Here is an 85,530-nt window from a genome sequence, read left to right as displayed (position 1 = left end):
ATTACACCCAACGGGTTAAACTAAGAATTATTTGTTTACATAAAAAAAGGGAATCAAAAATATTGATTCCCTTTTTCTTATTTTACTTTAACATAAAATCGTTCTATGTTATTATTACTTATTTTTTCAATGCCATTTTCGCCGGTCTTGCCTACATTAATGACATGTAACTCGTTTGAACCATCATTGATCATGCAANNTAGTAAACCAATTTCTCCGTTTTTACCAGTTTCTTTGCTTGCGTTTTTTTATTTTTCTCAAAAAATAAAATCTCGTCTTGCTTAATTTCAACTAATTCGTCAAAATCTTTTCCTGTATAAGTGGTCGTTTGGTTGGCTGCCCAAATAGGTTTATCTCCTATCATTTTCCAGGTACCCAGTGCCTGAATCATTATATTTTTTCTTAAAATAGTCTTTAAAGTATCCACTTTTTTAATTGACTCCAGACCTATTTCACTATCAGGTTTAATTTTAGAAGCTACATAAAACAAATCAATAGCTTTTTTAAATTCTGCTTTTTTATAAGAGGCCATTGCCAATTCGTACCTGCTCTTTTGAAATGCAATTTTTGAATTATTTTGAGCTAACGTTTTAAAAGAGATTAATAAAACAATAAAAAATAGTTTTCTTTTCATTAACAATTTTGGTTTTTTATTATTTTGCAAACGTAATCTTTTAATCTGATAATTGAATACCGTTTCTCAAATTTGTTTTAAAATAGTATTATTCTTACTTTTAATTAAACTAATAAAGGGAATCTAAAGTATTAGATTCCCTTTATTAATAGAACATTCACTAGTAATTGTACTATAATTTAGATTGAAAATAAATTCAAAATTTTCATGGCTTTCTCTACATCTTCTTTATTAACAAAAATATGATCGTGATAAAAAGCCGCTACAACATTGCAACTAATTTGATTTTCTGAAAGTGCTTTCGAAAACGCTGCTGTCAAACCTACTGCTTCTAACGAAGAATGTACGGTAAGTGTGATCCAGGACATTACAACTGAATAATCCAGTTTTAACTGGTCAGCAATTTCTTTTTTAAGAATTAATGTAATCGCTTCTCTTTCTTTAAAAAACATTTCAGCTTCATTAACATTTACATCTTCTAATTTTTCGACTTTACAAAAAACATACTCTCCGGCATTGTGTTCCGGTTTCATACTTTTAAGCAATTGCTGCAAATCTTTTTCTCCTGACATTTTACAACTTTTATTAATTCAGTTTTATTTAGCAGACCAGGAATTATTTGCTGGTGTTGCATCCATAAAAATACCACCATCAAGTGTTACTTGTTTGATTTCTTTTTTATTTTTTAAAGCAATGGTTGCTTGCTTTTGATTGGTTTGCCAAACCGTTGGTGTTTGATGAACAGTTTCTGTTGTATGGTCTGTGTAGGTAACAATTACATCAAACGGAATTGCAAAACCTCCAACATTTTCTACTGAAACAACATTTTTAGCCACATTTTTAATAGAAATGTCAATGTAATTATTCGTAAAAAACCAGTTGTTAAAGAACCAGTTCAAATTTTTTCCTGAAGCTGCATTGATCGAATTAAAATAATCCCACGGAATTGGATGTTTCCCATTCCAATTATCCATATAAGCATGAAGAGACTTTTTGAACAAATCATCGCCAAGCAAATCTTTTAAAGCTAAGTAAGAAAGAGAGGCTTTTCCGTATGAATTGTTTCCATAACCTGAATCTGAAAGCTGAGATGACATTGTAATAATAGGTTGATCTTCTTCTGTTGACGAATCTTTAATATAATCCTTAACTCTAAATTCTTTATAGAATTTATCCGCAGCTTCTTTACCATGTTCTGCAATTCCTATTAAATATTCGAAAGTAGTCGCCCAACCTTCATCCATAAAAGCATAACGTGTTTCGTTGATTCCCATATAAAAAGGAAAATAAGTATGTGCTACTTCATGATCCTGAACTAATTGTGCGAAAATTGGATCGTTCATTTGAGAGTCGTTACACATCATAGGATACTCCATATCAGCAAAACCCTGAAAAGCAGTCATTTTAGAATATGGGTACGGTATTCCCGGCCAGTTGTTCGAAAACCAATCTAAGGCATATTGATTGTTTTTGATCGAATTTACAAAATCAGTTCCTTTTATATCATAAGCTGCCTGAACACTCGCACGTCGTTTTGTTTTTTTATCTACAATAACACTTCCGGCATCCCATAAATAATGATCGCTTAAACCAAAACAAACATCCGAAATATTTTTAGCTTCAAATTTCCATACATTCCAGTCGTTTTGTTTTGTTACAAGACCGTTTTTCATTTCCTGTTCATTAGCAATATGCAAAACTTCATCTGTTGTGTATGATTTTTTTAGACGTGAAGCAAATTCAGGTTGCAAAACCTCATCTGGATTTAATAAGTCTCCTGTTCCGTAAACAACATAATTTTTAGGTGCTTTTACAGAATAGGTATAGTCATTAAAATCATTATAAAATTCCTGACCAGAAGTATGTGGCAGTTGATCCCATTTGTTATAATCATCAAAAACAGAAACACGAGGATAACTATAAGCGGCAAAAAATGTAGTGTTATCAATTTGTCCTTCTCTTCCGCTGAGTTTTGATAACGGGTAATTCCAATCGATATCAATTGTAATTTTACTATGTGGCGGCAAAGGTTTTTTCATTTTTACAACTCCCACTGTTCCCCAATCTCTAGCATCTTCCTTATAAACTTCGTTTTCAATTTTTAAAGCAGTAATGGTTAAGCCATCAGTAAAAAAATCTTCACTATTTAATACAGCTCTTGGCGAAGTTTTTTTATGAATATTATTTACAAATCTAATTCGTAAATTTTTTATTGTATCATTACTATTGTTCTCATACAGAATCGTTTCTGTACCACTGATTATTTTGGTCTCAGCATTAACGTTCAACACAATAGTATATTTACCATGATTTTGCCAATAATTCTTACCTGGTTTTCCATCCATAGAACGAACACCATTGGCATACGATTCTTTAATATTTCTTGGCATGTAAAGCTCTTGAGCAAAACTATTTTGTGCCCAAAATAAAAAGGCTACAAATAGTAATTGGAGTGATTGTTTTTTCATAAATGATTTCTGATTTTGATTATTTAATACTGATTATCATATTAGATGCGTTTTCTCAATTAATGTTACAATTCTTTATAAAATTATAATTTTTCTTGAAGCAAAGTATATTTAACATTAAAATTGAATAACGTCCAGCTAGAGCTGGATTGAAAAATAGTAACAGCGAAAAAGGCTTTAGCCAAACTCTAATTAGTTTGGTTAAAGCCTCTTTTTATTTAAATTTCAATTACTCTCCAGCTAAAGCTGTAGCTATTCAAATAAACGTTGCGCTTTTGCGACTTTGCAGGAGATAATATTAAAAAATAAAAACCGCCTAATTCAGAGAAAAAGACGGTATCTACAATTAATATATAACCTTGATCACTACAAAATATAATCGGTATTAATAAAATTCGATTCTTTGCTGTTTAGCAATTCCTGCAAAATTTCATTATTATAATCGATATCTTTTGAAGCTACAAACGTACGAATGGAAAAGGAGCGCAATGCATCCGGAATACTCAAAGTCCCTACAGCCGAATCTTTACGACCTGTAAACGGGAAAGCATCCGGGCCTCTTTGGCAAGAACTGTTTAGATTTACCCTACATACTAAATTTACAAGAGCATCAATAAGTGGTGCCAAAGTTTTAATGTCTTTACCAAATAAACTTACCTGTTGACCATAGTTAGACTCTGCCATATCATCAAGAGGTTCATCAATATGTTTAAAAGAAATAACCGGAACTACAGGTCCAAATTGTTCCTCATGATACACACGCATGCTTTTATCGACAGGATATAAAACAGCCGGAAAAATATAATTTTCTGTATGTTTACCTCCTTTTTCGTTCAGTATTTTGGCACCTTTGCTTGTCGCATCATCAATTAATCCCTGAATATAAGCCGGTTTTTCGGCTTCCGGAAGCGGCGTTAACGAAACTCCTTTTTCCCAAGGATTTCCAAACGCCAAACTGTCTACTTTTTCAGAGAAACGTTTATTAAATTCTTCGGCAATAGATTCATGTACATATAAAACTTTCAAAGCAGTACAACGTTGCCCGTTGAACGATAAAGTTCCTGCAATACATTCCTGAATTGCCAAATCTAAATCGGCATCAGGTAAAATAATCGCCGGGTTTTTAGCCTCTAAACCAAGAATCAAGCGTAATCTGTTTTTGTTTGGGTGTTGATCCTGCAATGCAATCGCAGATTTACTGTTTCCTATTAATGCCAAAACATCAATTTTTCCTGATTTCATGATCGGCGAAGCAACTTCACGACCTCTACCATAAACAATATTGATAACACCTTTAGGAAAACTACTTCTAAACGCTTCCAACAATGGCGTAATACATAAAACACCGTGTTTTGCAGGTTTAAAAATTACTGTATTTCCCATAATTAAAGAAGGAATCAGTAAAGCAAAAGTTTCATTTAGAGGATAATTGTATGGTCCAAGGCATAAAACAACTCCAAGCGGTCCGCGACGAATCATAGCATTCACGCCTTGTACTTTTGAGAAATAAGAACTGCGGCTATTTAATTCTTTATAACTATCGATTGTATCATAAATGTATTCTACGGTTCTGTCAAATTCTTTTTGCGAATCGCCAAGATTTTTTCCAATTTCCCACATCAAAAGTTTCACCACTTCCTCACGGGTTTCCTTCATTTGTTTTACGAAATTTTCCATGCACTTAATACGATCAACCACCTTCATGGTTGGCCATAAACCTTGTCCTTTATTATAAGCCGCATTGGCAGCTTCGACAACTTCGGCAGCTTCTTTCTCTGCCATAAACGGAATCGATCCTAATAAAGTTGGCGCATATTTTTCTGTAGATGAAATTGACGAAAACACAGGTGTAGTTTGCCCTGTCCATTGTTTTAATTCGCCATTGACAAGATAAGTATCTTGATTTATAAGGGTTTTAATCTGATATTCTTCGGGTATTAAACTCATAATCTCGTAATTTATATTTGGTTATTAATAGCGTATTAAAAGAAAAAAGAGGCTCTTTTGTGCCTCTTTTTTCTTTTATGGATTTATAGTTTCACCTTCCCAATCCAGGATTCCGCCAAGCAAATTATAGGCATTATTAATCCCTAATTCGTTCATGATCTGACATGCTTTAGCGCTTCTGGCCCCAGAACGGCAATACACATAATAGTTTTTATTTTTATCCAGTTCTTCGATTTCGTAAATAAACCCCTGACCTTTATTAATGTCAATGTTTACGGCACTCTCGATATAACCGTCATTAAATTCGTCTTCAGTTCTTACGTCCAGTATAACTGCATTCTCGTCAGCAGCAAGCTGATTAACCCAATCTTCTTGTGATAAATTCATAGTATCTGTTTTTTGTAAAATTACGACGTTTCTATTAATTAAAAACGTGCCAAATGCGATTTCGATTATTATTCTCAGAAAACGTTTTAGAGAAAGTATTATAATCAGTGAAACACAAATTTACTTACTATTTTTAAAAATACACCCTATAAAATCGATAGAAAATAGGATATTTTCATTTTCATAAAACGCATCTTAAATATAGTTTTATGATAATTAATACCACTTCAAACTATTATCTTTGTATAAAATTGTATACTTTAATCTTAATTTGATAAAATAATTTGACACAAATATTTTTTTGCCACAGATTAAAATGATTAGAATGATTAAAATTGTTTGCCACGAATTACACTAATTTTTGATAATTCATTAAGCTTAAATTATTTTTTTTGCCACAGATTAAATGATTATGATGATTAAAAATGTTTGCCACGAATTACACTAATTTACTATGCTCAAATTTATTTTTTGATAAGATTAAAGAATTGAAAAGTTTCGCCGCGAATTTCACCAATTTTCACTAATTAATTCTTGGTAATTCTTGGTAATTCGTGACTCGAGCCTTTACTTTGGATTAGTTTAAAAAATAGTAAATTTATTCAAAGGAAAGCAGAGGTTTATTTTCTAAGTTTAGAGCAAAATAAAATAACCCATTATTTGCACATAGCTATGTGTATTCATACGAAGTGAAACGCCTTTTTTTGATTTCTAAAAGCTATGTTTCTATGTGTTAAAAATATTTTAGTATTTGATTTCAAAAAATAAATCTGTACAAACCAGTTCAAACCGTAAAATCCGTGGGCTACAAATCCCCATCAATTAGTAATGCAAAACTCATTAAAAAATATATTTCCTAATTTCTCTACAGAACTTATCTCAACGATTGAAGAAAACGGAAACTTACAAGATTTTGAAGCCGGAACGATTTTAATGCGAACGGGACAATACATAAAAAATACGGTTTTAATCACCAAAGGAAAAATCAAAATCTATCGCGAAGGCGAAGATGGCGGCGAATTTTTAATGTATTATTTGCAACCCGGACAAGCTTGTGCCATTTCGATGATCTGTACCGCCAAAAGCGAAAAAAGCCAGATCATGGCAAAAGTTGTCGAAGATGTTACCGTTATGATGATTCCGCTGCAAATGATGGACAAATGGATGATGGAGCACAGAACCTGGTACGAATTTGTAATCGAAACCTACAGAAGCCGTTTTGAAGAAGTTCTCGAAGTAGTCGACAATATCGCGTTCCGATCTATGGATGAGCGTTTAGAATTTTACCTAAAAAGACATTCTGATGCCTGCGGTTGTTCTGAGGTTAATTTATCGCACCAGGAAATCGCAACCGAATTGAACACCTCAAGAGAAGTCGTATCCAGATTACTCAAAAAAATGGAACAACGAGGTTTGGTCAAACTCAACCGCAACCAGATTGAGTTATTAAAGTAAAATTATTGGCCCGCGGATTTTACGGATGAAACAGATTTTCGCTGGTTTTCTTTTTTGGTTTGTCACATTGAGCGTAGTCGAAATGCTTTGCGGGTTCTCGACTCCGCTCAAACTGACAAAAAAGAATTTCAAAATCAAAAGAAAAAACCTGTGTAAACCCGTTTCATCCGTAAAATCCGTGAGCAATAAATCTGCGAGCAAAAATATTCCTTATGTGATAAATGTTACTGTAGATTTCTTTTTATCCAAGCACCTTTGCATCAAAACAAATGCAATGGAATATTTAGGTTATTTTGCTTCGATTATTATCGGGATTTCGCTTGGCTTAATTGGCGGAGGCGGATCGATCCTGACCATTCCTATTTTAGTGTATTTGTTTCACGTAAATCCGGAGCAGGCCACCTCATATTCTTTATTTATTGTGGGTTTAACTGCTATGTTTGGGAGTTATAGCCATTATAAAATGGGAAATCTGAAGTTAAAATCGGCATTGTATTTTGCCATTCCCTCCGTAATTTCGATCTTGATTATTCGTGAAGTTATTTTTCCTCAAATTGCTTCTACCCTATTCTCTATTGCTTCGTATTCTGTTTCCAAAGATTTTCTGATCATGATCATCTTTTCAATCTTAATGATTACCGCAGCAATCTCTATGATTAGAAAAAATAAACCCGAAATAAAAGCAACCGAAACCAATTACATTCAATTAAGTATAATAGGTTTTATAGTAGGAATCATAACGGGATTTCTAGGTGCCGGAGGAGGATTTCTGATAATTCCTGCCCTGCTTTTTTTCGCCAATTTGCCCATGAAACAAGCCGTGGGAACTTCATTATTAATCATCTCTATTAATTCGTCTATAGGTTTTGGAGGCGATTTATACATTGGTACTCCCATCGATTATACCTTTTTATTAGGCGTTTCAGCAATGGCCCTTTTTGGAATGATCATTGGGAGTCAGCTTTCTAAAAAAATAGACGGTGCAAAACTAAAACCCATTTTTGGATGGTTTGTGCTCGTAATGGGATTTTATATTATTACAAAAGAAGTTTTATTTTAAAATATTTTTTTCTCGCAGATTTTGCAGATAACGCAAATTTGTTGATGTTGAAATTTACCGAATGGTTGAAATTCATTACAGAGAGAAAGTTCCGGAGGAACGATTCATTTTGTAGCAACGGAATTTATTCCGTTGAAATAAAAATAATTTTAACGCAGATTCAGCAGATAACGCAGATTTGTTGATGTTGAAATTTACCGAATCGTTGAAATACATTACAGAGCAAAAGTTCCGGAGGAATGATCCATTTTGTAGCAACGGAATTTATTCTGTTGAAATAAAAATAATCTTCTCGCAGATTTTGCAGATAACGCAGATTTGTTGATCTTGAAATTTATCGAATGGTTGAAATACATTACAGAGCAAAAGTTCCGGAGGAACGATTCATTTTGTAGCAACGGAATTTATTCTGTTGAAATAAGAATAATTTTAACGCAGATAACGCAGATAACGCAGATTTGTTGATCTTGAAGTTTATCGAATCGTTGAAATACATTACAGAGAGAAAGTTCCGGAAGAACGATTCATTTTGTAGAAACGGAATTTATTCCCTTGAAATAAAAATAATTTTTTCGCAGATTTTGCAGATAAAGCAGATTTGTTGATCTTGAAATTTATCGAATCGTTGAAATTCATTACAGAGAGAAAGTTCCGAAGGAACGATTCATTTTGTAGAAACGGAATTTATTCTGTTGAAATAAAAATAATTTTAACGCAGATTTTGCAGATAAAGCAGATTTGTTGATCTTGAAATTTACCGAATGGTTGAAATACATTACAGGGCGAAAGTTTCGAAGAAACGATTCATTTTGTAGCAACGGAATTTATTCTGTTGAAATAAAAATAATTTTAACGCAGATTTTGCAGATAAAGCAGATTTGTTGATCTTGAAATTTACCGAATGGTTGAAATTCATTACAGAGAGAAAGTTCCGGAGGAAAGATTCATTTTGTAGAAACGGAATTTATTCCGTTGAAATAAAAATAATTTTCTCGCAGATTTTGCAGATAATGCAGATTTGTTGATCTTGAAATTTATCGAATCGTTGAAATACATTACAGAGCGAAAGTTCCGGAGGAACGATTCATTTTGTAGCAACGGAATTTATTCTGTTGAAATAAAAATAATTTTAACGCAGATTTTGCAGATAACGCAGATTTTTGTTTTAAGATAATGATATTTTGAGCATTTTCGCTGCGGCGAACGGGCTATCCGCTATATCTTTTAGTCCGCCGTGGCGGACAAAAAGGATATCGCTTCTATCCCTAACGCAAACTCACGTAGCTTAAAATTCTTTATTTATTCAAAAGCTTTTCCAGATATTCTACTTTTGCTTTCTCAGCCTGAACTAATTCTTTTTCAGCCAAAACCAAACGTTCGTAAAGTTCAACTACTTTTTCTAAAGGATTGAAAGTACAAACGCTATGACTTATAAAACTATTTGAAACTGCTTCATGAAAAGTATTGAAATAATTAATAATCCCTTCTTCCGAAAAATTCTCAATAGCTTCTACTGTAACTCCAAGTGCTTTTGCAATTTCTACAAGCGTTTCTTTATCAACTGTCTCCTTTGCTTCAATATTCGAAACAGATTGCTGACTTATTCCCATAGCTTCTGCAAGTAACTCTTGTTTAATACCGCGAAGTTCTCTGATTCGGCTTATGTTTCGTCCGATATGTTTTGGTTTTATTGCTGTGCTCATAGTTCAAAGATATTTAAAATTCTTAAACGAATTATTAATATAGTAAAATACAACATTCTTTCGATAAGTTACACTTTTGTATTTCAATGCTAAAAAATACAATTTTTCCGACAAAAAACTAAAAATTCAATGACAGGAATAATCCCATCATTGAATTTAATAACTTTTTGTATCCGAATAAAAGTTCAATTAGCGTTGCCCACCAGAAACGGCAATAGTTTCGCCAGTGATCCAATACGAATCATCAGAAGCAAGAAATACAGCAACTTTTGCAATATCGTCCGGTTTTCCTACTCGGCCTAGCGGAGTTTCAGATACATGCCATTTTTCTGCATCTCCATTCATAACCCCAGAGCTATGAGAACCTTCTGTTTCGATGAGCCCTGGATTAATAGAGTTGATACGTATTTTTTTAGGACCAAGTTCTTTGGCAAGAATACGCGTCATGGCATCAATTGCGTATTTTGTTTGTGTATAAACCAATGCGGTTGGCATATCAAGCGTAGATACTATAGAACCGGTGTTAATGATAACACCACCTTTGTCTCCAAATATCTTTAGAGCTTGCTGAATTGTAAGTATGCTACCCAATACATTTATGTTGAACATATTATGAAACGATTCTTCTGTAATATCGTCAATACTGGCAAAACTGTAAATACCGGCATTATTTACCAATATATCAAGTGTCCCAAATGCGTTTACAATCTCTTCAAAAATACGTTTTACATCTGCTGATTTTTCGACGTTACCTTGTATCGCAATCGCTTTTCCGCCATTGGCAGTTATTTCCTGAACAACCTTATCTGCGTCATTCTTATTACTGGCATAATTTACGATTACAGTCGCACCCTGATTTGCATAAGCCTTAGCGATTCCGGCACCAATACCTTTTGATGCGCCTGTTATTAATGCTACTTTACCGTTTAATTTTCCTGAATTTTCCATCTTTATTTTATTAATTATAAGTTGTTAATTGATAAAGCAAAGTTGGGTATTAAGTCAGGCTGAAAAGTTGAAGTATCTTAGGAAAAAAGGTTGAACTAGTTCAACCTTTTTTCTTTACTTTCTCGTTACGTATTTTAGATAAAAACTCTGTTGTCATATTTAAGTAAGACGCAAGTGCGTATTGTGGCAGCCTTTGCGCCACTTTTGGAAACTTCTCCAGAAAATCGTTATAACGCTGTTCTGCATTTTGAGTGAGCATTGTAACAATACGACGCGCAAAGAATGCTGCCGATTTTTCGGCCATTAATCGAAATAATGTTTCAAGATTGTGAGTCGAGGATTTTAATTTTTGTTCGGCTTCGTGATTTATCTGTAGTATCACACTATCTTCTAGTGCTACAATAAACATAGTTGCCGGAGTTTGATAGATATAACTATTATAATCTGCTATCCACCAATCTTCAATCGCAAACTGAATCGTATGTTCAGCTCCTTTTTCATCTACAACATACGAACGAAAAGCTCCTTCAAGCACATAAGTTCTCTGTTTGTTTACAAATTCCGGCTGTACAATAAATTGTCTTTTCTTTATTTTTCGCACTTTAAACTCAGACAATAAAGCATCCATTTCGTCTGGTAACAAAATGACTTTTTTATTTATGTTTTCAATAAATGATGTCAGGTTTTCCATGAAATTTTAAGTTGTTTTTTTAGAGTACCTTACTCGTTATACATATTTATTCTAAAATTCGGGAGAAAATTAGTAGTGCAGTAAAATACATCTTCTTTTTTGTAAGCTACCTTTTACATGTTTTTATATAAAACAAAAATACAATTTTCCGGATCGGTTTTGATTACAAATCTAAAATGACAATTATGCTATTAATAACAGAATTTTATTTCTTCAGAAATAGTTGAGATTTAAGATTATAAATTTTGAGAATCTTAAAAAATGGGCTGAAAGCACAAAATCACCAACGTAGTGCATCTCACTACGAACTAAAGCAACGATTAATATCGCCCTGAAAGGGCTAAAGCAAAATGACAATACAAATTCAAAAACAATCTGTAACTACCTTAAAAACAAAATATAGCACATGGAGAACTTTTTTCTGTACGAGTAGGCTTTCGCCCTTTCAGGGCTTAAACTAATAATCGTTTTTCATTCATTGTGCTTCGCACCATGCTATTGTTTAGGCTCTTTCAGAGCTCATTTTGAGCCCATATTGTTTCAAATTTGTACTCTTAAAATTGTCTGCTGGTTTAAGCAAATATATTTTGTATATGGCTAAAGCTATCCTATTTTAAACAAAAAAACCGTTGGTTAAAACCAACGGCTATTGATATAATTAATTCGTGAAAATTTGTGCAATTGCTTCGCCTGTTCGCTATCACTCGGCGGGTTGTGGCTAAAAATTCTTAATGCTCCCCATATCCAACATCATCCATTTTACCATTAAAAACGCGGTATTGAATAATAAAATAAACAATCACCAAAAACAAAGCGATAAAAAACCAACTCATTCCGGCATTTAATCCGTATTCGCCAGCAGCGGTGTTGTAAATCGTTAATGACGGATTGACATTATTGGTTGAAGGCAAAACATTCGGGAAAATCGAAACGGCTGTAGAAGCAAATCCTCCCACTAAAAATAAGGTCGAAAATATAAATCCCTGACCGTCTTTTTTATACGAACGTACTTTGAACAATCCTAAAATACCAACAAAAGTCATTATCGGAAAAAACCAAAGAATAGGAGTCTCGATAAAATTATGAAAAGGTTGCGGTTCTATAAAATGCCAGATTTGCAACGATATAAAAACCAAAACTAGTAAAACAATATTCAGTTTAAAAACCAGGTTTTTAAGCTGGGTATTCAAAGACGAATTGGTTTTAAAAATGATCCAGTTCGCACCATGAATCGTTAGAGCGACAACACTTACAACTCCCAGAAAAAGTGTAAACCAATCTATAATTCCTAATTCATTTGCTTGCGGACTAAAAGTTGGATTCCACAACGGCAAAAAGAAATAATGCGCTTCTTGCGTCGAAACACCATTGGTTACCATTCCCAGATTTACACCACGAACAATATTTCCTAAAGCAATCCCGAAGAATAATGCCAAAAGCAAACTCGCGATCCCAAAAGCTTTATCCCAAATGGCTTCCCACATGGGGTGATGCACTTGCCCGCGCATTTCTAAACCTATCGCACGAAAAATTAAAAGCCATAAAATCATGATTAGAGGCAAATAAAATCCACTAAAAGAAGAAGCGTATAAAGTTGGGAAAGCGAAAAACAAAACTCCTCCGGCAGCAATGATCCAAACTTCATTGGCATCCCAAAACGGACCAATTGCGCTTGTAATTGCTTTTTTATCTTTCTCATTTTTAGCCAGAAACAAATGAATAATTCCTGCTCCAAAATCGTAACCGTCTAATACAATATAAACGGCGAGAATACCCATTAAAACAACGTACCAAAAAAATTCCATAATTATATTTTTTCTGAATTCAGTTCAACATTATGAGGTCCTTTATTGATGATTTTTCCAATCAAAAGCAAAAATAACATTCCCAGTAAAAGGTACAATCCTATAAAACCAAGCAAAGTAAACAAGGTATTTCCGGACGAAACAGTTGGCGATGCGCCTGCCGTAGTTCTCATTAAATTATAAACTAACCAGGGTTGTCTTCCTAATTCTGCCGTGTACCAACCTGTGGTATTGGCGATATACGGAAATGGCATCATGAACATCAACGACCATAAAACCCATTTGGTTTCGAATAATTTTTTCCTGATCAATTGAAAAAGGGCAAAAGCCATCAAACCTATAAATATGGTTCCAAGCCCTACCATAATATGATACGCATAGTATAATCCGGAAATATTGGTTGGGTGAAGATCTTCTTCAAACTGATCTAACCCTTTAATTTCTTCATGCCAGCTTCCGTAAGTCAGGAAACTCAGGATGTTAGGAACGGCGATTTTATTGTCTAGTTTTTTGTCTTTTACATCAGGCTGACCAATTAAAACAATTTCAGAACCTTTCTTTTCAGTATGAAAAATTCCTTCCATTGCTGCAAAAGTTACAGGTTGGTATTTCACGACATTTTTAGCCAGTAAATCACCTGTAGGAACTGCTACAATAACACTCGAAATCAGTCCGAAGATTACGCCTGTTTTAACGAACATTTTCCCGAAAGAAACATTCTTTTTACTCAAAATATAAAAAGCTCCAATTCCGGCCACAACAAACGAACTTGTAACCAGAGATGCTGCCTGATTGTGTAAATAAGAAGGCCATAACCACGGATTCAGGAATAAAACCTTAAAATTCGTTAGTACAAATTTTCCATTTTCGAGAATTTCGTAACCTACCGGGTTTTGCATCCAGGAATGTGTGGCGATAATAAGATATCCGCTCGCCCAGGAACCAATCATAATTAATAATCCGGTTACAAAATGCCATTTATGTCCAATTATTTTCTCTCCAAATAAAAAGATCCCGAGAAATGAGGATTCTAAGAAAAACGAGAACATTCCTTCCATGGCAAGAGTCTGCCCAATGATACCGCCCGTTAGTTCAGAGAACTTTGCCCAATTGGTTCCAAACTGAAACTCCATTGGGATTCCGGTTACAACACCCATCGCAAAATTGAGAGCAAAGATTTTCATCCAGAAATGAGTGGCGTGATTGTATTGATCGTCTTTAGTTCGTAGATATTTCCATTTAAAATAAACAATGATCAGGGAAAGACCCATTGTAAGTTGCGGAAAAAGATAATGAAAAGTAATTGTGAAGGCAAATTGCATTCGGTCATAAAAAAGCATTTCTTCCATAGTGGTATTTTATTTATGAAGTCCCACAAATTTACCCATTAAAACGCGAAATTCCTGCCTTTAAAAAAAGTTTATCACCTGATATTTGTTAAACTTTTCAACAATTCAATATGTATAAAAAACACTTATATTTAATTCTGATGCCCACAAAGTTTGTCATTTCGACGAAGGAGAAATCTTCACGAGAAACTCGACAAAGATTGGGTTTACGTTGCGGAGTTACTTGCTAAGATTTCTCCTTCGTCGAAATGACAATATCATAGATATATTGGATTTGAGCTGTGTGTTTAAAAAATTACTCCTTTTTCAAAATTCCTTTTTCGACGCTTTCGTTTATTAATCCTTCGGCGTAATTCCACAAAGTTGCAGAACCTTCTTTTATGACACTCTTTTTTTCATAAACCTTACTGTAAGGCACATCAAATTCTTTCCAGGTTCCTCCGTTATTAGATGTGTTTTGCAATAAAGGCTCTAATCTGTCCATTGATCTTGCAAACTTAGCTTCGCTGGTTTCGCCTGCTTCAAACTCTTCCCAAATGGCAATAAAATCCTGAGCTTGCTTTTCTGGAAGTAAACCAAAGATTCGATTTGCCGCCAATCGTTCCTGATCCGTATTATCATGATTTATTTGGGTATCGTAGAGAAAAATATCTCCGGCATCTATTTCTACAATATCGTGTATCAAAACCATTTTCACCACTTTTAGAACATCAATTGGTTGATTTGAATGTTCCGCCAAAACAATTGCCATCAACGCCAGATGCCAGCTGTGTTCTGCATCATTTTCATTTCGATCGCTATTAAACAATTTTGTTTTCCGCTGAATGTATTTAACCTTATCAATCTCTTTAATAAAAGCGATTTGATGCAATAAATCTTCTGTGTTCATATCCATAATTTTCGTCAGTTGTAAAATTACGTAGATTTATTTTTAAACCAAATAAGTGATATAAGTTCATTTTAGCAAAAAGTAAGTTTAAGCAAAATCTTAAATTTTCTTATATCGCTTATATGGTGAAACCCGTCCATTCAGCTTTAATTTATAGGTAGGTTTTTAAATTTCCTATGGGCTTTATATGGTAAAACCATCAAACGTTTTTTTTTACAAAAATCAAATTTGTGTAACATAAGTCACCTATTTTAAGCAAAAAGTAGGTTACCTTTGTATTCCCATATTTTTAGAACACGTATCATGAAAATAGAACAAATTTACACCGGATGCCTTGCGCAAGGTGCTTATTATATTACTTCAAACGGCGAAGCAGCGATTATTGACCCTCTTAGAGAAATTCAACCTTACTTAGACCGTTTAGAACGCGATCAGGTAAAACTAAAGTACATTTTCGAAACGCATTTCCACGCTGATTTTGTTTCCGGACATATCGATTTAAGCAAAGAAACTGAGGCTCCAATTGTTTATGGACCTAATGCAGCATGCGAATTTGATTGTATTTCTGCCAAAGACGGGCAAGAATTTAAAATAGGAAATATTACTATCAAAGCCTTGCATACTCCGGGTCACACGATGGAAAGCACAACTTATTTACTAATTGACGAAAACGGAAAAGATCATGCTATTTTCTCCGGAGACACTTTGTTTATTGGCGATGTGGGTCGTCCGGATTTAGCTCAAAAAGCAGCCGGAATGACACAAGATCAATTGGCAGGTATTTTATTTCATTCGATAAGAGATAAAATCATGACTCTGGCAGATGATGTAATCGTTTATCCGGCGCATGGTGCAGGAAGCGCTTGCGGAAAAAACATGAGCAAAGAAACGGTTTCGACTATTGGCAATCAAAAAGCAACTAATTATGCTTTGCGTGCCAACATGACCGAAGCTGAATTTATCGAAGAAGTTACAGACGGATTATTGCCTCCTCCAGCCTATTTTAGTATGAATGTAGCGATGAATAAACAAGGTTACGAAAGCTTTGAATCTGTATTGCATAACGGAATGAAAGCTATTGATGTAAAAGAATTTGAGGCTGTTGCCGAAGAAACCGGAGCATTGATTTTAGACACCAGAAAAAGCGCCGATTTTCATAAAGGGTTTATTCCGCAATCTATCAATATCGGAATCAACGGCGATTTTGCACCGTGGGTAGGAACTTTGATTGCAAATGTCAAACAACCAATTATATTAGTGACCGAAGTTGGTCTGGAAGAAGAAACTGTAACACGTTTAAGCCGTGTAGGTTTCGACTCGATAATCGGGCATCTTGACGGTGGCTTTGAAGCCTGGGAAAAAGCAGGTTTTGAAGTGGATACGGTTAATAGAATTTCGGCAGAGCAATTTGCCAACGAATTTAAAATAGAAGAAGATAAAGTAATCGATATTCGCAAAGAAACTGAATACAGCGCAGAACATATAGATGATGCTTACAACAAACCATTGGCATTTATCAATGACTGGGTAAAAGACATTAACCCAAACGAACATTTTTATTTGCATTGTGCGGGAGGATATCGCAGTATGATCGCGGCTTCGATTTTGCAAGCTCGCGGTTTTAGAAACTTTACCGAAGTTGAAGGTGGTTTTGGAGCAATCGCAAAAACGAATATCCCAAAATCAGATTTTGTTTGTCAAAGTAAAGTATTGAAATAAATTTGAGGTACAGAGAGGCAAAGGTGCAAAGCTACAAAGTTTTCCCCTTTGAACCTCTGCCCCTTTGAACCTTTGAACCTAAAAAATATGCTAGAAATTTTAAAAGAACCTTGGCCTTGGTATGTTGCAGGCCCTTTGATTGGGTTAACAGTTCCTCTTTTATTAATTATTGGAAACAAGTCTTTCGGGATTAGCTCCTCGCTTCGTCATATTTGCGCGGCTTGCATTCCGGCGAATATTTCGTTTTTTAAATACGATTGGAAAAAAGAAAGCTGGAATTTATTCTTCGTTTTCGGAATTTTTCTTGGCGGAGTTATCGCCGCTTACTTCTTGGCAAATCCAAATCCGGTTGAAATCGCGCCACAACTTTCTGAGCAATTAGCAACTTATGGCATCACCGATCATTCGGGTTTATTACCAAAAGAGCTTTTCTCCTGGGAAAGTCTATTCACACTTCGTGGATTTATCATGATCGTTGTTGGAGGATTTTTGGTTGGTTTCGGGACACGCTACGCTGGCGGTTGTACAAGTGGTCATGCTATTATGGGAATTTCAAACTTACAAGGACCTTCATTAGTAGCCACGATCTGTTTTATGATTGGCGGTTTTATAATGTCCCTTTTGATTTTGCCTTATATTCTTTCACTTTAAAAATTCAAAAATGAGTACTTTAGAAAATAAAAATACAGACACCGAAGGGATAAACGGAAGCCACATCAAAGATTCCGGATTCTCAAACTTAAAATACCTTGTAGTTGGAATCTTTTTTGGGATCGTATTCGTAAAAGCCGAAATCATCAGCTGGTTTCGCATTCAGGAAATGTTTCACTTACAATCGTTCTTTATGTATGGTGTAATTGGTAGCGCAGTTGTAGTAGGACTGATATCTGTTCAACTGATTAAGAAATTCAACATTAAAACCATTCAAGGCGAAAAAATCGAAATTCAGCCTAAAGTTTTCAGTAAAGGACAAATTTACGGTGGGCTATTATTTGGTTTTGGCTGGGCTATCACCGGAGCATGTCCCGGACCACTTTTTGCTCAAATTGGTACCGGAGTTACTGTAATTGTGGTTACTTTAATAAGTGCCATTCTAGGAACCTGGTTTTACGGCTTAATCAAAGACAAATTACCTCATTAATATTTAATATAAAAAAATGAGCAACACAACAGAACAACTACAATTAAGAAAAGCAACTATTACAGACTTGCCAGCGATCTGGACCATCCTACAAGATGCCATCGAACAAAGACGTCAGGAAGGAAGTTCGCAATGGCAGGACGGTTACCCTAACGAACTGAGTATTACCAACGATATAAATAACGGTTACGGATACGTACTTACAGAAAACGAAACTATCTTATCTTATTCTGCTATTATATTCGACAAAGAACCTGCTTACGAAGATATAGAAGGCAAATGGCTTACCAACGGAGATTACGGGGTTGTACATCGCGTTGCCGTATCAAAATTGGCAAAAGGCAAAGGTATTGCAACAAAGCTTTTTAAAAATATAGAAGGTTTATGCCTCGAAAATAATATACATAGTATCAAAGTAGACACCAACTTTGACAATATACCAATGCTAAAAATCTTAGACAGATTAGAGTATACTTATTGTGGCGAAGTATATTTTAGAGGGGCAGCACGAAAAGCTTTCGAGAAAGAGTTAGTTTAAAAATATATAATCTCAGGATTAAAAAGAAAACCCGAACTGCTTTACAACAGGTCGGGTTTCTTTTTTCTAATTTTTATAAAAGATACTATTTAGAAGCAATTATAACCTCTACTCCTATTTCTTCTAGTTTCGTTTTGGTTTCGATATCAATACCATCATCCGTAATCAAAACGTCGATCTTATCTAAATTGCAGATTTTACCAAAACCCCGAACATTCATTTTTGTAGAATCTACCAGAATGATCACTTTTTCGGCAAGCGAAATCATTACCTGATTAAGATGTGCCTCGGAAGCATTTGATGTACTTAAACCAAAATCTAAATGAAGCCCATCTGCCCCTAAAAACAATTTATTGCAGGAAAATTGATTTAATATTGCTTCTGAGATTGGCCCTATAACCGAATTCGAACTTTTACGAACATCTCCTCCTAACTGTATCGTGTCTACATTTGCTTCTTTACTAAGCTCTAAAGAGACTTTTAGAGAAGGTGTAATCACCGTTAATTTTTGAAATCCTGAAATAATTTGAGCTAGATACTGAATGTTAGAACCGGAACCCAGTATGATATAATCAAAATTATTAATATATTTTAATGCTTCTCTTGCTATTTGTTTTTTCTGTTCAACCTGCAAACCTTCTTTATCACTTAAATCTCTCTCAAAAGCATAAATAGGATGTTTGCTTGCCCCTCCATGCGTACGATGTAACAAGTTTTCATTTTCTAAAAAATTTAAATCTTTTCTTATCGTTACAGTCGAAACGTTATGAATCTCGCATAAATCAGCCACATTTACATGTCCTTTTTTATCCAGTTCCTTTAATATCTCTTCTTGTCTTTTATTTATAATAACCATAGTAACCCTATAATAGTTAGATTTTATCAAGGTATAAATGTACGATAAAAAATAATTTAAAAAATAACTTCCTTTAACATTTTGTTTCGTTTTGTTTCGTTAATTTTGTTATTAGAAAATAATTCTTACAAAAACAAAAGAAAACAACACAATATGAAACGTTCAGAACAGTTATCAAAATTAAAAAACACTGAAAAGTGGGATGTAATTGTAATAGGAGGTGGAGCTAGCGGCCTTGGAACAGCTCTTGATGCTGCAAGCAGAGGTTACAAAACAATTTTAATCGAAGCGGTTGACTTTGCAAAAGGAACTTCGAGCAGAAGTACAAAATTAGTTCACGGTGGTGTGCGTTATCTGGAACAAGGAGATGTGCATTTGGTACGGGAAGCTCTTAAAGAAAGAGGTTTAATGGCGAAAAATGCCGGACATTTAGTCAAAAATCAATCTTTTGTAATTCCTAATTACAATTGGTGGGGAGGTTCATTCTACACCATTGGCTTAACAATTTATGATTTATTGGCAGGACGTTTAAGTCTGGGCCGTTCCAAATATATTTCGAAGAAAAAAACAATCGAAATGTTACCCAATGTAGAAGAAAATGGTTTGGTAAGTGGGGTAATTTATCATGACGGACAGTTTGATGATTCCCGTCTGGCCATTAATATTGCTCAAACAGCTGTAGAAAAAGGTGCCTGTATTATAAACTACGCAAAAGTTATCAATTTATTAAAAGACGATAAAAACCAAATTATTGGTGTAGAGGTACAAGATCACGAAACGGGAGAGATACACGAGCTTAAAGGATCTGCGATTATTAATGCAACCGGTGTTTTTACAAATGCCATAATGAAACTAAACGATACTGTTTATAAAAAATATATCGTTCCAAGCCAGGGGATTCATCTTGTGTTTGATAAATCTTTTTTACCGGGTGAACACGCTTTAATGATTCCTAAAACAAGCGATGGAAGAGTTTTATTTGCCGTGCCCTGGCACAATCGCATTGTAGTAGGCACAACAGACACATTGATCAAAAAACACAGTTTAGAACCTATTGCACTCGAAAGCGAAATTGAATTTGTACTTGAAACAGCCCAACGCTTTTTAGCAAAAAAACCAACAAGAGCCGATGTGCTGTCTGTTTATGCTGGCTTGCGTCCTTTAGCCGCTCCTGAAGAGGAAGGAAAAAGCACCAAAGAAGTTTCGAGAAGTCATAAAATTATTGTTTCTGAAACCGGTTTAATAACCATTACAGGAGGAAAATGGACCACTTACAGAAAAATTGCCGAAGATATTATAGACAAAGCGATTAAAACACGCAAACTACCTGCAAAAGGATGCAATACAGAACATTTGCCTATTCATGGAAATAAAGAAACGACAACTTTAGAGAGAGAAAACCACTTATATATATATGGATCAGATCTTTCTAAAATAATCGAATTGCAACAAAATGAGCCTGAATTAAAAGAAAAAGTACATCCTGATCATGAGTTTACAATGGCAGAAGTGGCTTGGGCAATTCGACAGGAAATGGCGAGAACTGTAGATGATATATTAGCCAGACGTGTTCGTTTGTTGTTTTTGGACGCAAGAGCTGCAATACAGTCTTCTGAAAAAGTAGCACGATTACTCGCAAAAGAACTTGGACATGATGAAACCTGGGTAATTAAAGAAATTTTAAACTTCAAAAAAATTGCAAAAGGATTCCTTTTATCTGAATTTCAATAAACTTTCTTAATATTAAAATATACATACAATGCAAAATAAATTAATACTGGCACTGGATCAGGGAACAACTTCTTCCAGAGCTATACTCTTTAATCATGGAGGCGAAATTGTAAGTCTTTCTCAAAAACCATTTAAACAAATTTTTCCAAAACCAGGATGGGTAGAACATGACCCTAACGAAATCTGGTCTTCTCAAATAAGTACAGCTGCCGAAGTAATTGCAAAAGTTGGAATCTCAGGCAGAGACATTGCAGCAATTGGTATAACCAATCAGCGCGAAACTACTATTGTCTGGGACAGAGAAACAAGCGAACCGGTGTATAATGCTATCGTCTGGCAAGATCGCAGAACAGCAAAATTTTGTGATGAACTAAAAGCACAAGGACATGCTGATATGATTCAGAAAAAAACGGGTCTAATTCTCGACGCTTATTTCTCCGGAACAAAAGTAAAATGGATTCTGGATAATGTACCCGGTGCACGTGAAAAAGCTGAGCAGGGAAAACTTTGTTTTGGAACTGTTGATACGTGGTTAATCTGGAAATTAACCCGTAGCAAGTTGTTCATGACAGATGTTTCGAATGCTAGCCGTACTTTATTATTCAACATTCATACTTTAGAATGGGACAATGAATTGCTGGAATTGTTTAACATTCCAAAGGCAATGTTACCCGAAGTAAAAGAAAGCAGTACTGTTTATGGTGAAACCTGCACTACCCTATTTGCAACAAAAATTCCAATTGCCGGTGTGGCAGGAGATCAGCAAGCAGCTCTTTTTGGTCAATTGTGTACCAACTCAGGAATGGTAAAAAATACTTACGGCACAGGATGTTTTATGCTAATGAATACGGGCGAAAAACCAATTCTTTCCAAAAATAATTTGTTAACCACTGTAGCCTGGAAAATCAACGGAAAAACCACTTATGCTTTAGAAGGAAGTGTTTTTGTTGGAGGAGCAGCTGTACAATGGCTGAGAGACGGAGCAAAAATGATTAACTCATCAGAAGAAATCGAAGCTTTGGCTTCTAAAGTTCCTGACAATGGTGGTGTTTATTTTGTTCCTGCCCTAACCGGTTTAGGAGCACCATATTGGGATCAATATGCAAGAGGTGCAATATTTGGTATTACCAGAGGCACAACAAATGCACATATTGCCAGAGCAACTCTGGAAGGAATTGCGTATCAGGTAAATGACTTAATAAAAGCGATGGAAGCTGATTTTGGACATAAAGGAATAGAATTAAGAGTTGATGGTGGCGCTGCTACAAATAACTTATTGATGCAGTTTCAGGCAGACATTTTTGGATCTACGGTTACACGACCAAAGACACTTGAAACAACAGCGTTAGGAGCTGCATATCTGGCTGGACTTGCTGTAGGATATTGGACAAGTTTAGATGATCTAAAAGATCAATGGTCTATAGACAAGGTGTTTTCTCCAAAAATGGAAAAAACAAAAGTAGATACTCTTGTAAAAAATTGGAATAAAGCGATTGGACGCACATCTCACTGGATTGAAGACTAAAAAAAAACAAACATTATGACTTCTTTTACAGCAGAAATTTTAGGCACTATGGTGATGATTTTATTAGGCAACGGCGTTGTTGCAAACGTTAATCTTAAAAGTACAAATGGCAATAACTCCGGTTGGATTGTTATTAGTACCGCTTGGGCATTTGCAGTTTTTGCAGGTGTAATTATTGCAGGACCAATTAGTGGAGCACATTTAAACCCTATCGTAACTCTTGGATTAGCTTTTATCGGAAAATTTAGCTGGCAATTGGTCCCCACTTATATTGCTGCCCAAATGATTGGAGCAATGTTAGGAGCATTTTTAGTCTGGTTGTCTTATAAAGATCATTTTGCCGCAACAGAAGACGAAGGTGCCAAACTATCTTGTTTTTCTACCGGACCCGCGATCAAAAACAATTTGTCGAATATAATTAGTGAAGTAATTGCATCATTCGTCTTGATTTTCTCTATTTTTTATATTGCAGGGCCCAGCTTAGGCATAGCAACAGATACTCATGCAACTATAGGTTTAGGAACAATAGGCGCGCTTCCTGTTGCAATAGTCGTATGGGCAATAGGCCTGTCGCTAGGGGGCACAACCGGATATGCTATTAATCCGGCAAGAGATTTAGGTCCCAGAATTATGCACGCAATTTTACCCATAAAAGGAACCAGCAACTGGGGATATGCCTGGATACCTATAATAGGTCCCGTAATTGGAGCCGGGATAGCTGCTTTATTATATATCGCACTTAACTAATCCCGCTCATTTAATCTAAAAATTTTATGAAAAATCTATTTCTTTCTTCTATGGTTGCAATCATAGGATTAACTGGATATGCTCAAGAAACAGCACCGGAAACAAAAACCAGTAAAGAACCCAGCCGATTAAATTTTAATATAGGACTTGAAACAAGTCATCTTTGGAGAGGATTAATCATTAACCCAAGCATGACCATTACAGCAGACATTCATTATGCACTAGACAAAAAACAAAATTTTACAGTTGGATTTTGGGGCGGTAACGGTTTCGATGGCAAATATACAGAGGTAGATTATTATGTTCAGTACAAACATAAAGGATTAACTGTAGGTCTGTGGGACTTGTTTAATACTACAAATGTTATACATCCCGAGGTTTTTAACTATGACAAAAACACCACAACACATCTAATTGATTTGAGAAGTTCGTATCGTTTTTCTCCCCAATTCCCGTTGCGGGTCGAAGCTGACATTATTCTTTATGGAAATGATCGTGAGCTAAATTCTGATCTCGTTTATAAAAATCGATATTCAACTTATGTAGAGTTGGGTTATCCGTTACTAAAAAACGAGCAAATAACTTTAGACGCTTATGTAGGTACTAGTTTTTCGCTTGACGGAAAATCAAATTTATACACTACAAATCCGGACAATAGCCTGAATGTTGTAAATACAGGGCTAAAAGCCTCTAAAGACATTACGATTTTACAATACAAACTTCCGGTTTATGCCGGTATTATGTGGAATCCTGCTGAAAAATATACGCGTATGCAACTTGGCGTTTCTCTATTCTAAAAATTGAATTTTTTGCTTAAAAAAAAATAGAAAACTTCTATTTTGTAACGATCAAATCTTTTTGTTAAACCCGACAGCCCTTAAAACCTGTCGGGTTTCGCTTTTTTACCCTCCAACCGATCTGCAACTTTAAACAATCGTTAAATCTCAATCAATCAATATTTTAAATTTAAAAATATAGTATTTTTACTCTAGTTTTTAAAATATCTTAAAAACACACTTTTGCGCATTAATTCAATTAACAAAAAATTAACACAACATTTGTATATACAACTATTAAAAGATATACATTTGTATATACAAATTATACACTTACGACTATGACAATTGAAGAGGTTATAAAAAGTACAGTTAAGATGGATAATGCGAAAAAAGTTATTCTGAATATCATGTACACGCAAAACGTGATTCAGGATCATTTCAACGAGTTGATAAAACCGTATGATTTATCCGGAGAGCAATATAATGTGTTACGTATATTAAGAGGACAAAAAGGGAATCCTGCAAATATGTGTGTGATCCAGGAACGTATGCTTGCCAAAACAAGTAACACAACCAGATTGGTCGACAAATTATTATTAAAGGATTTTGTTACCCGAAATGTTTGCCCTGGCAATCGACGTAAGATCGAAGTACTAATTACCCAAAAGGGGTTAGATGTACTAAAAGAGTTAGATCCGAAAGTAGATGAACATGAACGTGCATTTGCTGAGAATATAAGTCCTGAAGAATTAGAGTTATTAAATCAATTATTAGAAAAATACCGAACCCAACAAAATTAATTTTATGAGCACATTATTAGAAAATTTAAACTGGAGATACGCAACAAAAAAGTTTGATGCAAGCAAAAAAATATCTTCAGCAGATTTAAATACATTAAAAGAGGCTGTTAGATTAGCTGCTTCATCATACGGATTACAACCTTATAAAGTTGTTATCGTAGAAAATCCGGAAATAAGAGAGCAACTAAAAGCTGCTGCTTATGGACAAACTCAAGTTACAGATGCATCTCAACTATTTATTTTTGCAAATGATTTAAATGCTGGCACGGAATCTGTAGCTGCTTATATTAAAAATATTAGCGAAACAAGAGGTGTTCCTACTGAGGCTTTGGGTGGATTTGCAGACATGATGAATGGTGTGATTTCAAACTTATCACAGGATGCTAAAAATATCTGGACTGCAAAACAAACTTATATTGCTTTGGGAACATTATTGGCTGCTGCTGCTGAATTAAAAATCGACGCGACTCCAATGGAAGGGTTTAATCCTGCTGCATTCAACGAAATCTTAGGTTTCGACAAATTAGGTTTGAATGCTTCAGTAATTGCAACTGTAGGATACAGACATGATGAGGACGACGCTCAGCATTACAAAAAAGTTAGAAAATCTCACGAAGAATTATTTATCACTATATAATTATTATTAATCCAAAATCAATTTTAACAACATGAAAAATTTAAAGACAATTGCAATAGCATTATTCGTAGCTGTAGCCAGCGTTTCAGTAAACGCACAAACTAAAAAAATCGACGTAAAAGCAAGTACTATCAAATGGGTAGGAAAAAAAGTAACTGGAGAACACTCAGGAACAGTAAACTTTAAAGACGGTTCTGTAGTTTTTAAAGGAAAAAAATTAACTGGTGGTAGTTTCACTGTTGACATGACTTCTTTAACTTCTACAGATTTAAGTGGAGAATACCAAGGAAAATTAAACGGTCACTTGAAATCACCAGATTTCTTTGGAACTGATAAATTCCCAACTGCAAAATTAGTTTTCAAAACTATTGGTGCTAAAGCAACTGATGTTTATACAGTAACTGCTGATTTAACTATCAAAGGAATTACTAAACCTGTAACTTTTGACATCACTGTAGCAGGAAATACGGCAACTACTGCTTTCAAAGTTGACAGAACTAAATACGACATCAAATACAACTCTGGTAACTTCTTCGAAAACTTAGGAGACAAAACTATCAATGATGATTTCGAATTAACTGTAGCTTTAAAATTCTAATATTTTAAAACTTAAGTAATTCTTACCCCATAAGAAACCCCAATAGTCCTATGACTGTTGGGGTTTTCTTTTTATAATATTTTCAAAAAGATAACCTCCTTAACATACACATAACGCTTTCATAACAACATACAGGTCTTTGATTAACATTTGGCTTTTAATTTTGGCTTATCAAAAAAAATCAAATACAGCAATCAAAATCAAAGCTATGAAAACAAAAGTACGCATTGCAATTTTTACACTTCTAAGCACTTTATTTATACAAGCTCAACAACAACCTAAAGGAATTATTGGCAACACAAACTGGATGAGCAACTGGACTAATTTTAAACCAGCCAATACAGAATATAGCGAGGCTACAAACATCATTGCAGGAACTATTGACAAAGATACTAAATTATACAAACGCAATACGTATCAATTGGTTGGAGTTGTTTATGTAACCAAAAATGCAGTTTTGACCATAGAACCCGGAACAGTAATAAGAGGAGACGATAAAACTTGCGGAACACTTGTGATAACCAATGGAGCAAAAATTGTAGCCGAAGGTTTAGAAACAGATCCTATTGTTTTTACTTCGAATAAAGAAATTAGCGATAGAAAACCAGGAGATTGGGGAGGAATTATTATACTGGGAAAAGCTCCAATAAATACCATTGGCGGCGTTCACACATTACCATTTGATTTAGAGCCTCTACTGAATCATTATGGAGGTCCGGATGCCGAAGATAACTCAGGAATTTTAAAATATGTTCGAATCGAATATTCAGGAAGAAAATTAAGTGCTGCCAAGGAACTTAACGGACTTTCTTTGGCAGGTGTTGGTCGAAAAACAATTTTAAATAACATACAGATTAGTTTTTCAAACGATGATTCATTCGAGTGTTACGGAGGAGATTTAAACATGAACAATCTTGTTTCGTACCGAACTACAGATGATGATTTCGATTTTACACAGGGGGCACAAATTAATATTAGCAATAGTATTGCGATTCGCCATCCCTTTTCATCTGATATTTCAGGTTCAAGATGTTTTGAAGTAGATTCGTATGATAAAATTCAAAACACGGATATGTCTAAAAAATTAACCAAAATAAATGCCAATAATATTACTATGGTTAATCTTGAAGAAAACAATCAAGGTCTTGTTAGAGAGTCGGTTTATGTACGAGAAGATACTTTCTTTAACCTGACCAATAGTATTATTTCTGGCTTTACTCCTTTTGCTTTACTGGAAGGTAATATTGGAAATGGAGAAGTTAATTTAGCCAAAATTACATTTAAAAACTTAATCGTTAACAATTGCAATGGCGGAATTACAAGCGAAGCCGGCGGTGCTAATGCTACAATCGAAAAATTCTACAGCAATCCAAGTTTCGAAATAGGATTTACAAAAATCAAAAACATCGAATTGTTTACAATGCCTAATATCAAAGGAAACCCAGACTTTAGAATGAACCAAAACAATACCATTGCAATTGGAAATTAAACAATAAAAACAAGCAACATTCGTGAAATTTAACAAATTTTAGAAATTAGAAAAGTTTTTTTTGAAAATTTATGTATCGTAATTCAAATTACATTTATATATTTGCCAAATCAATATAAGATATGAAAACAATAATTAACAATTCATGGTGGTGGAAGAATTTGCGTCAAACGTCGTGAACAAAGCTTCCTATGGTATTGTAAAACTATAAATATAAAAGGCTTGTCATCACGACAAGCCTTTTTTTTTGGTCAAAACTCAAGTAAAAAATATATTAAAAATTAAAAAACGAAATACTTTGAAACCTTTTATACTCAACACACACTACAAACAAATTCTGGCAGATACTATTACCCCGGTTAGTATTTATTTTAAAATAAGAGATAAATTCCCAAATAGCTTATTACTGGAAAGTAGTGATTATCACGGAAATGATAATAGTTTCTCTTATATCTGTTGTAATCCTATTGCGACCATTAAAATCGAAAACGAAATTATCTCAAAAACTTTTCCTGACGGAACAACGGAGCAAATTACCATTGATGCAAAGACCAATATTCCAGAAGTAATTCAGGAATTTTCAAGTCAGTTTAAATCAGAAAAAAATGATTTTAAATTTATCAATAATGGCTTATTCGGATATATTTCTTATGATGCTGTTCGTTATTTCGAGAAAGTTTCGATTGCAAAAAAAGACAATGCAACCTCAATTCCGGATGTATTTTATGCCGTTTATCAAAATATAATCGCCATCAATCACTTTAAAAATGAGGCGTATATTTTCTGTCACAGTGTAGACGGAAAAAACAATATTGCTGAAATCGAGCAGTTATTACAATCCAGAAATATTGCTTCGTACAAATTCACCAAAGAAGGCGAAGGTTTCTCTAACTTAACCGATGATGAATTTAAGCATAATGTAGCTTTAGCCAAAAAACATTGTTATCGCGGAGACGTTTTTCAATTGGTACTATCACGTCGTTTTACACAAGGTTTCAAAGGCGATGAATTCAATGTTTACAGAGCTTTAAGAAGTATTAATCCGTCTCCTTATTTATTCTTTTTTGATTATGGAGATTTCAAGATTTTTGGTTCTTCACCCGAAGCACAAATTATCGTAAAAAACAGAAAAGCCGAGATTCATCCAATTGCAGGAACGTTCAAGAGAACCGGAAATGATGAACGTGATGCCGTTTTGGCAAAACAACTTTCTGAAGATAAAAAAGAAAACAGTGAGCATGTAATGTTAGTCGATTTGGCCAGAAATGATTTAAGCCGAAACGGACATGATGTAAACGTTGAGAAATATAGAGAAGTTCAGTTTTTCTCGCACGTTATTCACCTGGTTTCAAAAGTTACAGGACATTTGCATGAAAAAGCCACAACAATGCAAGTGGTTGCAGATACTTTTCCGGCAGGAACTTTAAGCGGCGCACCAAAACACAGAGCGATGCAACTGATTGAAGATTATGAAAAAACAAATCGTAACTTTTACGGAGGTGCCATTGGCTTCATGGATTTTAGCGGCAACTTTAATCACGCAATTATGATTCGGACTTTCCTGAGCAAAAACCACCAATTACATTGTCAGGCCGGAGCCGGAATTGTAGCAAGTTCTGATGAAGAAAGCGAAATGCAGGAAGTTTACAACAAACTAAGAGCCTTGAATACAGCACTTGAAATGGCAGAGAAAATCTAAAATTAGACGTTGATCAAATTAGTATCGAAAAATACAGTAGAGAAAAATAAAAAGAATATTCAGTCGCGGTTTACAGTCAGAGTAATAAAACTTAGTAACTCAAAACCTTAGCAACTTAGAACCTCAAAAAAATGAAAAAAATATTAGTTATAGACAATTACGATAGTTTCACTTATAATTTAGTACACTATCTGGAAGATTTAAATTGCGAAGTTACGGTGTACAGAAACGATGAATTCGAACTTGACGAAATCGCTTCTTTTGATAAGATCTTACTTTCGCCAGGTCCCGGAATCCCGGATGAAGCAGGTTTATTAAAAGCTGTAATCGAAAAATATGCTCCAACCAAAAGCATCCTTGGAGTTTGTTTAGGACAACAAGCGATTGGCGAAGTTTTTGGAGGTACACTTTCAAACCTTGATAAAGTATATCACGGTGTTGCTACCAATGTAAAAACAGTAGTTTCAGACGAAATTTTGTTTGAAGGTTTAGGCAATGAATTCGAAGTTGGGCGTTACCATTCATGGGTTGTAGACAGTAATTTACCGGATGTTCTGGAAGCAACTTCTATAGACGAAAATGGGCAAATTATGTCACTTAGGCACAAAACTTTTGATGTAAGAGGTGTTCAGTTTCACCCGGAAAGTGTTTTGACTCCAAACGGAAAAAGGATTTTAGAGAATTGGATAAAGAGCTAGTATTCAGTTTACAGTCTCAGTAAAAAACTCAGCAACTTAGAACCTAAAAAAAATGAAAAATATATTAAATAAATTAATCAACCACGAAGTGCTTTCTAAACAAGAAGCAAAAGATGTTTTGATTAATATTTCAAGTGGTCAATACAATCCAAGTCAGATTTCGGCTTTTCTAACCGTATTTATGATGCGAAGCATTACAATCGATGAACTTTCGGGTTTTCGTGAAGCTTTATTAGAATTATGTATTCGTGTTGATTTATCTGCATACAATACAATCGATTTATGCGGAACGGGTGGTGACGGAAAAGATACTTTCAACATCTCGACTTTGGCATCCTTTATATCAGCTGGAGCAGGAATAAAAGTAGCGAAACACGGAAACTATGGCGTTTCTTCGATTTCAGGATCAAGCAACGTAATGGAAAAAATGGGAATCAAATTCAGCAATGATGCTTCTTTTTTAGAGAAATGTATCGACAAAGCCGGAATTTGCGTTTTGCACGCTCCCCTATTTCACCCGGCAATGAAAAACGTTGGACCAATCCGTAAAGAATTAGCTGTAAAAACGTTCTTTAATATGCTGGGACCAATGGTGAATCCGTCGTTTCCACAAAATCAGTTGGTAGGTGTTTTTAATTTAGAACTGGCTCGAATTTATGCTTATTTGTATCAAAATACCAATGTAAATTTCACCATTTTGCATTCGCTTGACGGTTATGACGAAATCTCTTTGACAGGTCCTACCAAAACAATTTCGAATCATATGGAAGGAATGTTGAAGCCGGAAGATTTTGGCGTTCGTCTTTTATCACAAAGCGAAATCGAAGGCGGAAAAACCATCGAAGAATCGGCTGATATGTTTATCAACATACTTTCAGGAAAAGGAAACGAAGCCCAGAATAATGTAGTTTGTGCAAATGCTGCAATGGCAATCGCAACGGTTACAAAATGTTCTCCGCTGGAAGGATTTGAATTGGCAAAAGAAAGTCTATTCTCCGGAAAAGGATTAAGAGCGTTAAATAAATTGAAAGATTTAACGATTTAAAAATTGAAAAATTATGACGAAATCTTTTGAAGAATTTGAAGTCTATAAAAAAGGTATCCTCTCTTAGCTAAATTAATTTTTACATTAATGAAGAATACATCTTTTGAAAGAGAATTTGGATTCAAAGATCAAATAAAAAGAGCTGTTGTATCAATCACAAATAATATCGCCGAAGGATCTGAATATAATAATAACAAGCAATTAATACGGTATCTGAAAATTTCTAAAGGAAGTTGTGCAGAAGTAAGAAGCATGTTGATATTATCCCGAGAACTAGCATTTTGCAATCAGTTAGAAATTCAAAAAGGTTATGATTTAAGTATTGAAATATCTCAGAACTTATCAAACTTTATAAAATATTTAAATACCAAAATAGATACTTAATTTACAGATGCCTTTTTCAATCTTTAAATTTTTCAATCTTTAAATTATAAAAACAATGAACATACTCGATAAAATAATATTTGATAAACAACGAGAAGTTGTTCTTAAAAAATCGATCATACCGGTTTCGCAATTAGAAAGTTCTGTGTTTTTTGATAGAGAAACCATTTCTTTAAGCCAGAAATTAAGACAAAGTTCCACCGGAATTATTGCAGAACACAAACGTCGTTCTCCATCTAAATCTGTTATCAATCATAGTTTTACGGTTGAAGAAGTCGTAAAAGGTTATGAAAATGCAGGAGCTTGCGGAATCTCTGTTTTAACAGATGGAAAATACTTTGGCGGTTCACTTGACGACTTACTTTTGGCAAGAGCGAGCGTAAACATTCCGCTATTGCGAAAAGAGTTTATTGTCGATGAATACCAAATTCTGGAAGCCAAAGCTTATGGTGCTGATTTGATTCTATTAATTGCAGCAGTTTTAACCCGCGAAGAAATCAAATCGCTATCAGAATTTGCAAAGAAATTAGGATTAGAAGTATTGTTGGAAGTACACAATCAGGAAGAATTAGAAAAATCGATTATGCCTACTTTAGATATGATTGGCGTAAACAACAGAAACCTGAAAACTTTTGAAGTAAGTCTTGATTTCAGCAAACAACTGGCAGCACAAATTCCGGATGATTTTGTAAAAGTTTCCGAAAGCGGCATTTCGTCAATCGAAGCCATTTCTGAACTTAAACCTTACGGTTATAAAGGATTTTTAATTGGAGAGAACTTCATGAAAACTGACAACGCCGGACAAGCCGCAACAGAATTTATTACTCAGCTATAATATAAGTTTGCCACGAATTACACAAATTTCCACTAATTCAATTCGTGCTAATTCGTGAAATTCGTGGCAAAAGAAAAACTTTGTGTCTTAGAGCCTTCGTGGCAAAACAATATTAAACCCTTTGCGGTAAAAAAATACAATACAATGAAACTCAAAATATGCGGCATGAAATATCCAGAAAACATTCTCGAAGTAGGTGCACTCCTACCCGATTATATGGGATTTATTTTCTGGGAAAAGTCCGCTCGATACTTTGACGGAACTATTCCGGAATTGATCAAAACAATAAAAAAAACAGGGGTATTTGTAAACCAAACTCAGGAAGAAATTCTCGAAAAAGTTTTAAAATACAATTTGCAGGCTGTTCAGCTTCACGGAAATGAATCGGTTGAATTTTTATCAGAATTAAAAAAACAATTGCCACAAAAAATCGAAATTATAAAAGTCTTTTCTGCCGATAATGATTTTGATTTTGAAACCATAAAACCATTCGAACCCGTTTGCGATTATTTTCTATTTGATACAAAAGGAAAATTACCCGGTGGTAACGGAACTACGTTTGACTGGACAATATTAAAAAAATACAAGTCTGATAAGCCTTTCTTTTTGAGCGGCGGAATCGGAATCAATGAATTAAAAGCCATAGAAGAAATTTCAAAAACAAATCTTCCTATTTATGCTGTCGATATAAATAGTAAATTTGAAATTGCACCCGGGCTAAAAAACAAAAATCTATTTAGCAATTTCAAACGAAAATTTGATGTTGCCAACTTTTAAAATTGTAATAAAATGAATTTTAATGTCAACGAAAAAGGATATTACGGAGAATTTGGAGGAGCTTACATTCCTGAAATGTTATATCCAAATGTAGAAGAATTACGTCAGAATTATCTAAAGATAACAAGCGAGCCTGATTTTAAAGCTGAGTTCGATCAACTGCTAAAAGATTACGTTGGACGCCCAAGTCCGCTTTATTTTGCGAAACGTTTATCTGAAAAATACAATACAAAAGTGTATCTAAAAAGAGAAGACTTAAACCATACCGGAGCCCATAAAGTCAACAATACAATTGGGCAAATATTAGTAGCAAAACGTCTGGGCAAAAAACGCATCATTGCCGAAACCGGAGCTGGACAACATGGTGTGGCAACTGCAACAGTTTGCGCTCTTATGGGATTGCAATGTATCGTGTATATGGGCGAAATTGACATTGCGCGTCAGGCACCAAACGTGGCGCGTATGAAAATGTTAGGAGCCGAAGTTCGTCCCGCACTCTCCGGTTCAAGAACCTTAAAAGATGCTACAAACGAAGCAATTAGAGACTGGATCAATAATCCGGTTGATACCCATTATATCATTGGTTCTGCAATTGGACCGCATCCTTATCCGGATATGGTAACACGTTTCCAGAGCGTAATTTCCGAAGAAATAAAATGGCAGTTAAAAGAAAAAGAAGGGCGCGAAAATCCTGATTATGTAGTGGCTTGTATTGGTGGCGGAAGTAATGCTGCCGGAACTTATTATCACTTTTTGCACGAGCCTGAAGTGGGTATTATTGCCGTAGAAGCTGCCGGAAAAGGCGTTGACAGCGGTCATAGTGCAGCAACAAGTAAATTAGGTAAAGTTGGTGTTATACATGGATGCAAAACCCTATTGATGCAAACTCCAGACGGACAAATTACAGAGCCATATTCTATTTCTGCAGGTCTTGATTATCCGGGAGTTGGTCCAATGCACGCCCATTTAGCCCAAACCGGTCGTGGCGAATTTTTCTCGGTGACGGATGATGATGCTATGAATGCAGGTTTGCAATTGACCAAATTAGAAGGAATTATTCCGGCAATAGAAAGCGCACATGCTTTTGCGGTTTTAGACCAAAAGAAATTTAAACCTACAGATATTGTCGTGATTAGTCTTTCTGGCCGAGGCGATAAAGATTTAGACAATTATATTGATTATTTTAAATTATAGGAGTAATTTGGGCGTTACCGCCAAAAAAGGCGGTCGGGCTGTTCGCTATATTCCCAATTAACAAAAACTACGGCAAAAAAGCCTTGTTTTTCTAAATCGGGAGATGCCGCTACCATCCCTAACGCAAACCAATAACGAGAAAAATAGTAATTATGGAACAGTTCTTTTCATACGGAACATTACGATCAAAAGAAATTCAGATGCGAGTTTTGAATAAAATATTAACAGGAACTCCCGATCATCTGATTAGCTACAAACTTAAAGATCTAAAAATCGAAGAAGAGTTTGGAATGGCAGACTATCACGTAGCAATTGCAAGTGAAAATCCTGCCGATAGCATAAAAGGTACCGTTTTTAAGATTTCTAATGACGATTTGGCTAAAATAGATTTATTTGAATCTAATGCTTACAAAAGAGTTCAGGTTACACTAAAGTCCGGAATTGTAGCGTGGATTTATATCGAAAATAAATAATTTTATACGCTATTTTTTCCGGATGGACAGCAGATTGTCACAGATCAAATTATTAATAAAATCATTGTAATCTTTTTAATCTGTGGCAAAACTTAATAAAATACCTAACAGGTTTTGAAAAGCTGTTAGGATAAAAAATAAAAATAATGAACAGAATAACTCAAAAATTACAAGAGGATAAAAAGATCCTTTCTATTTATTTTTCGGCGGGATATCCTAACTTAAATGATACGGTTCAAATCATACAGGATTTAGAAAAAAATGGTGTTGATTTAATCGAAATTGGTCTGCCTTTTAGTGATCCTTTGGCCGATGGACCAACGATTCAGGCGAGTTCGACCCAGGCGCTTCATAACGGTATGACTACTCAAATTTTATTCGATCAACTTAAGAACATCCGCGAAAGCGTAAAAATTCCGTTGATTATTATGGGATATTTTAACCCGATGTTGCAATACGGAGTAGAAGAATTTTGTAAAAAATGCGCCGAAATTGGTATTGACGGTTTAATTATTCCTGATTTACCGGTTGACGTTTATGCAGATGAATACAAAGCAATTTTCGAAAAACACGGATTAATAAATGTGTTCCTCATTACACCACAAACTTCGGACGAGCGCATTCGTTTTATCGACAGTGTTTCAAACGGTTTTATCTATATGGTAAGTTCTGCAAGTGTTACAGGTTCTCAATCAGGTTTTGGAAACGTTCAGGAAAGCTATTTTGAAAGAATTGCAAACATGAATCTTAAAAATCCACAAATCATAGGTTTTGGAATTTCGAATAAAGAAACTTTTAATCAGGCAACCAAATTTGCTAAAGGAGCTATTATTGGCAGCGCTTTCATTAAACATTTAAGCGAAGACGGTTCTGGAAAAATTAGTAAATTTGTTGGCGAAATTAGATAATTAAGTAAAATTCTGTAAACCCTATAAATGAATAACCAAAAGTATAAATGTTGTTTTTTGATTAACCCGAATAAAGGGAAAAGCAAATTTGAAGAAATTGAAAAACAGGCCTCAGACATCTTTCTTAATTTTATTGAAGACAAAAATTATGGTATAGAAATCAATTCTTTACAATTTGATATCTATATAGAGAACAAAGTAAATTATGAAATCCAGAAGGATTCATTGTTTATGGGGCTTGCACATTTATCTGCTCATATTGATAAAAAAATCTTTGAAGACTCTGACGAAAACGGAAAAATTAAGTTGCTTCTAAATGCTTCATTATTAATGATAAAGTATTTGGCCACCAAAATGGCGATGCCAAGAACTTTTCAGTCTAAAATCTTCCTTAAAGAATACAAAGTTTATTTGTCCAAAAACAAATTCCTGATTCGTCACGATGATAAAACTATTGTAAAACAATTTGACCCTATCGGATTCAAATTTGTAGTCACAAGTAGTTTAGGGGTTAGAGATGATAAAATTTACTATGATCTAAATGATATCCAGCGTTTTATCAATACTAAATTAGCAGGACAAACCTTTGGTACTTCTATAAAATACTTTTATCTGGGGTATGAGATTTTTGATTTTACGCGTGACCATGCTAATTTTATGGAACCGATGATTAATTTAAAAAGATTTGGAAAGAAGTTTAATTATTTATTATTCGTAAAGAAATTTGATTACAACAAGCTGAAAGACCTGGCGGTTGCAGAACAATTTAAAGTTCTTAAGGATACTATCATAGAAGCAATTAATGATATTGATCTTTTAGATAAAAAACCTAAAAGTTTTAACAAGCCCAAATTTCTGGTTACAATCGAGAAAATTTTGAATCAATATGAAAAGAAATTTGTAACCGAAGAATAAAGATTTGTTCTCCTTATAAAATTTGACAAAATAATAACTTAGCCGAAAGGTCTCATTAAACGAGGGCTTTCGGCTATTTTTTTGGACAGAAAGGCAAATTTATTTTTGTAAAACAACTACACGGTTTTCTGTTAATATTGTGTTAAAATAAAATTAAACAACTGTTTAATTTAAACGCTTGTTTAATTTTGTACCCGATTAGAAACAATACCATGTCAAACATCGAATTAAACGATAAAAAAATCCAAATTTTAGAAGTTGCCGAAAAGCTATTCTCTGAAAAAGGATTTGAAGGTACATCGATACGGGATATATCAAAACATGCAAAAATAAATATTGCAATGGTTTCATATTATTTTGGTTCAAAAGAACGATTACTTGAAGCTCTAATTCTGTATAAAACTTCTGATATTAAAATACAACTCGAAAATTTATTGCAGGAAAAACTAGAACCTCTTGATAAAGTCAATAAATTAATCGAAATTTACATTAACAGAATCAATTGTAACAGAGGAATTTATAGAATTTTGCATTTTGAACTTACTTCAAAAAAGAGGGAACAAAACTTACTTGCTTTTACTGAACTTAAAAAAGGGAACTTAAAATCTCTTGAAACTATCATTCAGGAAGGGCAATCGAAAGGGGTTTTTAGAAAAGATGTCATTATTCCGCTCATAACACCAACAATAATGGGTACATTTTTTCATTTTCATATGAACAAACCTTTTTTTGAGGAATTATTAAATTTAAACACCGAAACGTTATACAACGATTATATTAAAAACAGTCTTACAAAGCACATTCAACAAACTATAAAAGCTCTACTTGTTTATGAAAATTAATCAATTAATGCTCTTTGGTATTTTCTTTATCGGAATTTCATCAATAGAAGCACAAGAAAAAACAAGTTTAACCTTAGATGAAGCCGTAAAAATGGCTTGGGAAAAAAGTAACGAAGTTACGCTTGCCAACACTAAGGTAAACTCAAAAAAATACGAATTACAGGAGGTTAGAAATAATCAATATCCAAATCTTAAAATTTCCGGACAATACCAACGATTGACAAAAGCGTCAATCGATATGCACAATAGCGGCGATCAGGCAAGTTCAGGACCAACTCCATCACCGGATCAGGCAATGTTGGGAATGGCAAATCTTAGTTTACCAATATTCGCAGGATTTAAAATTCAAAACAGCATCAAAGCATCTGATAATTTATACGAAGCCGAAAGTTCTTATGCTGCTAAAACAAAAGAAGATGTTGCTTTGCATGTAGTGACTTATTATACTGCTTTATACAAGGCACAAAAAACGTTAGATCTTTTAAACGAAAATCAGAAACAAGCAAAACAACGTGTTACTGACTTTACAGAATTAGAAAAAAACGGAATTATCCCAAGAAATGATTTGTTGAAAGCGCAATTGTTAGTTTCTAAAACACAATTATCAATTGATGAAGCAAACAACAACATCAATAACATTAACTTTTACCTAACTACTTTATTAAAATTGGAGCCTAGTGTAAAACTTCAGGTTAATGAAGCTGATTTCTTTAATCTAAAAACCAGCAATGCACCAACATCTGATGCATTGGCACTGGAAAGCAGAAAAGATTTGGAAGCAATTCGTTTTCAACAAAAAGCGAGTGAAGCAAATATCAAAATAGCAAAATCAGGTTACTACCCTTCTCTTTCATTATTAGGCGGTTACACAGCTTTGGATCTTAAAGATTTTATTACTGTAAGGTATGCCATGAATTTTGGAGTTGGTTTGTCTTATGACCTGTCCGGAATTCTAAAAAATAGTGCTTCTGTAAAAGCTGCTGAAAGCAGAGCATTAGAAGTTAAAAATACAGAAGCTGTAATGACAGATCGTATCAAAGTAGAAGTTCAAAAATCTATTGAAGATTACGACCTTGCAATTAATCAAAGCGTAGTTTACGACGAAGCACTGCAACAAGCATCTGAAAACTACAGACTTGTAAAAGATAAATTTGATAACGGTTTATCAGACACTAATGATTTAGTTGAAGCGGATGTAGAACAATTAAGCGCCAAAATAAATACAGCTTTGTCTAAAGCAACTATTATTCAAAAATATTACGAATTACTATCCGTATCAGGACAATTATCTCAATCATTCAATCTTTCTAAAATATAATCGATAGCTCTCATGGAAAAGAAAAAAACAAATACTAAATTCATCATTATACTAACCGTTTTGGTTTTAGTGGGCGGAACTTACGGAATAACAAAATACATGCACTCTTTGGCTCACGAAGAAACGGATGATGCTCAGATCGAGAAAAAAATGAATCCAATTATTCCAAGAGTTTCGGGATATATTAGTAAGGTCTATGTAAAAGATAATGACTTTGTAAAAAAAGGAGATACTTTATTTACTATCGACAAAAGAGATTACCAATTGAAAATTGATGAAGCTAATGCTGCTTTATTAGGTGCAGAAGGACAATACGAAGCTGCAAAAGCTGATATTGGAAGTGCAAATGCAAATATTTCAGTTTCTGATGCAAATATGAGATCTGCAACAGGTTCTATCGAAAGTGCTAAAATTAGATTAAGACAAATTACTAACGATTACAACCGTTACGATAACTTATACAAAACGCACACGATTACAAAACAACAATATGAGCAAGCTTTATCTGCAAAAGACGAAGCCGAAAATCAGGTTCGTGTTTTAGAACAACAACAAAGAGCAAGTTCTTACCAAAAATCTGTAATTCAGTCAAAATCTAAAGTTTCAGACAAACAAACAGAAGTTGCTTCGGCAAACATCAAAAAAGCAAAAACAATGCTTGATGTTGCGCATCTAAATCTTAGTTATACTGTTGTAACTGCTGCAATCGACGGACAGGTTTCTAAAGTTGATATTCAACCGGGACAATTAGTTCAACCAGGACAATCTTTGTTTTATATCATCAATAATACCGAAGCTTGGGTTGTAGCGAATTTCAAAGAAACACAATTAAATAAAATGATTATTGGACAAAAAGTTACTTTAAAAGTTGACGCTTATCCAAACTATGAATTTAAAGGAACTTTGACTTCATTTTCTCCTGCTACAGGATCTCGTTTTTCATTATTACCTCCTGACAATGCAACAGGTAACTTCGTAAAAACAATCCAGAGATTACCAGTAAAAATTAGTTTAGATCAATCTAATGATCCTGAAAAAGTAAAATTACTAAGACCAGGAATGAATGTTGACGTAGACGTACATTTAAAATAAAATAATGGCAACAGCAGTACAAGCAGACGACGATTTAGTAGAATACGGTTATAGACGTGTGATCATTACGATTACTGCAGTACTTTGTGCACTGTTGGAAATTGTAGATACAACGATTGTAAACGTAGCACTAACAGACATGCGAGGTAGCCTTGGTGCTACTTTAACTGATGTGGCTTGGGTAATTACAGCATACGCAATCGCGAATGTAATTGTAATACCGATGACGAGTTGGCTTTCGCAGCAATTTGGAAGACGTAATTATTTTGTGGCCTCTATCATCTTATTTACAGTTTGCTCCTTTTTATGCGGTAACGCCAGTAATATATGGGAACTAGTCGCTTTTAGGTTTGTACAAGGTATGGGTGGAGGTGCCTTGCTTGTAACAGCCCAAACTATTATTACCGAGAGTTATCCTATTGCAAAACGTGGTATGGCGCAGGCAATTTACGGAATGGGTGTAATTGTTGGTCCAACTTTAGGTCCGCCTTTAGGAGGATATCTGGTAGACAACTACTCTTGGCCTTATATCTTTTATATCAATATTCCGTTAGGAATTATCGCAACTATTTTGGCAATTACTTTCGTAAGAAGCCCTAAATACGGAGAAAAATTAAAAGCAAATCAGGTTGACTGGTGGGGAATTATATTATTAGCAGCCTTTATTGGATCTTTACAGTTCGTTTTAGAACACGGGCAACAAGACGACTGGTTCAATGATTCGCTTATTGTAACTTTAAGTGTTGTTACCGTTCTTGGATTAATTTTATTTATCTGGAGAGAACTTACCTATAAGCATCCAATTGTAAACTTAAGTGTTTTAAAAGATGGAAATTTAAGAATTGGAACCGTAATGTGTTTTATTCTAGGTTTTGGTCTATACGGATCAACTTTGATTATCCCTATCTATACGCAATCTATTTTAGGATGGACTGCAACTGATGCCGGATTATTGTTGATTCCAGGTTCGATTACAACAGCGATAATGATGCCATTTGTAGGTAACATGATCCAGAAAGGGGTTCCTCAGGGATATATGGTTGGAGTAGGATTTTTAGTTTTCTTTTTCTTTACCTACATGATGCAAACCCGTATGACACCAGATACAGGTGTAGAACACATGTATTGGCCTTTGATTTTAAGAGGAATTGGTTTAGGGTTACTTTTTGTACCTATCACAACACTTTCGCTTTCTACCCTTAAAGGTAAACATATTGGTGAAGGAGCTGCTTTTACCGGAATGATGAGACAATTAGGAGGTTCATTTGGTATTGCCATCATTACCACTTTTATCACCCGTTTGAGCCAGGAACACAGAGTTAATTTATTGACCAACTTAGATCCTGCTAATTTTGATGTTCAGCAACGTATCGCAGGAATGCAAAGAGCCTTTATGTCTAAAGGATATAGCGCCGATGTTGCTCTTAAAAAAGCGTATCAGGCTCTGGAATATTCAGTAATGAAACAAAGTACAGTAATGTCATACATGGATATTTTCATGTATCTTGGAATAATGTTTTTATGTTGTATACCAATTATCCTTTTCATTAAAAAAGGAAAAAACAAAATTAACCCTGCTGATGCAATGCATTAATAATAATTGATTTATAATACGAAAAAGCCGAGCTATTTATATAGACTCGGCTTTTTTATTTTAATTTATCTTAACGTAATTTGAAGGGATTAAAATCCCTCCCTACATTTAAACCAAACCTGAAGGGATTAAAATCCCTCCCTACAATATAACACGAGTCTTCGACTCTCTGGCTAAAACTTCGTTCCTTAGCAACTTAGACTCTTAGCACCTTCCTAAAAAACCTTTGTAACTTTGAACCTTTGAGCCTTCCTAAAAAATCCCTCCCTACAATATGACCCAAATCTGAAGGGATTAAAATCCCTCCCTACAATATAACACGAGTCTCCGACTCTCCGGCTAAAAATTAGCGACTTAGCAACTTAGACTCTTAGCACCTTCCTTAAAAACCTTTGAACCTTTAAGCCTTTGAACCTTTGAGCCTTCCTAAAAATCCCTCCCTACAATATGATCCAAACCTGAAGGGATTAAAATCCCTCCCTACAATATAACACGAGTCTCCGACTCTCTGGCAAAAACTTAGCGACTTAGCAACTTAGACTCTTAGCACCTTCCTAAAAAACCTTTGAGCCTTTGAGCCTTCCTAAAAAACCTTTGTCCCTAAAAATTACCTTGTAAAAACCAAATGATTTCCTTCTGAAAGATTAGCATCAAAATGATATCCTTCATAATTAAATCCTTTTAAGTCATCGATAGTTTCTGCATTAGTATCAATAATATAACGCACCATCATCCCTCTCGCCTTTTTGGCAAAGAAGCTTATAATTTTTAGTTTTCCATCTTTATAATCTTTAAAATCCGGAGTAATAACGGGAACTTTTAAAGCTTTTACATCTACTGCCGAGAAGTATTCGTTACTCGCCAGATTCACGAACAATTCTCCTTTTTCTAATTCTTTGTTTAAAGCTTTCATAACAGTTGGTTTCCAGAATTCGTGTAGATTTTTATACTCGCCAACAGGCAATTTTGTTCCCATTTCTAAACGATATGCCTGCATTAAATCCAATGGTTTCAAAACACCGTAAAGTCCGGATAAAATACGTAGTTTATTTTGTAAAACTTCTAATTTTTCTAACGGAATCGAATATGCATCTAAACCTGTATAGACATCTCCATCAAAAGTATAAATTGCCGGACGTGCATTTTCGGGAGTAAAAGGTGTTTTCCAATCCTGATTTCTCTTCCAGTTCAGATCTGATAATTTATCTGATATTGACATTAAATGAGCTAATTCTGAGGGCTTTTTTTCTTTTAAAATTTTGTGAACCTGACGTGCTTCTTTCAAAAAACCTGGTTCTGTATATTGAGTAGTAGGTAATTCTTTTTCGAAATTTAAAGACTTCGCCGGCGATATAACAATTTTCATGTGTGCGTTTTTATAGAATTCAAAAATACAAATTGAATTTCTAAAAATTAGTTATCATAATTGATTTGTTTTATGACGTTATAAAGTTTTTTTTTTGCCACAGATTAAAAAGATTTCAACAGAATTTTTAATCCTTTTAATTCTTTTAATCTGTGGCTATATTTTTTCTCCTCACATTACATTATTTTTTTTGTTGCATAAAAATTCAATTCGTGAAAATTCATGCAATTCGTGGCAACCTTTTCTCTTTTAATAAAAATTGGCATACTAAAACTGTGAATTTCTTCAAAAAAGTCAACAATAGATTATAATAGGCATTTTCTATGTTGTAAATTTGCAGACGTTTCATTCTCTTCAAGAATAGAAATGTATTATTTAAAATTAGTGAATTCGTGGCTATACAAACAAACTATAAAACAGCTTTACAACATAAAATCTTCGAAATTATTTCGAAAGCATCTCAGGAACTCAACGTCGACAGTTATGTTATTGGCGGTTTTGTACGGGATTTACTTTTAAACCGCGGTTCTAAAAAAGACATTGATATTGTTGCTGTTGGTAGCGGGATCGAATTGGCACTTAAGGTTTCTGAATTACTTCCTAAAAAACCTAAGGTACAGGTTTTTAAAACTTACGGAACAGCCATGTTGCGATTTGAAGACACTGATATTGAATTTGTTGGAGCCCGAAAAGAATCCTATAATTTTGACAGTAGAAATCCTGTTGTCGAAAACGGAACCCTCGAGGATGATCAAAATCGTCGTGATTTTACCATCAATGCTTTGGCTTTATCGTTGAACGAAAAAACATTTGGAGATCTTTCTGATCCGTTTAATGGTTTGACAGATTTACAAAACAAAACCATCAAAACTCCTTTAGATCCAAGTATTACTTATTCTGATGATCCGTTGCGAATGTTGCGTGCCATTCGTTTTGCGAATCAGTTAGGTTTCGAAATCGAAAAAAAATCTCTTGACGCAATTACTAAAAACGCTGAGAGAATTAACATCATCTCAGGAGAACGTATTGTCGATGAATTAAATAAAATTCTATCGACGGATAAACCATCTGTGGGATTTTTACTTTTATATCAAACAGGACTTTTAGAACTTATTCTTCCCGAATTGACGGCACTAAATCAGGTTGAAGAAATTGAAGGTCATACTCATAAAAATAATTTTTATCATACTCTGGAAGTGGTCGATAATATTTGCCCAAATACAGATGATGTATGGTTACGCTGGTCAGCCTTATTGCATGATATAGGAAAAGCTCCAACAAAACGTTTCAATAAAAAACAAGGCTGGACGTTTCACGGGCATGAATTTTTGGGTGGTAAAATGGCAAAAAAAATATTCGAACGTTTGCACATGCCCTTAAACCACAAAATGAAATTTGTGCAAAAAATGGTGATTATGAGTTCCCGTCCTATTGTTCTGGCAGAGGATATTGTGACTGATAGCGCTGTTCGTCGTTTGGTTTTTGATGCCGGCGAAGATGTAGAGAATTTAATGACATTGTGCGAAGCTGATATTACAACCAAAAATCCTTCGAAGTTTAAAAAATATCACAAGAATTTTGAAATTGTCCGCAAGAAAATTGTAGAAGTAGAAGAACGCGATCATGTTCGTAATTTTCAGCCACCAATTTCCGGTGAAGAAATTATGGAAATATTCGATTTAAAACCTTCACGCGAAATTGGAGTTCTAAAAGAAGCCGTAAAAGAGGCTATTCTAGAAGGTGATATTCCAAATGAATATCAGGCTGCTTATGATTTTGTAATCAAAAGAGCTGAAAAACTGGGTTTAAAAAAAGTTACAGAATAAGAAGATTATAAAATGAAAAAAGAGAATAAATCAGTAATCGTTTGGTTACTATCAGGTTGTGTTTTATTGTTTTTAATGGTCGTTGTTGGCGGAATTACCCGTTTGACCAATTCAGGTTTATCAATGACAGACTGGCATTTGGTAACCGATACCTTCCCTCCTTTGACGGATGCAAAATGGAATGAAGCTTTTGAGCAATACAAGAAGTTTCCCGAGTATCAAAAAATCAACATCCACAACGATTTTCAATTAACCGATTATAAATTTATTTACTTCTGGGAATGGTTTCACCGTTTTATTGGTCGTATCATCGGGTTGGTTTTCTTTGTGCCTTTTGTTTATTTTTTACTAAGAAAAAAACTGGATCGTGCTACTGTCAAAAAGTGTATCATCCTTTTGGCAATGGGTGCATTTCAGGGATTTTTAGGATGGTTTATGGTTCGTAGCGGATTAATCGATAATCCTGATGTTAGTCATTTCAGACTATCCTTGCACCTTACTTTTGCGTTTATAACTTTTGCTTATACTTTGTGGGTAGCGTTAGATTTAATTTATCCGGAAAAAACAATTACCAAAGTAATTCCGCTTCGCAATATCGCGCGATTTGCCTTGGTAGCTTTATTAATTCAGATCATTTATGGTGGTTTTGTTGCGGGATTAAATGCCGGATTAATTCACAACCATTGGCCTTTAATGAGCGACGGGCAATTTATACATGATTCCGTTTTTATAGAACAACCAACTTTGGTAAAAAACTTAATCGAAGGCAAAAGTGGTGTTCAGTTCGTACATCGTACTTTTGCGTATGTGGTAGTTGCTTTCATATTGTTTTTATATTACAAAAGCACAAAATTCTCTCTTAGCCGAACTCAAAAAAATGGGGTAAAAACTTTAGTTCTTTTTGTATTTATCCAATTTGCATTAGGTGTTTTTACACTTTTATACAGTGTTCCCTTGGCTTTAGGTTTAATTCATCAAATTATGGCTTTCTTTCTTTTAAGCGCCATGACTTTTACCTTGCATCGATTGAGCAAGTAATAAAAAATCATACCATAAAAAAATCCTTCGTTTGAAGGATTTTTTTATTTTTTAACCTAACCAATTTTTAAAATCTTGTACTTTTTCACGGCTTACAATTACCTCATCTTCTTTATAAGTAGGTAAAATTACTTTAAGGCGGGAATTGGTATAAACCTGAATTTCTTTTATTGCCGTAAGCGGAACAATAAATTTCCTGCTTACCCTAAAGAAATCTTTCATATCTAATTCTTGTTCGAGAACTTCTAAAGTCGAATCGATTAAATAGTTTCGATTATCAAAAGTATGAATGTAGGTCCCTTTGTTTTCACTAAAAAAACATTCGATTTCATCAGTCATAATTACTTTTAAGTGTTGTCCGATTTTAACTGTAAATCGTTTTTTATAATTCTTCTCGAAAGGATTTGACAGCATTTGGCGTATTTGCTCAAAATCGACCTGAAGGTTTTGATTTACGGAATCTGCTTTTGGTATTCTGGCTTTAAATTTTGTCACCGCTATTTCTAAGTCATCTTCATCAATAGGTTTTAAAAGATAGTCGATACTATTTAGTTTAAAGGCTTTTAAAGCATATTCGTCATAAGCTGTTGTAAAAATAATAGCACTCTGAATATTTATTTTTTCGAAAATTTCAAACGACAAACCGTCTGATAACTGAATATCAAGAAAAATTAAATCCGGATGTTGATTATTGGTAAACCAGTGAATTGATTCTTCTACAGAGTGCAACATGGTTTCTACAGCAATATCTAGTTTTTCGAGTTTTCGTTGTAAGAGTCTCGCTGCTGGTTTTTCGTCTTCTATAATTAATGTGGTCATTTAATACGATGCAAAAATTTAAAAATTTAGTCTAAATTACTCCCATTTATTTTTATTCTGTGCATCTTTATCCATGTATTGCTGAATTTTCTTTTGTTCCCAATCTCTGCTAAAAAAAATATTAGGTCCAAATACTGAAAATGCATGTATCAGCACTGCTATTCCCCAATAAAATGCTGTCGAATAGATTTCAAAATCCTGAAAACCTCTCACTTCAAAATGATTCCCCACAAAGTTTTTATTCAAACTCGAAATAATGATAATTACATTCACAATAAGATAAACTCTTAAATGCGAATAAAAACCTTTAATTCTCTTTACTTTTCTATACGCAATATTATAACTTTCGTCTGTACTAACCTTTTGCGCTTGCTCTTCGTACATATATCTTCTATATCTTCCCATATTAATTCTATTTAATTTATTGCCATTTATTTTTACCTTCTTTTTCCTTTTCCATCAATTCTTTGATCTTTCTTTCTTCCCAGTCTTTTCCTAAAACCGGAAATACTTCAAATACCTTAAGTCCATGAAATACAACTCCAAATCCCCACCACATCAAAGGCCAATAAAACCATAAATGATCCGGTGATGTATACAAATTGATAAAAATCAAAATTGCATTCACTAATAAAAAAGAAGTCAGATTTCCATAAAATCCTTTAATGTTCTCTACCTTCTTTTTTGCCAGGTAATATTTATCCTCTTCATTTAAATTTACTTCCATGATTACTCCCATTTTTGTTTTTTTGTTTTTTTCTCCAAGAGGCTGTTCAGCTTACTTTCTTCCCATTCTTCTCCAAAAATTTTAAAAGAAGCGAATAAATCTACCGCAGAAACTAAAAATGCGGTTGTCCAGATTACCATTACAAAAGGATTTAAATATCTTAGCGGAAAGAAATTCAGATGTAATCCTGCGTATTCTTTCACAACAAAAAGAATCAATCCTGCAACATAAATAAATGCGTGTGTATAAAACGCTTTAAGTTTGACTACTTTTTTACCTGCTCTTTTTTGCAACTCAAATTCTTCCGGATCATTGTTATAATTTGTTTCCATAATTATTTCCAGGTTTGCTTGTTTTTATCTCTTTCCAGAATCTCTCTTATTTTTCGTTCTTCCCAATCTGAGCTGTAACCAAAAACTTTAAAAGCGTGCATCGTAATTCCAAATCCCCAGCCTAAAGCCGAAAACCAAAACCATTGAAATCCCGGTGAGAATCTCAAATTAATAAATATTAAAAACGGAATTACACAGCAATACGATATTATATTAGCATAAAATCCTTTTAATTCTTCTACTCTTTTTTTAGCTCTGAAATAGGCTTTATTTTCATCGCTATATTCTACACTTGTTTCCATGACTGTAACTTGTTTGGTTAAAATTGGAATTTTGACAGTAAAATTTTTCTCATTTTGTTCGATCAGTACTTTTCTGTTGGTAATGATTCCGTATCGATTTACAATATTTTGTAAACCTACCCCTTGCCTGTCCTGCAAAACTTCTTTTTTCTGAAAATCGTTTTGTATCGCCAGATAATCTTTATCAATAAAAATCCTGATATGCAATGGTTTCTGTTCACTTACTACATTGTGTTTTACTGTATTCTCAAGCAAAAGTTGTAGTGATAACGGAACCACTTTTGCATCCGGGTTGATATTGGTTGTTGGCAATTCGTAAAACAAACTATTTTCGAAACGCATTTTCAGCAAATTCATATAGGTTTTTGCAAACGATAATTCATCTTCAACCGAAACGAGTTCTTTATCTTTTTGCTCTAAAACGTACCGATAAATTTTAGATAATGAGGTCGTAAATCGTTGCGCATTATCCGGATTTTCTTCAATTAAAGAGCTTAAAACATTCAAACTATTGAAAAGAAAATGTGGATCTATTTGATTTTTTAAACTTTCGAATTTAGCATTTGCCGTTCCCGCAATAATCTTTTGTTGTGTTATTTCAAATTTCGAAGCTTGTTTCCACTTTACCATAAAACTTCTGGCTTGCATGAAAGTAGAAACCCCAAGAGATAAAATAATATAAAAGAAATGATTCCAGATCATTCTGCTACTAAAAAACTTATCCAGAGGAAGATCCTGTACCACTACAAAAATGATATAGTTAATTCCTAAAACAGCCGGAACTGTATATAAAATAGTCACCAAAATCCCGTAATACACTCTTAGGTTAGTGTGTTCCAGCCAATCCCATTTTTTATCCAGAAGAACGCTGATAAAACCATTTCCAAAACCAAGTCCAAACGAATAAAGACAGCTTAAAAGAAACGTAAGAACAACATTTTTTACATTTAAATCCGCACCTAAAAAAGCAGAGAATATTACTGTAAAGACCATAGAAATCTTGAAACATATAATAGTTCCACTTTTCAAATCGGCAAATTCGTTTCTATGATCTTTCATTATACTATTAGCTTATATATTATTTTTTGCAATTTTTTTGAATTTCCAGAGCCCTGTCTAATCCCCATTTTGGCGAAAAAGGAGTTGCCGGTTTAAAAGTAGCAAAAAGTTCAACAGCTTTATCAACTTGTGCGCACAATGGTTTTGTGTCGACACCAGACCATTTGGCACCGCCTATCTGATAATCTGCTTCACCAAAAACGATTCTTGGATTGTTGGGATCAACTGCTTTTCCTTTAGCGTAAGCTTCCATCACTTTAGCCGAATATTTCATTCCGTTTGTCATCGGGTCTGCAACTACCCAGGCAGTGTAAATCAAAGCCTGCATTGCATACAACTCCGCATTGTTTTGATCTTTTATCAACTCAACATCAAGAGCGTCCTGTGCTTTTGTCAATAACAAATCGACTTTTGTTTTGTCTTTTTCACTAAATGCAGATGTAGTGTTGATTAAAGCTACATAGTAATTAGGCAAATAACTTGTTTTTTCTGCCGCAGCAATTCTTTCAAACAATGCCGAAGCTTCAGTGTTTTTTCCTTCTTTCCAAAGTCCGAAGGCTTTTCCCATTCCTTGTTCAAATTGTGTTTGTGCAGAGCTTATTACTACTACAAATAATGCAATCAAAGTGATAATTTTTTTCATTTTTAAATAATTTAAATGGTTATTTTAATTTGTTGGTTACTATATAACTGTTGAGCGTAATTATTTTTTAACACATAGAAACATCGAATTAGTGAGCTCAAAAAGGCGTTTCACTTGCATTAACAAACATAGCTATGTGTTTAATTAATTTTTTATGCTTGTATCCTACGGGATATTATAATATAATTTCAATTTTTGAATCTTTGTCAATAACAAATTTAGCATCTTTATAAGCAGGAGGCCCCATAAATCCTTTTGCATTGTTTGAAGCTGCATAATCTTCAGAAGGTATTCCCATCATGTTTTTATCCAGTTTCCCGTTATTGTTTTCGTCGTGATACGTCGATATTGCATATTCTCCTGCAGGAATCCCAATAAATGTAACGGTAGCTTGATTATTTTTAATCTCTGACACTACACTTTTATAAGTAGTGTTAAGAAATGTCTGATCTGAATTGTACAAGCCTACTTTAACAATTCCTGTATTGTTTTTTAAGCCTGAAACTGAAACAGTAAGATTTACTTTTTGAGCAGATATCAGACTGCAAATAAATAATGTGATTATTGTAATAATTTTGGTCATGGTTTTTATTTTTAAAAGTTAATTTTTTTAGGTTCTGAGTTGCTAAGGTTTTAAGTCTTTAAACGTATTGCCTGAGAGACTTAACAACTTAGTAGCTCATTATTTATACTTCAAAAGTATGTTGCTTTTTATTGTTTTAAAATTAAATGATACTGAGTTGTTGATTTTGATGACTGAATTGTTTCTTTTTAGGTACAAAGGTTTTGAGAGGCAAAGGTTCAAAGGTTTTCCTTTAGTGGCACATAATATTTCTTACTATTCTATAGAAGCCTTTGTTGCTTTGTTGCTATGTCCCTTTGAACCTTTGAACCTTTGTCCCTTTGAACCTCTTATAAGTTCTTCAATTGATTCTCCTTTTTATTCTGACTAATTGTCCAGAAGAAACCTACGAAGAAAAATCTGTCTGCGTTTGGTACCACGGCTTGTCTGTTATAAACACCGTTTGCATCCGGTAGTTTTGCATAATCGTATCCGTAAACATTTTGGCTACCTAATACATTTGAAACAGAGAAATACAAGATTTTTTGTGTCGTTAATAAATAGGCCCAGTTAAAACTCAAACTATTGTACGATTTTGTTTTTCCATTCATGAATTGCGTCTGGTTTGGATCATTGTACGGGCGTCCTGAACTGTAACTGTTGGTAAAACCTATTTGCGATTTCCAATCTGTAATAAAATACTTGGTTACGATCGACAAACTATGATTGGCGACAAAATTAGGAGTTGCCATGGTTGGAAAATTCTTGTATTGTCTTTCAGAATCTATATAGGAGTATGAAATCCAATATTCTAAGTTTTTATACAAATTGTTGTCTCTCCAAAATAAATCCAATCCTTTTGCATATCCTGAACCGTTATTATTAAAAACCGAATTGTATTGAATGTCTCTTGTATTGTATTGAACCAAATTGCTGTAATCTTTATAATAAGCCTCTGCCCTAAAAGTTTGTCCTGGTTTTGTAAATTGATAATTCAGGATATAATGTCTTGCTTTTTCACTCTCAAACTGATGGTATTTAGAATATTTAATATAATCAACCACGGGAGTCTGACTAAAGTCTCCATACGCAAATGAAAACTGACTGCTTTTAGAAATCTTATAAGCAAGTGAAGCTCTTGGTGCAATATTAGTTTCATTCAATAAACTATTATTCGAAAGTCTTAAACCTACTTTTGCTGCCAGATTTTTAGAGAACAGGATATCACCTTCTGTATAAAAAGCTGCGATATTAGAATCGTAACCATTTGCTGTTTTTATCGAAATATTATCATCAAAATTTTCATTGAATTTAGTAATGAAATAATCGGCTCCAAAAGACAATTTAAAATAATTAGAGAAATTTTTTCTTAACTTCAATTTCAGTTGTGCTGCATTTTCGTTACTATCGATATCATTGATATCATATTTGATTTTGTTGTTGCTGTAACCGTAACTAATTCCTGTGGTAAGTTGCCAGCCGGTTCCGAAATCTCCTTTGTAAGAGGCATTCAAATAAAAATTATTATTGTTTAAATCTGTTCGTATCGGATCAACGAAATTTACATTTTTTTGGTTTAAATCGAATTTTTCAGCATCAAAGGCAGCATACAATTTAAAAGTTCCTCTTTCAAAATGATAGCGATAAACAGCCTCGCCACCCAAAGATTGATAAGGATTATTCCAATCTAAATTTTGAGGAATTACAGCCTGATAAGGTGCCAGATTAACATAACTGGTATTAACGCTAAAAGAACTTTTTTTCCATTTTTGCGTATTCCCTACTCCTAAACCTACAGTCATTAAGGAAATATCTGTTTTATTCTGGTCTGGTTCATCTTGTGTATTCAGTAATAAAACACTAGACAAAGCTTCGCCATATTCTGCTGAATATCCTCCGGTCGAAAAAGCAATTCCGCTAAACAAAAAAGGCGAAAATCTGCTTCGGGTTGGCAAGTTGTTCGTTGTCGCTCCATAAGGTTGCGCTACACGAAGCCCATCAACAAAAGTCTGAGTTTCGCTGGCTTCACCACCACGAACAAACAAACGTCCGTCTTCGCCCACAGTTTGTGTACCGGGTAAAGTTTGCAAAGCTGCAATAATATTTCCGGCAGATCCGGCAGTTGTAACAATATCTAAAGGTTTTAAAACTGAAACTCTCGCTTTGTCACCAGATTCTAATGTTCCTGCGGTAATAACAACAGCATCAAGCGCATTTACGTTTTCTCTTAGTTTTATCGTTTGGTCTTTGAAATTCGTAATATCAATTTCTTTTTTGAAAGTTTCAAACAATAAAAAACTCACTACTAAAGTCTGATTTCCTGTTGTGGTAGTTTCAAAAGAAAAATCTCCTGTTTCAGAACTTGTCGCTCCGTCATAAGTTCCGTCTAAATAAATATTAGCACCCGGAACCGGTTTTCCTTTTTGATCTGTAACTTTGCCGGAAATGGTATTTTGAGCAAAAATAAATGCGGTAAAAAATAAAAAGGTAATTGTAAAAAGTAATTTGGTTGTCATGGTTTTCGATTTTGATACTGCAAATATATTTTAACAGTTTTTGTTAAAAAATATTAAATAACCCAATTGTAGAATTTCGAGGATGAGTTGTAAATGACTTATTTGTATCTTAGCTTTTAAGTTTTAAAAACTATCGATTATGTCAGAAAGCAAAAGAGTTTCAAATTTATATCAATCCATATATAATGGAAATCCGTGGCTGGAGGTTACTTTGGCACATACCTTAGAAAATGTAAGTGCAGAGCAGGCTTACCGAAAGATAAATCCAAATCTAAATACGATTTGGGAGATTGTCAATCATTTGATACAATGGCGAAGAAATATTTTAAGACGTGTTCTGGGAGAAACTGTAATTACTCCGGATCATAATTATTTTGTACCCATTCTGGATTCCTCTGAAGCAGCATGGGAACAATCTCTGCAAAGTCTGGCAAAATCTCAGGAATTGTGGAGTGCCTGTCTGAGTGATTTTAATGATGCTGATTTCGAGAAAATAGATCAAAACAATAATCATAATTTTTATGAAGATATTCACGGAATCATTCAGCATGATGTATATCATTTAGGGCAAATTGTTATTTTGAAAAAATTACTTTAAGGCATAAAAAATTGCCTAAAACATAAAAACAATTATGAAGACCGAAAAAGAAAAGATGATTGCAGGAGAATATTATCTTGCGGGCGATGCCGTTTTAGTAAAAGAACGCAGAAAAGCTAAAAACTTATTACACCGTTTGAACGTAACTGAATATCGTTTGACAAAAAAAGCAAAAGAAATTTTGGCCGAATTAATTCCAAATACAGGCAAGAGTTTTTATATCGAACCTCCCTTTCATTGCGATTATGGTTATAATATTTCTTGCGGTGACAATGTTTATTTTAATGTAAATTGTGTGGTTTTAGATTGCGCACCTGTACATATTGGATCTAATGTTTTTTTTGCTCCAAATGTTCAAATTTACACCGCAACTCATCCACTTGATGCCGAATTAAGAAAAACACTCGAAAGTGCCTTACCAATTTCTATTGGTGACGATTGCTGGATTGGCGGAAATTCTGTAATTTGTCCCGGTGTAACTATAGGAAAAGGGTGTGTTATTGGCGCAGGATCTGTTGTAACAAAAAACATTCCGGACAATTCATTAGCCGTAGGAAATCCGGCAAAAGTAATTCGAAAATTAAATCAGGAACCTGAATCAAAATAAACAATGCTTACCTTAAACAAAGTTCATCATATTGCCATCTTATGCTCTGATTATCAAAAATCTAAAACTTTTTATACCGAAGTTTTGGGTCTAACAATTATCAGGGAAATCTATCGGGAAGAACGCCAGTCCTATAAACTAGATTTGGCTTTAAACGGTACTTACATCGTCGAATTATTTTCGTTCCCCAATCCGCCACAGCGCCCTTCAAGACCTGAAGCCGTTGGTTTGCGTCATTTGGCTTTTGAAGTAATTAATCTGGAAGAAACAATAGCCTTTTTAAATACAAAAAAAATTGAATCTGAACCTATTAGAATTGATGAAACTACCCAAAAGCGATTTACATTTATTGCTGATCCCGATTTGTTGCCTATTGAGTTTTATGAGCGATAATTGTTTGCCACGAAGGCACTAAGACGCCAAGTTTTTTTTAAACTAAATGATTAAACGTCCAATTTGTCATAATGACATAAAATGAGAAAAACCTTCGCGACTTAATGCCTTTGCGGCAAAAACCAACTGAAAGAATTTTCCTGTTTTTATCAGTTTTAACACATTATATTGCGTTTTTTCTATAAAAAACCGAATTTGATTCTTAATTTTGTAATCCGCATAAAAAAAATGCAATTCCAAAAAATCCACATCTGATGAACAAAATGGCGAAAATCAAAAAAAATCATCAATTTATTGTCCTTCAAAAATTAGTTATTGTTTCTGTTTTAATTGGCTTTCTTTCTGCCTTTTTAGGAATCTCACTCAAAAAAATAACAGAATATTACGAAGAAATCTTTTTTCATGAAGTCTCCGTAAATCCAATTTTTTATATCATTTTCCCGGCTTTCGGATTATCTGTCATTTACTTTCTAAGGCAATACCTTTTTAAGAAAAAAGAAAACAAAGGAATCAAAGAGGTTTTTGAAAGCACAAAATCAACTTCAAAAAATTTACCCTCATACAAAATTCCATCACACTTTATAAACGGTTTATTGACTGTAGCTTTTGGAGGTTCGACAGGAATTGAGGTTTCGACCGTTGTTGCCACCGCGACCATTGGATCTGTTGCGCAACAAAAAGAAAATGTATTTCGAAAATACAAAACCGAACTTATTTGTGCTGGTGTTGCAGCAGGTGTTACAGCATTATTCAGTAGCCCGATTGCAGGAGTTTTATTTGCTCTCGAGGTAATTTCCAGAAAAGTTACCCGTGCTTTTGTCATTTCGAATATAATTGCAGTTTCTGTTGCTTATGGTTTACTTACTATTTTAAAAGAAGAACCGTTGTTTGCCGTTTCAATTACAACCTGGCATCTTAAGGCGATCCCGTATTTTATTCTTTTGGGTATCCTGGCAGGAATAAACTCGGTATATCTAACACGTTGCGTGTTATTTTTTAAATCTCAATTTGGTAAAATCGATACACATTACTATAAAATCTTAATTGGTTCAGTAGTTTTGAGCGTTTCCTTATTTGTTTTCCCGCAATTATATGGCGAAGGTTATCATGCTATAAAAGGGATTTTTGGTAGTCAAAATCAAATTCCGTTAACGCTCACACTGGCTTTTACTTTTATTGGGGTTTTACTTCTCAAACCAATTGTAACCTCAATAACATTAGCCTCTGGAGGCGATGGTGGTGTTTTTGCACCCAGCCTTTTTATTGGTGCTTTTTTAGGATTATTGTTGGCCTCATTTTTAAATACCTTTTTTCATGTAGATGTAATTCCGGTTAACTTTATGATTATCGGGATGGCAGCTGTTTTAAGTGCCAGTATTCATGCGCCTTTTACAGCCATATTTTTAGTTTGCGGACTTACCAATGATTATACCTTGTTTTTACCCATTTTGGTGGTTTGCTTAATCTCAAAATATACCGCAAAAATGATCTATCCTTATACTGTTTACTCTTATTCGCCAAGTTTGTTAAAATAAAAAAATGCAAGTTCAAAAAATAAAAAGAAGCTATAGAAAAACGCGTTACATCCTTTACAAAGAAACTCTAATAGATTTCAAAGAACATTTTTGGTCGTTTACAGGATCGTTTGTTGGTATTGGAATTTTGTCTTATCTGGAATCCATCCGCTTTTCGGGTAGCGATATTGTTTTTTTAATAGGTTCCTTTGGAGCCTCGAGCGTATTAGTTTACGGAATCATTCAAAGTCCGTTCTCGCAACCTCGTAATTTAATTGGCGGTCACGTAATTTCGGCCATTATTGGTGTTACCATCAACAAATTAATTCCGGATATTGTTTGGCTGTCCGCACCTTTGGCTGTTTCTCTTTCGATTATATTCATGCAAATTACCAAAACCCTTCATCCTCCCGGAGGAGCTACGGCGCTAATAGCGGTTACAGGTTCTGCTCAAATAAAAGATTTAGGATATATGTATGTGCTTTCTCCTGTTTTAGATGGTGTATTGATTCTATTTGTAACAGCAGTAATTTTCAATAATATGACTTCAAGTCGAAGTTATCCAAGCCATAGTACCTACCATAAACACTATCACAAAATCAGAAAACGACTGGTGGGAAAATGACAAAAAAATCTTTTCAACAAATCGCCCTTCACAATTCGTAAATCATTATTTATATTTTACCTTTGACCTCTCAATAAAAACAAAGATTATGGTTTATAAATTTAGAGTAATTCTAGACGCCGAAGAAGATATTTTTAGAGACATTGCTATTCTTGAAGACGATACTCTTGAGGATTTACACAATGCGATCTTCAACGCTTTTGGTTTTGACGGAATGGAAGTAGCTTCGTTTTATACCTGCGATGAAACTTGGAATCAGGAAGATGAAATTGCACTTTTTGATACTGGCGACGTTCCGGGAGAACAAAGAACCATGAGCGATTATAAATTATCGGATCTCTTAGACGAACAAAATACTAAAATTATATATGTGTATGATTTTATCAATATGTGGACATTCTTAGTAGAATTGGCTGCTATTGAAGATCAAATCGCAGGAGTTCCTTACCCGGAAACTCTATTCTCTCACGGAGAAATGCCCGACGAAGCCAGCGAAAAAAGCTTTGAAGCAGATATGCATGACGATATCTACGGCGAATTTGAAGATGATCTTGACGAAGACGATCTTGATATGTTTGAAGGAGACGACAGCTTTGAAGATTTTGGTTTTGAAGAGAATTGGAATTAGAGGAAAGGTTCAAAGGTTCTGAGTGGCAAAGGTTCAAAGCTTTTCTTTAAAACCTGTGGTTTAAAAATGTAATAATATTCTTATTTTTGTATTTACTTTTTTAAATGCAAAATTATGAACACTTTTCGAGACCTTTTAATCTGGCAAAAATCAATGAATCTGGTAACTGAAATTTACCAATTAACACATTCTTTTCCAAAAGAAGAAATTTATGGATTATCTTCACAAATCAGAAGAAGTTCAGTATCAATACCCAGTAATATTGCTGAAGGTTATGGCAGGGAAGGAAATAATGATTATTTAAGATTTTTAAATATTTCAATATCATCATTATTCGAGATGCAAACCCAACTTGAAATCTCATTCAATTTAAAATATTTAAACGAGAATCAATTTAATAAAATAAATGGAGAAAGCAGAGAAATAGAGCGTATGTTAAGTTCTTTTATCAGAAAAATAAAAGACAGAAAATAACCTTTGTTCCTTTGAGTCTCTGCAACTCTGAACCTAAAATATATGATCAACCTTTTCAACACCCACATCGAGACCCTTGCGATACACCGCGTAGGAAACAAAAGTAGAAACGAAGCTATTTTTTTATCGGAACAACCCTTTAATCTGAATGATGAAATTGTGCCTTTGATAAAAGAATACTTTTTTAAGCCTTTTAGAGAGAAAGAAGAAAACTATTATCAGTTTGCTCACGAAGTCGATTTGGATTATAACGACATGTTTAAATATGCGACGGAGATTTTTGACAATCCAAGTAACTTACAGGAGATTTCAAAAAGAATCACCACACATTTATTCGAGCAATCGAATCATCCGCACATCAAAAACGGAGAGGTTTATGTAACCTATTTAACCAATCTGAGTATTGACAATAATGTTGTTGATGCAATCGGAATTTTTAAAAGTGAGTTACAAGCTGACTTTTTACAATTTGAAGAAAAAAACAGCAATCTGGAAATGATCCTGCAACAAGGTATCAACCTGAGCAAATTAGACAAAGGTTGTTTGATTTTTAATTATAAAAAAGATGAAGGGTACAAAATACTAACAGTAGACAGCAACCGCTATGATGCCCGTTACTGGTTAGAGCACTTTTTATCTGTAGATGCTTTTGAAGATGAAAACTTCATCACAAAAAAATACTTAAAATTCTGTCAGAACTTCGCAAAAGATGTTGTTTTGCCGGCAGAAGACAAAAAAGAAGAAGTAATGTTTATGAACAGATCAGTGAACTATTTCGCTAAAAATGATCAGTTTGAAGAGCAAAATTTCTTAAACGAAGTATTAGACAATCCGGACTTAATTCCTGAATTCAAAAATTATAAAGTTGATAAGGGCGAAAAATACAGCATCGAAGATGTAACCTCATTCCCTATTGCTAATGCAGCAGTTTCTGACGCTAGAAAATCGATTAAAAACGTGATAAACCTGGACACTCACATTCAGATTAAAATGGATTTTATCAATCCTGAAAGTGCTGAAAAATTTGTTGAAAAAGGCTGGGATGAAGAAAAACAAATGTATTACTATCTGGTTTATTTCAATAAAGAAGAAAAAAGCTAGAAGTCATTCATTTTCTATACTTACTTAAAACAAAAAACGGCAACTACATCTGTAATTGCCGTTTTTTATTTTAAGAAACTACTCTTTAATATCATTATAATAATGAAAACAATGCTTTTAGGATATCATCATAAACTTGTTTATCTCTTTCGCCCGCACGTGCCAAAACGCGAATTCCGGAATAATTATTAAAAAGGAACCGGGCTAAAACTTTTGCACTGTTTGCTTTGGAAATCTGTCCTGAATCCTGTCCTTTTTGTACTGCTTTTGTAAAAACTTCTTCCATTATCACGGCATTATTTTTTACAATTTTTGCAATCTCTTCATCATGCATGGCCAGTTCTATAGAAGAATTTACCATAAAACATCCTTTTGTAATCCGGTCTTCCAAACTTTCTATAACAGCTTGCTTAAAGATATTGTGTAAAGTTTCCTTTATATTTTCAGAATGATCAAAAAGTTCCACAATCTGGTTTTGTGCATTCTTCTGGTACCGCTGCAAAGACTGAGAAAAAAGTTTTTGTTTGTCTCCAAAGGTATCATACAGACTAGAACGGCTCAACCCTAAATGTGTTACTAAATCCTGAGCCGAAGTTCCGTTGTAACCTTTGTGCCAAAAAATTTCGATAGCTTTATCTAAAGCCTGATCTTCATTAAATTCTTTTGTTCTAGCCATGACTTCAATATTGAATTATTTTACAAAGATACTAAAACGGAACATTTGTTCCTGAATTTTAGCAAAAAATTATAGTACTGTATTTACTGTAAGTCCACCGTCGACAACAATTTCTGATCCTGTAATGAATGAAGCATCATCTGAAGCAAGGAAACTAATTGTTTTTGCAACCTCTACAGCTTGCCCAAAACGTTTCAATAAAATCTTTTGTCCCAAAGCAGCTCCTAAACCTTCTACTTCTTCTTTTTCTAAACCTACTTTTCCATACAAAGGTGTTTCAATTGGACCAGGAGAAACTGCATTTACTCTGATCTTTCTTGGTGCTAATTCTGCAGCAAATATTCTGTTTAGTGATAAAACTGCTGCTTTACTTGCTCCATATACGCTTGAACCGGGCATTCCTAATTGTGCATTTACAGAAGTATTAAAGATGATTGAACCACCATCGTTTAAAATTGGTAATACTTTTTGAACTGTAAAATAAACTCCTTTTACATTCACATTCATAATACTGTCATAATGCTCTTCTGAAGCTGATTCTACCGGAGCAAAAGCTGCAATTCCTGCATTTAAAAACAGAATGTCTACTTTTCCAAATTGAGATTTAACTTGGTCTACCAGGTTATCGATCGATTTTAAATCAGATTGGTCTGCTACAATTCCGGTAACATTTAATTCCGTTTCGGCTTTTGCCAAAGCTTCTTTGTTTCTGCCTGTTACAATTACTTTTGCTCCTTTTGCAGTTAATTCAGCCGCTGCTGCATAACCAATTCCGCTATTTCCACCGGTTACAATTGCTACTTTGTTTTCTAAATTTTTCATTTTTATTTCTTTTAAAATTATTGATTATTCATTTATTACGGTACAAAGATATAATAACGGAACGATCGTTCCATTATTATTGAAGTTAATATTTTGTTAAAATGATATTTACCCCTAAAAACACTGATTTACAGCAACTAAAATCTATAAGACTATAAACGAAACAAATAATAAAATGGCAAACATTCTTAATTTATGCTTAATTTTGTGGTTTAAAAACAAAAAGTATGGATATTCATTTATACAAAGAAAGTCCCTTTACCACTATCATCTCATTTCATAAACTAATAGAATCTTTTGAAGAAATTGCTTTATCAAATGTTGATTATCGGGCAAACTACGCCAAAGCCATATTAAAACAAATAGAACCAATTCCTGAATTCAGGACTGGTATCCAGGATTTCTCTATCATTAAAAACAATGAAGCTTTAATCAAAAATTTACTGGCTGATTTATTTCCTACGGCATTAACTCAAAATGAAATAAAAGCAGTTACGATTCCTTTTCAAAATATATCATTCAATTATACAGATCGTTTCAAGAAAATTTTGCGCAATGCAGGAGATGAATTTAATATGGAAATTCGTGATTTTGATGATCACCAGTTCTATGTCAACAACTGTTGCCTTATTTTAGGGGTTTATTATAAGCAGAAAATAGATTTTAATAAACCTTTTTTCTATGATATTCCGGATGAAGACGGAGTCGAGAAACATTATCGCATTTTGTATAATGCTGATTTTATGGAAATAATTCCAACAGAAAACGCTTTAGACCTTACTCAGGACGACATTGATTTATTGATGGATAATTACGGTGATATAGAGCTTTGGAAATCAAAATTCCCTCAAGGGAGCTGGATATTAAAAGGTTTTGGAATTGTTTCTTTATTTGATGCAACGACAGAAAGTGCCATTTCAAATTTAAAAAGTAATTTGCTTAAACCGGATGCAAAAACAGTTGCAACGGATGATATTGTAACAAACATTTTTAAATCAATCTTTAAGATTCCGGATCTAAAAGTAGGTTTTATCATTTATAATCCGGAAGAAGAAAAATTTATCAGACCTGTTAAATTTGATAACCAACTTCAAAGCTTCTTACTTTCTAAAGAGCAGGAAGTCGATTGTAAAAATGCTTTTTTTGGCTGTTCATTTGAAAATTTACTGGATAACAAAGAACCTTTTGTGATTTCGAATGTAAAAAAATTCATTGAAGGATCGTCCAACAAAAGACTTGGAGAACATTTGCTAAAACAAGGCATTCAAAGTTGCGTTTTTGCCCCTGTTATTAAAGACGGGCATTTATTGGGCGTTGTTGAGTTAGTTTCTACAAATCCTCGTGATCTGAATAGTGTGAATGCTACTAAGCTTGAGCTGGTTCTGCCGTATCTTACAGATACAATTGATCGCTATAATACAGATATGCAACACCAGATTGCCGCAATTATTCAGCGGGAATACACTACAATTCACCCAAGTGTATATTGGAAATTTAAGAAAGAATCGCAAAATTATTTCCAAAATTCCGGTCATACGAAGGATTATATTTTTAAAGAAATTGTGTTTAAAAACGTATATCCGTTATACGGACAAATTGATATAAAAGGTTCGTCTGAGCACCGAAACGAAACGGTAAAAAGGGATCTTAAAAATCAACTAACGGCGATCTTAAAGATTTTCGAATCCCAGAAAACAACTACTAATCTGGTCCTGTTAGAACAAAGAAAATTTGAGTTAGAATCGTTTCGTGACGAGTTGGATTCTCCTTTAAAAGCTGATACAGAACAGCAGATTCAGCGTTATATCGAAGAAGAAATTCATCCTCTTTTAAAGAATACAAAAGGAAGTGAGAAGAATGAAAAACTGGAACGTTTGTATTTTGAAAGTCTGGACGAAAAAACAGGCTCTTTTTATCAGGAAAGAAAGAAATTTGATAATGCAATGTCTATTATCAATAAACGATTAGCCTCTGTACTGGATAAAAAACAAATCGAAGCCCAACAAATTTATCCTCATTATTATGAGCGTTTTAAAACAGATGGTGTCGAGCATAATTTGTATATAGGGGCATCTATTGCGCCAACGAGACCTTTTGATAGTATGTATTTGCACAATTTGCGTTTGTGGCAATTGCAAACCTTGTGCGAGATGGAACTGGAACACCATCAACTTAAAGAATCTTTGCCTTATGAACTGGATGTAACATCATTGATTTTGGTCTTTAGTTCGCCGCTTTCTATTCGTTTTAGAATGGATGAAAAACGTTTTGATGTTGACGGCACTTATAATGCCAGATATGAAGTGGTTAAAAAACGTATCGACAAATCGAATATAAAAGGTACAAAAGAGAGAATTACAGAGAAAGAAAAAATTACGATCGTCTACTCTCAAAACAGCGAAGAAGCTGAATATTTAAAATACATCAAATACTTGCAACACAAGAAAATCTTAGAACCTTCGATTGAACAATTTGAGGTCGAAGATCTTCAGGGTGTTTCAGGTTTAAGAGCGATTCGTGTTAAGGTTATCAATAATAATGCGAATCCGGTAGCACAAAAAATTACGTACCAGGATTTATTAGATGAGCTCAACTAATTTTAGTTGAGCTTAAATCGATTTAAAAGCAATTACAAACGCTATAACCGTAATGATAATTCCGATCATAAAAAAGTTATAGGCAATTCGTAACAGGTTGTATTTACGTTGCAAAACCAAACCCAGATAGTATAAATCTTTGATCATGGTCGAGTACAGATAATCGCGATCCTTCATCATTTCGTTCATTGCCCAATCATATTCTTCAAGTGGCATTTTATAGAAATTTCCAAAAAACAGTAAATTTATTTTTTTTGCCTCTATATCTTCACGTGTAAAAACTCCTGTAGTCACTTTTGGTCTGGTCGAAAGAATCGCAAAGATGATAGTAACAACACTAGAAATCAACATTATAAAGGTAGGGATTACTAAATGTGCATTTTTAGGACTGTCTAATTTGGGAATAATCGACGAAAGTGCAATCGAAATAATGATCGCATTTACAGACAATAAAATATTGGCTTTACTATCCGCAATTCCGCTTAAGCGCGTATGATTTCCTAACGTAACACGAAATAAAGTATCGACACCACGATCCGGTTTTTCGATTTTATCTTTGTTTTTATTTTCTTTCTCTATTTTATCGGCTTCTTTTTTTTGTTGCTTATCGATTTTCTTTTGCACAGCAAGTAGGTTTTTCTCTTTTAGCGGCTGCCATTTTTTAAGGGCATAATCTGTATAAAATCGATGTTTGTTCCTTAAAAAGTTCAAATTCTCCTTTGCCCATTCGGCGTTCGAGAAATCCAAATTCCAGGTGTTCTTTAGTTCGATACGCAATAATTCGCAAGTCGTTGTATATTCTGCTCCCATAAGGTGAGCAAAATCAGCATCTTTAATAATTTTTTCTAAATGAGTTTTAGGAATGTACTCTTTTACGGTAGCCAAAATCAAGCTTGAAACAGTTGCTATAAATTCGTCTGATTGTTCTTTTTCTTTTAAAAAAGCTGTAGCAATTTTCACACTTTTTTCTTCGTGATTTTCATAACCTTCTATATAACCCGTATCATGAAACCAAGCGGCAACAATAAGCTGTTCTTTATCATCTCCTTTAACATCTTCCTTTTTACAGAGCTCTTTTACCGCATTTACTACCGTTAAAGTATGGTTAAAATTATGATAAGAATATAAATTAGAAAGTTTATCTTTGAGTAAATTACTGACGAAATCTTCGGATTGTTCTATTAAATTCATAGAGAATATTTTTACACCACTAAATTATGAAATTGTTTTTGGATAATCATTTTATTACTAAAATTAAAACGTACTCTTTAGCAATAGTTATTTTGCTGCTGGTTTATTCCTGTGCCACTCACAAAGCGCAATATGGCAAAAATGTTAGTGCCAACGAAACGGAAAACGCAACAGATACCATAAAAATTGCACACACTATCTATTTAGTTGGTGATGCCGGAAACGCAGATGAGGAACAGGCACAGCAAACATTAGAATTATTACACCAAAAATTAAAGAAATCGAATAAAAAGGCAACTTTACTTTTTTTGGGAGATAATATTTATCCGAAGGGATATCCAAGTGATGACAATGCTGCAGAGAAAGCTTTGGCTGAAACCAAACTAACGAATCAATTAAAATTAACGAAAGGTTTTAAAGGAAAAACAATTGTTATTCCCGGAAATCATGATTGGTATAATGGTATAAAAGGTCTGGAACGTCAGGCTGACTTTGTCACTAAATATCTTAATGATAAAAAAGCTTTTTTACCCAGAAAAAGTTGTGCCATAGAAGATGTGAAAATTGACAGTACCACAACCCTAATTACTGTTGATAGCGAATGGTTCCTGGAAGACTGGGATAATCACCCTACCATAAACGACAATTGCGACATTAAAACGAGAGAAGATTTCTTTGACGAACTGGAAAATCTTTTAAATAAAAATCAGGAAAAAACTGTTATTCTTGCAATTCATCATCCTTTGATGAGTAACGGAACTCACGGTGGACAGTTTTCGTTGGAAAAACAATTATTCCCTTTAGAACAGAAAATACCTTTGCCTGTAATTGGTTCTTTTATCAATTTATTGCGAAAAACATCCGGCGTAAGCCCGCAGGATATTCAAAACAAACAATATACTATTTATGCAAAGCGTATTAAAACACTTTTGCAAAAACAGAAAAATGTAATTGTAGTTTCCGGGCATGACCATAATTTGCAATACGTGAATAAAGAGAATATCAAGCAAATTATAAGTGGTGCAGGATCAAAGTCTGAAGCCGCCAGAGCAATTAATCCAACCGAATTTTCGTATGGAGGAAATGGGTATGCAACATTAACAATTTTTAAAAGCGGGGATACAAAAGTTTCATTTTTTGGAAATGAAAATAACAAGGAAAAACTACTTTTTGAGCATGAAATTATAAAAGCCAAAGAAATTAACTGGGCTGCAACTGTAGACAATAAATTCCCTGCAACTGTTACTACATCAATCTATTCTGAAAAAATGACCCAGAAAAGTTTGGTTCATAAATTTTTATTTGGCAATCATTACAGAAAATATTATAGTTTGCCTATTGAAGCCAGGACAGCAACTTTAGACACCTTAATGGGTGGTCTAAAACCTATTCGTGAAGGTGGCGGACATCAATCTGTATCGTTAAGAATGTCAGATCCTAAAGGTAGAGAATATGTACTTCGTGCCTTGAAAAAAAGTGCCACAGTATTTTTGCAATCTGTTGCTTTTAAAGATCAATATGTTGTAAATGATTTTGAAGATACGTATGCTGAAAACTTTTTATTAGACTTTTATACCACTTCGCACCCTTATACTCCTTTTGTAATTGGAGATATGGCAGACAAAATTGGTCTTGCTCACACAAATCCTGTTTTATACTATATTCCGAAACAAAATGGTCTTAAAGAATTTAATTCAAATTTTGGAGACCAATTGTATATGGTCGAAGAAAGGCCGGCTGATAATCATTTGGATGGCAAAAATTTTGGAAATCCAACCAATATTATCAGTACCGAAGACATGATGAAAAATCTTCATAAGGACGAAAAATATGCTGTTGACCAAAATGAATATATAAAAGCACGTTTATTTGATATGCTTATTGGCGACTGGGACAGACATAGCGATCAATGGCGTTGGGCAGAACACAAAAAAGATGGCAAAGTTACTTACATTCCTATTCCCCGTGATCGCGATCAGGCTTTTTCGAAATACGACGGAACATTACTTTCGCTCTTGATGAATATTCCTGCATTGCGCCACATGCGTAGTTTTAAAAATGAAATTGATAATGTAAAATGGATCAACAGAGAACCTTACCCAATGGATTTGGCTTTCTTAAAAACGACAGAAGAAAAAGACTGGTTGGCTCAGGCTAAATACATACAGGAAAATTTATCCGATACAGATATTGATAATGCTTTTAAAGGCTTACCAAAAGAAGTGCAGGATGAAACGATTGAAGACATCAAGCGAAAATTAAAAAACAGAAAAAAGGAACTTCAAAAATATGCCTCAAGATACTTTGATGTTTTAAGCCATACGGTAATGATTGCAGGAACAGATAAAAAAGATAAGTTTATCATCAATCATAATGCGAAAAAAAGCATCGAAATTCAGGTATTAAGAGTTAAAAAAGAAGGTGATGAACTTGTTTACACTAAAAAAATAAGTGATTCGAAAACTAAAAATCTCTGGATTTATGGTCTAGATGACAATGATGTTTTTCAGGTAACAGGCAATCAGAAATCGAAAATAAAAATTCGTCTTATTGGTGGTCAAAATAATGACACTTATAACATCGAAAACGGGAAAAGAGTTATTGTTTACGATTTCAAATCAAAAGAAAATACTTATAATCTGGATTCTAAAACAAGAACAGAATTAACGGATGATTATGATGTAAACCTATATAATTATGAAAAACCGAAATACAATGTTGTATCAGGACTCCCAAACATAGGTTTTAATCCTGATGACGGTGTAAAAGTAGGTGTTAATTTAAACTATACGGTAAACAATTTCAAACAGAATCCTTATACACAAAGACATGTTTTAAATGCGTTCTATTACTTTGCGACCGGTGGTTTAGAGTTTAACTATGTGGCACATTTTCCGGGGTTACTGGGTAAATGGGTTATTGATGTAGAATCGCAATATACGACGCCAAATTTTGCCATAAATTATTTTGGGTACGGAAATGAAACCGCAAATAATACGGATGCGTTTGGAATGGATTATAACCGTGTTCGTATTCAAAAATTTAATGTTGCCGGAGCAATTAGGCATGTAGGGCGTTATGGGAGCGAATTTAGTTTCCAGCCTATGTTGCAACAAATGAGGGTCGAAGAAACTGCCAATCGATTTATTGATTTACCCAATATTATAAATCCTACTGTTTTTGACAGTCAGGTTTATGGTGGGGCTAAGCTTAAATATCTTTTTAAGAATGCAGATTTTGCCGCAAAACCTACATTAGGAATTGCTTTTATGGCTTCTCTAACCTGGATGACAAACCTGAATGACACGAAACAAAACTTTCCGACTATCGAAAGTTTACTGGGTTTTACTCATAAAATTGATCATAACGGAAAATTGGTATTAGCAACTCTGTTTAAAGGAAAAGCAATCCTGAACAATAATTACGAATTTTATCAAGGTGCTACTTTGGGTGGCGATACTGATTTGCGTGGTTATAGAAATGAGCGTTTTCTGGGAAGTTCGTACTTCTCTCAAAGCAGTGATTTACGTTTAACCATTGGTAAAATACAAAAAACAATTGCTCCTTTGACTTACGGAATCTTAGGTGGTTTTGATTATGGCAGAATCTGGCTTGATGGCGAAAGTTCTAAAAAATGGCATCAGGATTATGGTGGTGGACTTTGGCTGAATGCTATCAATGTTCTAACAGCCAGAATCTCTTATTTTAAATCTCCTGATGAAGAAGGAAGGGTAATTTTTGGAGCTGCTTATAGTTTTTAGAAAAAGGTCCCGAGGTACTAAGTTCCTGAGATTCTAAGTTTTTTTTGCCACGAATTTCACAAATTTACACGAATTATTAATTGGTATAAATTTGTGAAATTCGTGGCAACCTTTTTTGAAGTCTTAGTTACTTAGCAACTCAGTACCTTTTTTTACTTTAGTTTAAACTCATAAACCTTACCTCCTATTGCTTTGTTTGTTTTTTCGTCGGCAATTAGTAACGTATTATTATCTTTAAAAACGATGGCTTCTTTTTGAGAAAAGTGATTTAACATAATTTCGGTTTGAGAGCCTTTATTAAACAAATCGCCTTTATATCCTTTAAACAAAACTATTTTATCGTGGCTTAGTAAAACTACTTTTTTACCATCCGGACTTATCGTTGCTCCGGTTAGCACACAATGATTGTAGTTATTGCAGGTTTTAAATTCTCCAATTTTAGTTGCTTTTTGGGTTCCGGGCGCATTTAATATTTTATAAATAAATGCTGTGCCGTCAAAGTTTTTGCTTCTGTTTTTCGTAAACAGGTAAAAGTAATTTCCGTGTTCAAAAAAACCTTCTACATCATAAAACAATTCCTTTTTTTTGGGTGGAAATTCTGTTTGTTCCGGATATGAAAATGATATTTTATACTCGGCTACAGCCAGATCTTTATTCAATTGGTTTTTATTAACCTTATAAATACACAAATCTTTACGCTCATTATCGTTGTTTCCAAAATCCCCAATATAGATATTTCCACTTTTATCCTTGGTAATATCTTCCCAATCTACGTTTGTAGCATTTGTAATTGTAATTGTTTTGGTCAGTTTTCCTTGTGCGTTTATGGCATAAATTGCATTTTTGTTTCCGCTGTCTTCTAAAGTATATATCAGGTTGGTTTCTGGAAAATAAGTAATTCCGGAAACCTCTTTTAACTTTTTGGGAAGTGAATAAAGAGTCTTAAAATCAGTATTTGATTGTTCCTGACAAGCCAATAAAGCAATAGAAACGCCTAGTAAAAAAAACTTTTTCATAAGATTATTTTTTTATTTTTTTAGCCGCACATTAAATGATTAAAAATGATTTTATCAAAGTTAAATTCTTAAAAAAGAAATCTCTTTAATCTGTGCAATCTGTGGCTAAAAACTAGATTAAATTTGTGTTTTTAAAGTTGCGTGTTATAAATTCAAATGCCGCAAACATGATATGTCCCATCGATCTGGCATTTTTAAACTTCATATCATTTGTATAACGGTACAATTCCATTTTTAGTTGATTTAAATGTTCTTCTGTCGAAATGGTATCATGACACATTATATTCAATAACTTTTTAATTCTGTTTTCGGCAGAATGTATACGCTTAGCCAAAATTGCCCTTTCTTCATCTTTATACTGGATAATAGACCTATCTTCTAATTTTTCCTTAATCAATTGAATCATCGGGTAGTTTTCTTTGAAAAACTGTGGTCGATAAACTTTAAAATTCCCTTCGTAACATTGTTGGTCAAAATCTATTGGTCGTATTTTATAAACCACCTGATCAAAATCATGAATAGGCACAATTACATAATTATAAGCGCGCATATCGCCCAAAAGTCTGATCATGCAGCGCTCATTAAATTTTACGAACTCTTTTGCAATTTGAGATTTTTCTGTCTCGGTACAATTATGCAACAAAGTATCCATAAAAACATCACCAGGAATCCCTATAATATGTTCTTCGATCAAAGTGTCTTTATAGACCAGAAAGTTAATCTTATCCGGCGAAAGAATATCTTCCAATTCCAATCCGTAGATTCGCGAAGCATCTGCTTTTTTAATATAAAAATGAACGTAGTTATCATTGAGGATATTACGGACTTTGATTCGAAAAGGTTTCGAGTTTCCAAAAGTACAATAGTCAATTGCATCAACATTTAGAAACTGAATAATCTCGCTATTTCCATCAGAGTGCAAAAGCGAATAGATTTTTTTTAGGTTTAGGTCGATTTCATTCCTTTCAAATTCGCCATAATAAACCCTAATCCATAAAGTATCGGTTTCATTTTTATCATATACATTTACAGAACCTGAAAACCGTAATAAATCATCATAGAACACAGATACTTTTGAGATACGCTCATATCGCTCCAGATAGCTCAAAAGGGAGGGTAATAAAGGGTACGATGGTTTTTTTAAAACCATTAAAGGTTCGCTCATTTTGAATATCTTTAGTACAAATTTACATTAAATAAAATTTAACGTAACAATAAACAAGTTGAATCGTCATACTAAAAACTAAAACCGAATAAATTTGGAAACCATACTTACTATTGAAAATCTTCACAAAAGATACGGGCGAATTCAAGCCTTAAAAAATGTTTCTTTTGAAATACAAAAAGGCCGTGTTTATGGCATTTTAGGTCCTAACGGAAGCGGAAAATCGACTACTTTAGGCATTGTCCTCAATGTTGTAAACCGTACATCAGGAAACTACAGCTGGTTTGGAGGAAAAGTTCAGACTCATGAAGCCTTAAAAAAAGTTGGTGCAATCATAGAACGTCCTAACTTTTACCCGTACATGACGGCTGAAGAAAACCTGAAACTGGTGTGTAAAATAAAAAGCATCAATTATTCTAAAATCAACGAAAAACTTGATTTAGTAGGCTTAACCGAAAGAAAAGACAGCAAGTTCAGCACTTTTTCATTAGGGATGAAACAACGTTTGGCTATTGCTTCGGCACTTTTAAACGATCCTGAAATTTTAATTTTAGATGAGCCTACCAACGGTTTAGATCCACAGGGAATTCATCAAATTCGAGATATTATCAGAAAAATTGCTTCACAGGGAACGACTATTCTTTTGGCATCGCACCTGTTAGATGAAGTCGAAAAAGTCTGTTCGCATGTCATTGTTTTACGCAAAGGCGAAATTCTTTATTCCGGTTCAGTAGATGCTATGTCTGCAAATGAAGGCTTTTTTGAAGTTATGGCAGATGACAATGCAATACTAAAAAATGTTCTGGCAGGACATTCGGCAATAGAAAGAATTTCTGAAGAAGATGGCAAAATTTTGGTTTACTTAAAATCAGATCTATCGGCATCAGAACTAAATCAGTTTTTATTTTCTAAGAACATTACGTTAAGTCATTTAGTAAAACGTAAAAACAGTTTAGAAGCTCAATTTTTAGAATTAACCAAAAACGCCACTACCCAAAACAACTAAACCATGAACAGACTTATAGCTATAGAATTGCAAAAAATCTGGAAAAACAAAGCCAGTCGTGTCCTTACTTTAACCTACTTTATTTTACTTTCTTTCATTGCATTAATTGCTTCGATAAAATTTGATGTAGGAGTATTTAAATTTCATCTCGCCGAAATGGGTATTTTCAATTTCCCTTATATCTGGCATTTTAATACTTATGTTGCTGCCTGGCTTAAATTCTTTCTGGCAATAGTAATCGTTTCCATGATGGCAAACGAATATAGTTATGGCACATTAAAACAAAATTTAATAGACGGCTTAAGCAAAAAAGAATTTATCCTGTCCAAATTCTTAACGGTTGTGCTGTTCTCTTTATGCTCTACTATTTTTGTTTTTGTAATGACTTTACTTTTAGGCTACTCTTTTTCGTCTTATACAGAGCTCGATGTTGTCTTTATGGATCTCGACTATCTTTTGGCATTTTTTATAAAATTAACAGGGTTCTTTTCTTTCTGTTTATTTTTAGGCATTTTGGTAAAACGTTCTGCTTTTGCACTTGGATTTCTTTTGGTATGGAGCATTTTTGAAGGCATTCTAAAAGGAATATTGGTCTTTAAAATTTTTCCAAATAGCAATACCGGCAGTTATATTACACAATTTTTCCCTTTAGAGGCAATGTCAAATTTAATCATTGAACCTTTTACAAGACTATCGGTTATAAAAAGTATCGGTACTCAAATAGGCGTTGAAAACACTAAAGATTATGGTGTACATTACCTGTCTATTCTTATCGTTTTAGTCTGGACATTTTTGTTTATATACTTTTCTTACAAACTATTAAAAAATAGAGATTTATAGTATATTTGTTGGACTATGAATTATTGTAAAGTTTTTTTGTTTGTCATATTAATGTGTTCCGTATCTGCAAAGATGAGGGCACAAAATATTGCTGTAGATGCCTCTAAAACACCCGAAGAGTTAGTCAAAAACATTTTAATAAACAGTTCCTGTATCGACATAGGAACTGTTAAGGCATCTGGAAACCCTGCTAATACAGGACAGAGTTATGCTTATTTTAATTCCGGAACAAGTAGTTTTCCGTTTTCGGGTGGTATCGTTTTAAGTACAGCCCCAAGCAAACATGCTCAGGGTCCTTATGACCAAACAAACTCTGAAGGATATTCTAATAGCAAATGGTTGGGCGATACTGATTTAAATAAGGCATTAAATAATAGCGAAAGTACTCAGGCAACTGTTTTAGAGTTTGATTTTGTAGCCTTGACAAACTCTATTAGTTTTAACTACATTTTTGCTTCTAATGAATATCAAACTTATTTTCCTTGTGACTTCTCTGATGGATTTGCTTTTTTAATAAAAGAAGCAAATACCACAGACGAGTATAAAAACTTAGCTGTTTTACCCAATACAAATACACCTGTTGCATCGACTACGGTACATAGTCTGATTAGTCCGGTCATAGTAAATGGCGTTACAATTCAATGCCCTGCTATAAATGAGGAATTTTTTGAGGGTTATAATACAAAGAACAGCCCCATAAATTATGCAGGACAAACTGTGGTAATGAACGCTCATACTCAGGTAATTCCAAATAAAACCTATCATCTAAAATTGGTCATTGCAGATGATCAAACAGGGCAATACAACTCGGCTGTTTTTATAGAAGCCGGAAGTTTTGTATCTACAATAAATTTTGGGGCAGATAAAACGATTGCTAATAATAATCCTGCCTGTTTTGGAGAAACCGTAACGCTGGATACACAATTAAGCAATGCGCAATATAGTTTTAAATGGTTTAAGCAGGACGCCTCTAATAATTATGTCGAAATAACGCCTTTACAAACCGGCGCTACTTATAATGTTACAGCGACAGGAAATTATAAAGTCGAAGCAACATTAATTGGTACAACGTGTGTATCGACAGGACAAATTAAAATTGAATATGCCGGAGAAATCCTCTCTACCAATACTTCTTTATTACAATGTGATGATGATACAGATGGTATTACAGTTTTTAATTTGACAAAAGTAGATAATATTATAAAAAACAATGTTTCATCTACATTAAACAAAGGATATTATGAATCGTTGACTGATGCCCAAGCAAAAACAAATCCTATTTTAAATCCTGAAAAATATACTAATAAAACTTCTGGGCAAATTGTTTATGCCAGAATTGAAAATCAATACGGATGTGTAAAAACGGTCGAAGTAACCTTAAAGGTTTCAAATGCAAAAATTGCAGACCAAAATCCAATTGCAACTTGTGATGGAGACGATAAGCAGGATGGCTTTTATCAATTTGATCTAAGTGCTGCAGTATCTCCACAACTTGCAACAGGATTACCTGCCGGGCTGGTTTTTACGTATTATCTAAATGCCAATGACGCTTTGAATGATGCCAATGCAGTACCCAATATCTTTAAAAACACAACCCCTTTTAGCCAAATTATTTATGCCAAAGCTACCAATGGAGCTGATTGTTTTGATATAACACCAATTACTCTTGTTGTAAATACTTTTGATCCTCCTAATTTCGAAGACGAACAAGAATATTTATGCAAAGGTGATCAAATTAGTTTAAGTGTTGCTACGGGTTTTGCAGGTTATGTATGGAATACAGGAGGTACAGATAATGCTATAACAGTAAATTCAGCAGGAGATTATGCAGTAAAGGTAAAAGATGCAAACGGCTGCGAAAAAACGAAAAAATTTAAAGTGGTTTTATCTGAACCTGCTTTGATAACAGATGCTGTTGTAAAAGATTTTTCCGGAATAGACAATTCGGTTTTAATAAAATATTCCGGAGTTGGAAACTATGAATTTTCACTAAACGGAGAAACATTTCAGGACAATCCTTTATTTTCTGGTGTAAAAGCAGGAATATATAATGCAATTGCCAGAGATAAAAATGGTTGTGGATTATCTAATTCCTTTCTTTTATATGTTTTAGATTACCCTAGATTTTTTACACCTAACGGAGATGGATTCAATGATTTATGGTTTATTGAAAACATTGACCAACTTCCGGATTATAAGGTCTCTATTTTTGATCGTTACGGAAAATTACTAAAACAAATGGATCAGAACAGCACAGGATGGAATGGTGTTTTTAACAGTCAGCAATTACCCGCAGATGATTATTGGTTTACGCTGCAATTTGTAAATGGCAGAACTGTAAAAGGTCATTTTAGCTTAAAAAGATAATCAATAAAACAATCTTCTTTACGTTTTAAATTCCAACACAAACTAACTTCTTTTAATCCTATCGAGAAGTTTTAATTTCTAAAAAGGCATAAAAAAAATCCCAAACTCCGGAAGGAATTTGGGATTTTTTAGTATTTATTTTCTTGAAAGAATTAGATTTTAAATCTTTTTCTATCAGTTTCTGTCAAATAAATTTTTCTCAAACGAATAGATTTTGGAGTTACCTCTACATATTCATCTTTTTGAATGTACTCTAAAGCTTCCTCTAATGAGAAAATAATTGGAGGGATGATTCTTGCTTTCTCATCATTTCCAGAAGAACGAACGTTAGATTGTTTTTTCTCTTTAGTTACGTTTACACACATATCATCACCACGAGAGTTTTCTCCAATAACCTGACCTTCGTAAATTTCAGCATTTGGTTCAACAAAAAACTTACCACGATCTTGCAATTTATCGATAGAATAAGGAATCGCTTTTCCTTTTTCCATAGAGATCAATGAACCTTTGTTACGACCGGCAATTTCTCCTTTGTAAGGCTCATATCCAATAAAACGGTGCGCCATAATAGCCTCACCAGCTGTTGCAGTAAGCAATTGGTTACGCAATCCAATAATTCCACGTGATGGAATATTAAATTTTACAATCATACGCTCCCCTTTAGTTTCCATGCTTAGCATTTCACCTTTACGCATCGTAACGAACTCAACCGCTCTACCTGAAAGTGATTCTGGTAAATCGATTGTTAATTCCTCAATTGGCTCACATTTTTTACCATCAATTTCTTTAATGATAACTTGTGGCTGACCAATTTGTAATTCATATCCTTCTCTTCTCATTGTTTCAATAAGAACAGATAAGTGAAGTACTCCACGACCAAAAACCATGAATTTATCAGCAGAATCAGTTTCACCTAACTTCATTGCTAAGTTTTTCTCTAATTCTTTTGTCAATCTTTCTCTAATATGACGAGAAGTTACAAATTTACCCTCTTTACCAAAGAAAGGAGAGTCATTAATTGTAAACAACATACTCATTGTAGGCTCATCGATATCAATCGTTTTCAGACCTTCCGGATTTTCAAAATCAGCAATAGTATCACCAATTTCAAAACCTTCAACTCCAATGATTGCACAAATATCTCCTGCAATAACCTCTTGTACTTTTTTACGACCAAGTCCTTCAAAAGTATGAAGTTCTTTGATACGGGATTTAGATACCGTACCGTCTCTTTTTACTAATGAGATTGGCATACCTTCTTTAAGAACTCCTCTTTCAAGACGACCAATAGCGATACGACCTGTAAAGGCAGAGAAATCTAAAGAGGTAATCAGCATTTGTGGTGTTCCTTCAGAAACTTTAGGAGCCGGTACATTTTCAACAACCATATCCAATAATGCTTCAACATTATCAGTTACGTTTTCCCAATGATCAGACATCCAGTTATTTTTTGCAGAACCATAAACTGTTGGAAAATCCAACTGCCATTCTTCAGCACCTAATTCAAACATTAAGTCAAAAACTTTCTCATGAACTTCTTCAGGAGTACAGTTTTCCTTATCAACTTTATTGATAACTACACAAGGTTTTAAACCAAGGTCAATCGCTTTTTGCAATACAAAACGCGTTTGTGGCATTGGACCTTCAAAAGCATCAACTAGCAAACATACACCATCGGCCATGTTTAATACACGTTCTACTTCACCACCAAAATCGGCGTGGCCAGGAGTATCGATAATATTGATTTTTGTTCCTTTATATTGAACTGAAACGTTTTTTGAAGTAATAGTAATACCTCTCTCACGCTCTAAATCGTTATTATCAAGAATTAAATCACCTGTGTTTTCGTTGTCACGAAATAATTGACAGTGATACATAATTTTATCAACCAAAGTGGTTTTACCGTGATCGACGTGGGCAATAATTGCAATGTTTCTAATAGATTCCATCTGAGATTTTTAATGGGTGCAAAGGTACACTTTATTTTGATATAAAAAACGTTTCTGCGATAGTTTGCGTATAGACAAGTAATTAGTTCGTTAAAACAACGTAAATTTTACCTCCAAAATGAACTTTGCTTGTTGTTTAGTTATTGTTAATTTAACTATATTTGAGTAATGAAAAGTAAAACTCTCCAAATTACTCTAATTTACGTTATCATATCGCTAATTATGGCAGCAGTCTGTCATAAAATACTTACTACCTACTTTTCTAAACTCGAATATTTTTATTTATTCTTTATAAAAGACATCTTTTTTATACTGACTACAGGTCTAATTTTTAAATACATACTTGCAAAAAACGAAAATAGAAATATTTCTATTTTCGAAAAATTAAAAGAGACAAACGAAGAAATCAAAGAATCGAACGAAAAATATGACATTGTTGCAAAAGCAACAAGTGACACCATTTGGGACTGGAAAATTCAGGAAGATCGCATTCACTGGAACAAAGGAATAGAAAGTGTGTTTGGCTACAATCCGCAGGAAGTGGGAAAAACATCGAAATGGTGGTTTGACAAAATACATCCGGAAGACAGCATTAGAATGTCTATTAAATTATATTCGTTTATTGAACAAAAAACCGAAAAATGGCAGGATCAATATCGTTTTAGATGTGCCGACGGGACTTATAAATATGTTCTCGACCGGGGCTTTTTATTAAAAGATGAAAGCGGAAGAGCCATCAGAATGATTGGAGCCATACAGGATATTACCAAACAAAAAGAAGAAGAACAAAGACTAAAACTCTTAGAAACTGTAATAACACAATCTAAAGATTCTATTTTAATCACAGAAGCAAATGCACCGGATCGTAAAATTCCTAAAATAGTATATGTAAATCCTGCATTTTCGCACATGTCCGGATATCTTTCGCATGAAATAATAGGAAAATCACCAAATATTTTCAAAGGACCAAAATCAGATTCAGAAGAATTAAAAAAAGTATTACGAGCAATAAAAAACAAAGAAGAATGCCTGATAGAAACTATTAGCTACACAAAGAAAAAAGAAGAATATTGGGTACGTTTTTCAATGATTCCGATCTTTAACAATGAAGGCATAATTTCGCACTGGATCTCTATACAAAGAGACATAACAGACGAAAAGAAACTAGAAACCGAAAAAGAACACCTGATCAGGGAACTTACTCAAAACAATAAAGATCTAAAACAATTCTCCTATATCACATCTCACAATCTGAGAGCACCATTGTCTAACTTAATTGGTCTTTTGAACCTAATAGAAGATACTCCTATCGAAGACCCGGAACTTCAGGAAATTTTAACCGGCTTTACAAAATCAACTCATTTATTAAATGAAACCATTAATGATCTTGTAAAAGTCATCATCATCAAAGATAATCCTTCGATGCAAAAAGAAGAAGTTTCTCTAAAAGAAGTTTTCGAGAACGTTTTTAGCCAATTATCTTTTCAAATAGAATTGCACAAACCCATAATTAAGCTCAATTTTGAAAAAGTACCTTTACTTAACACCAATAAAGCTTACATCGAAAGTATATTGCTTAATTTGCTCACGAATTCTATAAAATACAAATCAGAAAACAGAAAACTAAAAATATCCATAACTGCTGAACAAATAGACCACAAAGCTATTTTAACCTTTAAAGACAACGGAATTGGGATTGATCTGGAAAGAAATGGCGATAAGGTCTTTGGACTATATCAAAGATTTCACAATTATCCTGACAGCAAAGGACTAGGTTTGTATCTGGTAAAATCGCAAGTCGAAACAATGGGAGGAACAATTAGTATTGACAGCGAAGTCAATAAAGGAACAACTTTTACAATAACATTTAAAAATTAATTTTATATGCTCGATCAAATTTTATGTATTGATGACGATGCAATCACACTAATGCTATGCAAAAAAGTAATTTCTAAATCATCATTTTCAAAAGAAATTATCACTGCTCAAAATGGCGAAGAAGCATTACATCATTTCAATACCTTAAAATACAACAAAAACAAAGTAAGCAAACCTGAATTAATTTTTTTAGATTTAAACATGCCTGTTATGGGTGGCTGGGAATTTCTGGACCACTTTACTTCTCCTGCCTATGCTGAATTTAATACGGCACGCGTTATTGTATTATCGTCTACAATTGATCCTGATGACTTAGCCAAGGCAAAAAAATATCCTATTATCATCGATTTCCTTTCGAAACCAATCACACAACCAATGTTAGAATATCTTAAAAAGAAAATGGATCTTTAAAATAATACCAAAATTTCTCTATATCCGTCAGACTGCTGTTAAATTTTCTGTACCGGTCCTTTTTTTTTACACACCAATCCAGAATACTCTTTTTATCACAAAAGAATACCACCTCCTAACCCTAAGCCATTTAAGCAATAAACCAGAACTTCCCGGATTAATACAAAAAAATTGGAGTTATAGGATTTAAATACAAAAATCCCAAACTACAATTAGCTGTAACAAAATCTCAGCAAAAATTGGAATTTGGAATTTTAGAAAACTAAAACTTTCACTTTAGTACAAACAAAAAAAGTCCTCTAAAAGAGGACTTTTTTATATATTTAGGAAATTGTAATTAATTACAATTTAGCAACATGCTTAGTTAATTTAGACTTCAAGTTAGAAGCTTTATTATCATGGATGATGTTCTTTTTAGCCAATTTATCAATCATAGAGATTACAGTTGATAATTTTGAAGCTGCATCAGTTTTATCAGTAGCTATTCTTAACGCTTTAATAGCATTACGAGTAGTTTTGTGTTGATATCTGTTAAGAACTCTTCTTTTTTCGTTACTTCTGATTCTTTTTAATGCTGACTTATGATTTGCCATTTTTTTTTAATTTTAGATGTAATAATTATTATAGATACTAGTTAAAAAAGAAAAACCTCCCACAATTGCAAAACAATCACTTTGGTTTTAACTAATAAAACAAAAATCGAGACACCAATTTTTATTTTATAAAACTTATTCACAACTAATTTTAGTAGTCTGTAAGGGAATCGAACCCCTGTTACCAGGACGAAAGCCTGGAGTCCTAACCCCTAGACGAACAGACCATTATCGTTCTAAGTTTTTCTATATTTAAATAGAGGTATTATTGTAGCCCGTAGCGGAATCGAACCGCTCTTACATGGATGAAAACCATGCGTCCTAACCGATAGACGAACGGGCCATTTTCAAGTTCAATGACTTTAATTCGCAGTAAAAGTAGTAGCCCGTAGCGGAATCGAACCGCTCTTACATGGATGAAAACCATGCGTCCTAACCGATAGACGAACGGGCCTGCTTCTCTAATGCGGATGCAAAAATACAACTATTTTTAAGATGTACAATACCTGATGCAAAAAAAAATAAAAAAAATTAATAAGCCTTAGCAAACAGTACTCTTCTTGAAGAAGGATTCCCAGTAAACACACAGGTTCCCGCCTCTTCTACACTATCCAAAGGGATACAACGAATTGTTGCTTTTGTTAAGTCTTTTATTTTCTCTTCGGTAGCAGCCGTACCGTCCCAATGAGCAGATACAAACCCTCCTTTACCATCTAAAATATCTTTAAACTCCTCAAAACTATTTACTTCAGTAATATGCGTATCACGATACGTTAATGCTTTATTAAATAAATCAGTCTGAATCTGTTCTAACAAGTCATTTATATAAGTTACAATTCCTTCGCCCGAAACTGTCTCTTTTGTCAGTGTATCACGTCTGGCAACTTCAAAAGTTCCATTTTCCAAATCTTTTGGACCAACAGCAATTCTAACAGGCACCCCTTTTAATTCCCATTCTGCAAATTTGAATCCTGGTTTTTGAGTTGTTCTGTCGTCGTATTTAACTGAAATTCTTAATTTCTTAAGTTTCGCCGTTAGATCATTAACTGCAGTTGTAATTTCAGCCAATTGTTCGTCTGTTTTATAAATAGGAACAATAACAACCTGTATAGGTGCTAAGTTTGGAGGCAACACCAATCCCTGATCATCAGAGTGTGTCATAACCAAAGCTCCCATTAAACGGGTAGAAACTCCCCACGAAGTTCCCCAAACATGTTCTTGTTTTCCTTCGGCATTTGCAAACTTAACATCAAAAGCCTTGGCGAAGTTTTGTCCCAAAAAGTGAGATGTTCCTGCCTGTAATGCTTTTCCATCCTGCATCAAAGCTTCAATACAATAAGTCTCATCTGCACCGGCAAAACGCTCTGTTTCTGTTTTTATACCTTTTACAACCGGAATTGCCATAAAATCCTGAGCAAAATCAGCATAAACATTCATCATTTTTTCAGATTCTTCTATAGCCTCTGCCTTTGTAGCATGTGCAGTATGTCCTTCCTGCCATAAAAACTCTGCAGTTCTCAAAAACAAACGGGTGCGCATTTCCCAACGCACTACATTTGCCCATTGGTTTATTAATAAAGGTAAATCTCTATAGGATTGTACCCATCCTTTATAGGTAGACCAAATAATTGCTTCACTTGTAGGACGAACAATTAGTTCTTCTTCTAATTTTGCATTAGGATCCACCATTAACTTTCCGGGTCTGTCCGGGTCATTTTTTAATCTGTAATGTGTTACGATAGCACACTCTTTTGCAAATCCTTCTGCGTTTTTCTCTTCAGCCTCAAACATGCTCTTAGGCACAAATAAAGGAAAGTACGCATTTTGATGTCCTGTTTCTTTGAACATTCTATCTAACTCAGCCTGCATTTTTTCCCAAATAGCATATCCGTACGGCTTAATAACCATACATCCTCTAACGCCTGAATTTTCGGCTAGATCTGCTTTTACAACCAGCTCGTTATACCATTTTGAATAATCTTCTGATCTTGTAGTGAGGTTCTTACTCATATTGAATAGTTTGGCACAAATTTTGTTTTATTAATTTTAACTAAATAGTTTGACAAAACTAACTATTTTTGTAATGTGCAACAATAAAAAACACCACAGATATGAAAACTTCTATTTCTCTCCGCCAAAACTCAAGTCATTTTTACTTAATTGGATTATTGAGTTTTCTACTAGCATCGTGTGGTTCTTACCAAAACGCTTCTTATCATGACAATGACGGAGTATATGGTGGTTCACCAAGAACGTATGCTCAAACAAATACCACAAATACCAACAATCAATACAAAGATTATTTCAAATCTTTGCAAGATGATAATCAACCAACTGAAATTTTTACAGACGTTGATAATTACGGTAATTATGCCGATAATGACAGTATACAAACTGCCAATACAGCTTACCCGGCATGGGGAAGTGCCAATTCTGATGTTTCAGTAAATGTTTACTCTGATCCTTCATGGTCAGTAGGATTTGGATTTGGTTTAGGATATCCTTATTATGGATATGGTTATGGTTACGGAGGAGGCTATTGGGGCTATCCTGGATATAGCTGGGGCTACCCTGGTGGATATTGGGGTGGCGGATGGGGCTATCCTGGATACTACAGACCGTATTACGGATACAACAATTATTCTTACAGTTACGGAAGAAGAGGTTCTGCAGCTTATTATGGCGGCAGAAACTACGGCTCTGACAGAAACTATAACTCTAACAGAAACTATAGTTCAAACAGAAATAGTTACTACAACTCAAACAGAAATTACACTTCTACAAACAGAGGGGGCAATTATACCACAAACAGACAAAATGGTTTTTCTGATTTTAGAAGAAGCTCTTCTACAGGCGGAAGAACATACAACTCGTCTAACCCGACTTTTACAGACAGAAGAGGATCAAGTCAGGGTCAAAGCAATAGTTACGACTATTCTAACAGAAGATCAAGCAGCACTACAACCAGAAGTTACGACGGCGGTGGCAACTCCTCCAGAAGCTACTCTCCTGGCCCATCACGCTCAATGAATAGCGGCGGAGGCGGAGGAAGCATGAGATCATCCGGCGGCGGAGGCGGTGGCGGTGGAAGATCATCCGGCGGTGGCGGTGGTGGCGGAAGAAGATAATTTCTTCTTGTACTAATCAAAAATTCACATTAAAAACTTATCCAAATGAAAAAAATATTATTCCTACTGATTACAGGACTAACTGTTAGCGTCTCACATTCGCAAGAGGTTTCAGATGCCGTTCGCTATGCACAAGACAACTTAACCGGAACTGCACGATTTAGAGCAATGAGTGGTGCCTTTGGAGCTGTTGGTGGAGATTTATCTTCTATTAGTGTCAATCCTGCCGGATCTGCCATTTTCTCTAACAACCAAACCGGAATTACACTTAGCAATCAAAACATTAAGAACAATTCTGACTATTTTGGAAATCAGACAAGCGACAAAAAAAACTCCTTTATATTGAATCAGGCAGGAGCTGTTTTTGTTTTTCATGATCACAACCCAAGCAATAACTGGAAAAAAATTGCAATTGGTGCTACTTATGAAAACACAAACAATTTCGACAACAATACGGTGTCAGTAGGAACCAATCCAACAAATTCTATAGATAAATACTTTTTGGCTTATGCTAACGGAATTCCGTTGGGAGACATAAAAAATATACCTTACAGAGATCAGTTTTACAACGAACAACAAGCTTACTTTGGATATAAAGGCTATGTAATAAACCCAGTTGCAAATAATGATGCTAATACTCAATATACATCAAACGTACCTGCCGGAGGAAATTACTATCAGGAAAACGAAAGTTATACTACGGGATATAATAGTAAATTAAGTTTTAACCTTGCAACCTCATATAAGGACAGAATTTATTTTGGTGCCAACTTAAATGTACATATTACTGATTTTAGAAGAACAAGTACTTTTTACGAGGACAACAGCAATCCTCTTGAACCAACAGAAACCATCTCTAACTTACGTTTTAACAACAATCTTTACACTTACGGAAATGGATTTTCTTTTCAAGTAGGTGCAATTGCCAAAGTTACAGAATCTTTCCGTCTTGGTTTGGCTTACGAATCTAATACCTGGTACGAATTAAACGATGAAGTTTCTCAAAGTTTATATACAACAACACAAGCTAGCGGAGGTCAACCAATAAACAATCCCGTTAATCCGAATATTGTAAACGTTTACGAATCATACACCTTACAAACTCCCGGAAAAACTACTTTTAGTGCTGCTTATATTTTTGGAAAATCCGGTTTAATAAGCGTTGATTACGCTATCAAAGATTACGGAAATACTAAATTCAAACCAACAAATGATTTCAACGGGATAAATAACCAGATCAGTAATCAATTGACTAATACCGGCGAATTAAGAGTTGGTGCAGAATACAAAATAAAACAATTAAGCTTACGCGGAGGATATCGTTATGAAGGAAGTCCTTATAAAAACGGAACTACAATTGGAGACTTAAACAGCTACTCTGGAGGTTTAGGTTATGATTTTGGAGGAACCAAATTAGATTTAGCATATTCATACCTGGAAAGAAAATCGAATCAAGGATTTTTTGCAACAGGTTTTACTGATGGCGCTAACATCACATCGAAACTAAACAATGTTTCTTTGACTTTATTATTTGAATTGTAATTAAGACTAAATAGAGGAATTGAAATTTCCGTCAGGTGTTACCTGGCGGATTTTTTTTTGTTAAAAATAAAACATTTCTCACATTTAACAATTAATGTTATTTTTTGTAGGTTTTTTAATATATGTTAGCAGTTAATTATAAAATTGCAAATCATGGAATTAAAAAACTATCTTATCGGATTTTTTCTATTTAGCTTCACTTTATGTGCAACAAACAATAATGCAAAAATCACCCCTGATCCTACAATAGATACCGAAATATTAAATATTGTAACGAATGGATTGCTATTGCCAAATAATACAAGCAGTTTTAATGGTGTTGAAGATTTAGAAATAGAATTTGATGTAAAAATAACCTATAGCGGAATTGGTTATGATGAAGATGTTTTTAAGCCTTACTTCTATGAGATAAACATTCACTCGGAACCTGCTCAATATTACAATAATGGTGCTGCTCCGTTCTCTCTTTACCAAAAAGTCAAAATGATATCTTTAGCACATACTTACTATATGGTGACGTATAGTCAAAAATTAAATTTTAAAAGAAGTACTTTATACAATACTGGAAATACTATTGTATTTAAACACATAAGCGAAGACCCAACAATTGATGTATTAAATAAAAATACTTATAATATAATTGGTGGCACAAAAACAGGAAAAAAATCATCAACACTAACAACCGGAAATGTAAATTTAAGAACCATTTCCTATAGCGATGGATCTCCAATACTTAATAATACAATAGTTGTTCCTGATTTTGAGGATGGTGAAATTGGAACGAGAGAAATTGATCTGTCATTTGATTTGAGTGGTACATTTGGATCAAAACTTGCTGGCTACTATTCGGGTGTAGAAATTCAATTAACCGACAACATGTCCATTAAACCTTTAACGGAACACGTTACTCCAATAGTAACTAATGGAATATTAACTTTAAAAAATTTGAAAATAAAGGCTTCAGATTTATCACCAACCTCATATTTAAATATTTTATTTAGTTTTCAAGGAGTAGAGATAAGTCTTAATTCTGCAATAGCAAGGAAAGTATTACAGCAAAACCTTTGACAAGTACAAATACATTCCATATTAACAGCTTATCTATTTACCCTAACCCAATCATCAATAACTTTTTCATAGAAGGTTTGGTAGATATTAATCTTATAAATCTAATATGATTCTTTTGAGCAAAAAATAAACCTAGATAAAAATCAAAAATCTGATAACTTAATAGAAGTTAATACTTGGAGTTTACAATCGGGAATATATTTTTTAAAAGTTGACTACTCAACTTTTTCTAAGACATTGATAAAAAATTAAGACTAAATAGAGGAATTGAAATTTCCGTCAGGTGTTACCTGGCGGATTTTTTTTTAGCCCTGATGGGAGTGATATCCTTTTTCTTGCTCCTTTAGCAAGGAAAAGATATAACGGACAGCAGGAATTGCTTCATAAAAAACAACTAAAAGAAACCGAAACAAGTGGTGTTTGGATAAAAAAAGTGTAATTTTGCACTCCAATTTATAAAACTATGAGAACCAAGTCTTTAAAAAAGAACAAAATTAACGTAATCACTCTTGGGTGTTCGAAAAATGTATATGACAGTGAAGTCTTGATGGGACAGCTTCGTGCAAACGGAAAAGAAGTGACTCATGAAGCGCCCGCAGCAGAGGAAGGAAACATTATCGTAATCAACACTTGTGGTTTTATTGATAACGCTAAAGCCGAATCAGTAAATATGATTTTGGAATATGCCGACAAAAAAGACAAAGGATTAGTGGATAAAGT

Annotated in this window: 77 protein-coding genes and 3 tRNA genes (1 of these 80 running past the window's edge); 49 read left to right on the top strand and 31 right to left on the bottom strand. The window is 34.0% G+C overall.

Translation table 11 applies throughout. From position 1 onward, the window contains the following. Positions 1 to 813 precede the first annotated feature (813 nt). The 4 genes from B0A64_RS06845 to B0A64_RS06830 form a co-directional block, all read right to left on the bottom strand. The gene (locus B0A64_RS06845) at positions 814 to 1,206 is read right to left on the bottom strand and encodes an ACT domain-containing protein (RefSeq protein ID WP_089478765.1); all 393 of its coding nucleotides are present in this window, start codon (positions 1,204 to 1,206) and stop codon (positions 814 to 816) included. 24 nt (positions 1,207 to 1,230) lie between these two features. Next, positions 1,231 to 3,102, bottom strand: a complete 1,872-nt coding sequence (locus B0A64_RS06840; RefSeq protein ID WP_089478764.1) for a M1 family metallopeptidase — start codon at positions 3,100 to 3,102, stop codon at positions 1,231 to 1,233. A gap of 366 nt (positions 3,103 to 3,468) precedes the next feature. Beyond that, on the bottom strand, positions 3,469 to 5,049 hold the full coding sequence (locus B0A64_RS06835) for an NADP-dependent glyceraldehyde-3-phosphate dehydrogenase (RefSeq protein WP_089478763.1): 1,581 nt from the start codon (positions 5,047 to 5,049) through the stop codon (positions 3,469 to 3,471). Positions 5,050 to 5,124: 75 nt separating this feature from the next. After that, on the bottom strand, positions 5,125 to 5,436 hold the full coding sequence (locus tag B0A64_RS06830) for a rhodanese-like domain-containing protein (protein WP_089478762.1): 312 nt from the start codon (positions 5,434 to 5,436) through the stop codon (positions 5,125 to 5,127). A gap of 828 nt (positions 5,437 to 6,264) precedes the next feature. Here B0A64_RS06830 and B0A64_RS06825 point away from each other — a divergent pair. Beyond that, positions 6,265 to 6,891 carry a Crp/Fnr family transcriptional regulator gene (locus B0A64_RS06825; protein ID WP_089478761.1) on the top strand — a complete coding sequence of 209 codons (627 nt, stop codon included), beginning with the start codon at positions 6,265 to 6,267 and terminating at the stop codon, positions 6,889 to 6,891. A gap of 274 nt (positions 6,892 to 7,165) precedes the next feature. Further along, entirely contained in the window at positions 7,166 to 7,951 is a 786-nt protein-coding gene (locus B0A64_RS06820) for a sulfite exporter TauE/SafE family protein (RefSeq protein WP_089478780.1), read from the top strand. 1,295 nt (positions 7,952 to 9,246) lie between these two features. Here B0A64_RS06820 and B0A64_RS06815 read toward each other — a convergent pair. From B0A64_RS06815 to B0A64_RS06790, 6 genes are all read right to left on the bottom strand, one after another. Next, the gene (locus B0A64_RS06815; RefSeq protein ID WP_089478760.1) at positions 9,247 to 9,654 is read right to left on the bottom strand and encodes a helix-turn-helix domain-containing protein; all 408 of its coding nucleotides are present in this window, start codon (positions 9,652 to 9,654) and stop codon (positions 9,247 to 9,249) included. Positions 9,655 to 9,843: 189 nt separating this feature from the next. After that, positions 9,844 to 10,602, bottom strand: coding sequence for an SDR family NAD(P)-dependent oxidoreductase (locus tag B0A64_RS06810; protein WP_089478759.1), 759 nt, complete (start codon positions 10,600 to 10,602; stop codon positions 9,844 to 9,846). A gap of 100 nt (positions 10,603 to 10,702) precedes the next feature. Further along, positions 10,703 to 11,293 (bottom strand): Crp/Fnr family transcriptional regulator, encoded by a 591-nt coding sequence (locus tag B0A64_RS06805; protein ID WP_089478758.1) that lies wholly within the window; start codon positions 11,291 to 11,293, stop codon positions 10,703 to 10,705. Positions 11,294 to 12,021: 728 nt separating this feature from the next. Next, positions 12,022 to 13,098 (bottom strand): cytochrome d ubiquinol oxidase subunit II, encoded by a 1,077-nt coding sequence (gene cydB / locus B0A64_RS06800; RefSeq protein WP_089478757.1) that lies wholly within the window; start codon positions 13,096 to 13,098, stop codon positions 12,022 to 12,024. Positions 13,099 to 13,100: 2 nt separating this feature from the next. Next, positions 13,101 to 14,447 carry a cytochrome ubiquinol oxidase subunit I gene (locus B0A64_RS06795; protein WP_089478756.1) on the bottom strand — a complete coding sequence of 449 codons (1,347 nt, stop codon included), beginning with the start codon at positions 14,445 to 14,447 and terminating at the stop codon, positions 13,101 to 13,103. Between the two features lie 295 nt (positions 14,448 to 14,742). Continuing rightward, on the bottom strand, positions 14,743 to 15,336 hold the full coding sequence (locus tag B0A64_RS06790) for an HD domain-containing protein (RefSeq protein WP_089478779.1): 594 nt from the start codon (positions 15,334 to 15,336) through the stop codon (positions 14,743 to 14,745). A 303-nt stretch (positions 15,337 to 15,639) separates the two neighbouring features. On the opposite strand from B0A64_RS06790, the gene B0A64_RS06785 reads away from it, so the two are divergent. The 4 genes from B0A64_RS06785 (at position 15,640) to B0A64_RS06770 (ending at position 18,734) form a co-directional block, all read left to right on the top strand. Next, on the top strand, positions 15,640 to 17,055 hold the full coding sequence (locus B0A64_RS06785; protein WP_089478755.1) for an MBL fold metallo-hydrolase: 1,416 nt from the start codon (positions 15,640 to 15,642) through the stop codon (positions 17,053 to 17,055). Between the two features lie 87 nt (positions 17,056 to 17,142). After that, a complete protein-coding gene (locus tag B0A64_RS06780; protein ID WP_089478754.1) occupies positions 17,143 to 17,706 on the top strand; it encodes a YeeE/YedE family protein in 564 nt (187 codons plus the stop codon). A gap of 10 nt (positions 17,707 to 17,716) precedes the next feature. Continuing rightward, a complete protein-coding gene (locus tag B0A64_RS06775) occupies positions 17,717 to 18,196 on the top strand; it encodes a DUF6691 family protein (protein WP_089478753.1) in 480 nt (159 codons plus the stop codon). Between the two features lie 16 nt (positions 18,197 to 18,212). Next, positions 18,213 to 18,734, top strand: coding sequence for a GNAT family N-acetyltransferase (locus B0A64_RS06770; RefSeq protein ID WP_089478752.1), 522 nt, complete (start codon positions 18,213 to 18,215; stop codon positions 18,732 to 18,734). Between the two features lie 85 nt (positions 18,735 to 18,819). Here the strand turns inward: B0A64_RS06770 and B0A64_RS06765 are convergent, their stop codons facing one another. Continuing rightward, positions 18,820 to 19,590, bottom strand: coding sequence for a DeoR/GlpR family DNA-binding transcription regulator (locus tag B0A64_RS06765; protein ID WP_089478751.1), 771 nt, complete (start codon positions 19,588 to 19,590; stop codon positions 18,820 to 18,822). A gap of 153 nt (positions 19,591 to 19,743) precedes the next feature. Here B0A64_RS06765 and B0A64_RS06760 point away from each other — a divergent pair, with 153 nt between their 5' ends. The 22 genes from B0A64_RS06760 to B0A64_RS06655 all read left to right on the top strand — a co-directional run bounded on the left by B0A64_RS06760 (position 19,744) and on the right by B0A64_RS06655 (position 41,670). Beyond that, positions 19,744 to 21,321, top strand: a complete 1,578-nt coding sequence (locus tag B0A64_RS06760; protein ID WP_089478778.1) for a glycerol-3-phosphate dehydrogenase/oxidase — start codon at positions 19,744 to 19,746, stop codon at positions 21,319 to 21,321. A 28-nt stretch (positions 21,322 to 21,349) separates the two neighbouring features. Then, positions 21,350 to 22,846: a glycerol kinase GlpK gene (gene glpK / locus B0A64_RS06755; protein ID WP_089478750.1), complete on the top strand. Its 1,497-nt coding sequence runs from the start codon at positions 21,350 to 21,352 to the stop codon at positions 22,844 to 22,846. 15 nt (positions 22,847 to 22,861) lie between these two features. Next, complete coding sequence (locus tag B0A64_RS06750; RefSeq protein WP_089478749.1) at positions 22,862 to 23,593, top strand: MIP/aquaporin family protein; 732 nt, start codon at positions 22,862 to 22,864, stop codon at positions 23,591 to 23,593. Between the two features lie 26 nt (positions 23,594 to 23,619). Further along, positions 23,620 to 24,390: a hypothetical protein gene (locus tag B0A64_RS06745; RefSeq protein ID WP_089478748.1), complete on the top strand. Its 771-nt coding sequence runs from the start codon at positions 23,620 to 23,622 to the stop codon at positions 24,388 to 24,390. A gap of 320 nt (positions 24,391 to 24,710) precedes the next feature. Beyond that, positions 24,711 to 25,172 (top strand): MarR family winged helix-turn-helix transcriptional regulator, encoded by a 462-nt coding sequence (locus B0A64_RS06740; RefSeq protein WP_089478747.1) that lies wholly within the window; start codon positions 24,711 to 24,713, stop codon positions 25,170 to 25,172. Between the two features lie 4 nt (positions 25,173 to 25,176). Next, positions 25,177 to 25,809 carry an NAD(P)H-dependent oxidoreductase gene (locus tag B0A64_RS06735; RefSeq protein ID WP_089478746.1) on the top strand — a complete coding sequence of 211 codons (633 nt, stop codon included), beginning with the start codon at positions 25,177 to 25,179 and terminating at the stop codon, positions 25,807 to 25,809. Positions 25,810 to 25,840: 31 nt separating this feature from the next. Further along, positions 25,841 to 26,407, top strand: coding sequence for a YceI family protein (locus tag B0A64_RS06730; RefSeq protein ID WP_089478745.1), 567 nt, complete (start codon positions 25,841 to 25,843; stop codon positions 26,405 to 26,407). Between the two features lie 208 nt (positions 26,408 to 26,615). Further along, positions 26,616 to 27,896: a hypothetical protein gene (locus B0A64_RS06725; RefSeq protein WP_089478777.1), complete on the top strand. Its 1,281-nt coding sequence runs from the start codon at positions 26,616 to 26,618 to the stop codon at positions 27,894 to 27,896. 298 nt (positions 27,897 to 28,194) lie between these two features. Next, positions 28,195 to 29,595: an anthranilate synthase component I family protein gene (locus B0A64_RS06720; RefSeq protein WP_089478776.1), complete on the top strand. Its 1,401-nt coding sequence runs from the start codon at positions 28,195 to 28,197 to the stop codon at positions 29,593 to 29,595. 131 nt (positions 29,596 to 29,726) lie between these two features. Further along, positions 29,727 to 30,293, top strand: a complete 567-nt coding sequence (locus B0A64_RS06715; RefSeq protein ID WP_089478744.1) for an anthranilate synthase component II — start codon at positions 29,727 to 29,729, stop codon at positions 30,291 to 30,293. A 52-nt stretch (positions 30,294 to 30,345) separates the two neighbouring features. Then, on the top strand, positions 30,346 to 31,338 hold the full coding sequence (gene trpD, locus B0A64_RS06710) for an anthranilate phosphoribosyltransferase (RefSeq protein WP_089478743.1): 993 nt from the start codon (positions 30,346 to 30,348) through the stop codon (positions 31,336 to 31,338). Positions 31,339 to 31,425: 87 nt separating this feature from the next. Further along, positions 31,426 to 31,722 (top strand): four helix bundle protein, encoded by a 297-nt coding sequence (locus B0A64_RS06705; RefSeq protein WP_244285367.1) that lies wholly within the window; start codon positions 31,426 to 31,428, stop codon positions 31,720 to 31,722. A 55-nt stretch (positions 31,723 to 31,777) separates the two neighbouring features. After that, positions 31,778 to 32,557, top strand: a complete 780-nt coding sequence (gene trpC / locus B0A64_RS06700; protein ID WP_089478742.1) for an indole-3-glycerol phosphate synthase TrpC — start codon at positions 31,778 to 31,780, stop codon at positions 32,555 to 32,557. A 144-nt stretch (positions 32,558 to 32,701) separates the two neighbouring features. Beyond that, positions 32,702 to 33,334 carry a phosphoribosylanthranilate isomerase gene (locus tag B0A64_RS06695; RefSeq protein WP_089478775.1) on the top strand — a complete coding sequence of 211 codons (633 nt, stop codon included), beginning with the start codon at positions 32,702 to 32,704 and terminating at the stop codon, positions 33,332 to 33,334. A 12-nt stretch (positions 33,335 to 33,346) separates the two neighbouring features. Continuing rightward, positions 33,347 to 34,528: a tryptophan synthase subunit beta gene (gene trpB, locus B0A64_RS06690; RefSeq protein WP_073395348.1), complete on the top strand. Its 1,182-nt coding sequence runs from the start codon at positions 33,347 to 33,349 to the stop codon at positions 34,526 to 34,528. 152 nt (positions 34,529 to 34,680) lie between these two features. Continuing rightward, positions 34,681 to 35,001, top strand: coding sequence for a gamma-glutamylcyclotransferase family protein (locus B0A64_RS06685; protein ID WP_089478741.1), 321 nt, complete (start codon positions 34,681 to 34,683; stop codon positions 34,999 to 35,001). Positions 35,002 to 35,147: 146 nt separating this feature from the next. Next, positions 35,148 to 35,909: a tryptophan synthase subunit alpha gene (gene trpA, locus B0A64_RS06680; protein ID WP_089478740.1), complete on the top strand. Its 762-nt coding sequence runs from the start codon at positions 35,148 to 35,150 to the stop codon at positions 35,907 to 35,909. A gap of 57 nt (positions 35,910 to 35,966) precedes the next feature. Further along, positions 35,967 to 36,824, top strand: coding sequence for a hypothetical protein (locus B0A64_RS06675; RefSeq protein ID WP_123875880.1), 858 nt, complete (start codon positions 35,967 to 35,969; stop codon positions 36,822 to 36,824). Between the two features lie 212 nt (positions 36,825 to 37,036). Then, positions 37,037 to 37,666, top strand: a complete 630-nt coding sequence (locus tag B0A64_RS06670; protein ID WP_089478738.1) for a TetR/AcrR family transcriptional regulator — start codon at positions 37,037 to 37,039, stop codon at positions 37,664 to 37,666. Then, positions 37,656 to 38,984, top strand: a complete 1,329-nt coding sequence (locus B0A64_RS06665; RefSeq protein ID WP_089478737.1) for a TolC family protein — start codon at positions 37,656 to 37,658, stop codon at positions 38,982 to 38,984. Before B0A64_RS06670 ends, B0A64_RS06665 begins: the two co-directional genes overlap by 11 nt. A gap of 12 nt (positions 38,985 to 38,996) precedes the next feature. After that, complete coding sequence (locus tag B0A64_RS06660) at positions 38,997 to 40,076, top strand: HlyD family secretion protein (protein WP_089478736.1); 1,080 nt, start codon at positions 38,997 to 38,999, stop codon at positions 40,074 to 40,076. Between the two features lie 4 nt (positions 40,077 to 40,080). Then, entirely contained in the window at positions 40,081 to 41,670 is a 1,590-nt protein-coding gene (locus B0A64_RS06655; protein ID WP_089478735.1) for a DHA2 family efflux MFS transporter permease subunit, read from the top strand. Positions 41,671 to 42,277: 607 nt separating this feature from the next. On the opposite strand, the gene yaaA is transcribed toward B0A64_RS06655, so the two are convergent. Beyond that, entirely contained in the window at positions 42,278 to 43,036 is a 759-nt protein-coding gene (gene yaaA, locus B0A64_RS06650) for a peroxide stress protein YaaA (protein WP_089478734.1), read from the bottom strand. A gap of 392 nt (positions 43,037 to 43,428) precedes the next feature. Between yaaA and B0A64_RS06645 the strand changes: the two genes are divergently transcribed. After that, the gene (locus B0A64_RS06645) at positions 43,429 to 44,862 is read left to right on the top strand and encodes a CCA tRNA nucleotidyltransferase (protein WP_165769770.1); all 1,434 of its coding nucleotides are present in this window, start codon (positions 43,429 to 43,431) and stop codon (positions 44,860 to 44,862) included. A gap of 12 nt (positions 44,863 to 44,874) precedes the next feature. Continuing rightward, positions 44,875 to 45,900, top strand: a complete 1,026-nt coding sequence (locus tag B0A64_RS06640) for a COX15/CtaA family protein (RefSeq protein ID WP_089478733.1) — start codon at positions 44,875 to 44,877, stop codon at positions 45,898 to 45,900. A 51-nt stretch (positions 45,901 to 45,951) separates the two neighbouring features. Here B0A64_RS06640 and B0A64_RS06635 read toward each other — a convergent pair whose 3' ends face one another. The 8 genes from B0A64_RS06635 to B0A64_RS06600 all read right to left on the bottom strand — a co-directional run bounded on the left by B0A64_RS06635 (position 45,952) and on the right by B0A64_RS06600 (position 52,860). After that, a complete protein-coding gene (locus tag B0A64_RS06635) occupies positions 45,952 to 46,719 on the bottom strand; it encodes a LytR/AlgR family response regulator transcription factor (RefSeq protein WP_089478732.1) in 768 nt (255 codons plus the stop codon). 36 nt (positions 46,720 to 46,755) lie between these two features. After that, a complete protein-coding gene (locus B0A64_RS06630; RefSeq protein WP_089478731.1) occupies positions 46,756 to 47,124 on the bottom strand; it encodes a 2TM domain-containing protein in 369 nt (122 codons plus the stop codon). A 16-nt stretch (positions 47,125 to 47,140) separates the two neighbouring features. After that, a complete protein-coding gene (locus tag B0A64_RS06625) occupies positions 47,141 to 47,446 on the bottom strand; it encodes a 2TM domain-containing protein (protein WP_244285366.1) in 306 nt (101 codons plus the stop codon). Positions 47,447 to 47,448: 2 nt separating this feature from the next. Continuing rightward, the gene (locus B0A64_RS06620; protein WP_089478729.1) at positions 47,449 to 47,778 is read right to left on the bottom strand and encodes a 2TM domain-containing protein; all 330 of its coding nucleotides are present in this window, start codon (positions 47,776 to 47,778) and stop codon (positions 47,449 to 47,451) included. 2 nt (positions 47,779 to 47,780) lie between these two features. Then, entirely contained in the window at positions 47,781 to 49,139 is a 1,359-nt protein-coding gene (locus tag B0A64_RS06615) for a 2TM domain-containing protein (RefSeq protein ID WP_089478728.1), read from the bottom strand. A 19-nt stretch (positions 49,140 to 49,158) separates the two neighbouring features. Continuing rightward, the gene (locus B0A64_RS06610; protein WP_089478727.1) at positions 49,159 to 49,782 is read right to left on the bottom strand and encodes a hypothetical protein; all 624 of its coding nucleotides are present in this window, start codon (positions 49,780 to 49,782) and stop codon (positions 49,159 to 49,161) included. Positions 49,783 to 49,957: 175 nt separating this feature from the next. Beyond that, on the bottom strand, positions 49,958 to 50,365 hold the full coding sequence (locus tag B0A64_RS06605; RefSeq protein ID WP_089478726.1) for a DUF2141 domain-containing protein: 408 nt from the start codon (positions 50,363 to 50,365) through the stop codon (positions 49,958 to 49,960). A gap of 329 nt (positions 50,366 to 50,694) precedes the next feature. Next, positions 50,695 to 52,860, bottom strand: coding sequence for a TonB-dependent receptor (locus B0A64_RS06600; RefSeq protein WP_089478725.1), 2,166 nt, complete (start codon positions 52,858 to 52,860; stop codon positions 50,695 to 50,697). A gap of 139 nt (positions 52,861 to 52,999) precedes the next feature. Here B0A64_RS06600 and B0A64_RS06595 point away from each other — a divergent pair, with 139 nt between their 5' ends. The 8 genes from B0A64_RS06595 (at position 53,000) to B0A64_RS06555 (ending at position 58,800) form a co-directional block, all read left to right on the top strand. Beyond that, complete coding sequence (locus B0A64_RS06595; protein ID WP_089478724.1) at positions 53,000 to 53,458, top strand: DinB family protein; 459 nt, start codon at positions 53,000 to 53,002, stop codon at positions 53,456 to 53,458. Positions 53,459 to 53,492: 34 nt separating this feature from the next. Then, on the top strand, positions 53,493 to 54,065 hold the full coding sequence (locus B0A64_RS06590) for a sugar O-acetyltransferase (protein ID WP_089478723.1): 573 nt from the start codon (positions 53,493 to 53,495) through the stop codon (positions 54,063 to 54,065). 3 nt (positions 54,066 to 54,068) lie between these two features. Beyond that, positions 54,069 to 54,458, top strand: a complete 390-nt coding sequence (gloA2, locus tag B0A64_RS06585; protein WP_089478722.1) for an SMU1112c/YaeR family gloxylase I-like metalloprotein — start codon at positions 54,069 to 54,071, stop codon at positions 54,456 to 54,458. A 263-nt stretch (positions 54,459 to 54,721) separates the two neighbouring features. Next, positions 54,722 to 55,993, top strand: coding sequence for a chloride channel protein (locus tag B0A64_RS06575; RefSeq protein WP_244285365.1), 1,272 nt, complete (start codon positions 54,722 to 54,724; stop codon positions 55,991 to 55,993). 4 nt (positions 55,994 to 55,997) lie between these two features. After that, complete coding sequence (locus tag B0A64_RS06570; RefSeq protein WP_089478719.1) at positions 55,998 to 56,597, top strand: HPP family protein; 600 nt, start codon at positions 55,998 to 56,000, stop codon at positions 56,595 to 56,597. An 88-nt stretch (positions 56,598 to 56,685) separates the two neighbouring features. After that, entirely contained in the window at positions 56,686 to 57,225 is a 540-nt protein-coding gene (locus tag B0A64_RS06565; RefSeq protein ID WP_089478718.1) for an IS1096 element passenger TnpR family protein, read from the top strand. A gap of 114 nt (positions 57,226 to 57,339) precedes the next feature. Continuing rightward, on the top strand, positions 57,340 to 57,699 hold the full coding sequence (locus B0A64_RS06560) for a four helix bundle protein (protein WP_089478717.1): 360 nt from the start codon (positions 57,340 to 57,342) through the stop codon (positions 57,697 to 57,699). Between the two features lie 42 nt (positions 57,700 to 57,741). Beyond that, a complete protein-coding gene (locus B0A64_RS06555; protein ID WP_089478716.1) occupies positions 57,742 to 58,800 on the top strand; it encodes a nucleoid-associated protein in 1,059 nt (352 codons plus the stop codon). A gap of 94 nt (positions 58,801 to 58,894) precedes the next feature. Here the strand turns inward: B0A64_RS06555 and B0A64_RS06550 are convergent, their stop codons facing one another. Continuing rightward, positions 58,895 to 59,476: a TetR/AcrR family transcriptional regulator gene (locus B0A64_RS06550; protein ID WP_089478715.1), complete on the bottom strand. Its 582-nt coding sequence runs from the start codon at positions 59,474 to 59,476 to the stop codon at positions 58,895 to 58,897. Positions 59,477 to 59,545: 69 nt separating this feature from the next. After that, the gene (locus B0A64_RS06545) at positions 59,546 to 60,298 is read right to left on the bottom strand and encodes an SDR family oxidoreductase (protein WP_089478714.1); all 753 of its coding nucleotides are present in this window, start codon (positions 60,296 to 60,298) and stop codon (positions 59,546 to 59,548) included. Positions 60,299 to 60,525: 227 nt separating this feature from the next. Here B0A64_RS06545 and B0A64_RS06540 point away from each other — a divergent pair, with 227 nt between their 5' ends. Continuing rightward, complete coding sequence (locus B0A64_RS06540) at positions 60,526 to 62,895, top strand: GAF domain-containing protein (protein ID WP_089478713.1); 2,370 nt, start codon at positions 60,526 to 60,528, stop codon at positions 62,893 to 62,895. A 12-nt stretch (positions 62,896 to 62,907) separates the two neighbouring features. Here the strand turns inward: B0A64_RS06540 and B0A64_RS06535 are convergent, their stop codons facing one another. Further along, entirely contained in the window at positions 62,908 to 64,086 is a 1,179-nt protein-coding gene (locus B0A64_RS06535) for a Pycsar system effector family protein (RefSeq protein ID WP_089478712.1), read from the bottom strand. A gap of 26 nt (positions 64,087 to 64,112) precedes the next feature. Between B0A64_RS06535 and B0A64_RS06530 the strand changes: the two genes are divergently transcribed. After that, positions 64,113 to 67,847: a metallophosphoesterase gene (locus B0A64_RS06530; RefSeq protein WP_089478711.1), complete on the top strand. Its 3,735-nt coding sequence runs from the start codon at positions 64,113 to 64,115 to the stop codon at positions 67,845 to 67,847. 152 nt (positions 67,848 to 67,999) lie between these two features. On the opposite strand, the gene B0A64_RS06525 is transcribed toward B0A64_RS06530, so the two are convergent. Continuing rightward, on the bottom strand, positions 68,000 to 68,863 hold the full coding sequence (locus B0A64_RS06525) for an SdiA-regulated/phytase-like domain-containing protein (RefSeq protein ID WP_089478710.1): 864 nt from the start codon (positions 68,861 to 68,863) through the stop codon (positions 68,000 to 68,002). A 112-nt stretch (positions 68,864 to 68,975) separates the two neighbouring features. Further along, positions 68,976 to 70,028: a hypothetical protein gene (locus tag B0A64_RS06520; RefSeq protein ID WP_089478709.1), complete on the bottom strand. Its 1,053-nt coding sequence runs from the start codon at positions 70,026 to 70,028 to the stop codon at positions 68,976 to 68,978. Between the two features lie 94 nt (positions 70,029 to 70,122). On the opposite strand from B0A64_RS06520, the gene B0A64_RS06515 reads away from it, so the two are divergent. From B0A64_RS06515 to B0A64_RS06505, 3 genes are all read left to right on the top strand, one after another. Then, positions 70,123 to 71,034, top strand: a complete 912-nt coding sequence (locus B0A64_RS06515; protein ID WP_089478708.1) for an ABC transporter ATP-binding protein — start codon at positions 70,123 to 70,125, stop codon at positions 71,032 to 71,034. 3 nt (positions 71,035 to 71,037) lie between these two features. Next, on the top strand, positions 71,038 to 71,874 hold the full coding sequence (locus B0A64_RS06510) for an ABC transporter permease (RefSeq protein ID WP_089478707.1): 837 nt from the start codon (positions 71,038 to 71,040) through the stop codon (positions 71,872 to 71,874). A 72-nt stretch (positions 71,875 to 71,946) separates the two neighbouring features. Further along, on the top strand, positions 71,947 to 74,241 hold the full coding sequence (locus tag B0A64_RS06505; RefSeq protein ID WP_244285364.1) for a choice-of-anchor L domain-containing protein: 2,295 nt from the start codon (positions 71,947 to 71,949) through the stop codon (positions 74,239 to 74,241). A gap of 152 nt (positions 74,242 to 74,393) precedes the next feature. On the opposite strand, the gene typA is transcribed toward B0A64_RS06505, so the two are convergent. Then, complete coding sequence (typA, locus tag B0A64_RS06500) at positions 74,394 to 76,190, bottom strand: translational GTPase TypA (protein ID WP_072972968.1); 1,797 nt, start codon at positions 76,188 to 76,190, stop codon at positions 74,394 to 74,396. A gap of 222 nt (positions 76,191 to 76,412) precedes the next feature. Between typA and B0A64_RS06495 the strand changes: the two genes are divergently transcribed. Next, the gene (locus tag B0A64_RS06495; protein WP_244285363.1) at positions 76,413 to 78,068 is read left to right on the top strand and encodes a PAS domain-containing sensor histidine kinase; all 1,656 of its coding nucleotides are present in this window, start codon (positions 76,413 to 76,415) and stop codon (positions 78,066 to 78,068) included. A gap of 6 nt (positions 78,069 to 78,074) precedes the next feature. Then, entirely contained in the window at positions 78,075 to 78,479 is a 405-nt protein-coding gene (locus B0A64_RS06490) for a response regulator (RefSeq protein ID WP_089478704.1), read from the top strand. Positions 78,480 to 78,820: 341 nt separating this feature from the next. Here B0A64_RS06490 and rpsT read toward each other — a convergent pair whose 3' ends face one another. The 5 genes from rpsT to proS form a co-directional block, all read right to left on the bottom strand. Then, on the bottom strand, positions 78,821 to 79,072 hold the full coding sequence (gene rpsT / locus B0A64_RS06485) for a 30S ribosomal protein S20 (RefSeq protein WP_089478703.1): 252 nt from the start codon (positions 79,070 to 79,072) through the stop codon (positions 78,821 to 78,823). 155 nt (positions 79,073 to 79,227) lie between these two features. Next, positions 79,228 to 79,299, bottom strand: a tRNA-Glu gene (locus tag B0A64_RS06480). A 44-nt stretch (positions 79,300 to 79,343) separates the two neighbouring features. Then, positions 79,344 to 79,415: transfer RNA gene (locus tag B0A64_RS06475), tRNA-Glu, on the bottom strand. Positions 79,416 to 79,454: 39 nt separating this feature from the next. Then, positions 79,455 to 79,526 (bottom strand) — tRNA-Glu (locus B0A64_RS06470). Positions 79,527 to 79,603: 77 nt separating this feature from the next. Continuing rightward, positions 79,604 to 81,082: a proline--tRNA ligase gene (proS, locus tag B0A64_RS06465; RefSeq protein WP_089478702.1), complete on the bottom strand. Its 1,479-nt coding sequence runs from the start codon at positions 81,080 to 81,082 to the stop codon at positions 79,604 to 79,606. Between the two features lie 101 nt (positions 81,083 to 81,183). On the opposite strand from proS, the gene B0A64_RS25085 reads away from it, so the two are divergent. The 4 genes from B0A64_RS25085 to rimO all read left to right on the top strand — a co-directional run. Further along, positions 81,184 to 82,200, top strand: coding sequence for a hypothetical protein (locus tag B0A64_RS25085; protein WP_089478701.1), 1,017 nt, complete (start codon positions 81,184 to 81,186; stop codon positions 82,198 to 82,200). A 45-nt stretch (positions 82,201 to 82,245) separates the two neighbouring features. Next, complete coding sequence (locus B0A64_RS06455; RefSeq protein WP_089478700.1) at positions 82,246 to 83,742, top strand: OmpP1/FadL family transporter; 1,497 nt, start codon at positions 82,246 to 82,248, stop codon at positions 83,740 to 83,742. 153 nt (positions 83,743 to 83,895) lie between these two features. Continuing rightward, positions 83,896 to 84,810 carry a hypothetical protein gene (locus B0A64_RS06450; RefSeq protein WP_089478699.1) on the top strand — a complete coding sequence of 305 codons (915 nt, stop codon included), beginning with the start codon at positions 83,896 to 83,898 and terminating at the stop codon, positions 84,808 to 84,810. A gap of 463 nt (positions 84,811 to 85,273) precedes the next feature. Next, positions 85,274 to 85,530, top strand: the 5' portion of a protein-coding gene (rimO, locus tag B0A64_RS06445) for a 30S ribosomal protein S12 methylthiotransferase RimO (RefSeq protein WP_089478698.1). It continues 1,057 nt past the right edge of the window; the window shows 257 of its 1,314 coding nt (coding positions 1-257); the start codon lies at positions 85,274 to 85,276; its stop codon lies beyond the right edge, outside the window.

The organism is Flavobacterium araucananum (genome assembly GCF_002222055.1).
Taxonomy (GTDB): Bacteria; Bacteroidota; Bacteroidia; order Flavobacteriales; family Flavobacteriaceae; genus Flavobacterium; species Flavobacterium araucananum.
The sequence above is the reverse complement of the archived record's forward strand: the minus strand, read 5'-3'. Positions and strand labels throughout refer to the sequence as shown.

Coding starts and splice junctions, on each gene's coding strand:
- B0A64_RS06450 (WP_089478699.1), top strand. CDS start 83,896: ATGGAATTAAAAAACTATCTTATCGGATTTTTTCTATTTAGCTTCACT.
- B0A64_RS06775 (WP_089478753.1), top strand. CDS start 17,717: ATGAGTACTTTAGAAAATAAAAATACAGACACCGAAGGGATAAACGGA.
- B0A64_RS06840 (WP_089478764.1), bottom strand. CDS start 3,102: ATGAAAAAACAATCACTCCAATTACTATTTGTAGCCTTTTTATTTTGG.
- B0A64_RS06725 (WP_089478777.1), top strand. CDS start 26,616: ATGAAAACAAAAGTACGCATTGCAATTTTTACACTTCTAAGCACTTTA.
- B0A64_RS06665 (WP_089478737.1), top strand. CDS start 37,656: ATGAAAATTAATCAATTAATGCTCTTTGGTATTTTCTTTATCGGAATT.
- B0A64_RS06790 (WP_089478779.1), bottom strand. CDS start 15,336: ATGAACACAGAAGATTTATTGCATCAAATCGCTTTTATTAAAGAGATT.
- B0A64_RS06525 (WP_089478710.1), bottom strand. CDS start 68,863: ATGAAAAAGTTTTTTTTACTAGGCGTTTCTATTGCTTTATTGGCTTGT.
- B0A64_RS06745 (WP_089478748.1), top strand. CDS start 23,620: ATGAAAAATCTATTTCTTTCTTCTATGGTTGCAATCATAGGATTAACT.
- B0A64_RS06765 (WP_089478751.1), bottom strand. CDS start 19,590: ATGGTTATTATAAATAAAAGACAAGAAGAGATATTAAAGGAACTGGAT.
- B0A64_RS06740 (WP_089478747.1), top strand. CDS start 24,711: ATGACAATTGAAGAGGTTATAAAAAGTACAGTTAAGATGGATAATGCG.
- B0A64_RS06835 (WP_089478763.1), bottom strand. CDS start 5,049: ATGAGTTTAATACCCGAAGAATATCAGATTAAAACCCTTATAAATCAA.
- B0A64_RS06845 (WP_089478765.1), bottom strand. CDS start 1,206: ATGTCAGGAGAAAAAGATTTGCAGCAATTGCTTAAAAGTATGAAACCG.
- B0A64_RS06635 (WP_089478732.1), bottom strand. CDS start 46,719: ATGACCACATTAATTATAGAAGACGAAAAACCAGCAGCGAGACTCTTA.
- B0A64_RS06730 (WP_089478745.1), top strand. CDS start 25,841: ATGAAAAATTTAAAGACAATTGCAATAGCATTATTCGTAGCTGTAGCC.
- B0A64_RS06590 (WP_089478723.1), top strand. CDS start 53,493: ATGAAGACCGAAAAAGAAAAGATGATTGCAGGAGAATATTATCTTGCG.
- trpB (WP_073395348.1), top strand. CDS start 33,347: ATGAATTTTAATGTCAACGAAAAAGGATATTACGGAGAATTTGGAGGA.
- B0A64_RS06600 (WP_089478725.1), bottom strand. CDS start 52,860: ATGACAACCAAATTACTTTTTACAATTACCTTTTTATTTTTTACCGCA.
- B0A64_RS06640 (WP_089478733.1), top strand. CDS start 44,875: ATGAAAAAAGAGAATAAATCAGTAATCGTTTGGTTACTATCAGGTTGT.
- cydB (WP_089478757.1), bottom strand. CDS start 13,098: ATGGAATTTTTTTGGTACGTTGTTTTAATGGGTATTCTCGCCGTTTAT.
- B0A64_RS06595 (WP_089478724.1), top strand. CDS start 53,000: ATGTCAGAAAGCAAAAGAGTTTCAAATTTATATCAATCCATATATAAT.
- gloA2 (WP_089478722.1), top strand. CDS start 54,069: ATGCTTACCTTAAACAAAGTTCATCATATTGCCATCTTATGCTCTGAT.
- B0A64_RS06530 (WP_089478711.1), top strand. CDS start 64,113: ATGAAATTGTTTTTGGATAATCATTTTATTACTAAAATTAAAACGTAC.
- B0A64_RS06695 (WP_089478775.1), top strand. CDS start 32,702: ATGAAACTCAAAATATGCGGCATGAAATATCCAGAAAACATTCTCGAA.
- B0A64_RS06795 (WP_089478756.1), bottom strand. CDS start 14,447: ATGGAAGAAATGCTTTTTTATGACCGAATGCAATTTGCCTTCACAATT.
- B0A64_RS06455 (WP_089478700.1), top strand. CDS start 82,246: ATGAAAAAAATATTATTCCTACTGATTACAGGACTAACTGTTAGCGTC.
- B0A64_RS06825 (WP_089478761.1), top strand. CDS start 6,265: ATGCAAAACTCATTAAAAAATATATTTCCTAATTTCTCTACAGAACTT.
- B0A64_RS06555 (WP_089478716.1), top strand. CDS start 57,742: ATGATCAACCTTTTCAACACCCACATCGAGACCCTTGCGATACACCGC.
- B0A64_RS06565 (WP_089478718.1), top strand. CDS start 56,686: ATGGTTTATAAATTTAGAGTAATTCTAGACGCCGAAGAAGATATTTTT.
- B0A64_RS06605 (WP_089478726.1), bottom strand. CDS start 50,365: ATGACCAAAATTATTACAATAATCACATTATTTATTTGCAGTCTGATA.
- B0A64_RS25085 (WP_089478701.1), top strand. CDS start 81,184: ATGAAAACTTCTATTTCTCTCCGCCAAAACTCAAGTCATTTTTACTTA.
- B0A64_RS06625 (WP_244285366.1), bottom strand. CDS start 47,446: ATGGAAGTAAATTTAAATGAAGAGGATAAATATTACCTGGCAAAAAAG.
- B0A64_RS06560 (WP_089478717.1), top strand. CDS start 57,340: ATGAACACTTTTCGAGACCTTTTAATCTGGCAAAAATCAATGAATCTG.
- B0A64_RS06830 (WP_089478762.1), bottom strand. CDS start 5,436: ATGAATTTATCACAAGAAGATTGGGTTAATCAGCTTGCTGCTGACGAG.
- B0A64_RS06495 (WP_244285363.1), top strand. CDS start 76,413: ATGGCAGCAGTCTGTCATAAAATACTTACTACCTACTTTTCTAAACTC.
- B0A64_RS06805 (WP_089478758.1), bottom strand. CDS start 11,293: ATGGAAAACCTGACATCATTTATTGAAAACATAAATAAAAAAGTCATT.
- B0A64_RS06705 (WP_244285367.1), top strand. CDS start 31,426: ATGAAGAATACATCTTTTGAAAGAGAATTTGGATTCAAAGATCAAATA.
- glpK (WP_089478750.1), top strand. CDS start 21,350: ATGCAAAATAAATTAATACTGGCACTGGATCAGGGAACAACTTCTTCC.
- rpsT (WP_089478703.1), bottom strand. CDS start 79,072: ATGGCAAATCATAAGTCAGCATTAAAAAGAATCAGAAGTAACGAAAAA.
- trpD (WP_089478743.1), top strand. CDS start 30,346: ATGAAAAATATATTAAATAAATTAATCAACCACGAAGTGCTTTCTAAA.
- B0A64_RS06655 (WP_089478735.1), top strand. CDS start 40,081: ATGGCAACAGCAGTACAAGCAGACGACGATTTAGTAGAATACGGTTAT.
- typA (WP_072972968.1), bottom strand. CDS start 76,190: ATGGAATCTATTAGAAACATTGCAATTATTGCCCACGTCGATCACGGT.
- B0A64_RS06670 (WP_089478738.1), top strand. CDS start 37,037: ATGTCAAACATCGAATTAAACGATAAAAAAATCCAAATTTTAGAAGTT.
- yaaA (WP_089478734.1), bottom strand. CDS start 43,036: ATGAAAATTGTTATATCGCCGGCGAAGTCTTTAAATTTCGAAAAAGAA.
- B0A64_RS06535 (WP_089478712.1), bottom strand. CDS start 64,086: ATGAATTTAATAGAACAATCCGAAGATTTCGTCAGTAATTTACTCAAA.
- B0A64_RS06715 (WP_089478744.1), top strand. CDS start 29,727: ATGAAAAAAATATTAGTTATAGACAATTACGATAGTTTCACTTATAAT.
- trpC (WP_089478742.1), top strand. CDS start 31,778: ATGAACATACTCGATAAAATAATATTTGATAAACAACGAGAAGTTGTT.
- B0A64_RS06550 (WP_089478715.1), bottom strand. CDS start 59,476: ATGGCTAGAACAAAAGAATTTAATGAAGATCAGGCTTTAGATAAAGCT.
- proS (WP_089478702.1), bottom strand. CDS start 81,082: ATGAGTAAGAACCTCACTACAAGATCAGAAGATTATTCAAAATGGTAT.
- B0A64_RS06760 (WP_089478778.1), top strand. CDS start 19,744: ATGAAACGTTCAGAACAGTTATCAAAATTAAAAAACACTGAAAAGTGG.
- B0A64_RS06815 (WP_089478760.1), bottom strand. CDS start 9,654: ATGAGCACAGCAATAAAACCAAAACATATCGGACGAAACATAAGCCGA.
- B0A64_RS06615 (WP_089478728.1), bottom strand. CDS start 49,139: ATGAAAGATCATAGAAACGAATTTGCCGATTTGAAAAGTGGAACTATT.
- B0A64_RS06490 (WP_089478704.1), top strand. CDS start 78,075: ATGCTCGATCAAATTTTATGTATTGATGACGATGCAATCACACTAATG.
- B0A64_RS06735 (WP_089478746.1), top strand. CDS start 25,177: ATGAGCACATTATTAGAAAATTTAAACTGGAGATACGCAACAAAAAAG.
- B0A64_RS06770 (WP_089478752.1), top strand. CDS start 18,213: ATGAGCAACACAACAGAACAACTACAATTAAGAAAAGCAACTATTACA.
- B0A64_RS06820 (WP_089478780.1), top strand. CDS start 7,166: ATGGAATATTTAGGTTATTTTGCTTCGATTATTATCGGGATTTCGCTT.
- B0A64_RS06570 (WP_089478719.1), top strand. CDS start 55,998: ATGCAAGTTCAAAAAATAAAAAGAAGCTATAGAAAAACGCGTTACATC.
- B0A64_RS06545 (WP_089478714.1), bottom strand. CDS start 60,298: ATGAAAAATTTAGAAAACAAAGTAGCAATTGTAACCGGTGGAAATAGC.
- B0A64_RS06610 (WP_089478727.1), bottom strand. CDS start 49,782: ATGAAAAAAATTATCACTTTGATTGCATTATTTGTAGTAGTAATAAGC.
- B0A64_RS06810 (WP_089478759.1), bottom strand. CDS start 10,602: ATGGAAAATTCAGGAAAATTAAACGGTAAAGTAGCATTAATAACAGGC.
- B0A64_RS06785 (WP_089478755.1), top strand. CDS start 15,640: ATGAAAATAGAACAAATTTACACCGGATGCCTTGCGCAAGGTGCTTAT.
- B0A64_RS06540 (WP_089478713.1), top strand. CDS start 60,526: ATGGATATTCATTTATACAAAGAAAGTCCCTTTACCACTATCATCTCA.
- B0A64_RS06685 (WP_089478741.1), top strand. CDS start 34,681: ATGGAACAGTTCTTTTCATACGGAACATTACGATCAAAAGAAATTCAG.
- B0A64_RS06520 (WP_089478709.1), bottom strand. CDS start 70,028: ATGAGCGAACCTTTAATGGTTTTAAAAAAACCATCGTACCCTTTATTA.
- B0A64_RS06510 (WP_089478707.1), top strand. CDS start 71,038: ATGAACAGACTTATAGCTATAGAATTGCAAAAAATCTGGAAAAACAAA.
- B0A64_RS06780 (WP_089478754.1), top strand. CDS start 17,143: ATGCTAGAAATTTTAAAAGAACCTTGGCCTTGGTATGTTGCAGGCCCT.
- B0A64_RS06505 (WP_244285364.1), top strand. CDS start 71,947: ATGAGGGCACAAAATATTGCTGTAGATGCCTCTAAAACACCCGAAGAG.
- B0A64_RS06630 (WP_089478731.1), bottom strand. CDS start 47,124: ATGGGAAGATATAGAAGATATATGTACGAAGAGCAAGCGCAAAAGGTT.
- trpA (WP_089478740.1), top strand. CDS start 35,148: ATGAACAGAATAACTCAAAAATTACAAGAGGATAAAAAGATCCTTTCT.
- B0A64_RS06620 (WP_089478729.1), bottom strand. CDS start 47,778: ATGGAAACAAATTATAACAATGATCCGGAAGAATTTGAGTTGCAAAAA.
- B0A64_RS06750 (WP_089478749.1), top strand. CDS start 22,862: ATGACTTCTTTTACAGCAGAAATTTTAGGCACTATGGTGATGATTTTA.
- B0A64_RS06660 (WP_089478736.1), top strand. CDS start 38,997: ATGGAAAAGAAAAAAACAAATACTAAATTCATCATTATACTAACCGTT.
- B0A64_RS06575 (WP_244285365.1), top strand. CDS start 54,722: ATGGCGAAAATCAAAAAAAATCATCAATTTATTGTCCTTCAAAAATTA.